The sequence below is a fragment of the Streptomyces sp. NPDC003327 genome (assembly GCF_053589515.1).
In genome coordinates, this window is record NZ_JBSFSA010000012.1 from 1 (window position 1) to 114,975 (window position 114,975).

Genomic DNA, 114,975 nt, shown 5'->3' on the forward strand with positions numbered 1-114,975 from the left:
TGCAGGGGGGACCCTGTGGGAGAGTAGGACGCCGCCGAACAATCATTGTGGGAAAGCCCCGCACCTTCTGGTGCGGGGCTTTTCTGCGTTTGAGGGTCCTTGCTGTTCTGCCCCTCCAGGAGAGGCGGAACAGGAAAGGGTTCTAGAGGCGGCCGGCTGCCTTCAGGGCGAGGTAGGCGTCCGCGAGAGCGGGGGCGAGGGTGTCGGGGGTGGCGTCGACGACCGTGACACCGTGGCGGCGGAGTTGGTCCGCCGTCCGGTCCCGCTGGGACTGGGACTGGGCGGCCGCTGCGGCCTCGTACACGCCGTCGAGTGTCCCCCGGGCCTTCGCCATCGTGGCCGTCCGGGGATCGCCGACCGAGGCCAGCAGGACCGTGTGGCGCTGGGTGAGCCGGGGGAGGACCGGCAGGAGGCCCTCCTCGACCGGGGCCGCGTCGAGGCTCGTCAGGAGCACGATCAGCGAACGGCGCGGGGCGCGGGCGAGGGCCGTGGCCGCGAGGCCGCGGGCGTCCGTCTCGATCAGCTCGGGTTCGAGCGGGGCCAGGGCGCTCACCACGGCCGGGAGGACGTCACGGGCGGAGCGGCCCTGGACCTGGGCGCGGGGGCGGCGGTCGTACGCCACGAGGTCCACGCGGTCGCCGGCCCGGGAGGCGAGCGCGGTCAGCAGGAGGGAGGCGTCCATGGCGGCGTCCAGACGGGGGACGTCGCCGACACGGGCGGCGGAGGTGCGGCCGGTGTCGAGCACGATCAGGATGTGGCGGTCGCGCTCCGGGCGCCACGTACGGACGGCGACCGCCGTCTGGCGGGCCGTGGCACGCCAGTCGATCGAGCGGGTGTCGTCGCCGGGGACGTATTCGCGGAGGCTGTCGAACTCGGTGCCTTCGCCGCGGGTGAGGAGGCTGGTGCGACCGTCGAGCTCGCGGAGCCGCGCGAGGCGGGACGGCAGGTGCTTGCGGCTGGTGAACGGAGGCAGGACGCGGACCGTCCACGGCACGTCGTGGTGACCCTGGCGGGCCGCCAGGCCGAGGGGGCCGAAGGAACGGACGGTGACCCGTTCGGCGCGGCGGTCGCCGCGGCGGGTGGGGCGCAGGACGGTGGTGAGGCGGCGGCGCTCGCCCGCCGGGACGGTCAGCTTCTGTCGCGCGGGCTCCTGGGCGCCGCTGGGCGGCCAGGCGTCGCGGAGCTGGGCGCGGAGGCGGCGGCGGGACGGGTTGGTGACCGCGAGGTGCACGTTCGCCGCGTCACCCAGTCGAACGGATGTGTCACCGCTTCGGGTGAACTGGAGCGTTCGCACTGGCGCGGCCAGGGCGTAGTCGCACAGAATTGCGAGTGAGAGGGGCGCGTTCACCGCGAGCATCCCCGTCCAGCTGGGGGCGAGGATGCCTACGGGGAGTGATCCGAGGGCCGCGAGAAGGGCGGTTCGTCCGGTGAGGGCCATGGGGCGCCGATCTCAACGGGGTACGGGGACGTGGGCGAGGATCGAGTGGATGACGGAGTCGGCTGAGACTCCTTCCATCTCGGCCTCGGGCCGCAGGTGGATGCGATGACGCAGGGTGGGGAGAGCGAGGGCCTTCACATCGTCCGGGGTGACGTAGTCCCGGCCGGTGAGCCAGGCCCAGGCGCGGGCGGTGGAGAGCAGGGCGGTGGCGCCTCGGGGTGAGACCCCGAGCGTGAGCGAGGGGGATTCACGCGTGGCACGACAGATATCGACGACATAGCCGGCGATCTCGGCCGAGACCGAGACCTTGGCGACGGCGGCGCGAGCGGCTTCGAGTTCGGCGGGGCCCGCGACCGGGCGGAGTCCGGCGGCCTTGAGGTCGCGGGGGTCGAAGCCCTCGGCGTGGCGGGTGAGGACGTGGATCTCGTCCGCACGCGACGGCAGAGGGACCGTCAGCTTCAGCAGGAAGCGGTCCAGTTGGGCCTCGGGCAGGGGGTAGGTGCCCTCGTATTCGACGGGGTTCTGCGTCGCTGCGACCAGGAAGGGCTCGGGGAGGGGGCGCGGGGTGCCGTCGACGGTGACCTGACGTTCCTCCATCGCCTCCAGGAGCGAGGCCTGGGTCTTGGGAGGAGTGCGGTTGATCTCGTCGGCGAGCAGCAGGTTGGTGAAGACCGGGCCGGGCTGGAAGGAGAACTCCGCGGTGCGGGCGTCGTAGACCAGCGAGCCGGTGACGTCGCTCGGCATGAGATCGGGGGTGAACTGGACGCGCTGGGTGTCGAGTTCGAGGGTGGAGGCGAGTGCGCGGACCAGGAGGGTCTTGGCGACTCCGGGGACGCCTTCGAGGAGGACGTGTCCTCGGCAGAGCAGGGCGACGACGAGACCGGTGACGGCGGGGTCCTGGCCGACCACCGCCTTGGCGATCTCGGTGCGCAGGGCCTCCAGGGAGGCGCGGGCGGCGTCCGAGTGCGTGGGGGTCTCGGGGGTCGGGGCGCTCATGAGGTGCGTACCTCTCTTTCGAGGGCGTCGAGTTGGTCCGCCAGGCGGATGAGGGTGGCGTCGTCGGCGGGAGCCGGGCCGAAGAGGAGGTCCCCGGGCGCCGCGGTGGGCTCGGCCGCGGCGGTCTTGGGGAGACGGGCGGAGAGTGCGGGGAGGAGGAGGTCGGGGGAGTGGGCGTCCTTGAGGGCGACGCCCAGCAGGGGTGCGATCCGGGTGCGGGTCGCGGAGCGCAGGGTCGAGGCGGCGCGGTCACGGGCGTTCGCCTTGCGGTAGAGGCGGGCCCGGCCCTCGGTGGTCTCGGAGGCGCGGACGACCACCGGGAGGTGCTCGGTCACCAGGGGGCCGAGGCGTCGGCCGCGCCAGAGGGCGGCGAGGACGGCGGCCACGGCGAGTTGCAGGGTGCCCCAGAGCCAGCCCGAGGGGATCAGCGAGAGGAAGTTGGCCGTGGGGTCGTCGGCGGATTCGTCGGAGGCGGCCGAGGGGTCGGCGAGGGAGGGAAGGTACCAGACGAGATGGGTGCGGGAGCCGAGGAGTTGGAGGGCGAGCGAGGCGTTGCCCTGCTGGGCGAGACGATCGTTGAAGAGGGGGTCGGGCGAGCCGATCAGGACGGTGTCCCGGTCGCCGGCCGGGAGGTGGACCAGGGTCGGCAGGCCGTCGGAGAGGTAGCAGGAGGTGGCTGTGGTGGCGGGGGAGGTCAGGTAGCGCTCGCCGCCGAGTTCGGCGCTGCCGGCGCGGGTGGCCTCGGGCAGTCGGCAGGCGGGGGCGAGGTTCTCGACCCGTGCGCTTCCGGCGGCGTCGACCCCGGGGGCCAGGGTGGGGAGGGACGGGGAGCCGGCGCCGATGAGGACGGTGCGGCCGGAGGTGGCCATGGCGTTGCGGAGCGCGGCCTGCTGATGGTCCGTCAGGAGGTCCGGGGTGGTGACCAGGAGGGTGGCGTCGGCGTGGGTGGCGGTGGTGGCTTCGTCGAGGGTGGTGGCGACGGTGACCGTGACGCCGTGGCCCTTGAGAAGTTGGGCGACGGCCCGGCTGCCCTGGGGGTCGGCCGAGCGCGGATCGAGGACGCCGTGGTGTTCGGTGGAGCGCACGGTGGCGAGGACGATGCCGCCGACGAGGACCAGGGCGAGGAGGAGCAGTGCGCCGCGCGAGCGGGCCCAGAGGCGGCGGGCGGAGGGCGCGGTGGAGGTGGGGGCGGTCGTCGTACGGCTCATGCGGACGCCTCCGCGGAGGTGCTGGCGGCGCGGGGGCGGGTCCGCTCCAGGGCGGAGTCCAGGTCTTCGAGCCGGCGGTACGCGGCCTCGTCGGCGGTGCGGCCGCCGTACGTGACGTCGTCGAAGGTGCGGGCGGCCAGGCGCAGGGCGTCCGCGTGGGCGGGAAGGGCGCGGCCCGACTCCGCGGCGGCCTCGTCGGCGGTGCGGCCGGGGCGCGGATCGAGGAGGGCGCGTTCTTCGAGGGAGCGGACGACGGCCCGCATCCGTTCCTGCACCGCCTGGTTCCAGCGGCCGGCGGTGGCGTGGAGGGCGGCGGCCGTGCGGTGCTGGGCGGCGGTGCGGGGGCCGTCGGCGAAGAGCGAGTCGCCGCCGCTGGTGGTGGGGGAGCGGCGCGGGGTGCCGAGACGCCACCACAGGGCCCCGACCGCGCCGAGGACGAACAGGGCGACGGCGATGACGCCGACGACACCGCCTGGGGTGGCGCCCGCGGCGGAGTCGAGCAGGTCGCCGAGCCACTCCCAGAAGCGGTTCAGGCCGCGCTGGAGCAGGCTCGGGTCGTTCTCGTGGTACCTCGGGTCGGACAGCTCCCGCTCCGCCGCCTCGCGGGCGGGGTCGCGGGAGATGTCCACCGGTACGTCACCGTCGGCGCGGAGGCGTGCGAGCGCCCCGTCCGTTCCCCCCGTGACGGTCACCGCATCAGCCTCCGACGGCGTGGTCGCCGGGTGCGGCGCCGTAGCCGGGGACTCCGGCGGCGCGGGCGAGGTCGAGGTCCAGGGCCTCGCGACGGATGCGCTGGTCCACGTAGAGGAGGACCGTCACCCCGGCCGAGATCGGGTAGGTCACGGCGCTGGCGATGACGCCGCCGATGCCGGTGGCGACGAGGAAGGGCCAGCCGAACTCGTTGGTGGAGCCGGAGACGATGCCGGAGAAGCCCTCGCCGTCGAGCGCGATGCCGATGGCGCTGAACGGAATGAGGATGATCATGGTGAAGACGAAGATCAGCAGCTGCGTCAGCAGGATGATGCCGAAGATCCGCCACCAGGAGCCCTGGACGAGCTTGGCCGAGCGCTTCAGGGACGGCACGACGCCCTGGCGTTCCAGCATCAGGGCCGGGGAGGCGAGGCTGAAGCGGATCATCAGCCAGACGACCACGACCAGGGCTCCGAGCCCGCCGAGGAAGACGAGTGCGGCGCCGCCGACGCCGCCGAGCAGCAGTCCGGGGAGGAGCCCCACTCCCAGGACCAGGGCGGCCGCCACCCCGAGCAGCAGGGTGAGCCCGAGGAGCTGCGGCAGCCGCGGGCGGGCCTCCTGCCAGGCGGAGCCGACCGACACCGGCTTCCCGAGGATCGCGCGGCTGATGACGACGGTCAGCAGGGCGGCGCTCACCAGGGAGGCCATCAACATGACGAGCAGACCGGGGCCCATGCCGATCAGGGCGGAGCGGGAGGCGTCGCCCATGTAGGCCAGGGCCTCCTCGGGGGTGGCGTTCGCGCTGAGCTTCGCGGGCGCCGGGACGAGGAACCGCCGCGCGAGGATGTCGACGACCTGCGAGAGCACGGCGACCGTGACGGTGATGGTGAGTACGGGCCGCCAGTAGGTCCGCAGCGTCTTCACGGCGCCGTCGAGGATCTCGCCGACTCCCAGCGGGCGCAGCGGGATCACACCGGGCTTCGCGGCCGGCGGCCTGCCCCAGGCGGTGTGCGGAGGCTGCCCGCCGTTCCAGCCGGGGCCGGTGCCTCCCCCGCGGACCGGGGGACGGTCGGGCCGGCCGCCGGTGGGCGGCGACCACTGGCCGGCGGGCGGCTGCTCCCTGGACCACTGGGCGGCGGGGCCGGGCTGGCCGGAGCCGTCCGGGCCGTCGGAAGGGGCAGATCCGGGCGAGGTCCAGCCCGGAGTGTCGTTCACGGTGGTCCACCTCGGAGGAATGGTCGCGGCGCCGGATCGGCGAACCGGCTCGGTCACGGCGGCCGACCGCCCGTCAGGCGGCGGGCCGGGTGCCATCGTGCCACGCGGGCCCCGCCGGTGGGCCGGGCGCGGGCTCTCCGTCGTACCTTCTCCGTCCGGCGGCCGGGGGCAGACCGTGGCGATGCCCGACCAGTGCGTACAAAAGGTGGCGACGGAAGGCGTGGGGACGCGGCCATGGGCCGTGCGGGGTCGTGCAGGGTACGGTGCAGGGCGGCACGGGGGGACACGGGGGTGACATCCATGACGGGAACCAGCACGCATGGACACGGGCCGTCATCGGCATCCGATCCGGACGTCACCGCAGGTCAGTGAGGTATCTCACCAGCCGCCTCGAGACTGATACGGAAATGGGATGATGTCGATATGAAGGGACGTGTTCTTGTCGTCGACGACGACACCGCACTGGCCGAGATGTTGGGCATCGTGCTGCGGGGTGAAGGGTTCGAGCCGTCGTTCGTCGCGGACGGGGACAAGGCACTCGCCGCTTTCCGGGAGGCCAAGCCGGACCTGGTGCTGCTGGACCTGATGCTGCCCGGACGGGACGGCATCGAGGTGTGCCGGCTCATCAGGGCCGAGTCGGGCGTGCCGATCGTCATGCTCACGGCCAAGAGCGACACCGTCGACGTGGTGGTGGGCCTGGAGTCCGGGGCCGACGACTACATCGTCAAGCCGTTCAAGCCGAAGGAGCTCGTCGCCCGCATCCGGGCGCGGCTGCGGAGGTCCGAGGAGCCGGCGCCGGAGCAGCTCACCATCGGTGACCTGGTCATCGACGTGGCCGGCCACTCCGTGAAGCGGGACGGGCAGTCCATCGCCCTGACGCCGCTGGAGTTCGACCTGCTCGTCGCGCTCGCCCGCAAGCCCTGGCAGGTCTTCACCCGTGAGGTGCTGCTGGAGCAGGTGTGGGGCTACCGGCACGCGGCCGACACCCGGCTGGTGAACGTGCACGTCCAGCGGCTGCGCTCGAAGGTCGAGAAGGACCCCGAGCGCCCGGAGATCGTGGTGACCGTCCGGGGCGTCGGTTACAAGGCGGGACCGAGCTGACATGAGTGCAGGCAGTGCTGCTCCGAAGCCCGGGGACCCGGGAGTCCGTACGGGGCGGGCTGCCGGACCGGGGCGGGGGGGCTCGCGTTTCGGCCGTCTGTCGCAGGGCGGGCGGCCCTTTCAGGACGGGGCGCCCGGCAAGCGCCTCTTCCGCCTCTTCGCCCGCTGGGTGCGCAGGCCGCTGCTGCCCGCCGTGCGGCTGTGGCGGCGGAACCTCCAGCTGAGGGTCGTCGCCGGCACCCTCTTCATGTCCCTGGGCGTGGTGCTGCTCCTCGGCCTCGTCGTCATCGGGCAGGTCCGCAACGGTCTGCTCGACGCCAAGGAGAGGGCCGCCCAGAGCCAGGCCGCGGGCGGGTTCTCCGCCGCGCAGGACCGGGCGGCGACGACCTCCTCCGCCCCCGGCCAGCAGGACGGCGGGCGGACCGGCGCGTCCGTGAACTGGCGCTCCACGCTCGTCGAGCAGCTCGCCAGCGGTGGCCAGAGCGCCTTCGACGTGGTCGCGCTCTCCCTCGACTCCGGGGACACCGCGAGCCGGGGCGCGCGCGCCTCCGGCGAGGTCGACCCGACCACGAGCGTCCCCGCCGGTCTGCGGCACTCGGTCGCGCAGAGCAGCGAGACCTTCCAGAAGTACGGCCGGATCCACTACACCAACGGCAAGTCGTCCGAGCCGGGGCTCGTCATCGGCAAGCGGCTCACCGACGCCGAGGGCGGCCAGTACGAGCTGTACTACCTCTTCCCGCTGACGCAGGAGGACGACTCCCTCGCCCTGGTGAAGGGCACGCTGGCGACGGCGGGGCTGTTCGTCGTCGTCCTGCTCGGCGCCATCGCGTGGCTCGTGGTCCGCCAGGTCGTCACGCCCGTGCGGATGGCCGCGGGGATCGCCGAGCGGCTCTCGGCCGGGCGGCTCCAGGAACGGATGAAGGTCACCGGCGAGGACGACATCGCGCGCCTCGGCGAGGCCTTCAACAAGATGGCCCAGAGCCTCCAGCTCAAGATCCAGCAGCTGGAGGACCTCTCGCGGATGCAGCGGCGCTTCGTCTCCGACGTCTCGCACGAGCTGCGGACCCCGCTCACCACCGTCCGCATGGCCGCCGACGTCATCCACGAGGCCCGGAGCGACTTCGACCCCGTCACCGCACGCTCCGCCGAACTCCTCGGCGACCAGCTCGACCGCTTCGAGTCGCTGCTCTCCGACCTCCTGGAGATCAGCCGCTTCGACGCCGGCGCGGCCGCCCTGGAGGCGGAGCCGATCGACCTGCGCCAGGTCGTCCGCCGGGTCATCGGCGGCGCCGAACCGCTCGCCGAGCGCAAGGGCACCCGGATCGTGGTCGTCGGTGACGAACAGCCCGTGGTCGCCGAGGCGGACGCCCGCCGGGTCGAGCGGGTGCTGCGCAACCTCGTCGTCAACGCGGTCGAGCACGGCGAGGGCCGGGACGTGGTGGTGAAGCTGGCCGCGGCCGGCGGGGCCGTCGCCGTCGCCGTCCGCGACTACGGCGTCGGGCTCAAGCCCGGTGAGGCAGCACGGGTCTTCAACCGCTTCTGGCGCGCCGACCCGGCCAGGGCCCGCACCACCGGCGGGACCGGCCTCGGCCTGTCGATCGCCGTCGAGGACGCCCGGCTGCACGGCGGCTGGCTGCAGGCCTGGGGCGAGCCCGGCGGCGGCTCGCAGTTCCGGCTGACGCTGCCGCGCACCGCGGACGAGCCGCTGCGGGGCTCGCCGATACCCCTGGAGCCCGAGGACTCCCGGCGCAAGGCGCAGGAGAACGCGCGGCTGACGGCGGTGCCGGTGCAGCAGTCCGGGGAGCGGTCGCCGCTGGCCGTACCGCCGAGACTGCCCGTACCGCAGGTGGGAACCGTCGATCCGGCGGCGCTGCCCGGCAGCGGTGCCCGGGTGGTCGCGCGGTCGGTGGCGGAGCAGGAGGCGAGTGGACAGGGCGGGGACGCCGAGCGGGAGGAAGGGACACGTGGGCGCTGACTCCGGAAGGCGGTACGTGGCGGGGAGGAGCCGGCGGGCGCTGGTGCTCGCCGTGTGCGGAGGGCTCGTGGTCACGGGCTGTGCGTCGATGCCCGACAGCGGCGACGTCCAGCAGGTGAAGGCGTCCAACGCGGGCGACTCACAGGTGCGGGTCTACGCCGTGGCTCCGCGCGAGAACGCGGACCCGGACGAGATCGTCGACGGCTTCCTGGAGGCCATGACGAGTGACGACCCCGGGTTCGCCACGGCCCGGAAGTACCTGACGAAGAACGCCGCGCGGACCTGGAAGCCGGAGCAGAGCATCACCGTGCTCACCACCGCGCCCGACCGGAACACCGCCGACCGCAACGCCGACCCCGACAACCAGGGCAAGGCGTACCCGATCGCGGGCCGCAAGATCGCCACGGTGGACGCCCGGCACGCGTACCAGCCGAACAGCCCGAGCGACTACCTGCAGACGATCCACGTCGTGCAGCAGCTCGCCGCCGACGGCAAGACGAAGGAGTGGCGCATCGACAGCCTGCCGCCGGGCCTGGTGCTCGGCGAGGCGGACTTCCTGCGCAACTACCGCTCGGTCAACAAGTACTACTTCGCCTCGGGGGAGGACTGGGTCGTCGCCGACCCCGTCTACATCCGGCAGCGGCAGGACCCCGTCACCCGGATGGACCCGGTGACCCAGACCGTGAAGGCGCTCCTCGAAGGGCCGACGAACTGGCTCAAGCCGGCCGTCGACTCGCGCTTCCCCTCCGGTACGGAGCTGAAGAGCGGCGTCACCACCCTGACCACCGACGACCAGTCGACCCTGAAGGTGCCGCTCAACGCCAAGGCGGACCGGGTGGGCAGCGAGCGGTGCCGGCGGATGGCGGCGCAGGTGCTGTTCACGCTGGGCGACCTGACGTCCTTCCCGGTCGAGCAGGTCGAGCTGCTCGACTCCCGGGGGGACGCGCTGTGCCGGCTCGGCAAGGGGCAGGCCAGGGACGAGTTCTCGGTGGTGCGGGGGAGCGTGCCGCCGGAGAACCCGTACTTCCTCGCAGGCGGCCGACTGATGACGGTGTCCGTCAGCGGCAAGGAGGCGGCTCCGCCGATCGAGGTGGCCGGGCCGTTCGGGAAGGGCACGACACCGCTCGCGTCGGTGGCCGTGGACCTCGGCGAGACCCGGGCCGCGGGCGTCAGGGGCAACGGCAGCGAACTGGTCGTCTCCTCCATCACCACCGAGTCGGACCCGATGCCGCCCGTCCTCACCAGCAGCGCCGCCAGACCGGAGGACCGCCTGTCGCCGCCGAGCTGGGACGGTCGTGGGGACCTGTGGGCCGCCGACCGCAACCCGGTCCGGCCGCGCCTGTGGATGGTGCCGAACGGCGCCGGGGAGCCCGTCGAGGTCCGGGCGCCCTGGCTGACGGACGGGGCTCGCATCGAGTCGCTGCGGGTCTCCGGGGACGGGGTGCGGATCGCCCTGCTCGTCACCCGGGACGAGCGCACCACCCTGCAGATCGGCCGCATCGAGCGCCAGACGACGGACGAGCAGACCACCGTGTCGGTGGTCGACCTCCAGCCCGCCGCGCCCCGGATGGAGACGGTCACGGCCGTCTCCTGGGCCGGGCCGAGCCGTCTCGTGGTGGTCGGCCGGGAGGCGGGCGGCGTCCAGCAGCTGCGGTACATCCAGACGGACGGCTCGACCTCGGCGAGCTCGGTGCTGCCCGGGCTCAACGGGGTGGCGGCCGTGGCCGCGCCCCACAGCGACCTGGCGCCGGTGGTGGCCTCCTCGGGCGACGACGGCATCGTCCGGCTGGTCACCGGCATGAACTGGCAGCCGGTGGCCAAGACCGGCGCCTTCCCCGTCTACCCGGGGTAGGGCGGGTAGCGGGCAGCCGGGCGGGGGTTGTCCACAGGGGTGGCCGCCGGCTGGCGCGGCCACCAGAGTGGGCCCATGCGGGGATGGTGGCGGGAGGTCTCCGGGCTCGTCCTGTCGGGGAGCTGCGAGGGCTGCGGGGCGGCGCGGCGGGCGTTGTGCGCGCCGTGTGCCGCGCTGCTCGCCGGGGCGGAGCCGCGCGGGGTGCGCCCGTCGCCCGAGCCGCGGGGGCTGCCGAGGGTCTGTGCCGCCGCGCCGTACAGCGGTGTCGTACGGCGGCTGCTGATCGCACACAAGGAGCGCGGCGCGCTGGGTCTCGCCGCGCCGCTGGGGGGCGCCCTCGCGGGCGCTGTGGCGGCCGTGGCGGGCCCGGGGCGTGCTCCGCTGCTCCTGGTGCCGGTGCCGTCCTCCCGGCGGTCCGTACGGGCGCGTGGCCACGATCCGACGCTGCGCGTCGCGCGGGCCGCGGCGGGGCGGCTGCGGCGGGCGGGGCGGTCGGCGCGGGTGGTGCCGGTGCTGCGGCAGCGGCGGTACGTGGCGGACCAGGCGGGGCTGGGGGCGCGCGGGCGGCTCGCGAACCTCGCGGGGGCGCTGGAGGTCGTGCCGGGCGGCGGGCGGCTGCTGGCGGCCGGCCGGGTGGTGCTCGTCGACGACCTGATGACGACCGGCGCCTCGCTCGCGGAGGCCGCGCGGGCCCTCGGAGTCGCGGACCGGCCGTTCATTCCTGCATTACCGGCCGGTTTACCGGGCGCTTGCGCGCAGGGGGTATTCGAACAGCCGCTGGGGGCTGTGATCGCATCCTCTCCCGCTTCGTTCGAAATAAACCGGAACTCTGCGGAAACTTGGATCGTTGCAGGTGGTGAGTGGTGAAAGCATCCGAACGGAGGTAAGTCGCGGTAGCGGGTGCCGACACCCGTCCGCAGGGGCTATGTTCGGTTGTGAGGAATGGCGAAGGTCAGACCTCGCCCGAATAAAGGTTGCGCCTACAGGACAGGAGTTCAGAGCGAATTAACCTCCCGTCGACGGGGTGGGGATCTTGTCGACTGGGGAGGAGGAGGTGAAAGTCGCCAAGTCCGAGCTCCGGCTAATCCAGCCGGGGTCTGGTGCAAAGGGAGATGCCCGGCGGCCAGGGAGCCGATCCGGGCGATCCGGGAACGGAGTTCTGCGTGGACATCGTCGTCAAGGGCCGCAAGACCGAGGTGCCCGAGCGGTTCCGCAAGCACGTGGCCGAGAAGCTGAAGCTGGAGAAGATCCAGAAGCTCGACGGCAAGGTGATCAGCCTCGACGTCGAGGTGTCCAAGGAGCACAACCCGCGGCAGGCCGACAGGTCCGACCGCGTGGAGATCACCCTCCACTCCCGAGGCCCGGTCATCCGGGCGGAAGCGGCGGCAGGCGACCCGTACGCAGCGCTCGACCTGGCCAGCGACAAGCTGGAGGCGCGGCTGCGCAAGCAACACGACAAGCGGTACACCCGCCGCGGCACCGGCCGTCTCTCGGCGGCGGAGGTCGGGGACGTCGTGCCCGGCGCCGCCCAGCTCAACGGCAGCGGCGAGCTCGTCTCGGACGAGACCGAGACCGTGCCCACCAGGATGGTGGGCTCGATCGAGGTGCAGGGCGAAGGGCCCCTGATCGTCCGGGAGAAGACCCACAAGGCCGCCCCGATGACGCTCGACCAGGCGCTCTACGAGATGGAGCTGGTCGGGCACGACTTCTACCTCTTCATCGACTCCGACACCAAGCAGCCGAGCGTGGTCTACCGGCGCCACGCGTACGACTACGGCGTCATCCACCTGGAGAGCGACCCGCTCGCCGAGGGTGGCGGCGCGGGCGGCGCGCTCGGCGGCTGACCGGCCGGCCCGGAGGAGCCGTCTCCTGTCACGTGAGTCCCGCACGGTGCCCCTGGAGCGCAATGCGCCCCCAGGGGCACCCCTGTGCGCTCCCGTGCGCCCGTGGATCACCGCGTCGGCGCCGGGGCATGAAATCATGGCGTGCACGCCAACCGGTGCTCTCCGAGCAGTGGTTGGAGGACCGGAAACGAATTCAGGCCACGGCCTTCATCAGGGGGAGGAACGATGGCGGACAGCTTCGGACCGGTGCTCAGCGGGCGGGAGCACGGTGGTCCGGTCCTCGGGGAGACGACTCCGGAGGGATCGGAATCGGCCAACGAGGCATTCCGCAAGGAGCCGATCCGGGTGCTCGTCGTGGACGACCACGCCCTTTTCCGCCGCGGGCTGGAGATCGTCCTCGCCCAGGAAGAGGACATCCAGGTCGTCGGCGAGGCCGGAGACGGGGCCGAGGCCGTCGACAAGGCGGCGGACCTGCTGCCGGACATCGTCCTCATGGACGTACGGATGCCGCGCCGGGGCGGCATCGAGGCGTGCACCTCCATCAAGGAGGTGGCTCCCAGCGCGAAGATCATCATGCTGACGATCAGCGACGAGGAGGCCGACCTCTACGACGCGATCAAGGCCGGGGCCACCGGTTACCTGCTCAAGGAGATCTCCACCGACGAGGTCGCCACGGCGATCCGCGCGGTCGCCGACGGGCAGTCGCAGATCAGCCCCTCCATGGCGTCCAAGCTCCTCACCGAGTTCAAGTCGATGATCCAGCGCACCGACGAGCGCAGGCTCGTGCCCGCGCCCCGGCTGACCGACCGCGAGCTGGAGGTCCTCAAGCTCGTCGCCACCGGCATGAACAACCGGGACATCGCCAAGGAACTCTTCATCTCCGAGAACACGGTGAAGAACCACGTGCGGAACATCCTGGAGAAGCTCCAGCTCCACTCCCGCATGGAGGCCGTGGTCTACGCGATGCGGGAGAAGATCCTGGAGATTCGCTAGCGGACGGCCGCGGCGAGGACGGGGGCGAGCTCCGGCGGGCTCACCCGCTCCGGCACCACCGCCACGGCCTCGCAGCCCACCCACTGCGCCGCCTCGCGCAGCGCCGTGGCGACCGCGGGCACCGCCTTCGGGCCGTCCAGGCCCACCTGCCGGGCCACCAGCGTCCGGCCCTCGCGCGCCGGGTCGACCCGCCCGACGAGCCGGCCGCCGGAGAGGACGGGCATCGCGAAGTAGCCGTGCACCCGCTTCGGCTTGGGTACGTACGCCTCCAGGCGGTGCGTGAAGCCGAAGATCCGCTCGGTGCGGGGCCGCTCCCAGATCAGCGAGTCGAACGGCGACAGCAGCGTCGTGCGGTGGCGGCCGCGCGGCTCCGTGGCCAGCGCGGCCGGGTCGGCCCAGGCGGGCTTCCCCCAGCCGGCCACGGTCACCGGCACCAGTCCGGAGGCCTCCACGACCGCGTCGAACTGCTCGCCCCTGATGCGGTGGTAGTCGGCGATGTCCGCGCGCGTGCCGACGCCGAGGGCCTCGCCCGCCTGCCGTACGAGCCGCCGCACGCACTCGGTGTCGTCGAGGTCGTCGTGGAGCAGGGCGCCGGGGATCGCGCGCTCGGCGAGGTCGTACACGCGCTTCCAGCCGCGCCGCTCGACGACCACCACCTCGCCGTGCATCAGCGCCCGCTCGACGGCGATCTTCGCGTCGGACCAGTCCCACCACTCGCCCTTGTTCTTGGCGCCGCCGAGCTCGGTCGCCGTCTGCGGGCCCTCGGCCCGCAGCTGGTCGATCACCTTGTCGTACGCCCCCGCCGAGAGCTCGTGGTGCCACTGCGGGCGGTTCCGGTAGGCGCGGCGGCGGAAGGCGAAGTGCGGCCACTCCTCGACCGGCAGGATGCAGGCCGCGTGCGACCAGTACTCGAAGGCGTGCGCCTCCGTCCAGTAGGCGTCCTCGACCGTGGTGCGGCCCACGGCGCCGAGGCGGGCGTACGGGATCAGCTCGTGCGAGCGGGCGAGCACGGAGATGGTGTCGAGCTGCACCTGGCCCAGGGCGCGCAGGACGCCGCGCACCCCGGCCCTGCGGTCGGGGGCGCCCAGGAATCCCTGGGCGCGCAGCGCGATCCGGCGGGCTTCGTCGGCGGACAGTTCGGCGGCGGGCTGCGGCACAGTCGTCATGCTCCGCACCCTAGGCCCCGGCACTGACAACGCGGCCCCGCCCGGGGCGGTGCGCTCAGGCCTCCGGGGCGCGCTCGGGGGCGGGCAGATAGGGCACCGGGCTGGGCAGGCCGAAGTCGGACGGGAGCAGGGAGGCGATCCAGGCGTCGCGGACGGTGCCGCCGTTGAGGAGTCCGGCCCGCTGGACGCCCTCGAAGGCGAAGCCGACGCGCTCGGCCACCGCGCGCGAGGCGGTGTTGCCGACCTCGGCGCGCCAGATCAGCCGGGTGCAGCCGAGTCCCGTGAAGGCCCAGTGGGCGAGGGCGCGGACCGTCTCCGTCATGTAGCCGCGGCCGCGGGCCTCCTTGGTCTGCCAGAAGCCGACCTCGAAGACGCCGGGCTCGCGCACGTGCAGCGAGGCCGCGGCGAGCAGCGGGCCGCCCCCCAGGGGCTCGACGGCGAAGCCGTACTCCTTGTCGTCGCGCCAGCCGTCCGGAATGATCCGGTTGAGGAAGAACGCGGCGTCCTCGCGCCCGTACGGGTCGGGGACGGTCGTCCAGCGGCGGATGTCGGGGTCCTGGCAGATCTCGTACACCACGTCGACCTCCTCGGGGAGGAAGTTCCGCAGGCGGAGTCGTTCGGTCGTGAGCGTGATGGGTTCCATGGCGGGATTGTGGTGACCGGGCGCATCGGAAGCGAACACTTTTCGGGTGGGGCGGCACCTTCCGCCCACCTCGTGCGTTCTCATTCCGGGCGGACGTACGGCTCCGGCACTGCGGCCCTCCCTCCGCGAGGGGCATCTCGCTTACGATGGCCGTTGCGGTGGGGACCACCTGCCGTGCCCGCGCTCGTGTCCATGACAAGACCCAGTGCCAGGCCCGACCGGCAAGGAGACCAGCCTCAGTGTCCGTCTTCAACAAGCTCATGCGTGCAGGCGAAGGCAAGATCCTGCGCAAACTGCACCGCATCGCGGACCAGGTCAACTCCATCGAAGAGGACTTCGTCAACCTCTCCGACGCCGAGTTGCGGGCGCTCACGGACGAGTACAAGCAGCGGTACGCCGACGGCGAGAGCCTCGACGACCTGATGCCGGAGGCCTTCGCGACCGTCCGGGAAGCCGCCAAGCGCGTCCTCGGCCAGCGCCACTACGACGTCCAGCTGATGGGCGGCGCCGCACTCCACCTCGGCTACGTCGCCGAGATGAAGACCGGTGAGGGCAAGACCCTCGTCGGCACCCTTCCCGCGTACCTCAACGCGCTCTCCGGCAAGGGCGTGCACCTGATCACGGTCAACGACTACCTCGCCGAGCGCGACTCCGAGCTCATGGGCCGGGTGCACCGCTTCCTCGGCCTGACCGTCGGCTGCATCCTGGCCAACATGACGCCGGCCCAGCGCCGCGAGCAGTACAACTGCGACATCACCTACGGCACGAACAACGAGTTCGGCTTCGACTACCTGCGCGACAACATGGCGTGGTCCAAGGACGAGCTCGTCCAGCGCGGCCACAACTTCGCCTGCGTCGACGAGGTCGACTCCATCCTCGTCGACGAGGCCCGTACGCCGCTGATCATCTCCGGCCCGGCCGACCAGGCCACCAAGTGGTACGGCGACTTCGCGAAGCTCGTCACCCGGCTCACCAAGGGCGAGCCCGGGAACCCGCTGAAGGGCATCGAGGAGACCGGCGACTACGAGGTCGACGAGAAGAAGCGGACCGTCGGCATCCACGAGTCCGGCGTCGCCAAGGTCGAGGACTGGCTCGGCATCGACAACCTCTACGAGTCGGTCAACACCCCGCTCGTCGGTTACCTGAACAACGCCATCAAGGCGAAGGAACTGTTCAAGAAGGACAAGGACTACGTCGTCATCGACGGCGAGGTCATGATCGTCGACGAGCACACCGGCCGCATCCTCGCCGGCCGCCGCTACAACGAGGGCATGCACCAGGCGATCGAGGCGAAGGAAGGGGTGCCGATCAAGGACGAGAACCAGACCCTCGCCACGATCACCCTCCAGAACTTCTTCCGCCTCTACGACAAGCTGTCCGGCATGACCGGTACGGCCATGACCGAGGCCGCCGAGTTCCACCAGATCTACAAGCTCGGCGTCGTCCCGATCCCGACGAACAGGCCGATGATCCGCAAGGACCAGTCGGACCTGATCTACCGCACCGAGGTCGCCAAGTTCGCCGCCGTCGTCGACGACATCGCGGAGAAGCACGAGAAGGGCCAGCCGATCCTCGTCGGCACGACCTCCGTCGAGAAGTCCGAGTACCTCTCGCAGCAGCTCTCCAAGCGCGGCATCCAGCACGAGGTCCTCAACGCCAAGCACCACGAGCGCGAGGCCAGCATCGTCGCGCAGGCCGGCCGCCGCGGCGCCGTCACCGTCGCCACGAACATGGCCGGTCGCGGTACGGACATCAAGCTCGGCGGCAACCCTGACGACCTCGCCGAGGCCGAGCTGCGCCAGGCGGGCCTCGACCCGGTCGAGCACGTGGAGGAGTGGGCCGCCGCCCTCCCCGCCGCCCTCGAGCGCGCAGAGAAGGCCGTGAAGGCGGAGTTCGAGGAGGTCAAGGAGCTCGGTGGGCTCTACGTCCTCGGCACCGAGCGCCACGAGTCCCGCCGCATCGACAACCAGCTGCGCGGTCGTTCCGGCCGTCAGGGCGACCCGGGCGAGTCCCGCTTCTACCTGTCGCTGGGCGACGACCTGATGCGCCTGTTCAAGGCGCAGATGGTCGAGCGCGTCATGGCCATGGCCAACGTGCCGGACGACGTGCCGATCGAGAACAAGATGGTCACCCGGGCCATCGCCTCCGCCCAGTCGCAGGTCGAGACCCAGAACTTCGAGACGCGCAAGAACGTCCTGAAGTACGACGAGGTCCTCAACCGGCAGCGCGAGGTCATCTACGGCGAGCGGCGCCGCGTCCTGGAGGGCGAGGACCTGCGCGAGCAGATCCAGCACTTCATGGACGACACGATCGACGACTACATCCGCCAGGAGACCGCCGAGGGCTTCGCGGAGGAGTGGGACCTCGACCGTCTGTGGAACGCCTTCAAGCAGCTCTACCCGGTGAAGGTCACCGTGGAGGAGCTGGAGGACGCCGCCGGTGACCGGGCGGGCATCACCGCCGAGTTCATCGCCGAGTCCATCAAGGACGACATCCACGAGCAGTACGACGCCCGCGAGAAGCAGCTCGGCTCGGAGATCATGCGCGAGCTGGAGCGGCGGGTCGTCCTCTCCGTCCTCGACCGCAAGTGGCGCGAGCACCTCTACGAGATGGACTACCTCCAGGAGGGCATCGGCCTGCGCGCGATGGCGCAGAAGGACCCGCTGGTCGAGTACCAGCGCGAGGGCTTCGACATGTTCACCGCCATGATGGAGGGCATCAAGGAGGAGTCCGTCGGCTACCTGTTCAACCTGGAGGTCCAGGTCGAGCAGCAGGTCGAGGAGGTCCCGGTGCAGGCGGGCGCCCCGTCGCTCACCAAGGAGGACGCCGTCCCGGCCGCGCGCCCCGAGATCCGCGCCAAGGGCCTGGAGGCCCCGCAGCGGCCGGACCGGCTGCACTTCTCCGCGCCGACCGTGGACGGTGACGGCGGTGTCGTCGAGGGCGACTTCGACGCCGACGGCGTCGCGGACTCCGGCGACGGCATGACGCGGGCGGAGCGCCGCAAGGCGCAGAAGAACGCGGGCGGTCGCCGCCGCAAGAAGTAGCGGCCGCGGGACGGACGTCCCCGCGAGCGGTGAGAGGGAGGGGCCGGGCACCTGGGGTGTCCGGCCCCTCCGTCATGTGCGGCCGGGAGACGTGCCGCCGCACAGGCCGTCGACCTCGACGGCGGCGCACCGCCAGCGCAGGTCGTCGCCGCGCTCCAGCCGAAAGGCCATGGCCCGCACCCGGCTGCCGATCGCCACCGTCGCGAACGCCTCCAGGACCGTGCGGCAGGGCGCGGGCTGCACCGAGCAGCGCCGCAGGACCGGACGCGGCCCCGGCGACCGCAGCGGGGTCACGGGGGCGAGCCGTACCAACTGCTCGTACGCCTCCCCGACCGTGTGGCCGAGCATCCAGTGGACCGGCCGCTCCCCGCTCAGGACGGCGAGCAGGCGCTCCGCGAAGACCGTGTGGGGAGGGAGCGTGCGCGGGCGCGTACGGGAAGGGGCGCCGGGCCGGTGCGCCGCGCCGCCCCGGGGGCGGGTGCTGGCGGGGCCGCCGGGGGCCGTGCGGGGCCGAGGCGTACGGGGGCGCGTCGTGGCGGCGGCCCCCGCTCCGGAGCCGGGTGCGGGAGCCGGGACGGACGAGGTCGCGACGGACGAGGCCGCGACGGCCGGGGTGGTCGTGGTGGCGGTCTGCATGGGATCCCCTGAGGTCAATACCGGTCGGTAACTTCCGTTGGGGATCTTGTACGGGCGGGCCGTGAGCGACGGCAAGAGGCGTACGTGTGCACGCGACTGCGGAGAGTGATTCACCTATCCGGGTGAGACGCGGAGGCATCGCGTCCCCGCCCGCCGATCCGCGCCGCTCCCGGTGGACGGGAGCGACCGACGACCGGAAAGCCCGAAGGGGGACTCCGCACGTATCCTGAGGACTCTCCGACTACGAAAGCGGCCAGCCATGCGCGTGTACGTCCCCCTGACCCTCCCCGGTCTCGCACAGGCGCACAAGGCGGGCGAGCTGGGCCCCGGCCCCCTGACCGCCTACGCCGTCACGCCCGCCCTGCGCGAGTGGTACGTCTCCGACGACATCGAGGAGCTGGAGTACGCGGCCCTCAGCCGCGCCGCCGCCGCCTCCCTGCGCCTGCTCGCCGGTGACCCCGAGGCGCCCCGGCGCCGGATCGTCGTCGCCGTCGACGTCGCCGACAAGGACGCCGCCGTGGATCCCGACCGGGGCCTCGACGCCTCCGGCATCGGCGAGGTCCGCGTCGCCGCAGCCGTACCCCTCGCCAAGGCGGCGGCGGTGCACGCGGACGCGGACGACGCCGAGGCCGACGTCACCGCCGCCGCCGCGGCGCTGGGAGCCGCGGACCAGGGCGACGACGACGCCCAGTTCGTGGTGGACGGGGCCGAGGACCACGAGCTGCTCTGGTTCGGCGTCCAGGAGATCCCCGGCCTGCTGGGCTGACGGCACTCTTGGCTGTCGGAGGCGGCGGGTACCGTCTCTCCATGGGGAAGCACGGGAAACACCTGGTCTGGGACTGGAACGGCACGCTGCTCGACGACATCGACGCGGTGATCGGCGCGACGAACGCGGCCTTCGCCGAGCTCGGGCTCGAACCGATCACGCTGGAGCGGTACCGCGAGCTGTACACCGTGCCGGTGCCGAAGTTCTACGAGCGGCTGATGGGGCGGCTGCCCACCGACGCCGAGTGGACCGTCATGGACGACGCGTTCCACCGGCACTACTGGACGCGGGCCGAGGGGTGCGGGCTCACCGCCGGGGCGGCGGAGCTGCTGGCGGCGCGGCAGGCGTCCGGGCTCACCCAGTCGCTGCTCTCGCTCGCGCCGCACGCCGAGCTGATACCGCTCGTGCGGCGGCACGGCATCGCGGAGCGGTTCGTCCGCATGGACGGGCGGGCGAACCGCTCGACCGAAGGGAAGTCGGCGCACATGGTGCGCCACCTGGCCGCGCTGGACGGCGTCGTGGCGGAGCGGGTCGTCGTCATCGGTGACGCGGCGGACGACGCGCTGGCGGCTGCGCACGTGGGCGCGAAGGCGGTGCTGTACACCGGGGGGTCGCACAGCCGGGCCTCGCTGGCGCGGGTGGGGGTGCCGGTCGTCGACTCCCTGGAGGAGGCGGTGGCCGTGGCGGAGACACTGGTGTAGGTCCCTGCGCGGGCGCGGGGGTGTGCCGACCGGGTGCTCACCCCCACCCCGCCGCCGTCACCGCGCGGTGCGGAGGACCTTCAGGAACTCGCGCATCCAGGTGGGGTGGTCCGGCCAGGCCCGGGAGGAGACCAGGAGGCCGTCGACCACGGCGGCGGAGTCCTGGAACTCCGCGCCGGCCGTCTGCATGTCGAGTTCGAGCGCGGGGTACGCGGTGACCCGGCGGCCCTCCAGGGCGCCGACCGACGCAGTCAGGAGCGGGCCGTGGCAGATCTGGGCGACGGGCTTGTCGGCGTCGAAGAAGGACTTCAGGATCTTGCGGAGCTCGGGGTCGTTGCGCAGGTACTCGGGAGCCCGGCCGCCCGGGATCACCACCGCCGCGTACGCGCCCGGATCGACCTCCGAGAAGGCCAGGTCGGCGGGCCAGGTGTAGCCGGGCTTCTCGGTGTACGTGTCGTAGCCGGGCTCGAAGTCGTGGACGACGAACCGGAGGGTCTTGCGGGCCGGGGCGGCGATGTCGACCTCGTACCCCTCTTCGAGGAGCCGCTGGTACGGGTACATCACCTCGAGGGACTCCGCCGCGTCGCCCGTCACGATCAGGATCTTCGCCATGGCTCTCCCAGATCACAGATGGTTGGTCCGCCGTGCCGGCTTCCACGTTGCCCGCCCCGACGCGCTGTGCCAAGAGGACATGTGTCGCTGTCCATAACGTCAAACTTCCACCCCCTCTTTTGTACACATACGGACCATGACGGCCCGGGGGTCCGGAGCGATAGGCTTTTCCCGTGATCAGCGCGATACGCCGCGGGGGCGATGCTGCCCCCGGCTGCCGCCCGGACCGCGGAAGCGGCCGGGTCGCCTGTGCGTTCGCCGATCCTGTTCGTCCGGAAGAGCCGCGCTCCGTGGCCGAGAACGATCCGGGCGTCTCTCATTCGGGCATAACGTCATCTTCGACCGGAATCACCGCGTCGTGGCGTTGTGCCCTTTCTTCCACCGACGTCACGCAACGGCGCGCGACAGGAGCCAGAGGACATGCAGACCAAGCTGGACGAAGCAAAGGCCGAGCTGCTCGAGAGGGCCGCCCGGGTAGCTGAGCACAGCCCGGTCGGGGGGCGACTTCCGACGGGCGGGGACGGCGCGGGCCCGGACCGGGACACCGTGCTCGACTACCTCCAGCGCTACTACCTGCACACCGCGCCCGAGGACCTGACGGACCGCGACCCGGTGGACGTCTTCGGCGGAGCGCTCTCGCACTACCGGCTGGCCGAGAACCGCCCGCAGGGCACCGCGAACGTGCGCGTCCACACGCCCACGGTGGAGGAGAACGGCTGGACGAGCAGCCACTCCGTCGTCGAGGTCGTCACCGACGACATGCCCTTCCTGGTCGACTCCGTCACCAACGAGCTGTCCCGCCAGGGCCGCGGCATCCACGTCGTGATCCACCCGCAGGTCCTCGTCCGCCGTGACGTCACCGGCAAGCTCATCGAGGTCCTGTCCGCGCAGATCCACGGCGAGCTGCCGCACGACGCGATCACCGAGTCCTGGATCCACGTCGAGATCGACCGCGAGACCGACCGCGCCGACCTCAAGCAGATCACCGCCGACCTGCTGCGCGTCCTCTCCGACGTCCGCGAGACCGTCGAGGACTGGGAGAAGATGCGCGACGCCGCGCTGCGCATCGCCGACGGCCTCGCCGACGAGCCCACCGCCTCCGACCTGCGGCCCACCGAGGTCGAGGAGGCCCGCGAGCTGCTGCGCTGGCTCGCCGACGACCACTTCACCTTCCTCGGCTACCGCGAGTACGAGCTGGTCGACGGCGACGCCCTGTCCGCCGTCCCCGGCACCGGCCTCGGCATCCTGCGCTCCGACCCGCACCACAGCGGCGACGACCAGGGCCACCACGCCCACCCCGTCTCGCCGTCGTTCAGCCGGCTGCCCGCCGACGCCCGCGCCAAGGCCCGCGAGCACAAGCTGCTGATCCTGACGAAGGCCAACAGCCGCGCGACCGTGCACCGCCCCTCGTACCTCGACTACGTCGGCGTGAAGAAGTTCGACGCCGACGGCAACGTCGTCGGCGAGCGCCGCTTCCTCGGCCTGTTCTCCTCGGCCGCCTACACCGAGTCCGTCCGCCGGGTCCCGGTCGTCAAGCGCAAGGTCCAGGAGGTCCTGGAGGGCGCCGGCTTCTCGCCCAACAGCCACGACGGCCGCGACCTGCTCCAGATCCTGGAGACCTACCCGCGCGACGAGCTCTTCCAGACCCCGGTCGACCAGCTGCAGTCCATCGTCACCAGCGTCCTGTACCTCCAGGAGCGCCGCCGGCTGCGGCTCTACCTGCGCCAGGACGAGTACGGCCGCTACTTCTCGGCCCTCGTCTACCTGCCGCGCGACCGCTACACGACCCGCGTCCGGCTGCGGATCATCGACATCCTGAAGGAGGAGCTCGGCGGCACCAGCGTCGACTTCACCGCCTGGAACACCGAGTCGATCCTCTCCCGCCTCCACTTCGTCGTCCGCGTCCAGCCCGGCACCGAGCTGGCGAAGCTGACCGACGCCGACGTCGACCGCATCGAGGCCCGGCTCGTCGACGCGGCCCGCTCCTGGTCCGACGGCTTCGGCGAGGCGCTCAACGCCGAGTTCGGCGAGGAGCGCGCCGCCGAGCTGCTGCGCCGCTACGGCAACGCCTTCCCCGAGGGCTACAAGGCGGACCACTCCCCGCGCGCCGCCGTCGCCGACCTGGTCCGCATGGAGGCCCTGGCCACCAGCGGCAAGGACTTCGCGCTCTCCCTGTACGAGCCCGTCGCCGCGGGCCCCGGCGAGCGCCGCTTCAAGATCTACAAGACGGGCGACCAGATCTCCCTCTCCGCCGTCCTGCCGGTGCTCAACCGGCTCGGCGTCGAGGTGACCGACGAGCGCCCGTACGAGCTGCGCTGCTCCGACCGCACCTCGGCCTGGGTCTACGACTTCGGCCTGCGGATGCCGTCCACCGGCGGCAGCGGCGGCTACCTCGCCGAGGACGCCCGCGAGCGCTTCCAGGAGGCCTTCGCCGCCACCTGGACCGGCGAGGCCGAGAACGACAACTTCAACTCCCTCGTCCTCTCCGCCGGGCTCACCTGGCGCGAGGCGATGGTGCTGCGCGCCTACGCCAAGTACCTGCGCCAGGCCGGTTCGCCGTTCAGCCAGGACTACATGGAGGACACCCTCCGCAACAACGTCCACACCACCCGGCTGCTCGTCTCCCTCTTCGAGGCCCGGATGGCGCCGGAGCGGCAGCGCGCCGGCACCGAGCTGATCGACGGCATCCTGGAGGAGCTCGACGGCGCCCTCGACCAGGTCGCGAGCCTGGACGAGGACCGCATCCTGCGCTCCTTCCTCACCGTCATCAAGGCCACGCTGCGCACGAACTTCTTCCAGAGGACGGCGGAGGGCACCCCGCACGCCTACGTGTCGATGAAGTTCGACCCGCAGGCGATCCCCGAGCTGCCCGCCCCGCGGCCCGCCTTCGAGATCTGGGTGTACTCCCCGCGCGTCGAGGGCGTCCACCTGCGCTTCGGCAAGGTCGCCCGAGGCGGTCTGCGCTGGTCCGACCGGCGCGAGGACTTCCGCACCGAGGTCCTCGGCCTGGTCAAGGCGCAGATGGTGAAGAACACCGTCATCGTGCCCGTCGGCGCCAAGGGCGGCTTCGTCGCCAAGCAGCTCCCGGACCCGTCCGTGGACCGGGACGCCTGGCTGGCCGAGGGCATCGAGGCGTACAAGACCTTCATCTCGGCGCTGCTCGACATCACCGACAACCTGGTCGCGGGCGAGGTCGTGCCGCCGGTCGACGTGGTCCGCCACGACGAGGACGACACCTACCTGGTGGTCGCCGCCGACAAGGGCACCGCGACCTTCTCCGACATCGCCAACGGCGTCGCGGAGGCGTACGGCTTCTGGCTGGGCGACGCGTTCGCCTCCGGCGGTTCGGCCGGGTACGACCACAAGGGCATGGGCATCACCGCCCGCGGCGCCTGGGAGTCCGTCAAGCGGCACTTCCGCGAGCTGGGCCACGACACGCAGACCGAGGACTTCACCGTCGTCGGCGTCGGCGACATGTCCGGCGACGTCTTCGGCAACGGCATGCTGCTCTCCGAGCACATCCGCCTCGTGGCCGCCTTCGACCACCGGCACATCTTCGTCGACCCGAACCCGGACGCGGCCACCTCGTACGCCGAGCGCCGCCGCCTCTTCGAGCTGCCCCGCTCGTCCTGGGCCGACTACAACACCGAGCTGCTCTCAGCGGGCGGTGGCATCCACCCGCGCACCGCGAAGTCGATCCCGGTCAACGCGCCGATGCGGGCCGCCCTCGGCATCGAGGACGGCATCACCAAGATGACGCCGGCCGAGCTGATGAAGGCGATCCTGCAGGCGCCCGTCGACCTGCTCTGGAACGGCGGCATCGGTACGTACGTCAAGTCGTCCGCCGAGTCGAACGCGGACGTCGGCGACAAGGCCAACGACGCCATCCGCGTCGACGGCCAGGACGTCCGCGCCAAGGTCATCGGCGAGGGCGGCAACCTCGGAGCGACCCAGCTGGGCCGCATCGAGTTCGCGCGGACCGGCGGCCGGGTCAACACCGACGCCATCGACAACAGCGCCGGCGTCAACACCTCCGACGTCGAGGTCAACATCAAGATCCTGCTCAACGGGCTCGTCACCGAAGGTGACATGACCGTCAAGCAGCGCAACAAGATCCTCGCGGAGATGACCGACGAGGTCGGCACGCTCGTCCTGCGCAACAACTACGCGCAGAACGTCGCCCTCGCCAACGCCGAGGCGCAGTCGCCGTCCCTGCTCCACGCCCACCAGCGGTTCATGCGCCGCCTGGGCCGCGACGGGGCGCTCGACCGCTCCCTGGAGTTCCTGCCGAGCGACCGGCAGATCCGTGAGCTGCTGAGCGGCGGCAAGGGCCTGACCCAGCCGGAGCTCGCCGTCCTCCTCGCGTACACCAAGATCACGGTGGCCGACGAGCTGATCGGTACCGAGCTGCCCGACGACCCGTACCTGCGCGGGCTGCTCCACGCGTACTTCCCGACGCTGCTGCGCGAGAAGTTCCTCGACGCGATCGACAACCACGCCCTGCGCCGCGAGATCGTCACCACGGTCCTGGTCAACGACACCGTCAACACCGGCGGCTCGACCTTCCTGCACCGCCTCCGCGAGGAGACCGGGGCGTCCCTGGACGAGATCGTGCGGGCGCAGACCGCGGCGCGCGCGATCTTCCGCCTGAGCGAGGTCTGGGACGCCGTCGAGGCCCTGGACAACCGGGTCCCCGCCGAGGTCCAGACCCGGATGCGGCTGCACTCGCGCCGACTCGTCGAGCGCGGCACCCGCTGGCTGCTCAACAACCGGCCCCAGCCGCTGGCGATCGGCGAGACCATCGAGTTCTTCGCCGAGCGGGTCGAGCAGGTCTGGGCGCGGCTGCCGCAGCTGCTGCGCGGCGCGGACCTGGAGTGGTACCGGTCGATCCTGGCCGAGCTGACCGAGGTCGGCGTGCCGGAGGAGCTCGCGCTGCGGGTCGCCGGGTTCTCCTCGGCCTTCCCGACGCTCGACATCGTGGCGATCGCCGACCGCACGGGCAAGGAGCCGCTCGCGGTGGCCGAGGTCTACTACGACCTGGCCGACCGGCTGCGGATCACCGACCTGATGGACCGGATCATCGAGCTGCCGCGCAGCGACCGCTGGCAGTCGATGGCCCGCGCCTCGATCCGTGAGGACCTGTTCGCGGCGCACGCGGCGCTGACCTCGGACGTCCTGGCGGCGGGCAACGGCACCTCCTCGCCGGAGGAGCGGTTCAAGGCCTGGGAGGAGAAGAACGCGGCGATCCTGGGCCGCGCGCGGACGACCCTGGAGGAGATCCAGGGCTCGGACACCTTCGACCTGGCGAACCTGTCGGTGGCCATGCGGACGATGCGCACGCTGCTGCGCACCCACAGCTAGTCGAAGCCCGTCAGCGGAGGGCCCCGCCGGTGCGTCCGGCGGGGCCCTCCGTCGTTCCTCGGGGTCCGCGGCCCGGGGTGGGCCGCGCGGTCACTCCTCCGAGGGCGGCGGGGTGACCGTCGCCGTCCAGAGGCGGCGCGCGGCGAGCAGGGCGGCGGCGAGCAGCAGGCCGTTGCGCAGGACCATCACGGCGAGGCCCGTCGGGGTGCCGGCGGCGATCTCCCCGTACAGGACGGGGTACGCGAGCGAGCTCAGCGCCGCGGCCGGCAGGAGCAGCAGCACCACCGGGCGCATCACGGTCTCGCGCGAGGTCAGGCAGACGGCGCCGAGGCCGATCAGCCAGATCATGTACTGGGGGCTGATCACCCGGCTGGTGACGGTGAAGAGCAGGACGGCGGCGAGGGCCGCGTCGAGCGGGGTCGCCCGGCTCCAGCGGTGGGCCCGCAGCCGCCAGAGCAGCAGCCAGCCGAGGGCGGCGACCGTGAACAGCAGGGCCAGGTGGCCGAGGCTGGAGACGTACGGGCCGACGTACTCGTACGCGCCGTAGCGGAGCTCCACCGTGCCCGCCCAGCCGCCGGTGGCGCGGGCGAGCGCGAGGGCCGTGCCACCGAGCGACTCGATCTGGATGCCGCGCGCCCCCTGCTGGCGCAGGAACCCGAGCGAGTCGGAGGAGAACAGCGCCAGGACGGCGAGGAGCGCGCCCATGGTGACGGCCGCGGCGGTCCACGCCTCGCGGGTGGTACGGCCCCGGGGCGTGCCGATCAGGGTGAGCAGCGGCCACACCTTGACGAGGGCGCCGAGCCCGGCGAGCGCGCCGCCCAGGCGGTGCGCGGCGGTCCGGGGGTGGGTGGCGGTGGGGCGGGCCTTCAGGGCGAGGAGGGCGAGGACGGCGAGGGCGGTGGCCTGGACGTCGTACCGCGCGAGGGGGAGGTGCAGGAGCAGGGGGAGGCCGCAGACCCATACCCAGGCGCCGTGGGTGAGGCGCTCGCTGTCCGCGACGGCGAGGGCGAGGGTCACGACCGCGTCGGCGAGGAGGGTGAGCGCGACGAAGGCCTGGAAGTAGGTGAGCCAGGGCAGCAGGCCGGGGGACATGATCACCAGGCCCGCGCCCGGCGGGTACTGCCAGGTGGGGTCGCCGGGCGGGAAGGTGCCGTCGGCGAACTGGCCGTACCAGTACCGGTAGAGGAGGTACACCTCCCGGCCCACGCCGCCGACGCCGAGGTTGTCGCGGAGGAGCAGCAGGAGCATGCCGACCCGGGTGAGCAGCCAGACGGTGCCGAGGGCGATCCGGGGGCCGTGGCCGACCGTGACGAAGGTGGCGGAGGTGAAGGTGTCCGACGCGAAGGGCGAGCGGGTGAGGGAGGGCGGCGGGGGCGTGCCCGGACGAGGAGGGTGCGGCTGATCGTTCGTCACCCTCCGACCTTAGGGCGGTATGCAGCTTTTGCTCCGCTTATTCCGGCCGTACCGGTGAACCGCTCCGGTGAACGGGTTCGGTGAACGGGTTCGGTGAACCGGTTCGGGCGGTGGGGTCACCCGGCCCCGGTGAACTCCTCGTACGCCGCCACGACCTCCTCCGCCGGGCCGTCCATCCGCAGCGTCCCCGCCTCCAGCCACAGCGCCCGCTCGCAGGTCTCGGTGATCGTCACGTTCGCGTGGCTGACCAGGAAGACCGTCCCCGCCTCGGCCCGCAGCTCGTCGATCCGCTGCCGGCTGCGGCGGCGGAAGCGGGCGTCGCCCGTGGACAGGGCCTCGTCGATGAGGAGGACGTCATGGCTCCGGGCGGCGGCGATCGAGAAGCGCAGCCGGGCGCCCATGCCGGAGGAGTACGTCCGCATCGGGCGGGAGATCGCGTCGTCCTTCTCGTTGACGCCGGAGAACTCGACGATCGCGTCGTAGCGCTCGCGGACCTCGGCGCGGCTCATGCCCATGGCCAGGCCGCCGAGGATGACGTTGCGCTCGCCCGTCAGGTCGTTCATCAGGGCCGCGTTCACGCCGAGGAGGGTCGGCTGCCCCTGGGTGTAGACGCGGCCGCGCTCGACGGGCAGGAGGCCCGCGACGGCCTTCAGGAGGGTGGATTTGCCGGACCCGTTCGAACCGATCAGGCCAATCGCCTCGCCCCGGTAGGCGGCGAAGCTCACGCCCCGCACGGCGTGCACCCGGCGGGTGGCGGGGACCGGCCGGTCGCGCCGCACCAGCCGGGCGAGCGCGGCGGTGGCGGCACCCCGGCCGGCCGGCCCGGTCCCGCCGCCGGTGCCGTTCCCGCTGCCGCCGTTCACGGTGTACGTGACGTGGACGCCGTCCACGACGACGGTGGGGGTCCGGTCGGTCCTCTCGGTGTCAGCCACGGCCGTACGACTCCTCCGCCTGCCAGAACCACACGAAACCGCCCGCGAAGGCCGCCACGGCCCAGCCGACGGCGAGCGCCCAGACGTGCGGCGGCAGCTGCGCCGCCGGGTGGCTGTCGATCAGAGCGAACCGCACGAGGTCGATGTAGACCGCCGCCGGATTGCACTGGAGGGCGAGGACGACGGCGTCCGGGAAGCGGCCGCTGTCCGCCAGGTTCCGGATCGACCACATGGCGCCGGAGGCGTACATCCAGGTGCGCAGCACGAACGGCATCAGCTGGCTGACGTCCGGGGTGCGGGCGGCGATCCGCGCGAGGGCGAGCGCCACGCCCGCGTTGAACAGGGCCTGGCAGCCGAGGGCGGGAACCGCGAGCAGCCAGCTCCGGGCGGGGAACTGGCCGCAGCAGAGGAGGATCACGCAGAGCGCGCCGAGCGAGAGCAGGAGCTGCTGCAGCTGCTGGAGGGCGAGCGAGAGGGGCAGGGCGGCGCGCGGGAAGTGCAGGGCGCGGACCAGGCCGAGGTTGCCGCTGATCGCCCGGGTCCCGGTCATCACCGTGTCGGCGGTGAAGGTCCACACGAAGACGCCGGTGAGGAGGAAGGGGACGTAGTCGGGGACGCCGTGCCGGGCGTTCATCAGGACCCCGAAGATCACGTAGTAGACGGCCGCGTTGAGGAGCGGGGTCATCACCTGCCAGACCTGGCCGAGCCGGGCCTGGCTGTACTGGGCGGTGAGCCGGGCGGTCGCGAAGGCGGCGATGAAGTCGCGGCGGGACCAGAGCTGCCGGACGTACGCGGGGAGGGCGGGGCGGGCGCCGCTGACGGAGAGGCCGTGGCGGAGGGCGAGCGCCCTCAGGTCCTCAGGCGGGGGGACCGCCGCGCGGGGTGGTGCCGGTGCGGTCCCGGGGGCTTTTCCAGGCGGCGGGGCGAGGCTCGTGGTGGTCATGTGCGGCGCTTTCGACGAGGGGCGCGGGCGTCGTCGGCCCGTACGACGACGGAACGGGTCCGTATCGTCGCTACGGGGAGAGTAGGACGCTCGAACGTCGGAACGCAACCGTATCGTCGTGACGTGGGCGTTGGTTAGGATGCCGTCCATGACCCCACCGACCCCCCGCCGCGCCCCCGCCGGGGCCGCCGTGCTCCGCGAGGACGTGACCGAGGCCATCCGCGCCGCCGTCTTCGAGGAACTCGCGGCCGTCGGCTTCGCCCGGATGTCCATCGAGGGCATCGCGCGCCGCGCGGGCGTCGGCAAGACCGCCGTCTACCGGCGCTGGAAGTCGAAGCTCTCGCTCGTCCTCGACCTCGTCGGCGCCTTCGCCGAGCAGGGGCTGCCCGCGCCCGCCACCGGAAGCCTGGACGGCGACGTGCGCGCGCTCCTGGAGGTCGCGGCGCACGCCCTGCGCCACCCGGTCGCCTCGCAGATCGTCCCCGACCTGCTCGCCGAGGCCGCCCGGCACCCCGAACTCGCCGAGGCCGTCACGGCGGCGCTGCTCGACCCGCAGCGCGGCGTCGTCGCCCGGATCGTCCACGAGGCCGTCGCGCGCGGCGAACTCCCCGAGGGCACCGACCCGGCCCGCGCCCTCGACCTCGTCGTCGGCCCGCTCTACTGGCGCCTGGCCGTCGTCAGGACCGCACCGCCCGAGGGGTACGTGGAGGGGCTCGCCCGCTCGGCGGTCGCCGCGCTCCGGGCGTAGGCGGGGCAGGCCGCGGTGCTGGTGGGTCGGGGCGCAGGCAACAGGGGCCCGGGGGAGGGCCGGCCCCTGTTGCCGGCTACTTCACCGCGCCCGCCATCACCCCCGACACGAACTGGCGCTGGAACGCGAAGAAGACCACCAGCGGCACCACCATCGACAGGAACGCTCCCGGCGCCAGCACGTCCACGTTGTTGCCGAACTGGCGGACCTGCTGCTGGAGCGCCACCGTGATCGGCGGCGACTGCGAGTCGGCGAAGATCAGCGCGACCAGCATGTCGTTCCACACCCACAGGAACTGGAAGATCCCGAGCGAGGCGATCGCCGGACCGCCGAGCGGCAGCACCACCCGGGTGAACAACCGGATCTCGCCCGCCCCGTCCAGCCGGGCGGCCTCCAGCAGCTCGCGCGGGATCTCCGCGAAGAAGTTCCGCAGCAGGAAGATCGCGAACGGCAGCCCGAAGGCCGTGTGGAAGAGGACCACCCCGAGGGTCGTCTCGAAGAGCCCGACCGCGCCGAAGAGTTCCGAGACCGGCACCAGCGCCACCTGCACGGGCACCACGAGCAGCGCGACCACGCCCAGGAACCACCAGTCGCGCCCCGGGAAGTCCAGCCAGGCGAAGGCGTACCCGGCGAGCGAGCCGATAACGAGGACGAGGAGCGTGGCCGGGACGGTGATCGCGACGGTGGAGAGCAGCGAACCCGTGAAGGTGTCGTTGGAGAGCAGCCGGGTGTAGTTCTCGGTGGTCAGCTGGGCCGGGGCGGTGAACACCCGCCACCAGCCGTCGGACGCGATGTCCGACGGCGAGCGGAGCGAGGAGAACAGCAGCCCGATCGTCGGCAGCAGCCAGAACAGGCCGGCCAGGACGAGGAAGACCCGGACGGTGCCGGACGCGGCCTTCGCCGCGAGCCGGGAGGCGACGGACTTCACCTGCGGGACTCCCTTCGCATGCGGCGGACGTTGACCGCCATCACCGGCAGGACCAGCAGCAGCAGGACGACCGCGATCGCCGAGCCGATCCCGAGGTCCGCGTCCGTGCCGAAGGACGAGCGGTACAGCTGGAGCGCGAGGACGTTGGCGTCGTCCTGCGCCGAACCCGGCGCGATCACGAAGACCAGGTCGAAGATCTTCAGCACGTTGATCATCAGCGTGACGAGGACGACCGCGAGGACGGGCGCCAGGAGCGGCACCGTGATCCGGCGGAACACCTGCCACTCGTTCGCCCCGTCCACCCGCGCCGCTTCGAGCAGCTCGCGCGGCACGGCCGCGAGCCCGGCCCCGATCAGCACCATCGCGAACCCGGCCCACATCCACACGTACGCGCCGATGACCGCGGGCGTGACGAGCGAGGGGCCCAGCCACTCGACGCCGTTGTACTGCTCCCGGAAGTTGCTCTCCGGGAGCCGGAGCACGGCCCCCTCGGCGCGGTCGGCCGGCAGCGAGAACGTGCCGTCGGCCGCCGCCGTGGCCGTGGCGACCACCGTCCCGTCCCGCACGGCCTCGATCCGCAGGCCGCGCAGCCCGAGCTCCTTCGGGTCGACGACGTTCGGCTTCCCGCCGCCGCCCCGGGTGAAGTCCAGCCACGCCGTGCCGCTGATCGTGTCCCCGGCCGAGGGGGCCGGAGACCCGGGGCCGGAGTCGGGTGCGCGGGCGGGACGGGCCCCCTCCGGCATGTCGGCGGGCGCCACGCCGACCAGCGGGAGCAGCACGGGCACCCCGGCCCGTACCGGCTCCTTCGTCACGTACGCGCCGCCGCCCGCCGCCTCCAGCGGATGCACCGGCAGCGGCCGGGCCCGCGGGAAGACGGAGGACTCGGCGAAGGTGTCGTGGACGCCGACCCAGACCGCGTTGGCGATGCCGCGGTCCGGGTCCTGCTCGTAGACCAGCCGGAAGATGATCCCGGCCGCCAGCATCGAGATCGCCATCGGCATGAAGACGACCAGCTTGAAGGCCGTGCCCCAGCGGACCCGCTCGGTCAGCACCGCGAAGATCAGACCGAGCGCGGTCGCCACCGCCGGGGCCACCACCAGCCACACCAGGTTGTTGCGGACGGCGGTGCGGAGCGAGTCGTCGGTGACGAGGGCCAGGTAGTTGTCCAGGCCGACGAAGGAGCCGCCGGAGGAGTCGAAGAACGACCGCCGGACCGAGTAGCCGATCGGATAGACGACGAGCGCGCCGAGGAGGAGCAGGGAGGGGAGCAGGAAGGCCGTCGCGACCGCACGGCTCCTGCCCTGCGTCGCCGAAGTCCGCTTTCCCGCCGTTCGCCTTCCCGCCGTTCGGCCTTCCGCCGTCCGCTCCTCCGCCGTCTGCCCTGCCGTCGTCTGCCCTGCCGTCGTCCGTGCTGTTGCGCGTGGCATCGGCGCGGCCTCAGCTCTTCGGCGTGTTCCGGTACGCCTTCGCCGCATCGGCCTCCAGGCGCGCCTGCGTCCCCGCCACGTCCTTCGGGTTCTTCAGGAAGTCCTGGAGCGCCTTCCACTCGCCCTTGCCCGGCGTGCCGCCGAAGGACTGCGGCATCTGGTCCGACATGTCGAAGCGGAAGTCGTCACCGGCCCCGATCAGCGCCTTCGCGATCTCGCGCTGGACGTCGTTCGGATACGCGGCCGGGTCCAGGTTCTTGTTCGGCGAGAGGAACCCGCCCTCGGCCGCCCAGATCTTCGCCGCGTCCGGGGAGGCGAGGAACGCGAGCAGCGCCTGCGCGCCCTTGGTGTCCTTCAGGGCCACGGCCGCGTCGCCCGCCGTCACCACCGGCGCCGTGCCGGACGCGCCGACCGTCGGGAACGGGAAGACCTTCGCGTCCTTGCCGATCTCCGCCTTCGTCTGCGCGATGTTGACGGTGGCGAAGTCGCCCTCGAAGACCATCGCGCCCTTCGGCTGGTCGCCGCCCGTGAACGTCTGCGTGACCGAGACCGGGTACTCCGTCTGGAGCGCGCCGCTCGTCCCGCCCGCCAGCAGCTCCGGCTTGCCGAACAGCTCGCCGAGCGTCTTCAGGGCCGCGGCCACCGACGGGTCGGTCCACTTGATCTCGTGCTTCGCCAGCTGGTCGTACTTGGCCGGGCCCGCCTGCGAGAGGTAGACGTTCTCGAACCAGTCGGTGAGCGTCCAGCCGTCCGCGCCGCCGACCGAGACCGGGGTGACGCCGGACGCCGAGATCGTCTCGGCGGTCGCCAGGAAGTCCTTCCAGGTCTTCGGCTCGGTGGCGCCCGCGTTCTCGAACGCCGCCGTGTTGTACCAGACCAGGGACTTGTTGGCGGCCTTGAAGTACACCCCGTACTGGGTGCCGTCGACCGCGCCGAGCTCCTGCCAGCCGCGCGAGTAGTTGGCGGCGAGCGCCGCCTCCACCTCCGGGCCGACCGGCTTGATCCACTTCTGGGCGGCGGCCTGCCGGATCGCACCGACCTGCGGCAGCATCGCCACGTCCGGCGGGGAGCCGCCGGCGATCTTCGTACCGAGGAAGTTCACGATCGGGTCCTGCGCCGGCACGAAGGTGACGGTCGCGCCGGTCCGCTTCTCGAACTCCCGCAGAACCTTGGTGAAGTTCTCCTGCTCGGGTCCCGTCCAGACGGCGGCGACCTCGATCTTCTCGCCCTTGAGGGCTCCGTCCGCAGGTGCGGTGGCCCCGGTCGGCCCGGGGTCCGGGTCCTTGGCCGGCTCCTCCCCACAGGCGGTGAGGGCGAGCGCCGTGACGGCCATGAGGGCCGTGAAGGTCGCTGCGGCCTTGCGTGGACGAAGAGTTGTACGCATCGCTGCCCCGTCTCTTTCGTGCGCGTAGCTGTCCCGTCCGACAGGTCTACGCCGGGGTTCGGAGCCCCGCAATACCGCCTCCCGTGTCACGTGGGTGATCGTGATTCGCTTGTGACGTCCAGTCAGGGTGCGGTGCGGGTGCGGCCGGTGGTGCGTCAGGTGCGCGTCGGACGCGCGTCAGGCGTGGGTGAGGGGCGGTACGGGGGTGGCCTCCACCGACCGGGCCGCCCGGTCCAGGGCGCTGGCGAGCAGGGCCAGGTCCGTCGGCCCGTTGCCCAGTTCGCGGACCGGGCGCCGGGTGGGCGGGTCGCCCATCCGCTCCCACTCCAGCGGTACGACGGTCGGGCGGAGCGTCGCCGTCCGCGGGATCCGGCCGGTCACGCGACCCGTCTGGAACGGCGTCACCCGGCCGTCCGGGTGACCGAGTCGGCCCCGTCCGGGAGACGGCACGTCCGGGCCGGGCGCCACGGGCGGCGCGTCCAGCACGATCCGCAGCCGGGCGCCGTGGGCCAGCTCGGTGTCCGCGGTGCGGTCCGGGCGCGACGAGGTCGCGATGAGGTGGACCCCGAGCCGCTCGCCGTTGCGGGCGACGGCCTCAAGGGCCCGTACGACGGACCCGGCGGCGGGCCTGCCGGGGGCGCCGAGCGCGGGCGCGACGAGCGCGTCGAAGTCGTCCACGAGGACGACGAGCCGCGGCAGCGGGCCCGTCTCGCCCCGGTCGCCGCCCTCGGCTGCGCGGGGGGCGCGGCCGCCCGCGTCCCGCAGGGGCAGCCGCCCGCTGGGCGTGTCCCCGAGGAACGCGTCGGCGGCGCCGGGCCCGCCCTCCTGCTCGTCGTCGACCCGGAGGGTCCGCCCACTGGCCCGGTCGTACGGCGCCCCGTCCCCGGGCCGCGGAATCCGCCCGCCGACGCGCCCACTCGCACTGCCGCCGAGGTCGTCCGCGCCCGGGTGGGGGGTGCGGCCACTGCTCCGGCCACCGAGGTCGCCGGCGCCGCCGGGGTTCCCGGGGCGGGGGATGCGCCCGCCGGCACGACTGCCGAGGTCGTCGGCGCCGGGGTATCCGGTCCGGCTGCTGGCGCGGCCGCTCACGTCGTCCGCGCCCGGGTACGCCGTACGGCCGCTGGCGCGGCCCTCGGCCTCGCCTGCGCCGGGGTAGGGGCGGCGGCTGCTGGGCGTGCCGCCCACGTCGTCGGCGCCGGGGTACGCCGTTCGGCCGCTGGCGCGCCCGCCCACGTCCTCCGCGCCGCCCGGGTACGACGTCCGGCCACTGCCCCGGCCGCCGAGGTCGCCCCCCGGGTACGGGGTCCGGCCACTGCCGCGCCCGCCCACGTTGTCCGCCCCGCCCGGGCGGGGGATGCGCCCGCCGGCGCGGCTCTCCGCCTCGCCGGCGGCCGGGTAGGAGCGGCGGCTGCTGGGTGTGCCGCCCAGGTCGTCGGCGCCGGGGTGCGGCGTCCGGCCGCTGGCGCGGCCGCCCACGTCCTCCGCGCTCGGGTACGGCGTCCGGCCGCTGGTGCGGGGGTCCAGGTCGTCGGCGCCCGCGTACGGGGCCCGGCCACTGCTCCGGCCCTCGGGCTCGTTCGCGTACGGGCGGCGGGTGCCCGGCAAGGAGCCGACCGGGCCGTTGCCCGTGCGGAGGGTGCGGCTGCTCGGGCGGTCCTGGAGGGTGGGGGCGTCCGGAACGCGGGCCGTCGCGCGGGCGCCCTGCGGCATCGACTCGGCGGCGCTCGGGGTCCGCTGGCCGATCACCGAGCGGGCGCCCCGGCGCTCGGCGAAGGTGCCGTCGCCGAGGAGCTCGGCCCTGCGCTTCAGTTCGGCGCCCAGCGCCTGGGCGAACTCCCGCATCCGGACCGGGTCCGAGGCCACGAGGTGCTCGGTGACGTGCGGCAGCTCCGTACAGGCCGCGAGGCCCTCGCCGCGCTCGCCGCCCGCGCCGTCGACGAGGAGCAGGCCGAGCCGGTCGGGGCGGCCCCCGGCGGCGAGGGAGGCGGCGATCGAGCGGAGCAGTTCGGTGCGGCCGCTTCCGGCCGGGCCCTCGATGAGGAGGTGCGGGCCCTCCGCCGTCAGGTCGACGGACAGCGGCCCGTGCGGACCGGCGCCGAGCACGGCCGTGCCGTCCCCGGCGGAGGCCCAGCGGGCCATGAGCGAGGCGGGCGTCGCGCGGGCCAGGCCGAGCTCGTCGAGGAGCCGGGCACTGGGCGGCAGGGCGGCGGCCCGGCCGTTCAAGGAGGACCCCGTCTCCGTACGCAGCGGGGCGAGGGCGCGGCCGAAGCGCTCCGCCCAGGCGACGGAGACCGCGTCGACGACGCCGACCGTGCCGTGCCCGGCGACGCGCCCGCCGGAGGTGCGGAGCAGCCGCAGGGCGGTCGCCACGTCCCCGCTGAGGAGCACGGCGGCCCCGCACTCGCGGAAGGCGAGGGAAGCGGCGCACGCGGACTCGTAGGTGGCGGCGACCGGGGAGACGGGGGAGGCCGCGGGGGCCTCGGCGAGGCACACGAGGTGGATGCCCGCGGCGGCTCCGGCCCCGGCGAGCCGGGCGACGGTCTCGCGGAGGGCCGCCGAGCCGGGGTCGCCGTCCACGACGACCAGGGTCCTCGGTCCGTCGTGGCGGGCGGCGGCCTCGGCGACGGCCGCGCGGTCGGCGCTGGGCCAGGCGGGGCCGAGCGGGCCCTCGTCCAGGCGGCGGGTCAGCTCGGCCGTACGGGCCTGGGCCTGCTCGCGGTCGTACGCGAGGAGCAGCCGGCAGTCCTGGCCGTGCGCCGGGCGGACGTGCGGCAGCCAGCCGAGCCAGCCCCAGGCGCGCCGCCGCTCCTCCAGGGGGCGGTTGCGGTCGGCGCTGAGCAGCACGATCTCCAGGTCGGCGGGGGAGTGCAGCGCGGCGAGCTGGGCGACGACGGAGCGGGCGAGTCCGGCGAGCCGGGTCGCGGGCCCGGCGAGGCCGAGGGAGCCGGCCTCGCGGAGACCGACGGTGACGGGGACCCCGGAGAGCTCGGCGCGGTCGGTGGTGCCGAGCCGGACGACCAGGGCCTCGGGGTGGTGCGGGCCCCGCTCCCAGAGGCGGGGGCCGGGGCCGAGGGCGGTGAGGAGGACGGCGGACGGGTCGGGCCAGGTGCCGGCTGCGGGCGCCGAGGCGAGGTCGGAGTCGGAGCCGGAGCCGGAGCCGGTGCCGGGGTCGTGGGCGTCCTGGCGCGCGGCGGTGGAAGCGGCGGCCGGGGAGCCCGGGGGCATCCCGGTGGCGGGGGCGGCCGGCTCGTCGCGGCCGCCCGCGAGGCGCCGGGCCCAGGCGCCCAGGCCGCGCCTGCCACCGCCGCCCACGGCCCCGGTGCCGCCCGCACGCGCGGGTGCTCCGGGCTGCCGGGTCCTGCTGTGCGCCTCGACCGCGTCGGAGCCGCCGGCCCCGGCCCCATGGTCGTCGGCGTCCTCCACGCGCGTGTGGCCGGAGGCGCCGGGGCCCTCGTCGAACCGGACGCCCCGCGCGCCGCCGTGCGTGGCGCCCGGGTCCGGCTCGTACACCTCGGGCAGGGGCCGGGCGCCGCCCGTCCCGAGGGCCGGGCCGTCGGGCTCCGTGCGCGCCCCTTCGGGGCCGGGCGCGATCCGCAGGTGGCCCTCGCCGTCGGGGGTGGTCGCCCGCGTCCGCGGGCCGCCGGGCTCCTCGCCCGGGCCGGTGAGCCGCAGGGCCGACTCGCCGAGGCGCAGCAGGGAGCCGGGGCGCAGGGGGACCGGGCGGTCGCCGACGGGGGCGCCGTCGAGGGTCGTGCCGTTCGTGGAGCCCAGGTCGGCGACGGTCACCCGGCCGTCCCGTCCGACGGTGACGGTGCAGTGCGCGCGGGAGACGTCCGGGTCGTCGAGCGGCACGTCGGCCTCGACGGAGCGGCCGATCCTGATCCGCCCGCCGTGCAGGAGGTGCACCCCGCCCGCGTCCGGTCCTGCGACGACGTGCAGCCGGGCGGTGGCGGCCGTGTCGACGCGGTCGTCGGGGCCGGGTGTCTGGAGCGAGAGGACGGCGCCGTCCACCAGGGGCGGCTCGCCGAGCACGCAGCGGCGGGAGTCGAGGCGCTCCCCGCCCGCGTACAGCACGGTGGTGCCGGAGGCGGAGGAGTCGGGGCCGGTGACGGCCGCGGCCAGCTGGGAGGCCACGGCGGCGAGCGCCGTCCCGGCCGGGGCGGTGACGAGCACGTCGCAGGCACGGCCGGCGGCGTGGCCGGCGTGCGGCGCGAGGACGGTCAGCCGGATCTGCATCGCCGTCAGCGGTCCCTTCTGCGCGACATGCCCGGCAGGGGAACCGCCCTGTCTCTCCCCCCACCCGGCACGGACGCGTCGCCCGGTACAGGTCGGCACGGCGCGGGGGCTCCCGACCCCAACCGATGCGGCGTGCTGGGTGCATCCTCGCACCTGCCACCGACAACCCGCCCCCGGGTCACCCTCACGTGATCTTGATTGGTCGCCCGTGGACGCAAAAGTGCCTGATTGGGCATGCCGGGGGAACGTGCCCGGCAACCCCGGCGGCGCGCGGAGCGTCTTCTTCCGGACAGGAAACAGTGGAATCCGGCCTGTGGACGACCGGCCGGTGACCCGTTCGGCGGCACTAAAGTGGGTCGGACACCCGGACGGGTCACACAACAGAGGACAGGGACCGGGAGCAGCAGACCGGACACCCCAGGACCACGATCAGCAGGGAGCGCGTGACGTGCGGCCTATCGGCAGCAAGTACCTGCTCGAGGAGCCGCTCGGCCGCGGCGCCACGGGCACCGTCTGGCGAGCCCGCCAGCGGGAGACGGCGGGCGCCGAGGCGGCCGTTCCGGGCCAGCCCGGCGAGACCGTCGCGATCAAGGTCCTCAAGGAGGAGCTGGCCAACGACGCGGACATCGTGATGCGCTTCCTGCGCGAGCGGTCCGTGCTGCTGCGGCTCACCCACCCGAACATCGTGCGCACCCGCGACCTCGTCGTCGAGGGTGACGTCCTCGCCCTGGTCATGGACCTCGTCGAGGGCCCCGACCTGCACCGGTACATCAGGGAGAGCGGCCCGCTGACCCCGGTCGCCGCCGCCCTCCTGACCGCGCAGATCGCCGACGCGCTCGCCGCGAGCCACGCCGACGGCGTCGTCCACCGCGACCTGAAGCCGGCGAACGTCCTGCTCGCCGAGCAGGGCGGCGAGATGCACCCGATGCTGACCGACTTCGGCATCGCGCGCCTCGCCGACTCCCCGGGCCTCACCCGCACCCACGAGTTCGTCGGCACGCCCGCGTACGTCGCGCCGGAGTCCGCCGAGGGCCGCCCGCAGACCTCCGCCGTGGACATCTACGGCGCCGGAATCCTCCTCTACGAGCTGGTCACCGGCCGCCCGCCGTTCGCCGGCGGCACCGCCCTCGAAGTGCTGCACCGCCACCTCAGCGAGGAGCCCCGCCGTCCCTCGACGGTTCCCGGACCGCTGTGGACGGTCATAGAGCGCTGCCTCAGCAAGGACCCGGACCGGCGGCCGAGCGCCGTGAACCTGGCGCGCGCCCTGCGCACGGTCGCCGCGGGCATCGGCGTGCACGCCACGCCCGCCCAGATCGAGGCCGCGGACGGCGTCGGGGCGCTCCTCGCCCCCGACCCGGCGCCCGCGCCGGTCCCGGAGACCCCGGGCGCGGACCCGGCCGGGGCGACCCAGGTGCTGCTCAGCGGCTCCGCCGGCGCCTCGTACGACCCGGCGGCCGCCACCAGCGTCCTGCCGACCGGCGGACCGGCCGGAGCCGCCGACCCGACGGCCGTGCTGCCCACGGGCGGCCCCGGCGGACGCGGCCCCGCGGGCGGCGCCGACCCGACCGCCGTCATGCCCCCCGTACCGCAGAACCCGCCGGGCGAGGAGCCGCACCCCTGGCAGAACCAGCTGCGCGCCGCCCGGGACCGCAACGAGCAGACGCAGGTGCAGTACCTCGATCCGAGCGAGGACCCGCTGCGCCGCCGCCCCCAGCGGCAGCCCCAGCAGCCGCAGCAGCCGCCCCGGCCGCCGCAGGGCCGGCCCCAGCCGTACCAGCAGCAGCACCAGGCGCCCCAGCGGCCCGCCCCCCAGCCGTACCAGCAGCCGCAGCACCCGGCGCCCCAGCAGTACGCCCCCGCCCCGCAGCAGCAGCAGTACGCGCCGCCCCAGCAGCAGTACACGCCCCCGCAACCGCCGCCCCAGGCGCCCGCGCCCGCCGCGCCGCGCCGCGAGCCGCGCCCGCCGCGTCAGCGCAGCGCCAACCCGGTGCGCATTCCCGGGCTCGGCTGCCTCAAGGGCTGTCTGGTGATGATCGTCCTCTTCGTCGTCGCCGGCTGGCTCATCTGGGAGCTGACCCCGCTCCAGAGCTGGATCGCCGAGGGCAAGAGCTACTGGGAGGCCATCGGCGACGGCATCTCGTCCTTCACCGGCTGGGTCTCCGACATCGTCGGCAGCACCGACACCGGCTCCACCTCCGGGGGTGCTACCGGCGGTACGGGACAGTAATACTGCCGATTTATCGACTTCCGAGGGGTGAATTCCCCTCGGGAGTGACGTCCGGCGGCCGTGGACGCGTAACTTTGACGCGAACCGCAGCCGCTGAGGGAGCAGTCTTGGCACGGAACATCGGCAGCCGCTACACCGCCCACCAGATCCTCGGACGGGGCAGCGCCGGAACGGTGTGGCTCGGCGAGGGCCCCGAGGGGCCCGTCGCCGTCAAACTGCTGCGCGAGGACCTGGCCTCCGACCAGGAGCTCGTCGGCCGCTTCGTCCAGGAGCGGACCGCCCTGCTCGGCCTCGACCACCCCCGGGTGGTCAAGGTCCGCGACCTCGTCGTCGACGGCAACGACCTGGCCCTCGTCATGGACCTCGTCCGCGGCACCGACCTGCGCACCCGCCTCGACCGCGAGCGCAGGCTCGCCCCCGAGGCCGCCGTCGCGATCGTCGCCGACGTCGCCGACGCCCTCGCCGCCGCGCACGCGGCCGGGGTCGTCCACCGTGACGTCAAGCCCGAGAACATCCTCCTCGACATGGAGGGACCGCTCGGCCCCGGCGGCGCCCACCCCGCCCTCCTCACCGACTTCGGCGTCGCCAAGCTGATCGACACCCCCGGGCGCACCAAGGCCACCCGGATCATCGGCACCCCCGACTACCTCGCCCCCGAGATCGTCGAGGGCCTGCCGCCCCGCGCCGCCGTCGACATCTACGCCCTCGCGACCGTCCTGTACGAGCTGCTCGCCGGCTTCACCCCGTTCGGCGGCGGCCACCCGGGCGCCGTCCTGCGCCGCCACGTCACCGAGACCGTCGTCCCGCTGCCCGGCATCCCCGAGGAGCTGTGGCAGCTGGTCGTCCAGTGCCTGGCGAAGGCCCCGGCCTCCCGGCTGCGCGCCTCCGAGCTCGGCACCCGCCTCCGGGACGTCCTGCCGATGCTCAAGGGCATCCCGCCACTGGACGTGGACGAACCCGACGCGGAACCCGCGCCCCAGGAGTCGTACGAGGACGAGGCGTACGCCACCGCGACGGGCGCCGGGACCGGTTCCGGGGCGGGCGAGCCCGCGCCGCGCCGGGCCGCCGTCCCGCTCGTGCCGGGCGCCTCCGCCGACTCCCACCGGGACACCCACACCTCCATGCGGGTCCCGGCCCCCGACGAGCTCTCCGGCGGGCCGCTCGGCACCGCCCGCGCGCCCCGCACCGCCGGTGCCCGCCGCCCCGGCTCCGCCCGCAACAGGGCGGGCACGGTCCGCAAGCGCCGCATCGCGTTCGGCGTGGTGGCCCTCGTGGTCGCCGGCGCGCTGGGCGCGGGCGGCTACCTCGCGGCCTCCGGGGACGAGGACGCGCCGCCCCAGGACTCCAAGCAGTCGTCCCAGCCGTCCCAGCCGTAGGTTCGGTCCCCGGCCGCGAGCCGTTACGCTGGACGCGTGGCAGTCGTCGATGTATCCGAAGAGCTGAAGTCCCTCTCCTCGACCATGGGGTCGATCGAGGCCGTCCTGGACCTCGAGAAGCTGAGGGCCGACATCGCCGTGCTCGAAGAGCAGGCCGCGGCCCCGTCCCTGTGGGACGACCCGGAGGCGGCGCAGAAGATCACGAGCAAGCTTTCGCACCTCCAGGCCGAGGTCCGCAAGGCCGAGGCCCTGCGCGGCCGCATCGACGACCTCGGGGTGCTCTTCGAGCTCGCCGAGGAGATGGACGACGCGGACACCCTCGCCGAGGCCGAGGCGGAGCTGGCCTCCGTCCGCAAGGCGCTCGACGAGATGGAGGTCCGCACCCTCCTCTCCGGCGAGTACGACGAGCGCGAGGCGCTGGTCAACATCCGCGCCGAGGCCGGTGGCGTCGACGCCTCCGACTTCGCCGAGCGGCTCCAGCGCATGTACCTGCGCTGGGCGGAGCGCCACGGCTACCCGACCGAGGTCTACGAGACCTCGTACGCGGAAGAGGCCGGCATCAAGTCGACCACCTTCGTGGTGAAGGCCCCGTACGCCTACGGCACGCTCTCCGTGGAGCAGGGCACCCACCGCCTGGTCCGCATCTCCCCCTTCGACAACCAGGGCCGCCGCCAGACGTCCTTCGCGGGCGTCGAGGTCCTCCCGGTCGTCGAGCAGTCCGACCACGTCGAGATCGACGAGTCCGACCTGCGCGTCGACGTCTACCGGGCCTCCGGCCCCGGCGGCCAGGGCGTCAACACGACCGACTCGGCTGTGCGCATCACCCACATCCCGACCGGCATCGTCGTCTCCTGCCAGAACGAGCGCTCGCAGATCCAGAACAAGGCGAGCGCCATGAACGTCCTGCAGGCCAAGCTGCTGGAGCGCCAGCGCCAGGAGGAGCGCGCCAGGATGGACGCGCTCAAGGGCGACGGCGGCAGCTCGTGGGGCAACCAGATGCGGTCGTACGTCCTCCACCCGTACCAGATGGTCAAGGACCTCCGTACGGAGTTCGAGGTCGGCAACCCGCAGGCGGTCCTCGACGGAGAGATCGACGGCTTCCTCGAGGCCGGCATCCGCTGGCGCAAGCAGACGGAGAAGTAGGCGCGCGCGACGGCGCGTCCGCGTACGGCCCGGGCTCCGCACCCCTCGGTGCGGGGCCCGTCGCATTCGCTGCCGCAAGCGGAACGAACGCCGTCCGGGCGCTTTGTCGACAAGGGAACTGCCTTCACAGGCCCCGGAGTTCAGGGTTTACGTCACAGTTGCATCCCCGCATGGCAGGCAAGTCGTGATCTTTCGGGCATCGCACGCGCAACGACCTTGACGCGTCATCGGAAACTCGGAAGGGTGGCGTACTGGCATGCGCAATTCTGGGGCGCGTGTGAACGGGGGCCGACCCAGTCGAGCGTCGCCCCTGCTGCGCGGGGCCCCGAGCGCTGCCCCATGACGAATTGAGCTACTGGGGGTAGCAGCCAGATGACGAAGCAGATGCGAGTCCGTATCGCGCGCGTCGCCGCAGGTGCGGTGATCGCCGCCGGTGCGTCGCTCACCGCGGCGGGTGCCGCGCAGGCCGTGGGCGCGTTCGGGGACAACGACCCCACGCCGGTTCCCACGTGCATCCCCGGCGACACCGGGTGCGAGACCACGCCGCCTCCCACCACGGAGCCGCCGGTCACCACGCCGCCGCCGACCACCGAGCCGCCGGTCACCACGCCGCCGGTCACGACCCCGCCGGTCACCACGCCGCCGGTCACGACCCCGCCGGTCACGACCCCGCCCGTGACGACTCCGCCGGTCACCACGCCGCCGGTCACGACCCCGCCGGTCGAGACCACCCCGCCGGTCGAGACCACCCCGCCGGGCACCGGCGAGACCACCCCGCCGAGCACCGGCGAGACCACCCCGCCGGCCCCGGGTGAGACCACCCAGCCCGGCACGGACGACAACGGCACCGACACCAACGGTGGCGACGAGCCCGGCACCTGCACCGTCGACCTCGACGGCGCCGAGTGCGTCGAGACCGGCAACAACAACACCGACACCAACAACGCCGGCTCGCAGCCCGTGCAGCAGGGCCAGGCCAAGGAGGAGCTCGCCGAGACCGGTGCGGCCGAGACCTCGTTCCTGGTCATCGGCGCCGCGACCATGATCGCGGGCGGCATCGGCTTCCGCCTGCTGCCGCGCGTCGTCGCCGGCGGTCGCACCGCCGCCTGAGGCGCCCGCGCCTGACGCGTCCGGGCCCGAAGGGCCCGCACCCGACGGACCCGCGCCGTTGAGCGCACGCGCATGCCGAAGGGCCGGGGAGCACGCTCCCCGGCCCTTCGTGTGTCTCCGGCTCGTGCGGCCTCGCGCACGCCGTTCGTCAGGCCGTCTGCACGGCCGCGAGCAGGGCGATCGCCGCCAGCAGGGCGACCGCGAGCGTCAGCAGCATCGAGGGGGACAACCCCTGGGGGGTCATCCGCTCCCGGTTCGCGCGGCAGACGGGGCAGCGGCCCTCGGCGACCGGTGCCGCGCAGTTGGCGCACACCAGTCGGTCGTAGGTCATGCGCGTTCCTCCTCCCGCACAGGGATACACACCAGGACAACGTCCGGCACGATCCGGACGTTCCCCCTACCACTGTGCCAGCTTCGCGGCGTTTCGGCGCGCCCCACCGGATCGCCACCGTTCCGCCCCGAGGGGCGAAAAGGATAAAGCACGCAAGACGGGACCGCGACTGCACGGGCCATCCCCGTTCGCGTAAGGTCACGCACACCTACTCCCGGCCGACCGTGGTGCATCCGTGATCCGATTCGACAACGTCTCCAAGTCCTATCCGAAGCAGAGCCGCCCCGCGCTCCGGGACGTCTCCCTGGAGATCGAGAAGGGGGAGTTCGTCTTCCTCGTCGGTTCCTCCGGCTCCGGAAAGTCGACCTTCCTGCGCCTGCTCCTGCGCGAGGAGCGCGCCAGCCAGGGGCAGGTCCACGTCCTCGGCAAGGACCTCGCCCGGCTCTCCAACTGGAAGGTGCCGCAGATGCGGCGTCAACTGGGCACCGTCTTCCAGGACTTCCGCCTGCTGCCCAACAAGACCGTCGCCGAGAACGTGGCCTTCGCCCAGGAGGTCATCGGCAAGCCGCGCGGCGAGATCCGCAAGGCCGTGCCGCAGGTCCTCGACCTCGTCGGCCTCGGCGGCAAGGAGGACCGCATGCCGGGCGAGCTGTCCGGCGGTGAGCAGCAGCGCGTGGCCATCGCCCGCGCCTTCGTCAACCGCCCGATGCTGCTGATCGCCGACGAGCCCACCGGCAACCTCGACCCGCAGACCTCCGTCGGCATCATGAAGCTGCTCGACCGCATCAACAGGACAGGGACCACCGTCGTCATGGCGACCCACGACCAGAACATCGTCGACCAGATGCGCAAGCGCGTCATCGAGCTGGAGAAGGGCCGCCTCGTCCGCGACCAGGCGCGCGGCGTCTACGGCTACCAGCACTGACGGCGGGGGATCCAGAACACCATGCGCGCTCAGTTCGTGCTCTCCGAGATCGGCGTCGGCCTCCGGCGCAACCTCACGATGACCTTCGCCGTCATCGTCTCCGTGGCCCTCTCGCTCGCCCTGTTCGGCGGGGCCCTGCTCATGCGCGAGCAGGTCAACACGATGAAGGACTACTGGTACGACAAGGTCAACGTCTCCATCTTCCTCTGCAACAAGACGGACGCGGCCGGCGGCACCAAGTGCGCCAAGGGCGCCGTCACGGAGCAGCAGAAGGAACAGATCAAAACCGATCTGGAGAAGATGGACATCGTCGAGACCGTCCACCACGAGACGGCCGACGAGGCGTTCGCGCACTACAAGGAGCAGTACAGCGACACGGCCATCGCGTCCGTCATCACGCCGGACCAGATGCAGGAGTCGTTCCGGGTCAAGCTCAAGAACCCCGAGAAGTACCAGGTCGTCGCCACCGCCTTCGCCGGCCGCGACGGCGTCGAGTCGGTCCAGGACCAGCGGGGCATCCTGCAGAACCTCTTCGACCTGATGGACGGCATGCGGATCGCCGCCTTCGGCGTCATGGCGCTCATGCTGGTCATCGCGCTGATGCTGATCGTGAACACCGTCCGCGTCTCGGCCTTCAGCCGCCGCCGCGAGACCGGCATCATGCGGCTCGTCGGCGCCTCCAGCTTCTACATCCAGATGCCGTTCATCATGGAGGCCGCCTTCGCCGGACTCCTCGGCGGCGCGGTCGCCTGCGTGCTGCTGCTGGTCGGCCGGTACTTCCTCATCGACCACGGCCTGGCGCTCGCCGACAAGATGCAGCTGGTCAACTTCATCGGCTGGGACGCCGTCTTCACCGTGCTGCCGCTCGTCCTCGTCATCGGCCTCCTCATGCCGGCCGTGGCCGCGTTCATAGCGCTGCGCAAGTACCTGAAGGTGTGAGAAAGACACCCTGGCATCGAGGGGCGTCGTGCGGCCAAAGCCCGTGCGGCGCCCCTCTTTTGTCCTAGAGTGGGCGCATGCCGACCGGCCCGACACCTCTCTGTCTCCGGCCCCGCGGAGTCCTCCGTGGGGCCGTTCTGACGTTGGTCTTCTCCGGAGTCCTCGCCACCGCGGCGGCCACCGGCTCACTGCCCCGGCAGGAGCCCGCGGGCGCGGAGCGGCCGGCCGCCGACCGCCCCCCGACCGTGGACCGCGCGGCCCTGAACCGCGCCGCCGCCGCGGCCATCGCCGACGGGAAGTCCGGCACCGAGGCCGCCGAGGAGTTCGTCAGCCGCAGCGGCGACCGCTGGGGCGCGGTGTACGACAAGAAGGAGTACGCCGAGTTCGAGCAGGCCCTCGACGGCGCCTACACCGGCGTCGGCCTCTCCGCGGGCCGCTCCGGCGCCGGCCCCGTCCGGGTGACCCGGCTGCGCTCCGACGGCCCCGCCGACCGCGCCGGGCTCCGGGTCGGCGACCGGCTCGTCTCCGTCGACGGCCGCTCCACCGACGGGCTCTCCGTCTCCGAGGTGGTCTCCCTCCTGCGCGGCGACGGCGTCCCCGGCTCCACCGTCGTCCTCGGCGTCGAGCGCGGCCGCGCCGCCTGGACCGAGACCGTGCGCCGGGCCCGCCTCGCCACCGACCCGGTCACCGTCCGCCGCCTCGACGACGACACCGTCCTCATCCGCGTCGCCGCGTTCACCAAGGGCGCGGGCGCCCGCGTCAAGGAAGCCGTACGGACCGCCCCGGCCGGCGCGGGGGTCCTCCTCGACCTGCGCGGCAACTCCGGCGGGCTCGTCACCGAGGCCGCCGAGGCCGCCTCCGCCTTCCTGGACGGCGGCCTGGTCGCCACGTACGACGTCGAGGGCGAACAGCGGGCGGTGTACGCGGACGGGGGCGGCGACACCGGAAGGCCGCTGGTCGCGCTGATCGACGGCGGCACCATGAGCGCGGCCGAGCTGCTCACCGGCGCCCTCCAGGACCGGGGCCGGGCCGTCACCGTCGGGACGCGCACCTTCGGCAAGGGCTCGGTGCAGATGCCGAGCCCACTGCCGGACGGCTCCGTCGCCGAGCTGACCGTCGGCCACTACCGCACCCCGGCCGGTCACGCCGTCGACGGGCGGGGCATCACCCCGGACCTGGCGGCGGGGGAGCGGGCCGAGGAGCGGGCCCGGACGGTATTGAGTGGCCTCGGAGGGGGCTCGTAGTGCGAAAATGAGCGCACTATGGCAAAGGGACTCGTGAACGTGCAGGGCAAGCCTGCCCAGAAGAAGAGCCAGGACAAGGCGCCCGAGCGCAAGCTCATCGCTCAGAACAAGAAGGCGCGCCACGACTACCACATCCTCGACACCTACGAGTGCGGTGTGGTGCTCATGGGCACCGAGGTGAAGTCGCTGCGCATGGGCCGCGCGTCGCTGGTGGACGGCTTCGTCCAGATCGACGGCCACGAGGCGTGGCTGCACAACATCCACGTGCCCGAGTACATGCAGGGCAGCTGGACCAACCACCACGCGAAGCGGAAGCGGAAGCTGCTGCTCCACCGGGCCGAGATCGACAAGCTGGAGTCGAAGTCGCAGGAGACGGGCCACACGATCGTGCCCCTCGCGCTGTACTTCCTGAACGGCCGGGTGAAGTGCGAGATCGCGCTCGCCAAGGGCAAGAAGGAGTACGACAAGCGGCAGACCCTGCGGGAGAAGCAGGACACGCGCGAGACGCAGCGGGCCATCTCGGCGGCGAAGCGGCGGCAGCGGGCGGCCCAGCTCGGGTAGCCGCCGCGGTGTCTCTGCGGGGACTCGGCGGGGACGCCGGGGGAACCCCCGGGAATGCGCTGGCAACGCCCGCCGTTGGTCACGTACGATGGGCCACGCACCTCACAGAGGGTGCGTGCATTGAAAAATCAACATGGGGATGATCGGTTTCGACAGCGGATGTCGAAGCAGGGGAAGCGTGTCGAGGAAGCGGCAATGATCTCGTTAACCACGCGCCGAAACCAATAATCGCCAACACCAAGCGCGATTCCTTCGCCCTCGCTGCCTAAGTAGCGACTTGCGAAGTGTCAGCCCGGGGGTGATCCCGACCCGGATCCTGGCATCATCAAGGGATCTAAACCTCTGAGCCCGGTCACGGGGCCCAGAGGGAAATCAAACAGTGACTGAGCCCGTTCCGGACTTGTCTGGGTGATCCGGAGGGCTGAGAAACTCGTACCAGACTGCACACGGAGAAGCCCTGGTTCCGCACCGTTGGACGCGGGTTCGATTCCCGCCATCTCCACTCATCCCATGTGGGCAGAGGCCCGGTGGTCGTTCGCGACCGCCGGGCCTCTGTCATGCCCGGGGGCCGCGGCCCACGCCGGTCGCCGCGCACAGGGCGAGCGCCACCGCCGCGGCCGTCACCGGGAGCAGGAACCCGAAGGCGGGGAAGGGGGCGTGGTCGGCCGCCCAGCCGCCGGAGGCCGAGCCCACCGCGATGCCCGCGAGGAGGGCGGTCACCGCGAGCGTCATGCCCTCGTTGAGCTGCGACGGCGGGGTGAGGCGCTGCACCAGGCCCATGCCCGTGACCATCGTCGGGGCCGTCGCCATGCCCGCCAGCAGGAGCCCGGCCGCCAGGGCGAGCAGGGAGCCGGTCGTGGCCGCGAGGAACGGCATCGCCATCAGGACGGTCATCGCCGCCAGGCACGTCCGCAGCCGGGCGGTGCGGCGGGCGCGGCCGTAGAGCAGTCCGGCGGCGCACGAGCCCGCGGCCTGCAGGGCGAGGACGGGGCCCGCGACGGGACCGTCCACGAACGCCAGGGCGACGACCTCCATGGAGCCGAAGATCGCCCCGGTGGCCAGGAAGACCGCGAGGAGCGGCACCATGCCGGGCGCGTGGAGCGGGGAGCCCGCGGCCGTACGGGGGGCGACGGGCGGCTCCGTGGAGCGCTGGGCCGCGAAGAGCAGCACGCCGGTCAGCAGGAGGGTGGCGGCGACGAGCGTGCCGGCCTCCGGGAAGAGCGCCGAGCAGAGCAGCGCGGCGAGCATCGGGCCGAGCATGAAGCAGAGTTCGTCGGCGGCCTGCTCGAAGGCGTTGGCGGTGTGCAGGGCCGCCGCGTCCCCCTTGAGGAGGTGGGCCCAGCGGGCGCGGGACATGCCGCCGGTGTTGGGGAGCGTGGCGGTGGCCATGACCGTCGCGAAGAGCGTCCAGACGGGCGCCCCGGCGCGGACGCAGAGCACCAGGAGCAGCTGGCCGAGGACCGCGTACAGCGTGGCGGGGACGGCGACCCTGGCCTGGCCGTACCGGTCGACGAGCCGGGCGATCCAGGGCGCGGTGAGCGAGCCGACGACGAGACCGGCCGCGCCGACGGCGCCGGCCAGGGCGTACGAGTCGTGCGCCCCGGCGATCATGATCACGGAGCTGACGCCGAACATCCCCATGGGCAGCCGGGCGATCAGGTTGCCGGCCGTGAAGGCCCGGGTCCCGGGAAGGGCGAAGAGCCGCAGGTACGGATTGGCGGACCGGGCGGACCGGGCGGAGGCGACGGTCGGAGCGGGGGAGAGGGGACGGGGGGAGACGGGACGGACGGTGAGGGGCCGGGCGGCCGGGCGGGCCGCGTCGCGGTAGCGGGGAGCCAGGGCGGGGCCCGCCGGGGTGAGGGTGAGGTCCTGTTGCGGCATGGAGCAAGCCTCACGGGAGCGGCCCGACACCGTCCAACACCTGATCGGTGGCCATTCACGCACCTGTGTTGTTGAATGCGCGGATGGCCTCGCCGCACGACATCGACCCCCGCCTCCTGCGGTCCTTCACCGCCGTCGCGGAGGAGCTGCACTTCACCCGCGCCGCCGCCCGCCTCTTCGTCGCCCAGCAGGCGCTCAGCCGGGACGTCCGGCGCCTGGAGCGCGAGCTGGGCGCCGAGCTGTTCGTACGGACCACCCGGCAGGTCGCCCTCACCCCCGAGGGGGAGCGGCTCCTCCCGTACGCGCGACGCGTCCTCGCCGCCCACGACGAGCTCACCGACGCCTTCCGCGCCGCCGCCCGGCCCCTTCTCGTCGACCTCAACACCCCCGGCCTCGTCCAGGACCGCATCCTGCGCAGGGCCCGCGAACTCGCCCCCGACCAGGAGCTGATGGCCCGCTTCGAGTCCGGCCTCACGGGCGCGGCCCGCGAGATCCTCGCCGGGCGGCTCGACGCCTCCTTCGGCCGGTACGGCGGTCTGGTCCCGGCACTGCGCGCGCGGCTCGACGCGCAGTTCGTCCGGTACGAACCGATGGCCGTGATCCTGCCCGAGGACCACCCGCTCGCCGGGCTTCCCGAGGTGCCGCTCGCCGCGCTCGCGGGCGAGAGCGTCTACGCCGGGGCCGGGAACGACCGCACCGTCGAGTGGACCGACCTCGCCCGGCGGCTCTTCGAAGGCCGCGGCATCGAGGTCTCCCCGCCGGCCCCGCTCGCCGTCGGCCACGAGGAGTTCCGGCGGATCATGGCCAAACACCGCCACCCCGTCCTCGCGGTCGTCGGCTTCCCGCCGATGCCGGAGTGCGTCCTGCGCCCGCTCGTCGACCCCGTCCCGCTGTCACCCGTGAGCCTCGTGTGGCGCAAGGGACTGCGCCACCCCGCCCTGGACGCCCTGCGCACCGCCGCCGCCGAGATCGCCGCGGCGGAACGCGGTCACCCGCACCCGCCCGCCTCCTGGCTCCCCGACGGCGAACCGGGTCTCCCCCAGGAGCGTCCCGCCCCACCACCGCTCACAGGAAGCTCGACCGCCGGGTGAGAGCAAGGTTCCGTCCCCGACACCTCAGGGCACCGCCCTGAAACGCGGCTTTCCTACCGTCGGGTGCATCAGGGTTCCGACGTCGTGGAGGTGCGAGATGGGTGGTCGCTGGATCGAACGGTGGGAGCCGGAGGACGAGACCTTCTGGCGCGAAGGGGGAGAACGGATCGCGAAGAGGAACCTCCTCTTCTCCGTCTTCTCCGAGCACATCGGCTTCTCCATCTGGAGCCTCTGGTCGGTCATGGTCCTCTTCATGGGCCCGCAGTACGGCATCGACCCGGCCGGCAAGTTCTTCCTGATCGCCACGGCCACCTTCGTCGGCGCGCTCATCCGCATCCCGTACACCTTCGCCGTCGCCCGCTTCGGCGGCCGCAACTGGACGGTCCTCAGCGCCCTCCTGCTCCTCCTGCCGACGGGCGTCGCGTTCGCGGTGATGGAGCCCGGCACCTCGTACACCACCTTCGTCCTGGTGGCCGCGCTCACCGGCGTCGGCGGCGGCAACTTCGCCTCCTCCATGACCAACATCAACGCCTTCTTCCCGCTCCGGAAGAAGGGGTGGGCCCTCGGCCTCAACGCGGGCGGCGGCAACATCGGCGTACCCGTCGTCCAGCTCGTCGGGCTCCTCGTCATCGGCACCGCCGGGGCCGTGCACCCGCGGATCGTGCTCGGCGTCTACCTGCCGCTCATCGTGATCGCCGCCGTCTGCTCGGCGCTGTTCATGGACAACCTCGCGCCCGTCAGGAACGACACCGGCGCCGTCAAGGACGCCGTGAAGGCCCGCCACACCTGGATCATGGCCTTCCTCTACATCGGCACCTTCGGCTCCTTCATCGGCTACAGCTTCGCCTTCGGACTCGTCCTCCAGACCCAGTTCGGCCGCACCCCGCTCCAGGCCGCCTCGCTCACCTTCATCGGGCCCCTCCTCGGCTCCCTCATCCGGCCCGTCGGCGGCTCCCTCGCCGACCGGCACGGCGGCGCCCGCATCACCCTCGCCACCTTCGCCGCCATGGCCCTCGCCACCGGCGTCGTCATCCACGCCTCGATGACCGAGTCCCTCGCCGTCTTCCTCGTCGGCTTCATCGCCCTCTTCGTCCTCAGCGGCCTCGGCAACGGCTCCACCTACAAGATGATCCCCGCGATCTTCCTCGCCCAGGGGCACCGCAAGGGCCTCTCGGGAGAAGCCGCGGAGTCCTACGGGCGGCGACTGTCCGGCGCCTCCATGGGCCTCATCGGCGCGGTCGGCGCCCTCGGCGGCCTCGGCATCAACCTCGCCTTCCGCCAGTCCTTCCTCACCGTCGGCAGCGGTACGGGCGCCTTCGTCGCCTTCCTCGCCTTCTACGCGGCCTGCATGCTCGTCACCTGGGCGGTATACCTTCGGCAGCCCACCGCCGTGCCCGACACCGCCGAGGGCGCCGAGGAGCCGGAGACCCGGCCCGGATACGCGCAGGTCTGATCCACCATGGGCGGCGCGGACCGTAACGACCAGGAAATACGCGTGAACCCGGACCGTCACGCGGCGGCGTCAGGCTCTGGTCCCATGGACGAGAACCACGGCCCCCTGGCCGGTTTCACGGTCGGCGTCACCGCGGCTCGGCGCGCCGACGAACTCATCGCGCTGCTGCGCCGGCGCGGCGCCGCCGTCGTCCACGGGCCCGCCCTGCGGATCGTGCCCCTCGCGGACGACACCGAACTCCTCGCCGCCACCAAGGAGATCATCGGCCGGGCCCCCGACGTCGTCGTCGCCACCACGGCGATCGGCTTCCGGGGCTGGGTCGAGGCCGCCGAGGGCTGGGGCTGCGGACAGGAACTCCTCGACGTCCTGCGGGGCGTCGAACTCCTCGCCCGCGGCCCGAAGGTGAAGGGAGCCGTCCGGGCCGCCGGGCTCACCGAGACCTGGTCCCCCTCGTCCGAATCCATGGCCGAAGTCCTCGACCGGCTCCTCGCCGAGGGCGTGGAGGGACGGCGGATCGCCCTCCAGCTGCACGGCGAACCGCTCCCCGGCTTCGTCGAGGCGCTCACCGCCGGCGGGGCCGAGGTCCTCGGCGTCCCCGTCTACCGCTGGATGCCCCCCGAGGACCTCGGGCCCCTCGACCGGCTGCTCGACGCCACGCTCGCCGGGACCGTCGACGCCGTCACCTTCACCAGCGCCCCGGCCGCCGTCTCCCTCTTCTCCCGGGCGGCGGAGCGGGGGGTGCGGGACCGGCTCGTCGAGGCCCTGCGCCACGACGTGCTGGCCGTCTGCGTCGGGCCCGTCACCGCCCTCCCACTACGGGCCGAGGGCATCGACACGTACCAGCCCGAACGCTTCCGGCTCGGCCCGCTCGTCCAGCTGCTCTGCTCCGAACTGCCCGCCCGCTCCCAGGTCCTGCCCGTCGCCGGGCACCGGGTCGAGGTCCGCGGGCACGCCGTCCTCGTCGACGGCGCCCTGCGGCCCGTGCCGCCGGCCGGCATGGCCCTCCTCGGGCTCCTCACCCGGCGGCCCGGCTGGGTCGTCTCCCGCGCCGACCTGCTGCGGGCGCTGCCGGGGGCGGGGCGGGACGAGCACGCCGTGGAGACGGCGATGGCGCGGCTGCGGACGGCGCTCGGCACGCCGAAGCTGATCCAGACGGTGGTGAAGCGCGGCTACCGCCTGTCGCTCGACCCGACGACGGACGACAAGTACGCCGACTGACGGGCGGGCCCGGTCCCGTACGGACCCGCCGGGCCCGGTCCCGTACGGACGGCCCTCGCGGTCGTACGGCCGTCACCCCGGCGAGGGCTATCGTGCCGGGGTGACTGGTGAGCCGATACGCATCCGCGCCGCCCGGGACGACGACGCCGCGGCCCTCGCCGACGCCGTCGTGCGCAACCGCGCGTTCCTGAAGCCCTGGGAGCCGTACCGGGCCGAGCGGTACTACACCGTCGAGGGACAGGCCGAGCGGATCGCCGACGGCGGACGGCGGTGGTTCGCCGTCGAAGGGGACGCGATCGTCGGCGTCGCCACCCTCTCCGGCATCGCCCTCGGGCCGCTGCGCAGCGGCTCCCTCGGCTACTGGGTCGACCACGCGTACCAGGGCCGCGGCCTCGCCTCCGCGCTCACCGCCGAGGTCTGCCGGGCGGCCCGCGACGAGCTGGGGCTGCACCGGGTCGAGGCGGGCACGCTGCTCGACAACCACGCCTCGCAACGGGTCCTCGCCAAGGCGGGCTTCGTGCGGATCGGGACCGCGCCCCGCCTCCTCCACATCGACGGCGCCTGGCGCGACCACCACCTCTTCCAGCTGATCCTGCACGACGATCCGCCGCCCCGCCCGTGATCACGCCTGACACGGGACCCCCTGGTGGCGTACGCTCGACGGCTGCCCAGTGCACGTCAGAAGGGGGCCTTAGTGGCCGCGCAGGAAGCCGTGGACACGGTCCGGGACCGTGAGATCGGTGTGGAGCAGGAACATCTGGACCAGGTCTACCGCCGACTGGAGGAGAAGATCCACGAGGCGGAGTTCCTGATGAACGACGCCGCCCAGCGGGGTCAGGTCGGCACGCCCGGCGCCCTCGCCGAGCGCGACGCGCAGGTCTTCCGCGCCGGGATCCACCTCAACCGGCTCAACAACGAGTTCGAGGACTTCCTCTTCGGGCGCATCGACCTCCTGTACGGGAAGGACGGCAAGAAGGGCCCCGACGGCGCCTACACCTCCGTGGAGCCCGCCGAGGACGCCGTACGCCCCGACAACACCGCCGACATCGGCGAGACCCTGCACATCGGGCGGATCGGCGTGCTCGACTCGGACTACGCGCCGCTCGTCATCGACTGGCGGGCGCCCGCCGCCGCGCCGTTCTACCGCGCCACCCCCGTCGACCCCGGCCGAGTGGTGCGCCGCCGCGTCATCCGCTCCAAGGGCCGCAGGGTCCTCGGCGTCGAGGACGACCTGATGCGCCCCGAGCTGACCGCCACCCTCGACGGGCGCGAGCTGCCCGCGATCGGCGACGGCGCCCTGATGGCCGCCCTCGGCCAGGCCCGCGGCCACTCGATGCGGGACATCGTCTCCTCCATCCAGGCCGAGCAGGACCTCGTCATCCGCGCGCCCGCCGCCTCCGTCACGTACGTCGAGGGCGGGCCCGGCACCGGCAAGACCGCGGTGGCGCTGCACCGGGCCGCGTACCTGCTCTACCAGGACCGGCGGCGGTACGCGGGCGGCATCCTCATCGTCTCGCCGACCCCGCTCCTCGTCTCGTACACCGAGGGCGTGCTGCCCTCGCTGGGCGAGGAGGGGCAGGTCGCCATCCGGGCGCTCGGCAGCCTGGTCGACGGGGCGGAGGCGGACGCGTACGACGAGCCGGCCGTCTCCCGCGTCAAGGGCTCCTCCCGCATGCTCGCGGTGCTCCGCAAGGCCGCCCGCGGCGCCCTGGAGGGCGCCGAGGCGCCCCGGCTGCTGCGCGTCGTCGCCTTCGGGCGCCGTCTGGAGCTGGAGGAGGCCGAGCTGCGGCGCATCCGGCAGAACGTCCTGTCCGGCACCGCCCCGGTCAACCTGCTGCGGCCGCGCGCCCGCAGGCTCCTCCTGGACGCGCTGTACGCGAAGTCCGGCGCCGTCGGCCGGCACAGCGACCCGGAGCTCGCCGCCGAGCTGCGGTCCTCCTTCGACGAGGACGTGTCCACCGAGGACTCCTTCCTCTCGTTCCTCGACGCCTGGTGGCCCGAGCTGACCCCGCGCGGGGTCCTCGACGCCATGGGCGACGAGAAGCGGCTGGGGCGCTGGGCCCGCCGCGTCCTGAACCCGGGCGAGGTGCGCCGGGTCGCCCGTTCGCTGCGCCGCCCGGGGCTCTCCGTGCACGACGTGGCCCTGCTCGACGAGCTGAACACGCTGCTCGGCGCGCCCGCCCGGCCGAAGCGGAAGCGGGAGTACGACCCGCTGGACCAGCTCACCGGCCTGGAGGAGCTGATGCCGGTACGGGAGGAGACGCAGCGGGAGCGGGCCGAGCGGCTCGCGGCGGAGCGCACGGAGTACGCGCACGTCATCGTCGACGAGGCCCAGGACCTCACGCCCATGCAGTGGCGGATGGTCGGCCGCCGCGGCCGGCACGCCACCTGGACGGTCGTCGGCGACCCGGCCCAGTCCTCCTGGTCGGACCCGGACGAGGCCGCGGCTGCGCGCGACGAGGCGCTGGGCAGCCGGCCCCGCCGCCGCTTCGAGCTCACCGTGAACTACCGGAACCCGGCGGAGATCGCCGAGCTGGCCGCCCGGGTCCTGGCCCTCGCCATGCCGGGCATGGAGTCGCCGCGCGCGGTCCGGTCCACGGGGGTGCGGCCCCGCTTCGTAGCGGTTCCGGCCAAGGACCAGCTGGCCGAAACCGTACGGTCCGAGGCGGAGCGGCTCCTCACCGAGGTCGAGGGCACGGTCGGCGTGGTCGTCGCCATGAACCGGCGCGAGCAGGCCGCCCGCTGGCTGGCCGGGCTCGGCGACCGGGTGGTGGCGCTCGGCTCCCTGGAGGCGAAGGGCCTGGAGTACGACGCCACGGTGGTGGTCTCGCCCGCGGAGATCGCCGACGAGTCGCCGGCGGGGCTCCGGGTGCTGTACGTGGCGCTCACCCGCTCCACGCAGGCCCTGACGGTGGTGTCGGGCGAGCGCGACCTGCCGGACGGGGCGGGGGTGCCGGACCTGCTGCGGGACTGATTTCCGGTCAACTCGCGCGGCGGGAATCACCGGGCAGGGTGGTTTGTTAGCCTTGTCGTGGCACCGGCTCGATCCAAGCCCCCGGGCCCAACCTTCGTCCCTCAGAGGGACCACTTGCCGCGAGGCGAGCATGGCGGGTCGGTGCCACTTAGACGTACATCCAAAGTTGAGGCCCCAGGTCACCTCAGGTGACGGGGGCCTCTTCTGCTTCCCCGGTGTCTCTCGTATGGTGGAAACTACTTTCCGAAAACAAAATGACCGCATTACCTGCTACCGGCGGGTAGGTGCGACCATCGGAGGGCGTCGCCGGGCAACCAGCCGGGGCGGCGTAGCAACGAAGCTAGGGAAAGCAGAGGAACCCGGCCATGGCAACGGCGCCCAGCGTTTCGTACTCGATGACGGTCCGCCTGGAGGTGCCCGCGAGCGGCACCGCGGTCTCACAGCTCACCACCGCGGTCGAGTCCCACGGCGGATCCGTCACCGGCCTCGACGTGACCGCCTCCGGCCACGAGAAGCTCCGCATCGACGTCACCATCGCCGCGACCTCCACCGCGCACGCCGACGAGATCGTCGCGCAGCTGCGCACCATCGAGGGCGTCGTCCTCGGCAAGGTCTCGGACCGCACGTTCCTGATGCACCTCGGCGGCAAGATCGAGATGGCGTCCAAGCACCCCATCCGCAATCGTGACGACCTCTCGATGATCTACACCCCGGGCGTCGCCCGGGTGTGCATGGCCATCGCCGAGAACCCCGAGGACGCCCGCCGCCTCACCATCAAGCGCAACTCCGTCGCGGTCGTCACCGACGGCTCGGCCGTGCTCGGCCTCGGCAACATCGGCCCCAAGGCCGCGCTGCCCGTCATGGAGGGCAAGGCCGCCCTCTTCAAGCGGTTCGCCGGCATCGACGCCTGGCCGATCTGCCTCGACACCCAGGACACCGACGCGATCGTCGAGATCGTCAAGGCGATCGCCCCCGGCTTCGCGGGCATCAATCTGGAGGACATCTCCGCGCCGCGCTGCTTCGAGATCGAGGCCCGGCTGCGCGAGGCCCTCGACATCCCCGTCTTCCACGACGACCAGCACGGTACCGCCATCGTCGTCCTCGCCGCCCTCACCAACGCGCTCCGCGTCGTCGGCAAGGGCATCGGGGACGTACGGGTCGTCATGTCCGGCGCGGGCGCGGCCGGTACGGCCATCCTCAAGCTGCTCCTGGCCGCCGGCGTGAAGCACGCCGTCGTCGCCGACATCCACGGCGTCGTCCACGCGGACCGCGCGGACCTGGTCGACGCGCACGCCGACTCGCCGCTGCGCTGGATCGCCGACAACACCAACCCGGAGGGCGTCACCGGCACCCTCAAGCAGGCCGTTGTCGGCGCGGACGTCTTCATCGGCGTCTCCGCCCCGAACCTGCTGGGCGCCGAGGACGTCGCCGCGATGGCCGAGGACGCGATCGTCTTCGCGCTCGCGAACCCCGACCCGGAGGTCGACCCGGCCGCCGCGCGGCAGACCGCGGCCGTGGTGGCCACCGGCCGCTCGGACTTCCCGAACCAGATCAACAACGTGCTGGTGTTCCCAGGCGTCTTCCGCGGCCTGCTCGACGCCCAGTCGCGTACGGTCAACACCGAGATGATGCTCGCGGCCGCCACGGCGCTCGCGGACGTCGTCACCGAGGACGAGCTGAACCCGAACTACATCATCCCGTCGGTCTTCAACGACAAGGTCGCGGGCGCGGTCGCCGGCGCGGTCCGCACGGCGGCGAAGGCGGCGGGCGCCGGCGCCTGAGCGTGTCGCGGGTCGCCGTACCTTAAACCCGCCTTTAGGGTGGTTGTCCGGCTCCGCGTGCATTTCGCGGAGTCGGCGCGACGTCACGCCTGGAGATTCAGGCGCTTTTCGTGTGACCCCAGGGGGTGCCGGATTGGCGTTCCCGCCGCTGGTGGGGGCAGGATGCGTGTTTGGGCGCGAGGGTCCGTCAATGGACCCGGGTCCGGGGACTGTCCGAGGGCCCTGGCAGCATCGGCTTCGCTGTACCTACTCACGCGGCTTCCGCCGCGTGGCACGCCTTACAGGCAAGAAGAACACGGGAGTAACAACATGAACCGCAGTGAGCTGGTGGCCGCGCTGGCCGACCGCGCCGAGGTGACCCGCAAGGACGCCGACGCCGTGCTGGCCGCTCTCGCCGAGACCGTCGGTGAGGTCGTTGCCAAGGGCGACGAGAAGGTCACCATCCCCGGCTTCCTGACCTTCGAGCGCACCCACCGTGCCGCTCGCACCGCTCGTAACCCGCAGACCGGCGACCCGATCGACATCCCGGCCGGCTACAGCGTGAAGGTCTCCGCGGGCTCGAAGCTCAAGGAAGCCGCCAAGGGCAAGTAAGGCAGCCTGTAGGCGCAAAGAGGGCGGCCACCCTGTTCCGGGGTGGCCGCCCTCTCGTCTGTCCTCCAGAAGCCCGTCAGAGGCCCGTCAGAAGCCCGGCAGGCGCGTGGCGGGCTCCTGCCGGGGGCTTCCGTCAGACCAGCGCGCTGCCCGGCAGCTCGACCTTGGCGCCGAGCTCGACCAGCTTCTCCATGAAGTTCTCGTAGCCGCGGTTGATCAGGTCGATGCCGTGGACCCGCGAGGTGCCCTGCGCCGCGAGCGCCGCGATCAGGTACGAGAAGCCGCCGCGCAGGTCCGGGATGACGAGGTCCGCGCCCTGGAGCTTCGTCGGGCCGCTGACGACCGCCGAGTGCAGGAAGTTCCGCTGGCCGAAGCGGCAGTCCGAACCGCCCAGGCACTCGCGGTACAGCTGGATGTGAGCACCCATCTGGTTCAGCGCGGAGGTGAAGCCGAGCCGCGACTCGTACACCGTCTCGTGGACGATGGAGAGGCCGGAGGCCTGCGTCAGGGCCACGACCAGGGGCTGCTGCCAGTCCGTCTGGAAGCCGGGATGGACGTCCGTCTCCAGGGCGATCGCGTTGAGGGAACCGCCCGGGTGCCAGAAGCGGATGCCCTCGTCGTCGATCTCGAAGGCGCCGCCGACCTTCCGGTAGGTGTTGAGGAAGGTCATCATCGAGCGCTGCTGGGCGCCGCGCACGTAGATGTTGCCCTCGGTGGCGAGCGCCGCCGACGCCCAGGAGGCCGCCTCCAGGCGGTCCGGGAGCGCGCGGTGGGTGTAGCCGTCGAGCCGGTCGACACCGGTGATCCGGATGGTCCGGTCGGTGTCCATCGAGATGATGGCGCCCATCTTCTGCAGGACGCAGATCAGGTCCTCGATCTCCGGCTCCACGGCCGCGTTCGAGAGCTCGGTGACGCCCTCGGCGAGGACGGCGGTGAGCAGCACCTGCTCGGTCGAGCCGACCGAGGGGTACGGGAGGCGGATCTTGCAACCGCGAAGGCGCTGCGGGGCCTCCAGGTACTGGCCGTCGGCCCGCTTCTCGATGGTGGCGCCGAACTGGCGCAGCACGTCGAAGTGGAAGTCGATCGGCCGGCCGCCGATGTCGCAGCCGCCGAGGCCCGGGATGAAGGCGTGGCCGAGGCGGTGCAGCAGCGGGCCGCAGAAGAGGATCGGGATGCGGGACGAACCGGCGTGGGCATCGATGTCGGCCACGTTGGCGGACTCGACGTGCGTCGGGTCGAGGACGAGCTCGCCGGGCTCCTCGCCCGGACGGACCGTCACCCCGTGCAGCTGGAGCAGGCCGCGGACCACCCGGACATCACGGATGTCGGGCACGTTGCGCAGTCGGCTCGGACCGCTGCCCAGCAGGGCGGCGACCATCGCCTTGGGCACGAGGTTCTTCGCGCCGCGGACGCGGATCTCGCCCTCCAGCGGGGTGCCGCCGTGGACAAGCAGGACATCGTCAGTGCCGGTCATGAATCTCGCGTTCCGGTGAAGGTCGGTCGGGTGGCCAGAGAAAAGGGTAAGGGTCCATCACACCCCCTTCGGGCGTGTCGGGGGCCCCGTCAGATGTAATGAATTCGGCACAACACCCTCTGCTTCCGTGATCTTGCGGAGTGTCACCGTCCGGTTGTCCCGCCCGTCCGGTTCCCGCCCGACCGTCCCGCCCCTTCTGAACTGCGCGGCTCGTCGTCTTCCGGCCCACGTGCCCCGCAATGCGGCCGACAACCCCCGCGAACGCCGCGCATGCGGGATCATGTGTCGCATGACCGAGGTGTCCTCGCTCACAGGACGGCTGCTCGTGGCCACCCCCGCGCTGGCGGACCCGAACTTCGACCGCGCGGTCGTCCTGCTGCTCGACCACGACGACGAGGGTTCCCTCGGCGTGGTCCTCAACCGGCCGACGCCCGTCACCGTCGGCGACATCCTCGCGCCCTGGGCGGAACTCGCGGGCGAGCCCGGCGTCGTCTTCCAGGGCGGCCCCGTCTCCCTCGACGCCGCGCTCGGCGTCGCCGTGATCCCCGGCGACGAGGGCCCCCTCGGCTGGCGGCGCGTGTACGGCGCCATCGGCCTCGTCGACCTGGAGACCCCGCCCGAGCTGCTCGGACCCGCCCTCGGCTCGCTCCGGATCTTCGCCGGGTACGCCGGCTGGGGCCCGGGCCAGCTGGAGACCGAGCTCGGCGACGGCGCCTGGTACGTGGTCGAGTCGGAGCCCGGCGACGTCTCGTCGCCGCGCCCCGAGACGCTGTGGCGCCAGGTGCTGCGCCGCCAGCGCGGCGAACTCGCGATGGTCGCGACGTACCCGGACGACCCGTCGCTCAACTGAGGCGGGTGGGGCGGGAGAGCGCGGGAGGGCCCGGGGAGGCACGTGTCTGTCCGAAGACGGGCGCGATGCGTACGATGATCCGACCCTCCCGAGCCCACGAGGCGCGTCGCCGCGCCCAGACGATCAAGAGATGACCACGTGCCTGTCATAACCGCCGCCCGGAACGGCCGGGTCTCGAAGCGGGTGCCCGTCGAATCCGTCGGGAACGTACTGCCCACCCGCCTCGACTCGCTCACGAGTCTGAGGTTCTTCGCGGCGTTCGCCGTGTTCGCCCACCACTTCACCGGCGTGGGCGGCAAGACGGGCTACGGCCGAGCCCCGTCGATCTTCCCGTACTCGGAGATGGGCGCCCACGGTGTCACCTTCTTCTTCGTCCTCTCGGGCTTCCTCCTGACCTGGGTCTACAAGCCGTACGAGCACCCGATCGCCTTCTACTGGCGCCGGGTCGCCCGCATCTGGCCGGCCACCCTCGTCGCCGCCGTCCTCGCCTACTACGTCTTCTACGTGCGGGCGAACGAGGTCATGGAGTGGAAGTCGTTCATCGCCTCCCTCTTCCTCCTCCAGAACTGGCTGCCCGAGGCCTCCCCGACGCTCCCCGGCAACCCGGTGACCTGGACCCTGAGCGTCGAGATCCTCTTCTACGCGCTCTTCCCGCTGCTCGCCCGCTTCGTCGTCCGGATGCGCACCCCGCTCCTCGTCACGCTCACCGTCCTCGGCCTCATCGGCATGTGGGCGGTCAACTGGTGGGCCTTCGAGGCCTACGACCCGGCGGTCGCCCGCTGGATCATGCGCCACCCGACCGTCTACCTGCCGCAGTTCCTCCTCGGCATGACCGTCGCCCTGCTGATCCGCCGCGGCGCCCGCGTCCCGCTGCGCCCCTTCGTGCCGCTGGCGCTGCTGGCCGTCTACGTCTTCGCCTACTTCCAGCTCCAGGCCCGCGTCTCCGACCGGTGGGACGCCCAGCTGGAGTACACGCTGCGCCCGACGCTCGCCGTCGTCGCCGCGCTGATCATCGTCGCGTTCGTCCAGCGCGAGATCGCCGGACACCGCGGCCTGCTCAACGCCAAGCCGCTGATCCTGCTCGGCGTCTGGTCGTACAGCTTCTACCTGCTGCACCACGCGGTGAGCCGCTACGCCACCTACGAGTGGGGCCGCATCGCCGACAAGGACTCCGCCCTCTTCAGCATGCTGGGCATGGGCCTGGTCATCCTGGTCATGTCCTGGGCGCTCTACCGCTTCGTCGAGGAGCCGGCGAACCGCTGGATGGTCAAGCGCATCCCGGCCCGCTGGCGGCGCACCGCCCCGGTGGAGCAGCGCACCGCCCCGGTGGAGCAGCGCGTCGCCCCGGTGGAGCGGTGACCGCTCCGGCTCCGCGGCCGACGTGGGTACCCTTGGGTCCCATGAGCACTCTCGAGCCCGAGCGCGGGGCAGGAACGGGAACCCTCGTCGAGCCGACGCCGCAGGTGTCCCACGGTGACGGCGACCACGAGCGCTACGCCCACTACGTCCAGAAGGACAAGATCATGGCGAGCGCCCTCGACGGCACGCCCGTCGTGGCGCTGTGCGGAAAGGTCTGGGTACCGGGGCGCGACCCCAAGAAGTACCCGGTCTGTCCCATGTGCAAGGAGATCTACGAGTCCATGGGCTCCGGTGGGGACAAGGACAAGGACAAGGGCGGCAAGGGCAAGTAACCCGGCTCCGACCGCGGGGAACGGTCCCCGTCGCGTGCACGCAGGTGCGCGGGACGGGGACCGTTTCGCGTTGTGTGCCGCCCCGGACGGAAGAGGGGCGAGATCTCTTGTGGGGGCGGCGGAGGCATGTCTACCCTCCGATGTGCGCATCGCGAAACGGGCGTTGCGCATGATGCAACGTCCGCATGGCGCAACGCTTGCTTGCACGTCACGCTTCCGACGGGACCGACACGATGACCGGGAACCCCCTGGGCGGGCACTCCGTGACCGACCACCCCCAGCACCTCGTCCCCGCGCCCCTGAAGGTCGAAGGGCCCTACCGCCGCGTCACCCGCCTCGACCGGCGCACGACCCTGCACGCCGCCCCCGGCACCGAGTCCACCGCCCGCTGGCTGCGCGCCACCGTCGGCGCCGCGTTCGGGCTCCCGCTGCCGGACACCACCGACGCGCACGCCACCCGAAGCGTCCGGCTGCGCCTCGACGACACCCTCGCCCCGGAGGCGTACCGGCTCGACGCCCTCATCACCGACGTCGTCGAGATCACCGGCGGCGGTCCCGCCGGCGTCTTCTGGGGCGCCCAGACCCTCCGTCAGCTCCTCGGCACCGACGCCTTCCTGGACGCGCCCGCGCAGAAGGACCCCTTCGTCGGGGTGACGGCGCAGTCCGTCGAGGACGCGCCCCGCTTCGGCTGGCGCGGGCTCCTCCTCGATGTCGCGCGGCACTTCACGGCCAAGGACGACGTGCTGCGCCTGCTCGACCTCATGGCCGCCCACAAGCTCAACGTCTTCCACTTCCACCTCACCGACGACCAGGGCTGGCGCGTCGAGATCAAGCGCCACCCGCGGCTCACCGAGGTCGGCTCCCGGCGGGCCCGCAGCAAGTGGGGGCACCGGGCCTCGCCGTACTGGGACGAGACCCCGCACGGCGGGTTCTACACCCAGGACGACATCCGCGAGATCGTCGCGCACGCCGCCGAGCGGCACATCACCGTCGTCCCCGAGATCGACCTCCCCGGCCACTCGCAGGCCGCCATCGCCGCGTACCCCGAACTCGGCAACACCGACGTCGTCGACACCACCGCCCTCGCCGTCTGGGACACCTGGGGCGTCAACCCGAACGTCCTCGCCCCCACCGAGGCCGTCCTCCGCTTCTACGAGGGCGTCTTCGAGGAGGTCCTCGACCTCTTCCCGTCCACCTTCGTCCACATCGGCGGCGACGAGTGCCCCAAGGACCAGTGGAAGGCCTCGCCGACCGCGCAGGCCCGCATCGCCGAGCTCGGGGTCGGGGACGAGGACGGCCTCCAGGCGTGGTTCGTCCGCCACTTCGACCGCTGGCTCGCCGACCGCGGCCGCCGCCTCATCGGCTGGGACGAGATCCTGGAGGGCGGCCTGGCCGAGGGCGCCGCCGTCTCCTCCTGGCGGGGGTACGCGGGCGGGATCGCCGCCGCCGAGGCCGGGCACGACGTCGTCATGTGCCCCGAGCAGTACGTGTACCTCGACCACCGCCAGGCGCCGGGCGACGACGAGCCGATGCCCATCGGATACGTCCGCACCCTGGCGGACGTGTACGGCTTCGAGCCCGTACCGCCCGGCCTCTCCGCCGAGGCGGCCGCCCACGTCATCGGCGCCCAGGCCAACGTCTGGACCGAGGTGATGGAGAACCGCGACCGCGTCGACTACCAGGTCTTCCCGCGCCTCGCCGCCTTCGCCGAGGTCGCCTGGTCCGCGCTCCCCACCCCCGCCGACCGCGACACCGACGGCTTCCTGCGCCGCATGGTGACCCACTACCGGCGCCTGGACGCCCTCGGCGTCGCCTACCGCCCGCCCACCGGACCGCACCCCTGGCAGCAGCGCCCGGGAGTGCCCGGCCGCCCGCTGGAGGGGCCGCCCCCGCACATGTGAGGGACCTCGCTTCCCCGCGTCACCCAAGAGAGGCGAAACGGAAGTTACCGTCTCTCCTCGGACGTCCGGGACGGAACAGTCCTTCGTGGACCCTCGCGCCGGACGGCTCGGAAGATGTGCCAGAGTTGCCACGTCCGGCGTGTGAGCACGTACGGTACGCCCACACGCAGGCGCGACGGCCGGGCACGATCGGGGACCACCGGGACACCGGGAAGGGGCAGCGGGTTGACCACGCACGCACCACAGACGGCGCAGTCCGTGACGCTGCCCGTCTCGCTCGACGAGGCCGTGGCGGCACTCACCGCCATGCCCGCCGCCGTGCCCGTCGCGGGCGGCACCGACCTCATGACCGCCGTCAACCGGGGCCGTCTCCGCCCCGCCGGGCTCGTCGGCCTGAACCGCATCAACGAGATCCGCGGCTGGCAGTACCAGGACGGCCACGCCCTCCTCGGCGCCGGCCTCACCCACGCCCGCATGGGCCGCCCCGACTTCGCCGCGCTCATCCCGGCGCTCGCCGCCGCCGCCCGCGCCGCCGGACCGCCGCAGATCCGCAACGCGGGCACCCTCGGCGGCAACGTCGTCACCGCCGCGCCCACCGGCGACTCGCTGCCCGTCCTCGCCGCCCTGGAGGCCGACCTCGTCGTCATGGGCCCGCTCGGCAGCCGCGAGATCCCCGTCTCGCACCTCCTCGCGGGCCGCGACCTGCTGGCCCCGGGCGAGCTGGTCGCGTTCGTCCGCGTACCGCTGCTCCACGCCCCCCAGGTCTTCCTCAAGGCCACCGGCCGCACCGGCCCGGCCCGCGCCACCGCCTCCGTCGCCGTCGTCCTCGACCCGGCTCGGCGCGGGGTGCGCTGCGCCGTCGGCGCCGTCGCGCCGATGCCGCTGCGCCCCCTGGAGGCGGAGCGCTGGATCGCCTCGCTGGTGGACTGGGACAACGACCGCGGGCTGGCCCCGGAGGCGCTGACGGCGTTCGGCGAGTACGTCGCCGCCGCCTGCATCCCGGACCCGCAGGGCGACGAGCAGTTGCCCCCGGCCGTACTGCACCTGCGGCGCACGGTCGCCGCGCTGGCCCGACGGGCACTGGGGAGGGCACTGTCGTGAGCACGGAAGAGCAGCGGAACCCGGGCAACCCGGGGGCATGGGAGCCGATCCCGCAGAGCGAGGGGTACGACGGGGACGCCACGGCCTTCGTGCAGCTGCCGCCCGACTTCATGCTGGACGGCGTGCCCCTGGAGGCGCCGGGCCACGGCTACGTACCGCCGATGATCACCCCGCTCCAGCCGCTGTCGCCGCCGCCCTCGACGGACCCGTCGGCGACGGGCCAGTGGGCGGTGCACCCGCCGACGGAGGCCGAGCAGCCGGTCGGTTTCGAGACATTCGAGACGGGCGAGGTTTTCGGTACGACGGAGGCGTACGGGACGGCCGAGTCCTACGGGGCGCCCGAGGCGTATCAGGGGTACGAGGGGTACGACGGGTACCAGGCGGCTGAACCCTTCGGGGCGGCCGAGCCGTTCGCGGCCGGTGAGCAGTCGGGCGGGTACGGCGGGCAGGACCCGCACGCGACGGCGGAGTGGCGGTTCGACGGCTCCACGGGCCAGTGGGTGGTGCCGGACCCGTCGGTCCCGGATTCGTCGGCGGAGCAGCCCGGGACGCAGCCCGAGAGGCCCGCGGAGCCCGCGGTGGCGCCGGCCGTGCCGTCGTACGCCGAGGTACCGGCCACGCTGCCGGGCGGCGCGACGGCGCCCTGGGCGCTGGACGAGACCGCGAGCGGCGGCCCGGAGCCGGAGCAGGAACGGGAGCCGGAGCCGAAGCCGGAGCCGGTGGCCGAGCCTGCCGCCGCCGTCGAGGCGGAGGCCGGGGACGAGGGCGTGCCCGAGGTGGCGGCCGACGCGTCGCCGGCGGAGGCGCCCGAGGACCCGGCACCGGTCGAGGACCCGGCACCGGTCGAGGACCCGGCCCCGGCCGAGGCCCCGGTCCAGGCCGCCGCCCCCGCTGCCCCCGCCGCGCCCGTCGTCGCGTCCACCGACAGCGACGAGCACCCCCACACCTCGTACACCCTGCGGGTCAACGGCACCGACCGCCCCGTCACGGGCTCCTGGATCGGCGAGTCGCTGCTCTACGTCCTGCGCGAGCGCCTCGGCCTCGCCGGGGCCAAGGACGGCTGCTCGCAAGGCGAGTGCGGCGCCTGCAACGTGCAGGTCGACGGCCGGCTCGTCGCCTCCTGCCTGGTGCCCGCGGCCACCGCCGCCGGGTGCGAGGTGCGGACGGTCGAGGGCCTGGCGACCAACGGCGAGCCGTCGGACGTGCAGCGGGCCATGGCCAGGTGCGGCACCGTCCAGTGCGGCTTCTGCATCCCGGGCATGTGCATGACCGTGCACGACCTCCTGGAGGGCAACCACGCCCCCACCGAACTGGAGACCCGCCAGGCCCTCGCCGGCAACCTCTGCCGCTGCTCCGGCTACCGCGGCGTCCTCGAAGCCGTACGGGACGTCGTCGCCGAGCGCGAGGCCGCCGCGGCCGCCACCACGCCCGAGGGCGCCGACGCGCCCCGGGTCCCGCACCAGATCCCCCACCCGCACGACGGAGGCATGGCGTGAGCAGCGACGCGACCACCGCGGCTCCGGACACCGCCGCCGCCCCGGCCCCCGGCCAGGAGACGGCGGCCCACGGCATCGGCGCCTCGCTCCCGCAGGCGGACGCGCGGGCGAAGACCGAGGGCACCTTCCCGTACGCCTCCGACCTGTGGGCCGAGGGGCTGCTCTGGGCCGCGCTCCTGCGCTCCCCGCACCCGCACGCCCGGATCGTCGCCGTCGACACGAGCGCGGCCGCCGCCATGCCCGGCGTACGGGCGGTGGTGACCGCCGCCGACGTGCCCGGCGCCGCCACCTACGGCCGCACGGTCGCCGACCGGCCCGTCTTCGCCGACGGCCTCGTCCGCCACCACGGCGAGGCCATCGCCGCCGTCGCCGCCGACCACCCCGACACCGCCCGGCTCGCCGCCGCCGCCATCAGCGTCGAGTACGAGGTCCTCGAACCGGTCACCGACCCGGAGAAGGCCTTCGCCGCCGAGCCGCTCCACCCCGACGGCAACCTCATCCGCCACATCCCGCTCCGGTTCGGCGACCCGGAGGCCACCGGCGAGGTCGTCGTCGAGGGCCTCTACCGCATCGGCCGCCAGGACCCGGCCCCCATCGGCGCCGAGGCGGGCCTCGCCGTACCGCGCCCCGACGGCGGCGTCGAGATCTACACCGCCTCGACCGACCCGCACACCGACCGCGACCTCGCCGCCGCCTGCTTCGGCCTGCCGCCCGAGCAGGTCAAGCTCGTCGTCACCGGCGTCCCCGGCGCCACCGGCGACCGCGAGGACCCCGGCTTCCAGATCCCGCTGGGCCTGCTCGCGCTGCGCACCGGCTGCCCGGTCAAGCTCACCGCCACCCGCGAGGAGTCCTTCCTCGGCCACGCCCACCGCCACCCCACCCTCCTGCGCTACCGCCACCACGCGGACGCCGAGGGCCGCCTGGTGAAGGTGGAGGCACAGGTGCTGCTCGACGCGGGCGCGTACGCGGACTCCTCCTCCGAGTCCCTCGCCGCCGCCGTGGCCTTCGCCTGCGGTCCGTACGTCGTCCCGCACGCCTTCGTCGAGGGCTGGGCGGTCCGCACCAACAACCCGCCGTCCGGCCACGTGCGGGGCGAGGGCGCGATGCAGGTGTGCGCGGCCTACGAGGCCCAGATGGACAAGCTCGCCGCCAAACTCGGCGTCGACCCGGCCGAGTTGCGGATGCGGAACGTCCTGGCCACCGGCGACCTGCTGCCCACCGGCCAGACCGTCACATGCCCGGCACCGGTCGCCGAACTCCTCAGCGCTGTACGGGACTTCCCGCTGCCCGCGCTGCCCAAGGACACCCCCGAGGACGACTGGCTGCTGCCCGGCGGCCCCGAGGGAGCGGGCGAGCCGGGCGCGGTGCGCCGGGGCGTCGGCTACGCGCTCGGCATGGTCCACATGCTGGGGGCCGAGGGCACGGACGAGGTGTCGACCGCGACCGTACGCGTCCAGGACGGGGTGGCCACGGTCATCTGCTCGGCCGTCGACACCGGTTCGGGCTTCTCGACCCTCGCCCGCCAGATCGTCCAGGAGACCCTGGGCATCGACGAGGTCCACGTCGCCCCCGTCGACACCGACCAGCCCCCGGCGGGCCCGGCCGCCCACGGCCGGCACACCTGGGTCTCGGGCGGCGCCGTGGAACGGGCCGCGAAGATGGTCCGCACCCAGCTCCTCCAGCCGCTGGCCCACAAGTTCGGCATGTCGACCGAGCTGCTCCAGATCACCGACGGCAAGATCACCTCGTACGACGGGGTCCTCTCGACCACCGTCACCGAGGCGATGGACGGCAAGGAACTCTGGGCCACCGCCCAGTGCCGCCCCCACCCCACCGAGCCCCTCGACGAGGCGGGCCAGGGCGACGCGTTCGTCGGCCTCGCCTTCTGCGCGATCCGCGCGGTCGTCGACGTCGACATCGAACTCGGCGCCGTACGGGTCGTGGAGATGGCCGTCGCCCAGGACGTCGGCCGCGTCCTCAACCCCGCCCAGCTCGCCGCCCGCATCGAGGCCGGCGTCACCCAGGGCGTCGGCGCGGCCCTCACGGAGAACCTCCGCACGGCCCGCGGCCTGGTCCGCCACCCGGACCTCACCGGCTACGCACTCCCGACATCCCTGGATGCCCCGGACATTCGCATCGTGAAACTCGTCGAGGAACGCGACGTCGTCGCCCCCTTCGGCGCGAAAGCGGCGAGCGCGGTTCCGGTCGTCACCTCCCCCGCCGCGGTGGCCTCAGCAGTCCGCGCGGCCACCGGACGCCCCGTCAACCGCCTCCCGATCCGCCCGCAGGCGGCCGTCGCCGTGCCCAATTCGTAACCACGCGATGTCCGTTGCTTGTGCAACCCGGAGGTGCGCACTGTCGTCGTCCTTGACTACAGTGGACTTCCGGACTGGGTAGTAGACGCACGGTTGTTCACACGGGGGAGGAGCGGGGGCATGGAAGCCTACGTGGGCGGAATGGCGTCCGGGATGCGGACGCAGGCCGTGAAGTACAGCGCCGACTCCATGGAGACGTTCAAGAAGGGCGTCGAGAAGCTCATCGCGCAGCTCGACGGCTCCGAGGCAGGCGCCGGGAACCTGAAGGCCGACCCGGTGACGCGCTCCCAGTTCGGCGGGGGCGGCGCGGCCTGGGGCGAGGCGCAGGGCGCCTACCAGGCCTACGACGAGGTCCTCGGCAAGCTCGTACAGCTCTCGGGTCTGCTCAACGACTGCCTGGAGGGGCTCGGCATCGCCGTCGTCGCCTCCCAGAACAGCATCGAAGAGATGGACGACGACATCAAGCGCAAGATGATCCAGATCCACCAGCGCACCTATGACGCCAAGGAGAAGGCGGACAAGGAAGCGGGCCGCGGACCGGGAGCGAGCGGACAGAGCGACACGACCGAGGGCGACACCTCCCTCCAGTAGGCGGGCGCGCGGACGGAATTTCGGGGACACGGGGAAGAGGCGAGAGATGAGGCCTGCAGAGGGCGGCGGAGGCGGCGGTACCAACTTCCGCGGCATGTCCCATCAGCAGATGTTGGCGTGGCTCGACGAAGCGAGCAGCTTCAACGTGGGCAGCGCGGCCCGGCGGCTGAAGACCGTCGCGGACCAGTTGGAGATCATCGCCGACCAACTGCGCACCAGCATGAGCCGGATGGACTGGGAGGGCGAGGCCGAGAAGGCCTTCGTGGAGTGGGCCACCAACGTGGCGAACTCGACCACCGCCCTCGCGATGTACAGCGCGCGCGGCTCCGTCTGGATGACGGAGAACGCGGCCGCCATCTCCCACGCACAGAGCGCGATCCCCCGCTACACGGACACCACGGCGGCCAAGGCGAACCTGGAAGCCGCGCAGAAGTACCGCAACGACCCCGACTCGGAGACGATCGCCCGCAAGGCCAGCCAGCAGCTCGCTGCGATGGAGGCCAGGGAGGACGCCAACCGGGAGGCGGCCGCGGACGAGATGGTGCGCCTCTCGCAGGCGTACAAGTGGTCCAGCTTCCAGATGGGGAACGAGCAGCCGCCGACGTTCCCGCCGCCGCCGGGCGCGTTCGTGCCGGAGAACGCCGGCACGGTCGGAGGCGACTCCTCGTACATCGGGTCCTCTCAGGGGGAGAGGTACTCCACCGGTACGGACACGGGGACGACGAAGCAGACCCCGCGTCAGCAGCACGACATCCCGTCCACGCCGGACACGAACGTGATCCCGCCCAAGGGTGACACCGACGGGCCGACCCAGGTCGTCCGCCCGGAGGTCCGGCCCGAGGTGCGTCCCGACGCGCCCGTCGACCTCGGCATCGACAGCGTGGGCACGCTGCCGCCGACCACGACCGGCCCCACGACGCAGACCCCCGGCGGCCCGCCGCCGATGACCAAGCCGGAGGGCGGCACGCCTCCGCTCCTGACCACGACCACCGGCATCCCGCCCTTCACCGGCAAGGGCGGCCCGACGACCCTGCCGCCCACCGGCCCGGTCACCGGCGGCACGCGGAACACGCTGCCCGGTGGCGGTACGCGCGGCCTGCCGTACGGCACCGGCCCGGTGTCCGGCGCCCGCGACGGCATCAGCGGCGGCCGGCCCGTCCCCACCACACAGGGGCGGACCTCGACGGGCATCCCGCGCAGCACCGTGATCGGTACGGAGCAGGGCGGCCGCAACGGCACGGGCATGGGCCGCGCCCCCCTGGGCGGCGGCATGGGCACCGGCATGGGCGGCGGCATGGGCGCCGGGAACAACGGCATCAGCGGCGGCCGCCGCCTCGCCGGCGAGACCGGCGGTGTCGTCGGCGGCACGGCGCAGCGCGCCGCCGCGACGGGCGGCGCCCGACCGTTCACGCCGGGCGGCACCGGCCTCGTGCGCGGCGCCTCCACCCCGGCGGGCGAGCGGCGCGAGGAGAAGAACGGAGAGCGTCCCGACTACCTGGTCGAGGACGAGGAGACCTGGCAGCAGGGCAACCGCCGCACGGCGCCGCCCGTCATCGACTGATCAGCGCGAGGAAGCAGATGCGTACCAGCAGTATTCGTCGGAGCCGTGCCCGGGTCACCGCCTCGGCCGCCTTGGGGATGCTGCTGGTGGGCATCGCTTCCGTGCCCGCCCACGCGGAAGGAATCCGCGACCAGCAGTGGCAGTTGACCGCGATGGGCGCGGAGAAGATCTGGCAGCTCAGCACGGGTGAGGGCGTCACCGTCGCGGTGATCGACACCGGCGTGGACAAGACCAACCCGGACCTCCGCGGGCAGGTGCTGGACGGCAAGGACTTCGCCGCCGGTCAAGAGTCGGGCGACCAGTTCACCGACTACGACGGTCATGGCACCGGCATGGCCGGTCTGATCGCCGGTACCGGTGCCAAGGACGGCGGGAACGGGGCTTTCGGCCTGGCTCCCGGAGCCAAGATCCTTCCGGTGCGCGTCCCCGGCCTGCAGGCGGGCGACGGCAGCATGGCGGACAGCGAGAAGGACTTCAACCGGGTCATCCCCCCGGCCATCAGGTACGCGGCTGACTCCGGTGCCAAGGTCATCAACCTCTCCGTCGCTTCCACCGCCGGCTCCCAGGCGCTCACCGACGCCGTGAAGTACGCGCTCGACAAGGGAGCTCTCGTTTTCGCGGGTGTCGGAAACTCCGGCGACAAGGGCAACCACATCGCATACCCGGCGGCAACCCCCGGCGTCGTCGGCGTCGGCGCCATCGACTCCAAGCTGAAGCGCATCCCGATGTCCCAGTACGGTGCCCAGGTGGACATCGTCGCCCCCGGCAAGGACGTCGTCCACGCCTGTGGAGGTGGCACCGGACTCTGCCGCGGCAGCGGTACGAGCCACGCCACCGCCCTCGCCTCCGCCGCCGCCGCGCTGCTCTGGGCGGAGCACCCCGAGTGGACCAACAACCAGGTCCTCAAGGTCATGCTCAACACCATCGCGAAGCCCACGGGCGGCGAGAAGCGCAGCGACTACATCGGTTACGGCGCCATCCGGCCGCTGCGTACGCTCAAGACGCCCGGTGACCCCGGTCCGGCCGACGTCCGGCCGATCGACGACCTCACCGAGGCCGCCCCGGAGACCTCGTCCGCGGCGCCCACCGCCGGAGAGCCGGAGCCCGCCGAGTCCTCCGCGCCCGCCTCCGCCCCGGCGCCGGCCCCCGCCCCGCAGGCGGCGGCGGACGAGGGCGGCGACTCCGGTCTGTGGATCGGCCTGGGGATCGGCGCGGCCGTGCTGATCGGTGCCGCGGTCGCCGTGCCCGTACTCCGTTCACGGCGCGGCTGACACCGTCCGGACACTCAGACGCCGAAAACGGGCATCGCCGCGATCCTGCCGCCCCGCGCGACGAAGACGCGGTTGGCGTCGCTGACGAGCTGGTAGGGGCCCTGGCGCTGCATCTTCACGCCGAAGAGGAGGTCCTGGGTGGCCTTGTGCAGGACGCGGACGGCGCTGTCGTCCGGTTCCGGGAACCAGACCGTCGCGCCCGCGACGACGGGGGCGGTGACGGTCGCCCCCATGGTGTCCATGTAGGCGATCCACTCCGTTTCGGGCCAGCGGGAGTCCGGCACCGTGCGGTAGTTGTGGGCGGAGGTGCCGTCCATGGCGAAGACGAGGTCGGCTTCCGCCGCAGGGCTTCCCCAGCCGATGCCGGGGCCGTCGAGGTTGTCGGACTCGCCTTCCCACAGGTGGTCGCCGCGGTCGAGCCTGCGGGCGACCAGCTTCGGGCCGCCGAAGTAGACGAAGTTGCCGCTGATCGCGGGCGCGTGGCCCTCGGTGCCCAGACCCTTGCCCTCCCAGTCCGTCTCGCCCGTGTCCGTGTGGAGGGCCTCCACGTGCCCGTCCCTGCCGTGGATGACGAGCCGCTTCCGGCCGACGGCCGCCTTCGCGGGGCCGTGCGGCGAGCGCGGCAATGTCATGGGGCGGGTCCACGCGGTGGCGAGGGTCCAGGCGTCGAGGGCCCGTAGCTGGTTGTCCCGGGTGACGAAGAAGACGTGGGTGTCGTCGGCGGCGAGGAGGTCGTCGGCGTCCGCATCCGTCCGCCAGACGTGGCGGCCGGTGGAGGGGACGTAGGCGTGCAGGACGCCGTCCTTGTCGGAGCCGACGACGAGCCGGTCGGCGACCGAGACGAAACCGGCGTCGGCGTCGATCTCCCTGGCCCGCCAGCGCTCCCTGCCGTCGGTGACCGCCAAGGCGAGCAGCCCTCCCGTCTTCGCGTGGACGATCAGCACGTCCCGCACGGGAAGGGGGAGTTCGCCGTTCGGGGCGACGACGTCGAGGGGGCCCCAGAGGGCTTTGGGGGTCTGCCCCTGCTCGTTGTCGGCGGTCGAGGCGAAGGCCGCCTCCGGTGCGGCGACCGCGGGCGGCACGTCGGCCGTCGGTGACGCGTCCCCGTCCCGGTTCAGCCACCAGGCTCCGGCCCCGCCGGCCGTGCCGAGCACGGCCGCGCCGACCGCCGCCGCGGTCAGGAAACGGCGCCGGGACGGCCCGGCGGTCGGTACGGCCGTGTCCTCGGGCGCGGCCAGCCGCTTCGTGGCCGCCTCGCGTCGCCTGATGTCCTCAGCGAGCGGACCGCCCCTGCGCCACACACGGTCCGCGCCCTTCGGCGGCGCGAAGGCCTCCGCGATGCGCGGCGGAACGGGACGCAGCGCGGGGTCCTTCGCCAGGCACGGCCCGATGAGCTGCGCCAGCTCCGCCGGGACCGCGCTCAGGTCCGGGGCGCCGTGCACGACCTCGTACTGGACCGCCGCCACATGGGCGCCGTCGAAGGTGCGCCGCCCGCTCGCCGCGTACGCGAGGACCGCGCCGAGCGAGAAGACGTCCGAGGCGGGGCCGACGCGCTGCCCGAGGACCTGTTCCGGCGCGCCGTATCCGGGCGTGACCGGGATCTGGCCCGTGGTGGTGAGCGTCAGCCCGTGCTCGGGGCGGGCGATGCCGAAGTCGATGACGCGGGGGCCGGTGGAGGTGAGCACGATGTTCGCGGGCTTGAGGTCGCGGTGGACCAGGCCGACGGCGTGGATGTCGTGGAGGGTGCGGGCGAGGCGGGCGGCGAGCGCGCGGACCGTGGATACGTCCATCGGCCCGTACGCGCGGATCGCCTCGTCGAGCGTCGGTCCCGCGAGGAACTCGGCCGCGATCCAGGGCCGTCCGCCCTCGGTCTGCGCGCCGAGGACCCGCGCGACGCCCGTGCTCGTGACGGCCCGCGCCATGTCGGCCTCGCGGACGAACCGCTGGGCGAGGTGCTGGTCGTGGGCGAGCTCCGGGCGCAGGACCTTGACGGCGGCCGGGGCCCCGGAACCGTCCCGGCCCACGTACACCTTGCCCATGCCGCCCTCGCCGAGGATGCCGAGGAGTCGGTACGGGCCGAGGCGGAGCGGGTCGCCGGTGGTGAGGGGCTGTGGGGTCACGGGATCTTCCGGGTCGTCGGGAGTAGGGGTGGGGTCGGGAGGTCAGGCGAGAGGCAGGGCGAGGACGGAGGTCGGCCCGGCCCCGAAGATCCGGGTCCGGTCCTTGTCCACGACGTGCCGGGTCGTCCGCGTGGGGAACACCCAGGCCGAGCGACGCGTGCCGGTGAGGTCGATCGCGCTGAGACCACCGTGGACGGGGGCGTAGACGTACCGGTCGCCGATCACGGGCACGGTGAAGTAGTCCGGATACAAGGTGCGTTCCGTGGGCGTCTCGGTCCAGTGGCGTGTTCCGATCGCGGCCCTGACCGCCACCATCCCCGCGCGTTCCCTCTTTTCCTGGGCGTAGACGATGCCGCCCGCCGCGGCGGGCAGTCCGAACGAGGTGGAGCCGGTGCCGTACTCCCAGGCGATCTCGCCGTCGGTGAGACGCAGCGCCCGCAGCCGGTCGCCGCCGAGGTACACGTGCTGGTCGTCGGTCGCCAGCTGTCCCGGCTTGAAGTGAGCCGATGAGGTCAGGCGGACGCTCCGCCGCCACAGTTGTCGCCCGGTCCGTACGTCCCTCACCTGGAGGACGAAGGACTCCAGGTCGCCGCTGTTCTTGCCGAGGACCAGCCGGTCGCCGACGACCCGGGAGAGCCAGGGCCGGACGCCGTCCCACTCGTACGGCCGGCGCCAGGCCTCCTTGCCCGTGCGCAGGTCGACGGCGAGCAGGTGCCAGCCCCGTTCGTCGTCCTCGTCGTCCCGGCTGCCCCGGCGGGACGCGGCGAAGAGCAGACCGCCCGCCGCGGTCAGGAGTTCCGTGCCGAAGCTGGTCCCCTCGAAGCCCTTGAGCTCGATCGTCCGGGCGGCCTCCTGGCCGGTGGCGGGCGCCAGGGTGCGGACGCGCAGGACGCCGGGCCCGTCGAAGTCGCCGTCGGAGACGTAGAAGCGCGTGCCGTCGGTCACGACCTGCCGGGGGTCCGCGGACGCGGTCCACAGTTCGGCGCCGTCGCCGGTGCTCAGCGCCCGGAACGTCCCCCTCGCCGGGAACCCCACCACGTCCCCCGCGACCAGCGGCGTGACGTTCTCCTCGCGGTCCTCGGCCGGGCCCGTCCACAGGGCCGCCGGAGCGCCGTCCGAGGCCGTCGTGGCCGGGACGGCGGTGGGCCCGGTGGGCGCCGTGGCGCCGGAGGCGGAGGGTGGGGCGGAGGGGCGGGAGGAGAGCCAGGCCCAGAGGCCGCCGCCCGCCGCCGAGACGCCGAGGACGGCCCCCGCGCCGGAGGTGAGGAGGCGGCGCCGGGAGAGCGGGGTGGCGGGGGCGGTGGGGGCCGTCGCGGTGGCCGCCGGGGCCGGGAGGCGGTGCGGGGAGTGGAGCCACACGTCGGTGGCGCGGCGGGCGATGTCGGCGAGGACCAGGGGCGGGAGGTGGTCGGCGAACTCGCCGTGCCCGTCGTGGAGTCCGTGTACCAGGGCGGCGGTACCGGGGCGGGCGGCCGGGTCCTTCGCGAGGCAGGCCGCCAGGAGCGGGCGCAGTGCGGGCGGCAGGCCGGTGAGGTCCGGTTCGGCGTAACGGACCCGGTAGAGGAGGTCCGCGGGGGAGCCGGTGCCGAAGGGGCCGTGGCCGGTGGCGGCGAAGACCAGGACCCCGGCGAGGGCGAACACGTCCCCGGCCGGGGTGTGTTCCTCGCCGCTCGCCTGCTCGGGCGACATGAAGGCGGGGGTGCCGGCCGCCGCTCCCGTACGGGTCAGGTGGTCGTCGCCCGCCGCGCGCGCGATGCCGAAGTCGATGATCTTCGGCCCGTCGGCGGTGACCAGGACGTTGGAGGGCTTCAGGTCCCGGTGGACGACGTCCGAGGAGTGCAGCTGGGCGAGCGCCCCGGCGAGGGCGGCGCCGAGGGCGCGGACGGTCGGTTCGGGGAGGGGGCCGCCGAGGGCGACGGCGTCGTCGAGCGGCGGGCCGAGGACGTACTCGGTGGCCAGCCAGGGCGTCTCGGCGAGCGGGTCGGCGTCGACGACGGCGGCGCCGTGCCGGGCGCCGATGATCCGGGCCGCGTCGGTCTCCAGCCGGAAACGGCTGCGGAACGCCGGGTCGGCGCCGAGCCGGGCGTGCATCGTCTTGAGCGCGACGGTACGGCCGCCGGGGGTGCGGGCCAGGTAGACGGTGCCCATGCCGCCGGAACCGAGGCGGGCGAGGAGGGCGTACGCGGCGACGGCGGTCGGGTCGTCGTGGGTCAGGGGGGACAGCATGGCGTCAGCTTCGGCTTCGGATCCGTGTTCGTGAGGGCTCGGGTGCGTCAGTGCGAGGGGAGGGGCGGGAGTTCGGCGGCGAGGAGCGCGGCCGACTGACGGGCGAGGACGGCGACGACGCGGCCGGGCAGCCAGCCGGGGGCGAGGAGCGTGGCCGCGGAGTTCAGCACGGTCCGGTGCGGGGTCGGCGGGGCCAGCGCCGCCATCAGGTCGGCCGCGGTGGGGCGGTCGGCGGGGTCGCGGGCCAGGCAGGCGGAGACGAGCGGGCGCAGGGCGGCCGGGAGCTCGTCGCGTTCGGGCACGGTGTGGCCGGTGGCGGCGTACGCGAGGACCGCGCCGAGCGCGAAGACGTCGCAGGCCGGGCGGGGGCGGCCGCCCGTGGCCTGCTCGGGGGCGAGCGCGCCCGGGTCGAGGCCGGGCAGGCCGGTGCGCGGCTCGCCGTCGGGGGCGGCGGCCCGGGCGGCGCCGTAGCAGCTCAGCCGGGGGCCGTCGGCGGTGAGCAGGACGGCGGCGGGGGAGACCCCGGCGTGGGTGAGGTCCTGGGCGTGCGCGGCGGCGAGGGCCTCGGCGAGGGCGGTGCCCACGGCCCGTACGGTCACCTCGGGCAGCGGGCCGCCGTGGACGGCGAGGGCCACGGGGAGCGGCAGGGCGGGCACGTAGGGCGTGGCGTACCAGGGGGTGTCGCCGGGGGCGGCGACCTCCGTCACCGGAGCGATCCACGGGCCGATGAGACGGCGGGCGGCGTCGGCCTCGGCGGCGAAGCGGACGGGGTCGGTGCCGGGGAGCGGCGCGGAGAGCAGGACGGTGCGCTCGCCGTCCGCGGAGCGGGCCACGAACCGGCGGCAGGGGACGGGGGGCGCGGCCGTCGGGGAGGACGCGGCCGTCGGGGAAGCCGGGGAGGACGCGGCGCCGGGGGCCGGCGGGTCGAGACGGGTGATCAGGCGGTATGGGCCGATGCGCCGGGCCGAGGCCGCTTCCGGCCGTTCCTCCCGGGCCGGCCGTTCCTCCCGGGCCGGCCTTCGCTCCCGCCCCGGCCGTTCCTCCCGTGTGCGCGCGTGCTCCACGTGTCCGTCCCCCGTCCGTTCAGGCGCCCCGTGACGACGGGGGCGGTACGAGCCTATCGAGGCGCGGGGGGACGGCCGTTGCCGGGCGCCGACGGGCTGGCGGGGAAGGGAAGGGGAAGGGAAGCGGAAAGTCCGGGCTGTCCGGGTTGCGAAGGTGAAGCGGGCCGTGCGGTCGTGAAGATCTCGGAGGTGGCCGGGATTTCCCGGTGGTGAGTGCTCGAACAACCGCCCAGGGGACTACGATCGCGGTGATTCCGCGAGCGCGAAACTTGCGGAGGCGAAGCCGGAACGATCAGAGACACTCGGAACTACCGCCACACCGCCACACCGCCACGGGGGAGAGCATGTCGTTCGAAGAGGAGTGGGCGTCCGTCCGGTCCACGTCCGCGACCAGCGTGAGCATGAGGCTCAACCAGGTCGCCCCCGACTCCGGCGGTGGCGGCGGCAACGCGGACCTCAGCGTCGACCAGGACAAGCTCGGCGCCATCGGCAGCGCCGCCTACGCCCTGCACGGCCGGCTCGCCAAGGACGGCAACCACGCCCGTACCGCCACCTCCGAATCGGCGACGACGATGTCCAGCAACGGCTTCCGCACCGGCTCCGCGATGTCCGCCGTCCAGGAGACCTGGGCGTCCCAGCTGAACACGCTCCTCGACGCCTGCGCCAACATCTCCAACCACCTCGACTACAGCGCGGCCTCCCACGCCAAGGAAGAGGAAGACATCCGGGCGGCCCTCGCCGCGTCCAAGATCAACGAATACCTGAAGTAGGCGGGGGACCAGCTGTGTTGACCTACGACAACGTCTACCACGCGCCGCTCGGCAAGCTGAAGGCCGCGGCCGACGACTGGTCCGAGATGAAGGGCAAGCTCGACAGGCTCGCCGAGGACGCCCGTACGACGATGGCCGCGAAGGCCAAGGACGAGTACTGGCGCGGCGTGAACGCCGAGGTGACCAAGCCCTTCGTGGACAAGACGGCGAAGGAGTTCGAGGACGCCGCCAAGGCCGCCGACGGCATCCACAAGGTCCTCGAGGACGGCTACAAGAACTTCAAGAAGGCGCAGGACGACCTCAAGAGGATCGTCGACACCGAGGCCCCCGAACAAGGCTTCTTCGTGAAGTCGGACGGCACCGTCGCCGCCAAGGAGCCCCTCTCCGAGACCAAGGACCAGGGCGCCCGGCACGACCCCGACTTCCAGGACGCCGTCCGCCGGGAGCGCGCCGCGATCCAGGCGATGGAGCAGCGGATCAAGGCCATCATCGAGGTCTGCGACGAGGCCGACGTGGCCTGCTCCAACGCGCTGCGCGCCAACAACACCGCCGACAAGCACAACTTCAGCGGCCCGAAGTACACGAGCCTCGACGCCGAGGAGGCGCAGCGCGCCGTCGACCTGGCCAAGAAGGGCCGGGACATCTCGCACGAGGAGCTGGTGCGCCTCAACGAGCTGCTGAAGGACAACAGCGGCTCCAAGGAGTTCTCCCGGACCTTCTACGACGGTCTCGGCCCCAAGGGGTCCCTGGAGTTCTTCGGCCAGCTGTCGACCGACACGTACGACTACACGAAGGTCGACAAGGAACGCCTCGCCGACGTCCAGGCCCTCCAGAAGAACCTGGGCCTCAACCTCGCCACCGCCACGCAGGGCGGCGACGCGTGGACGGACAAGTGGTCCGCGGACATGCGCAAGCTCGGCACGGAGCGCATCCCGCTGGTGAAGTACGACAACAACCCGGCGTTCGGCTACCAGTTGCTCGGCGGCATCATGCGCTACGGCGAGTACGACAAGAAGTTCCTGGTCCCGATCGCGGAGCACGTCACCCAGCTCCACGCCAAGGACCCGTACCTCTTCGCCAACAGCAAGCCGATGATCGCCGGCGGGCTCCAGAACCAGTACAACCCGTCGGGCGTGAACGGCGCCGGCTTCGACCCGATGGTCTCGATGCTGGAGGCGCTGGGGCACAGCCCGGAGGCGGCGAAGGAATTCTTCTCGAAGGAGCCGACGTCCTACAACAAGGACGGCAGCGTCGGTGGGACGGTGGACCTGGACCCCAAGAAGGAGGAGAACCAGGTCAGCTACCTGGACTACTTCGCCAACAAGGACTACACCTTCTTCCCCGACATCGACGGTCACGACCCCGACGACGCCAAGAAGTCGGCGGACTACATGCCGGACGCCCTCGGCCACGCCCTGGAGGCAGCGACGCTCGGCCACGCGTGGGACGACCCGACGCCGGAGCTGAAGCGCGACGCGGACTCGGCGAAGATCATGACGGAGGTCGTCTCGAAGTACGGCGGTGACGCCGAGCTGCTCAAGAAGTGGCAGTCACCGCTGGCGGACAGCCTCGGCAACATGGGCGCCGGGTACATCGACGACCTCAACTGGGCTTTGGACAAGAACGCCACGGACAGTCCCTTCTCGCCGACGAAGGACAATGCGGCCCACGCCCAGTTCGGACGGCAGGCGACGGTCGACTTCCTGAGCACTCTGGGCCAGCACCCGGACGCCTATGCCACGGTCTCCACCGCCGAACGTCTGCACACCACCAGCGTGCTCGAGGCGCAGGTCGGCCCGGACGGCAAGATCGACGAGGGGCGCGCGCGGGCCACCGTATTCACCGGGGCCACCCTGCAGGGCCTCCTCGACGAGTCCCGGGGCGCTCAGGTCGAGGCCGAGGGCATGAAGAAGCACGAGGAGTACGAGAAGGCGGCGCAGGCGAAGGCCGGCTGGGTGGAGCTCGGTGCGACGGTGGGCATCGCGGCTGGTGTCGCCTTCCTGCCGGCCACCGCCGCGGTCGGTACCGCGGCCGTCCTCGTACCGCTCGCGGTCGACACCGGCTCGGGCGTCATGGAGCAGCTCGCCGGGCAGGTCATCGGCGACTGGTCGGACAAGTCGATCGAGGACCACAAGGACAAGACCGAGGACGAGATCCACGAGAGCAACAAGGCGATGTACACGGCCGGCCGGTACAGCGCAGAGTCGCCGATGGAGCGGTTCCTGACCTTGCACGGCACCCAGGTGAGCAGCGACTTCCGTCAGGACATGATCGAGTCCGTGAGCAACGGCTATATGAATGGCAACGCCCACGCCAGGCAGACCGGCAACGCCCCCGAGACCGGCTGATCCGCCGCCGGCAGCCCGACTCCACGAGGATCCTGAGGAACACGATGAGAAGAGCGTCCGCCTCCGTTTCGACGGCACTGGCCTTCGGGCTGCTGCTCCTCACCGCCTGCGGAGGAGGCGAGGACGAACCGCAGGTCGCGCAGAAGTGCGACGGGACGCTGTCGCCCGGGGCGGTCGGGGCAGTGGAGTCGGTGCTGGGCACTGAGGCGGTCCAGTGGAGTGGCACCGGATTGGAGCGGGCGGTCGCGGACCTGATCGCCGATCAGGCCGAACCGGGCAGGGGGCCGGGGGTTCCTCCGATGTGTGAGGTCGAAACCGCCGAGAGTCCGCGGCGCGGTGTCAGCGTCGAGGTCCGGCTGTACGAGCAGGACGACCGCTACGACGACGGCACGGACTGGGCGGCCAATGGCCGGTATCTCTTCGGGATGGGCCGGGAAGCAAGCGCGGACAACAAGAGCGCACACCTCTTCCTGGGGTGCTCCAGCCCCCGCATGAAGGGGTCGGACGAGGAGCCGGCACCCATCCAGGTCTTCCTTGAGTTCGACAAGCCGTCCAAGGGCGCCTTGCCCGCCAACACCCCCGCCACCCGCGAGGCGTACCTCACCGTCCTGCACTCCGTAGCACTGCGGGTCGTGAAGGAGCTGGGCTGCGAGAACAACGCCGGGCTGCCCGAGAAGCCGGTCTTCCAGGTGAAGAAGTGGAAGGGCGAGAAGTAGCCGGGCCGAGCGACTCGACGGAGCACCGAGCGAGGCGGCGGACAGTGAGCGATACGCGCGGGCTGTGGAGGATCGCTGGGGGCGGTCTGGCAGCCGTCCTGCTGCTGACCGGGTGCTCCGGCGACGGGGACGGCGACGGTGGCCCGGGGAAGGACGCCGAGGCCGTGTCACCGGCTGCCCTGAAGAACTGCGGGCAGGTGTTCGGGGCGGCCCACGTCGAGGCGCTTCGGGTCGACCTCGGGGACGGTTTCCAGCCGCACGACCGCTCGCTCACCGAGATGAAGGAGCGGATGCTCGCGGAAGCGCAGGCTTGGAACCCCGACACGGACAGGCTCTCGCGTACGACGTTCCGCCCCTGCCAGATCAAGGGGCGGGTCGACGGGAAGGAAGCCTGGGTCAACGCCACGGTCGGCTGGTCGACGTACGGCGTGGACTTCGTGCGCGAAGGCAAGTACGCGCGTGACTTCCGCGAGGTCGCGAAGGGGGTTTACCTCGACCGCCGCGAGGGGGTCGACGGCCACCCCCTGATCACGCCGTGTACGGTCCCCGGCACCCGATCCGGGCAGGGCGAGGCGCTGCCCCTCCAGGTCTCCGTGGCCGACAAGGACCGAAGGAGCCGGTCCGTGTCCACGGACCAGTTGCTGAAGTCGCTCGCGGAGAACACCAGGACGCTGCTCGGGTGTGCCGAGAAGATCACCGTGCCGGAGAGGCTCTCGCCCTGAGGAACCCGATGGACTTCATGAGAAGAGCGTCCGCGTCCGTGTCGACCGTGCTCGCGCTCGGCCTGCTCACGGCCTGTGGGGGCGACGAGGAGCAGCCGCCTCGCGTCACCGCGGCCCAGCAGTGCGACGGCACGCTCTCGCCCGCGGCGGCTGGAGCGCTTGAGTCCGTGCTCGCCACGAAGAAGTTCTCGGAGGACGGGAGTGGCGGTCTGGAGCGGACGGTCAACGAGGTCATCGAGGATTGGTCGAGGGAAGGCAGGCCGCCTGGCCATCGCGCGATGTGCGAGGTCACTGCCGACGCCACCCCGAAGAACGAGGTCCGGATCAACTTCACGCTGTACCGGGACGGCGACCTGTACGACGACGGCACCAAGTGGACGGCCCAAGGGCGATACCTCTACGGCATGGGCCAGGAATCGAGCACGGACAACAAGTCGGCCCACCTTTTCGTCGGGTGCACCAGCCCGCGACTGCAGGGGTCGGACAAGCAGCCGACTCCCATCGGGAGCGTGCTCAGGTTCGACAAGTCGACCAAGGGCAGCTATCCCGCCAACACCCCCGCCACCCGCGAGGCGTACCTCACCGTCCTGCACTCCGTGACCCTGGCGGTCGTGAAGGAGCTGGGCTGCGAGGACAACGCCGGGCTGCCCGAGGAGCCGGTCTTCCAGGTGAAGAAGTGGAAGGGCGAGAAGTAGCCGGGCCGGGGGGCTCGCTGCCCGGGAGCGTTCAGTCCTCGGCCGTCTCCGGGGCCGGGGCGAGCTGGGAGGCGAGCAGGAGCGTCGTGCGGGTGATCAGGGCCGCCAGGAGGATCGTCGCGACGCCCTCGACGTGGAGCGGGGCGATCTTGGGGCCGAGCCAGGAGATCAGCCACCAGATCAGGGCGTCCTGGGCGTATCCGATCAGGCCGAAGACGCCCAGCGCGGGCAGCGGAACGCGGCCGGAGGGGCCGACGTGGACCAGCTGGTTGAGGACCACCAGGACGAGGGTGGGGACGAGGACGGAGAGGATGACCTCGGCCGTGCCCGTGCCCAGGGTGATCCCCGGCAGCAGCCCCGCGGCGAGGGCCACGCCGGCGAGGGTGGCCAGCTTCCGTCTGCCTTGATCGCTCATGGGCGGACTGTGGCACAGCCGCAGGGCGGATGTGAAGGTTCCGTGAGTCCCGGGCGGGAGATCGTTCCGGACGCTTGGAGACCGTGGCGGGAATCGAACCCACGTCACTCGCTTTGCAGGCGAGCCCCTCAACCACTCGGGCACACGGTCGGGTGTTGGTGCTTCGGTGACGACCGTAGGGCGGGGGCGGAAGGGGCTCAAGGGTTCCGGGGGCCGTGCCACGCGACTGCCACACCGCCGCAACAGCGCGTTCATGGTCGTACGTCGAAGGGCCGAGAGCGGCCGGGACTCCTGACAGGGGTCATCCCGCGCTTCACCTCTTACCCTGGGGGGATGAGCGCCCTCGAACCCCGCGACGCCGACGCCGACGCCGACGCCGACGTCGATGCCGACGCCCCGGACCCTGCCGCAGCCCCCCGATCCGTACGGCAGGACGACATCGGCACCAAGGGGTCCGTCCTCGATCCGGCGCACCGGGCGCTCAGCATCGGCATCGTCTCCGTCGTCCTGCTCATCGCCTTCGAGGCGACCGCCGTCGGCACCGCCATGCCCGTCGCCGCCCGCGAGCTGGACGGCATCCCCCTCTACGCCTTCGCCTTCTCCGCGTACTTCACCACCAGCCTCTTCGCCATGGTCCTCGCCGGGCAGTGGTCCGACCGCAGCGGGCCCCTCGCGCCCCTCACCGCCGGCATCAGCGCCTTCGCCGCGGGACTGCTCCTCTCCGGGACCGCCGGCGCCATGTGGCTCTTCATCCTGGGGCGGGCCGTGCAGGGCCTCGGCGGCGGACTCGTCATCGTCGCCCTGTACGTCGTCGTCAGCCGCGCCTACGACGAACACCTGCGGCCCGCGATCATGGCCGCCTTCGCCGCGGGCTGGGTCGTGCCCTCGGTCGTCGGGCCGCTGGCCGCCGGGACGATCACCGAGCACCTCGGCTGGCGCTGGGTCTTCGTCGGCATACCCGCCCTGGTCGTCCTGCCGCTCGCCCTCGCCCTCCCCGCGATCCGCCGCACCGCCTCGGGGCCCGCCGACCCCGAGGCGCCCGTCGCCCCCTGGGACCGGCGCCGCATCCGGCTCGCGCTCGGCATCTCGGCCGGCGCCGGACTGCTCCAGTACGCGGGGCAGGAGCTGCGCTGGCTCTCGCTGGCCCCCGCCCTCGGGGGCGCCGCGCTCCTCGTCCCGGCCGTCCGCGGGCTCCTGCCGCGCGGCACCGCACGGGCCGCCCGCGGGCTGCCCTCGGTCGTCCTGCTGCGCGGCGTCGCCGCCGGGTCCTTCATCGCCGCGGAGTCGTTCGTGCCGCTGATGCTGGTCACCCAGCGCGGCCTGAGCGTGACCCTCGCCGGGCTCTCGCTCGCCGTCGGCGGCCTCACCTGGGCGCTCGGCTCCTGGATCCAGTCCCGGCCGTGGACGGAGCCGTACCGCGAGCGGCTCGTCGTCCTCGCCATGGTCCTCGTCGCCCTCTCCATCGCCGCGGCGCCGAGCGTGCTCGTCACGGCCGTGCCGGTGTGGGTGGTCGCGGTCGCCTGGGCCTTCGGCTGCCTCGGCATGGGCGTCGTGATCGCCTCGACGAGCGTGCTCCTGATGAAGCTCTCCGCCCCGGAGGAGGCCGGCGCCAACTCGGCCGCCCTCCAGATCTCGGACGGCCTTTCGAACGTGCTGCTCCTCGCCGCGGGCGGCGCCGCCTTCGCCGCCCTCGGCGGCGGCGCGGTCGGCCACGGGGTGGCCTCCCACGCGGAGTCGGCCGCCGCCACCACCGGCTCCCACCCGGTCGCCTTCGCGGCGGTGTTCCTGCCGATGGCGGCCGTGGCGGCGGGCGGCGCCTGGGTCGCCACCCGGCTCCACGCCCCCTCCCGCCCCGCCGCCTGACGGGTCCGCCCGGCCGCCTGACGGGCGCCCCGCCGCCTGACGGGTCCGCCTGGTAGAAGCCGTCCGCGCCGCCCGGCGGAAGCCGTCCGCGCCGCCCGGCGGAAGCCGTCCGTGCCGGGCGGCGGAAGCTGTGAGGACTCTCTCAAGACGCCCCGCCACACCCTCGCGCGGGGGCGGCCGGGGCGAGCCCACCGGTAGGGTGGCCCGGTTGTCATATCTGGACGAGCGTCGAACCGGAGATCGTGACTACCACCGCCACCTCCTCACACCACCTCTCTCCCGCCTTCCCCGGCCGCGCCCCCTGGGGCACCGCCAACAAGCTGCGCGCCTGGCAGCAGGGGGCCATGGAGAAGTACATCCAGGAGCAGCCTCGTGACTTCCTCGCGGTCGCCACGCCCGGCGCCGGCAAGACCACCTTCGCGCTGACCCTCGCCTCCTGGCTGCTGCACCACCACGTCGTGCAGCAGGTCACCGTCGTCGCCCCCACCGAGCACCTGAAGAAGCAGTGGGCGGCCGCCGCGGCGCGGATAGGGATCAAGCTGGACCCGGACTACAGCGCCGGGCCGCTGAGCAAGGAGTACGACGGGGTCGCCATCACCTACGCGGGTGTCGGCGTGCGGCCCATGCTCCACCGCAACCGTTCCGAACAGCGCAAGACCCTCGTCATCCTCGACGAGATCCACCACGCCGGAGACTCCAAGTCCTGGGGCGAGGCCTGCCTGGAGGCCTTCGAGCCCGCCACCCGGCGCCTCGCCCTCACCGGCACCCCGTTCCGTTCCGACACCAACCCCATCCCCTTCGTGACGTACGAGGAGGGCAACGACGGCATCCGGCGCTCCTCGGCCGACTACACGTACGGCTACGGCAACGCCCTCGGCGACGGCGTCGTCCGCCCCGTCATCTTCCTCTCCTACAGCGGCAACATGCGCTGGCGCACCAAGGCCGGCGACGAGATCGCCGCCCGCCTCGGCGAGCCGATGACGAAGGACGCCGTCTCGCAGGCCTGGCGCACCGCCCTCGACCCGCGCGGCGACTGGATGCCGAACGTGCTGCGCGCCGCCGACCAGCGGCTCACCGAGGTCAGGAAGTCCATCCCGGACGCGGGCGGCCTCGTCATCGCCTCCGACCAGGACTCGGCCCGCGCGTACGCCAAGCTGATCCGCGAGATCACCGGCACCAAGGCCACCGTCGTCCTCTCCGACGACGCCGGCGCCTCGAACCGCATCGACGAGTTCAGCGAGAACAACGACCGCTGGATGGTCGCCGTCCGCATGGTGTCCGAGGGCGTCGACGTTCCCCGTCTCGCCGTCGGCGTGTACGCGACGACCATCTCCACGCCCCTCTTCTTCGCCCAGGCCGTCGGTCGCTTCGTGCGATCGCGCAGGCGCGGCGAGACCGCCTCCGTGTTCCTTCCGACGATCCCCAGCCTCCTCGGCTTCGCCAACGAGATGGAGGTCGAGCGCGACCACGTCCTCGACAAGCCCAAGAAGGAGGGCGAGGAGGACCCGTACGCCGAGTCCGAGAAGGAGCTCGCGGAGGCGGAGAAGCAGCAGGACGAGGACACCGGCGAGCAGGACATGCTGCCCTTCGAGGCCCTGGAGTCCGACGCCGTCTTCGACCGCGTCCTCTACAACGCCGCCGAGTTCGGCATGCAGGCGCACCCCGGCAGCGAGGAGGAGCAGGACTACCTCGGCATTCCCGGCCTCCTCGAACCCGACCAGGTGCAGCTGCTCCTCCAGAAGCGCCAGGCCCGGCAGATCGCGCACAGCCGCAAGCGGCCCGACAGCGAGGCCGACCTCCTGGAGCTTCCGGCCGAGCGGCGGCCCGTCGTTTCCCACAAGGAGCTGCTCGAACTGCGCAAGCAGCTCAACACGATGGTCGGCGCGTACGTCCACCAGAGCGGCAAGCCGCACGGGGTCATCCACACCGAGCTGCGGCGCGTCTGCGGCGGCCCGCCGAGCGCCGAGGCCACCGCCGGGCAGATCCGCGAGCGGATCAAGAAGGTGCAGGAGTGGGCCACCCGCATGCGGTGACCCCCGGGGACCCGCTGCAGGGACCCGAAGGGACCCCAGGGCCCGAGAGACGGCGACGAGGCCCGTACGACGACGTTCGTACGGGCCTCGGGCGTGCCGCCCCCGCGGACGTCCACCGGTCCCGCGCGCGGACGCCGTGCCGGGGACCGGCTCCCACGGTCGGTCCCCGCACACCCCCCACGTACGGGGTCGAAAAAGGCGATCTTGTCGGCCAAAGTCCCTCGTCAGGCCGACTTAGGTCCCGAACCGTCTCTATCCGGTCGCCGACGCCCGGATTCTGGACGAGGTCTTCCGCTGAGCGGAGCGGGTCGCTACTGTCCCGGCTCAAAGCAAACGCCCCGTGGCAGCGCCGCCGCGGAGCGCAGCCGGTGTACCCCTTCCTGCCGGCGGCCTCTGACGTGCGTCGCCGACGGGACCGGCGTCGCAACCCCGTGGGAGCCCGCCGCCACTCACTCCGAAGGAGAGGGCGTCGTGACCGCGGAGACCTCCCAGACGCTCGACCGGGGACTCAGAGTCCTCAAACTGCTCGCCGACACCGATCACGGGCTGACCGTGACCGAGTTGTCCAACCGACTCGGGGTGAACCGGACGGTCGTCTACCGACTGCTCGCCACCCTCGAACAGCATGCGCTCGTCCGCCGCGACCTCGGCGGACGTGCCCGCGTCGGCCTCGGCGTGCTCCGGCTCGGCCGCCAGGTCCACCCCCTGGTGCGGGAGGCGGCGCTGCCCGCGCTGCGCTCGCTCGCCGAGGACATCGGCGCGACGGCCCACCTGACGCTCGTCGACGGGGCGGAGGCGCTCGCCGTCGCCGTCGTCGAGCCGACCTGGACCGACTACCACGTCGCCTACCGGGCGGGCTTCCGGCACCCGCTCGACCGGGGCGCCGCGGGGCGCGCGATCCTCTCCGCCCGGCAGGGCGGCCTGGCCGAGCCCACGTACACGCTCACCCACGGGGAGCTGGAGGCGGGCGCCAGCGGCGCCGCCGCGCCGCTCGTCGGGGTGACCGGCATAGAGGGCAGCGTCGGTGTGGTGATGCTCGCGGACGCGGTGCCGGAACGGGTCGGCCCGCGCGTGCTCGACGCCGCCCGCGAGGTCTCCGACGCCCTGCGCTGACGCCGGGGCGGCCGGCGCGGGGACGACGTAGGGGGCGCGGGCACGGGCTCGTGGGGCGCGCGGTCGTTCGGCTGCGCGGTCGTGCGGCTGCGCGGCTGTCGCCGGCGTGCGGCGCGCGCTCGTGCCGCTGCGGGCTCGTGCGTCGCCCGGCATCCGCCCGCGGCACCCGCCCGCGGCCGCCCCTGGGGCGCCGCCCTCGGCGTGCGCCCCAGTAGATTGGGTGCGTGCTCTCCAGTCTCTCCCGTCCCCGTGCGCTCGCGCTCTGCGCCCTGCCCGTCGCCGCGCTCTTCGCCGTCGTCGGGCTGGCGCCGTTGCCGTACTCGATCGCACAGCCCGGTACGACCGCCGACGTGCTCGGTGAGGACAAGGGGCAGGAGGTCATCACGATCAGCGGCGCCCCGGTCCGGCAGCCCGAGGGCAAGATGCTGATGACGACGATCATCGCCACCGGGCCCTCGACGGACGTGGACCTCGGCGACGTCGCCGACGCCTGGTTCCGCACGGACCGGGCCGTCCTGCCGCGCGACTCCGTCTTCCCGCCGGGGAAGTCCGACGCCGAGATCGAGAAGCACAACCTCGGCCAGATGAAGCAGTCGCAGGACGCGGCCACCCTCGCCGCCCTCGGCTACCTGAAGAAGGACCCGGAGCAGGTGAAGGTCACCCTGCACCTCGCCGACGTCGGCGGGCCCAGCGCCGGGCTGCTCTTCTCCCTCGGCATCGTCGACAAGCTCGTCGGCGACGGCGACGGCGGTGACCTCACCGGCGGCCGGACCGTCGCCGGTACGGGCACCATCGAGGCCGACGGGACGGTCGGCGCGGTCGGCGGCGTGTCGCTGAAGACGCAGGCCGCCGCCCGGGACGGGGCCACGGTCTTCCTCGTGCCGAAGGCGGAGTGCTCGGAGGCGGAGGCGGAGCTGCCGAAGGGGATGCGGCTCGTCCCCGTGACGGCCCTCAGCGACGCGGTGTCGTCCCTGCGGGCCCTGGAGCAGGGGCAGGAGTCGAAGGTTCCGTCCTGCTGAGCTTCCTGCTGTCGTCAGGGCCGTCGCTGCCGTCAGTGCCGCCGATGCCGTCAGTGGGGACGGGAAGACGAGCGGAGAGAGCGTGGCGAGCAGGTAGAGCGTCCCGCCCGCGAGCAGCGACGCCGTGAGCCCCGCCCGGCGCGGGAAGCGGCTGCCCACCGCGCCGTAGAGGAGGGCGCCGACGAGGGCGCAGCCGCCGAAGACCGAGACGAGCAGGCCCCGCGCGGCGGGGCCGCCGAGCTCCTCGCGGGCGTGGAGCGGGAGCAGCACCGCGGTCCAGCTCTGGTCGAGGCCGTTGGTCACCCTCACCATCAGGGTGACACCGGGCAGCAGCCGGGTGCGGCCCTGTCATGCCGCGAGGCCCACGGGGCGGTCGACGGGGGTGGCCAGGCGCAGGCCCAGTTCGACGAGCCGCCAGCCCAGCTGGACGCGGAGGGAGGACGCGGCGGGGGAGGGGGACGGGGCCCCGGCCGAGTGGTCCGCGGCGCGGTGGAGTTCGGCGGCGGTCAGGGCGTGCAGCGTCAGGTGGATGTCGGCATGCATGGTGCGGGGTTCCTTCCGTGCGGGATGCGGGGTTTCCCTGCGGTGGGGGCGCCGGGGCGCCGCCCGGTGCTCACTCCTCGTGCTGCGGGAACGCGTGGAGGTGGATCCGTACGCGCGCGGCGTCGGGGGCGTCCTGCTCGGGGACGTCCCGGTAGGAGTCGATGAGCGCGTGGATGCGCCGGTCGAGCTCGCGCAGCTTCTCGGGCGGCAGCCGCAGGGTGAAGTCGCTCATGTCGGAGGCGCCGAGCCAGCTCTCGTGCCAGTCGTGCCGGGTGCCGAGGTAGGTGTTCAGCTCCTGGGCGTGAATGGTGGCGATCTCGTGGCTGTAGACCGCGATGGCGCCCCGGAGTTCGGGGTCCGCGTCCTTGTAGAGCGACTCGTCGACCGTCGTGCTCTGCAGGGTCGCCTTCCACCAGCGCTCCCGGCCCTTGCCGCGCGTGGGGTCGTCCTCGACGAAGCCGTGCGCGGCGAGCTGGCGCAGGTGGTAGCTGGTGGCGCCGCTGGACTCCCCGAGGCGCTCGGCGAGTTGGGAGGCGGTGGCGGAACCGCTGCGCCGCAGGGCGCGCAGGAGCTGGATGCGCAGCGGGTGGGCGAGCCCGCGCAGGGAGCGCGGGTCCAGGGTGTGGCTCGGGAGTTCCTCCGGCTCGGGCATGTCGCAAGCGTAGAGTTGCAAAGAAGGTTGTGCAAGGAGTTCTTTGCAATAGGTTCTTTGCGGAGTCGCCGCAGCGCCTGCGGGGCTACGAGAGCGGCTCCCCGCTCGCCGCCTGCTCCACCAGCGGGATGATCCGCAGCGGCACCGGGTTCTCCATCACGATCGCCGTCGAGGCCCGCACGATCCCCTCGAACGCCACCACCTTGTCGATCACCCGTTGCAGGTCCGCGTTCGACCGGGCCACCAGTCGGCAGAGCATGTCCCCGTGGCCCGTGGTCGTGTGCAGTTCCAGGACCTCCGGCACCGTCGCGAGGTGACCCCGGACGTCCGCGCCCTGTCCCTGTTTGATCTCCAGCGTCGCGAACGCCGTCACGGGATACCCGAGCGCCGCCGGGTCCACCTGAGGGCCGAACCCCCTGATCACGCCGCTCGCCTGGAGCCGGTCCAGTCGCGCCTGGACCGTCCCGCGCGCCACGCCGAGGCGCCGCGAGGCCTCCAGGACGCCTATCCGCGGCTCGCGCGCCAGGAGCGCGAGCAGCCGGCCGTCCAAATGATCGATCGCCACGAGGGCCTCCCGATGGTCAGGATGTGCAAGTCGTCCGCCGATCCTGCCCCTGCGCTGTACAGATTGACCAGCCCCGCAGCAAACTATTGCGCACCTTGCCGAGCGGAGCGACATTGCTTCCATGACTGAGACCATCCACACCACCCCGACCACCGCGCGCGAGGCCGATCCCTTCCCGGTGAAGGGCATGGACGCGGTCGTCTTCGCCGTCGGCAACGCCAAGCAGGCCGCGCACTACTACTCCACGGCCTTCGGCATGAAGCTCGTCGCGTACTCCGGACCGGAGAACGGCAGCCGCGAGACCGCCAGTTACGTCCTCACCAACGGCGCCGCCCGCTTCGTGTTCACCTCCGTCATCAAGGCCTCCACCGACCGGGGCCGCTTCCTCGCCGAGCACGTCGCCGAGCACGGTGACGGCGTCGTCGACCTGGCGATCGAGGTCCCGGACGCCCGTGCCGCGTACGCCTACGCCGTCGAACACGGCGCCACCGGCCTCGACGAGCCGTACGAGGTCAAGGACGAGCACGGCACTGTCGTCCTCGCCGCCATCGCGACGTACGGCAAGACCCGCCACACCCTCGTCGAGCGCTCCGGCTACACCGGCCCCTACCTGCCGGGCTTCGTCTCCGCGAACCCGATCGTCGAGCCGCCGGCCAAGCGCACCTTCCAGGCCATCGACCACTGCGTCGGCAACGTCGAGCTCGGCAAGATGAACGAGTGGGTCGGCTTCTACAACAAGGTCATGGGCTTCACGAACATGAAGGAGTTCGTGGGCGACGACATCGCGACCGAGTACTCGGCGCTCATGTCGAAGGTCGTCGCGGACGGCACCCTCAAGGTGAAGTTCCCGATCAACGAGCCGGCGATCGCGAAGAAGAAGTCGCAGATCGACGAGTACCTGGAGTTCTACGGCGGCGCCGGCGTCCAGCACATCGCCCTCGCCACCAACGACATCGTCGCCACCGTGCGCTCCATGCGCGCGGCGGGCGTCCAGTTCCTCGACACCCCCGACTCGTACTACGACACCCTCGGCGAGTGGGCCGGCGAGACCCGCGTGCCCGTGGAGACCCTGCGCGAGCTGAAGATCCTCGTCGACCGCGACGAGGACGGCTACCTGCTGCAGATCTTCACCAAGCCGGTGCAGGACCGTCCGACCGTCTTCTTCGAGATGATCGAGCGCCACGGCTCGATGGGCTTCGGCAAGGGCAACTTCAAGGCCCTCTTCGAGGCGATCGAGCGCGAGCAGGAGAAGCGCGGCAACCTCTAGACCGCCTGATCCCGTCCTCGGTCCCGCGCCCGCACGGGGGTGCGCGGGACCGAGGCGTGCGTTACGGGGCCGGCTCGGCCCCCGGGTTCGGCGAGGCCCCCGGCGCGGTCGGACGGTCGTCGGCGGTCGGACGGTCGTCCGTGGCCGGACGGTCGTCCCCGGCCGCGGGCGCCGGTCCCCGCGCCGCCGGAGCCGCCGCTGGAGCCGCCGTCGGACGGTCCGGAGCCGAGGCGGGAGCCACCGCCGCACCGGACCGCCCCGGGCGGAGCTCCGGGGGAAGGTCCGTCGGGAGGTCCGTCGGGAGGTCGCCCAGGGCCGCGAGGGCCTTCTCGGCCCGCGGGGCCAGCAGCGGCGAGAACGCCGGGTTGACGCGCAGCGCCTCCGCGAGGTGGCGGCGCGCCGGGCCCGCCAGCGACAGGGCCCGCTCGATCTCGCCGCGGTGGTAGGCGAACAGCGCGCTGCGCAGCCCCTCGTCCGTGGCCCGCTTCGCGTACTCCAGGCCCTCCTTCGGCTCGCCCGCGCGGAACAGCGCCCACCCCAGCGCGTCCGCCACCTGCACCGACCGGTGCCCCCGCGCCCACTCGGCGCGCAGCCGGACCACCGCCGCCGCCGGGTCGCCGTGATCCGCGTCGAGGAGGGCGAGCGGGACCTCGGCCCGGACCCAGGTGCCCGTCCGCAGCCGCTCATACCAGGCCTCCGCGTCCGCGTCGAGGCCCAGGGACTCGGCGAGTTCGCCGGCCTCCAGGAGGTACTCGGGCAGCGGCAGCCGCCCGATCGCCGCCCGCCAGTCCCGCAGCGCGTCGTCCGTGCGGCCGAGCGCGGCGAGCGCCCGGGCCCGGCCGGCCAGGGACGGCCCGTGGTCGCGTACGAGCCGCAGCGCCGTCCCGTACTGGGCGAGGGCCTCGGCCGGTTCGCCCCGCTCCCAGGCCAGGTCGCCGAGCCGGGCCAGCGCCGCCGCCTTGGCGGCGCCGTTCTCGGCGAGCGCCGCCGCGTCGAGGGCGGCCGCACCCGCGTCCTCCCGCCAGCCGCGGTCGCGGTAGGTCTGCGCGGCCCGCGCCCGCACGGCGGAGCCGTCGTGCAGCTCCTCCAGCGACTCCATCGCCTTGCGGGCGGCCGGGTAGTCGCCCAGCCCGTTGTAGGCGTCGATGAGCACCGGGTACGCCGTCCACCGCTTCGGCGCGGCCTTCCGGACCTGCTCCCCCCACCGCTTGGCCGCGTTCCAGTCGCCGCGCGCCCCCGCGAGCGCCCCGAGGCCGAGCTGCGCGTCCACGTTCCCCTCGGCGGCGGGGCGTTCGGCCAGGGAGCGCCGCAGGGCCCGCTCCGCCCTCGGGTAGTCCCGTACGTCTCCGAGGCGGGTGCCCCGCTCCGTGTAGGCCGCGCCGAGCACGGCCCAGGACGCGTCGTCCCCCGGATGGGCCCGCAGCCACTTCTCCCGGCCCCCGATGAGCGCCACCAGGTCGGGCAGCGCGGCCTGCGCCCCGGCGTGCGCCGCGATCACGGCCCGCTCGGCCGGTCCCGGCGGGGGCGGCGGCCCCTGGTCGACGAAGTGGGGGGCGTACACCAGCGCGGTGGCCGCGAGCACCGCGCCCACGCCGGAGAGGAGCACCGCCCTCGACACGTTCTGGGTCTTCATGGCGCTCACTGTGGCCCCGCCCGCGCCCGTACGAAGAGCACACGAAGCGCCCGCCCCGGCGGGTTCACACCGATGGCCCCGGGTGTCACGCTGGGACCATGGACGATCTTCAGCGGAACGACCTCGTGGAGCGGCTGCGCGCCGGGCTCCCCGACCACGCCGTCCTCACCGACCCCGACGTGACGGCCTCCTACGCCCACGACATGGCGAGCTTCTGCACGGCCGGCACCCCCGCGGCCGTCGTGCTCCCGCGCACCGTCGAACAGGTCCAGCACGTCATGCGGACCGCCACCGCGCTGCGCGTCCCGGTCGTCCCGCAGGGCGCCCGCACCGGTCTGTCCGGCGGCGCCAACGCCTCCGACGGCTGCGTCGTGCTCTCCCTCGTCAAGATGGACCGCATCCTGGAGATCGACACCGTCGACCGCGTCGCCGTCGTCGAACCGGGCGTCGTCAACGCCGTCCTGTCACGGGCCGTCGCCGAGCGGGGCCTGTACTACCCGCCGGACCCGTCCAGCTGGGAGACGTGCACCATCGGCGGGAACATCGGCACCGCCTCCGGAGGCCTGTGCTGCGTCAAGTACGGGGTCACCGCCGAGTACGTCCTCGGCCTCGACGTCGTCCTCGCCGACGGCCGGCTGCTGCGCACCGGACGCCGCACGGCCAAGGGCGTCGCCGGATATGACCTGACGCGGCTGTTCGTGGGCTCCGAGGGCAGCCTCGGCATCGTCGTCGGCGCCGTGCTCGCGCTCCGGCCGCAGCCGCCGGCCCAGCTCGTGCTCGCCGCCGAGTTCCCGTCCGCGGCCGCGGCCTGCGCCGCCGTCTGCGCGATCATCGAGGCCGGACACACCCCTTCGCTGCTCGAACTGATGGACCGCACCACGGTCCGGGCGGTCAACGCCCTGGCCCACATGGGCCTCCCCGACACCACCGAGGCGCTGCTCCTGTGCGCCTTCGACACCCCGGACCCGGCCGCCGAGCTGGCGGCCGTCGGGGAGCTGTGCTCGGCCGCGGGCGCCACGGAGGTCGTCCCGGCCGCCGACGCCGCCGAGTCCGAACTCCTCCTGCAGGCCCGCAGGCTCTCCCTCACCGCCCTGGAGTCGATCGCGTCGGCGACGATGATCGACGACGTCTGCGTGCCCCGGACGCGGCTCGCCGAGATGCTCGACGGCACGGCGGCGATAGCGGAGAAGTACCACCTGACCATCGGCGTCTGCGCGCACGCCGGGGACGGCAACACCCATCCCGTGGTCTGCTTCGACCACACCGACGAGGACGAGTCGCGGCGGGCGCGGGAGTCGTTCGACGAGATCATGGCGCTCGGCCTCGCCCTCGGTGGCACGATCACCGGCGAACACGGGGTGGGGGTCCTCAAGAAGGAGTGGCTCGCGCGGGAGTTGGGCCCGGTCGGCCTCGAACTGCAGCGCGGGATCAAGCGGACCTTCGACCCGCTGGGCCTGCTCAACCCCGGCAAGGTCTTCTGACCCGTCCCGTACGAGGGTGAGGTGCCGTACGACGCGGCTCACAGCTCGCCGTCCTGCGACTCGTCCGACGGCCACGGGTCCCGCAGCCACAGGTCGTCGGCGGCCACGGTGGTGGCGAGCAGCTCGGCCAGCCCGTCGTCGATGCCGAGCCGCTCGGTCTCGGTGCCCGGCGGGACCGCGCGCAGGGTCCGCTCCAGCCAGGCGGACACCTGCGCCGAGGGGGCTTCGAGCAGCGCGTCGCCGTCGGGCGAGGAGAGCGCCATCAGGACGACGCCGTGGCCGTCGAGCTTCGTCGGCCAGATCCGGACGTCGCCGTGGCCGCAGGCCCGGAAGACGCCCTCGACGAGCAGCTCGCGCGCGAAGGTCCAGTGGACCGGGTGGTCGGAGCCGATGTGGAAGGTGACGTGGACGGCGTACGGGTCGTCGGTGCGGTAGGCGAGCCTGGCCGGGACGGGGACGGAGCGCTCGGGGGAGAGCACCAGCTTCAGTTCCAGCTCGCGCTCGACGGCGGTGTGGGAGGTGTGGGAGGTGTTGGCGGCGTTGGCGGTGTTGTCGGTGTTCGGCATCTCGTGTCGTCCTCTCGCGGTCGGGCCCCGTGCGGGCCTTCACCTGGAGAGAGCGGGGTCCACGCCGTTCATGACGCGACTTCGGGAAGTTTTTTTCGGGAAGTTTTTCCCGGCGCGAGATCCGGCCCGCTGCCCCGGCCCGATGTCCGGCCCGAGTCCCGGCCCGAACATCACGGGGAGTGATCGATTCCGGGGCGTGTCGCTCGAAGGCGGGCTTTCTCGCGGGCTCTTTCATCCCTCGGGGACGTTCTTCGTTACTGTCCTCCTTGGGCGCGGCACGCCCGGCGCGCGGCCGTGCGGATCGAAGGCGTTTCAACGGCGTTGTGACTGAACGGAGTCGGGGCAGTGGCTACTCCTCCTGGAGGCGGCGAAGAGGTACCGCAGGCGGGGTACTACCCGGACCCGTCCATTCCCGGATACATCCGGTTCTGGAACGGGGCCGCCTGGGTGCCCGGCACGAGCCGGCCCGCGCCCAAGGAGGGCGAGGCGACGCCGAACCCGCCCGCCTCCGCGACGCCCGCGGGACCGATGCCGACTCCGAGCCCGGCCCCGGCGCCCGCTCCCGCACCTACTCCCGCTCCCGCTCCCGCCCAGGCCCAGGCCTCCGCCCCGGCTCCCGGGCCGTCGGCCGCCGCCGGGGCGTTCGCGCCGCTCTCCCTGCGCCGGGACCCGGCCGTGGCCGCCGCGGCCGTCGAGGAGACCGGGCCCGTCTTCTTCGACGAGGAGGAGGCCGCGGCCCAGGAACCCGCCTCCGCGTGGCAGGCCGACACCTCCCGGCAGGGCGGCTTCGGCGGCGAGCGGGACCAGAAGGTCTCCTGGGGCGCCCCGGAGCCCAGGGCCGAGGCCGCGGCGGCCCCGTCCCGGGCCCCGCAGGCGGCGCCCGCGCCCGAGGCCCCGGTGCGCACCGCGCCGGCCGTCCCCGACCCCCGAACCCCGGCGGAGTGGCCGGTCGCGGGCGGCAGCGAACCGGCCCCCGCGCCCGCGGCCCCGGCGGACCCCCGGGGCACGGCCGGAGCCGCCCGCCTCGGCGGCATGCCGGTCACCCCGATCGCCACCCCGGCCCCGACCCCGGCCCCCGCGCCGCCCGTCCCGACCCCCGCCCCCGCCCCCGCGCCGGCCCCGGTCCAGCCGCAGCAGGCCCAGCCCGCGCCCGCCCCGGTCCCCGCCCCGGTCCAGCCCGCACCCGCCCCGGCCCCGACCCCCGCCCCCGGGCCCTCCTGGGCCCAGCGGCCCGCGCCGCAGGAGCAGGAGCAGCAGCCGGTGGTGCCGTGGAAGCCGCCGGTCGACGACCCGTTCCTCGCCGCGGCCCGCGAGCAGGCCTCCGCCCGCCCCGCGGGGCTCGGGCGCCGGCTGGTGGCCCGGCTGATCGACACGCTCGTCCTGGGCGCGCTGGTCGGCGGCGCCTCCTTCCCCTTCGTGACCGCCGCCCTGGAGCACATCGACGGCAAGATCGAGGCGGCCAGGCAGTCCGGCGTCACCGTCCAGGTGTGGCTGGTGGACTCGACGACCTCGGTCCAGTTCGGCCTCGCGCTGGCCGCCTTCCTCGTCCTCGGCCTCCTCTACGAGGCGCTGCCGACGGCCAAGTGGGGCCGGACGCTCGGCAAGAAGCTGTGCGGGGTCCAGGTGCGGGACATCGAGGCGCACGAGCCGCCGACGTTCGGCAGGTCCCTGCGCCGCTGGCTGGCGTACACCTTCCTCGGCCTGCTGGTCATCGGGGTCCTGAACGTCCTCTGGTGCGTCTTCGACCGCCCCTGGCGCCAGTGCTGGCACGACAAGGCGGCGCGGACCTTCGTGGCCCGCTGACCGACCGCCCGCCCCACCCCCCGACGGGACCGCCCGCCGGATCCCCCGCGGCACCGTACGCAGGAGTCCTGACGGGGGGTCACCCGAACGGGCGGTGATTCCTTGCGGGCGCACCGGGCCCGGGATGCACTGCCCCCATGAGCACCGACCAGCCGCCGCCCGACCGTCCCGACGACGACCCGTTCCGGAAGAGGCCGCAGGAGCCCCCGCCCCCGTCGGGCGGCCAGCCGCCGCCCGGGGGCCCGCCGCCCGGGAGCCCCTACGGCTCCCCGTACGGCACGCCGCCGGGGTCCACGCCCGGGGGCGGCAACCCGTACGACAACATGCCCCCGCCCCCGCCTCCGTACGGGAGCGGCTACGGCGGCGGGTACGGCGGGGCCGATCCGCTCGCCGGGATGCCGCCGCTCGCGGACTCCGGGCGACGCGTCCTGGCGCGGCTGATCGACTGGCTGATCATCGCGGTGCCGCTGGCGATCATCGGCATCCCGTTCGACGTCTACGACCGGGCGACGGAGACCGGCAACGACTTCGGCGACACGGTCAACAGCCTCAACGGCGGCAGTCAGCTGGTCTTCCAGCTCCTCACGATCGTCGCGTACGTGGCGTACGACACGGTGATGACGGCGAAGAACGGCCAGACCCTCGGCAAGAAGCTGATGAAGCTGCGCGTCGCGATGCTCAACGACGGCTCGACGCCCCCGATGAGCCAGTCGCTGCTGCGGGCCGTCGTGCTGTGGCTGCCCGCGCTGATCTGCTGCGCCTGTCTGTGGCCGCTGCTCCTGCTCATCCTGATCCTGGTCGACAAGCCCTACAAGCAGGGTCTGCACGACAAGGCGGCGAAGACCGTGGTGGTGACCGTGCCCCAGTGAGGGGGACGGACCGTCACGAACCGGTCCGGGACCCGGCCCGCGCGCCCACGCGCGGGCCCGGCACCCGGATCTCGTCGTTTCCGGAGGCGGATGCGGATTCGCAGGCGGATCCGGAGCCGGAGGCGGATGAGGCGACCGGGGCCGAGGTCTTGACGGAGTGGGCCCGTGCGGGCATCGTCACCGCCACGAGGACGCCGAGCAGCAGCCCGGCGACGCAGATCGCGGCGATGCCGAGGGTCGTCGTCGCACCCGAGAGCAGCAGCAGGGCGACGGTCGCGAGCGCGACGGTCCCCGAACCGCAGGTGAGCTGTGCGGCGTTCGGACGCTGCATGACACGTACCGCCCCTCAAGACATCCCGGTCGACTCTACGACGGGGGATGCCCGGGGGGAACGACCGGTAAGCGTGACCTTACCCACGGTGCCGGAGCACAAGGGGCGCACGGAGTCACCGAACCTTCGACCGGCCGTCGTCGTGCGCCCGCCGGGCGTTCGATAGTCGGAAATCCGAACCCGCATAGTGCAGTTGGTGGGCCCAAGTCAAGATCTGTCTTTTCTTGGCGCTCTCCGGTCAAATGTCGTCACTTGTGACGCGCGACCCCGCCGGACGGACACCCCACCTTCGGTCCGAGGGCGAGGCGCCGGGGAGGACAACATCAAGTGACCAACAGACGACGGGCGATTCGAGCGTCCGCAGTCGTCGTGGCGCTCGCGGCCACCGCCGCCACCGCCTCGACCTTCACCACCGCCTGGGCCGACGACGACCACGGGATCGTCTCGCCCGTGGAGGTCCGCCAGGACCCGGCCCCGGGCAACGGAGCCGAGAAGACCACGGTCGACCACGACCTCGAGGGCCCCTTCAGCGAGCAGCAGGCGCAGCAGCGCAAGGCCGCTCTGGAGCAGGTGCTCAGCGGCGAGGCGACGGTCGAGCGCCGCGGCGGCTCCCAGGTCGTCAAGCTCGACAGCAAGAAGTACGTCGAGCTCGGCCGCGAGAAGACCGACAAGATCTTCACCATCCTCGTCGAGTTCGGTGACCAGGTCGACACCACGACCCTGGTCGACCGCAAGGACGACGACACCACCGAGCTCAAGCCGAAGTTCGGCGGCGAGCCCGGCCCGCTGCACAACCGCATAGCCCAGCCCGACCGCGCCAAGGACAACTCCACGGCCTGGCAGGCGGACTACAACCGGCAGCACTTCCAGGACCTGTACTTCGGCACCGGCAAGGACGCCAAGGGGCAGCCCAAGCACTCGCTGAAGACCTACTACGAGAAGACCTCGTCCGGCCGCTACTCGGTCGAAGGCACCGTCTCCGACTGGGTCAAGGTCCCGTACAACGAGGCCCGTTACGGCTCCAACTACTGCGGCCAGAGCAACTGCGCCAACGTGTGGGACACCGTCCGCGACGGTCTGAACGCCTGGGTCGCCGACCAGAAGGCCAAGGGCAAGACCGACGCCGAGATCAAGTCCGAGCTGGCCGCGTACGACCAGTGGGACCGCTACGACTTCGACGCCGACGGCAACTTCAACGAGGCCGACGGCTACATCGACCACTTCCAGATCGTCCACGCGGGCGAGGACGAGTCGGCGGGCGGCGGCGCCCAGGGCAGCGACGCGCTGTGGGCCCACCGCTGGTACGCGTACGGCACCAACGCGGGCAAGACCGGCCCCGCGAACAACAAGGCCGGCGGCACCCCGATCGGCGACACCGGCATCTGGGTCGGCGACTACACGATGCAGCCCGAGAACGGCGGCCTCGGCGTCTTCGCCCACGAGTACGGCCACGACCTCGGCCTGCCGGACCTGTACGACACCGCGGGCGGCGAGAACTCGACCGGCTACTGGTCGCTGATGTCCTCGGGCTCCTGGCTGGGCCTCGGCAAGGACTCCATCGGTGACATGCCCGGCGACATGACCGCCTGGGACAAGCTCCAGCTGGGCTGGCTCAACTACACCAAGGTGAGCAACGAGTCCCGCAAGTGGAACTCCACCCACAAGCTGGGCGTCGCGGCGTACAACACCAAGAACCCGCAGGCGCTCGTCGTCGAGCTGCCGAAGAAGGCCGTCACCACCGAGATCGTCGCGCCCGCCGAGGGCGCCACCCAGTGGTGGAGCGACATGGGTGACGACCTCAAGAACACCCTGACCCGCTCGGTCGACCTCACCGGCAAGGCGTCCGCCTCCCTGGAGCTCCAGGGCTGGTACGACATCGAGGCCGAGTACGACTACCTGTACACCGAGGTCTCGACCGACGGCGGCGCCAACTGGACCGCCGTGGACGGAACCGCCGACGGCGTGGCCCTCCCGCGCGACGCGGCCGGCGCCCCGGCGCTGACCGACGTCTCCGGCGCCCACAAGAAGCTCGTCTACAACCTGGACGCGTACGCGGGCAAGAAGTTCGACCTCCGCTTCCGCTACCAGACGGACGGCGGCGCGGGCGGCAAGGGCTTCACCGCCGACGCCATCACGCTGACCGCCGACGGTGCCGCCGTCTTCTCGGACAACGCCGAGAACGGTGACAACGGCTGGGTGAAGAAGGGCTTCTCGCGCGTCGGCAAGGGCTTCACGAAGGAGTACGAGCAGTACTACATCGCGGAGAACCGCCAGTACGTCTCGTACGACGCGACCCTCAAGGTCGGCCCGTACAACTTCGGCTTCACGGGCGAGAAGTCCAGCTGGGTCGAGCACTACCCGTACCAGAACGGTCTGCTCATCTGGAAGTGGGACCTGTCCCAGAAGGACAACAACACCTCGGTCCACCCGGGCCAGGGGCTGATCCTTCCGATCGACGCCCACCCCACCCCGCTGAAGTGGACCGACGGCACGCTGATGCGCAACCGCGTCCAGTCGTACGACGCGCCCTTCGGCACCTACCGGACCGACGCCTTCCAGCTCCACAAGGCCGACGTCCCGGCCTGGGTGAAGTCGCAGCGCGGCAACCCGGTCTTCGACGACCGCAAGGGCACGTACTGGTTCGAGGAGACGAAGCGCGCCGGTGTCCAGGTAACTGACACCAACACCAAGATCGAGGTCGTCAAGGAGCCGCTGAACGGCCAGACGATCACGGTCCGCGTGGGTCCGTCGACCAAGTAATCGGTAACACCACAGGTCAAACCATGATCGGCCGTCGCCCCCTAGCGGGCGGCGGCCGATCGTGTTTAGGTGCCTCTGACCGACACCTTATTGACAACCGACTCACGGGGGAGTGATTCCGCATGCCCGCAGGAGGGTTCTGCAAGCTGCCGGGAGGCAGCGTCGTCGTCGCGATAGGCCTGCCGAGCCCGGCCGGCGACGGCGCCACCGTCCGCTTCCTCGTGCACGCCGCGAACCGCGCCCGCGCCCTGACCAGGCTGCGGAACCTCGGGCTGCGGGCCGTCTACCTGCGCGGCAACACCGAGCCGCCGACCCCCGACGAGATCACGGCCGTCCTCCACCACCCCGAGGGCCTGCTGTGGCGCGCGACCTGCCAGGAGCTCTGGCACCCCGTCCGCACCCTCCCGAAGGCCCCCGCGGCCTGACCGGCCGCCCCGGGCGGCCTCAGGCCACCACCGGGCGGCCCGTGAGTTCCACGCCCGCCGCGCGCAGCTCCTCCAGCGCCCGGTCCGTCGTCTCCTTGGCCACGCCCGCGGTCAGCTCCAGGAGGACCCGTGTCCGGAAGCCCTCGCGGGCCGCGTCCAGGGCCGTGGCCCGCACGCAGTGGTCGGTGGCGATGCCGACCACGTCGACCTCGCTGACGTTCCGGGCGCGCAGCCAGGCGGCGAGCGTGTCCCCGTTCTCGTCGAACCCCTCGAAGCCGCTGTAGGCGGCCTCGTACGCGCCCTTGTCGAAGACCGCCTGGATGGCACCGCTGGCGACGGCGGGGGCGAAGTTCGGGTGGAAGCCGACGCCCTCCGTGCCGGCCACGCAGTGCACCGGCCAGGAGGAGACGAAGTCGGGCTGCTCGCCCGCCGGGGCGAAGTGCGCCCCCGGGTCGATGTGGTGGTCGCGGGTGGCCACCACGTGCTGGTACGCGGCGCCCGCCGCCTGGCCGATCAACTCGGTGACCGCGGCGGCGACGTCCGCGCCCCCCGTCACCGCGAGGCTGCCGCCCTCGCAGAAGTCGTTCTGAACGTCCACAACGATCAATGCGCGGTGCATGGCGGGTGTCCTTAGCGAATCGGTGGGGGGTCGGAAACGAGCCTAGAGACTTCCCCCTCCCTTAGGGAGGGGGCGTCCCCACGGACTCGGGCGGGCTCAGTGGTGCTCCTCCACATACACCGTCGGCAGGACGGGCTCGCCCCGGGACAGCTGGATGGCGGACATCGGCAGCCCGGCGCGGGCCGCGATGTGCCGGGAGCGGGCCGCGTCCAGCGGCTCGCGGGCCACCACGTCGCCGTCCTTCACCAGCTCCACCAGGAGCTGCCGGTCGACGAGGTCCGCCGGTACGGGGCCGGTGCCCACGACCTCCGCCTCCGCGACGCCGTGCGCGTCGAGGCGCCGGGCCGCCCACTTGCGGCCGCCGACGGACGCCTTGCCGCCGAGCGACTTCTTCGCGACGGGCACGAGCCGCGCCTTCGGGTCGGCCGAGGCGGCGCGGGCGACCAGCTTGTAGACCATGGAGCAGGTCGGGTGGCCGCTGCCGGTGACGAGCTGGGTGCCGACCCCGTACGCGTCGACCGGCGCCGCCGCCAGGGAGGCGATGGCGTACTCGTCGAGGTCCGAGGTGACCACGATCTTGGTGTCGCGGGCGCCCAGCTCGTCCAGCTGCGCCCGCACCCGGTGCGCGACGAGCAGCAGGTCGCCCGAGTCGATCCGTACGGCGCCGAGCTCGGGCCCGGCCACCTCCACGGCCGTCCGGACGGCCTCGGCCACGTCGTAGGTGTCGACGAGCAGGGTGGTGCCCCGGCCCAGGGAGTCGACCTGGGCCCGGAAGGCGTCGCGCTCGCTGTCGTGGAGCAGGGTGAAGGCGTGCGCCGAGGTCCCGACGGTCGGGATGCCGTAGCGGAAGCCGGCGGCCAGGTCGGAGGTGGCACCGAAGCCGCCGACGTAGGCGGCGCGGGCGGCGGCCACGGCGCCCAGCTCGTGGGTGCGCCGGGCGCCCATCTCGATCAGGCGTCGGCCGCCGGCCGCGGCCGACATGCGGGAGGCGGCGGCCGCGATGGCCGAGTCGTGGTTGAGGATCGACAGGATCACCGTCTCCAGGAGCACGCACTCGGCGAACGAGCCCTCGACGCGCAGCAGCGGGGAGCCGGGGAAGTACACCTCGCCCTCCGGGTAGCCCCAGATGGAGCCGGAGAAGCGGTAGCGGGCGAGCCACTGGAGGGTCGGCTCGTCGACGATGGCGTTCTCGCGCAGGAAGCCGAGCACGTCGGCGTCGAAGCGGAAGTTCTCGACGGCGTCCAGGACGCGTCCGACGCCCGCGAGGACCCCGTAGCGGCGCCCCTCGGGCAGCCGGCGGGTGAAGACCTCGAAGACGGAGCGACGGTCGGCGGTGCCGGCCCTGAGGGCCGCCTGGAGCATGGTCAGCTCGTACTGGTCGGTGAAGAGCGCGGTCGACGGCACGTCCACCGGGAGCCCAAGGTCCGCAGCGTTCATGTCAGCGATGCTAGCGCAGAAATCGTCAAAGTGACGATTTCTCGTCCGGGGCGCGCCGCGGCCGCCGCCGCCGAGGCGCCCCGTTTGTGCGACGGGCCCCCCGGAGTGGCAGCATGGGGTGAGTGAGCGTCGCGCCTATTGAGATCGAACGTACGGAATCGGCCGAGGAGGTCTCCGCCGTCGTCGAGCCGGACGTGCCGTGGGTGACCCTCGTGCACAACGATCCGGTCAACCTGATGAGCTATGTGACCTACGTCTTCCAGACGTACTTCGGCTACTCCAAGGACAAGGCGCACAAACTGATGCTCGACGTGCACCACAAGGGCCGCGCGGTGGTCTCCAGCGGCACCCGCGAGGAGATGGAACGCGACGTGCAGGCCATGCACGGCTACGGCCTGTGGGCGACCCTCTCCCAGGACCGCGGCTGATGGCCGGGCACTTCGAGGCCCTGGCCGGCGGTGGCGCCGCCGTCGCCCTCGACGAGGTCGAGATCTCCATCCTGCGCTCCCTCGCCGTCCAGCTCATGGAGCTGATCGGCCCCGGTGACGAACCCGCCGAGGACGAGGACCCGCTCGCCGCCCTCTTCGCCGAGGGCCCGAGCGAGCCGCCGTCCGACCCGGCGCTCCGGCGCCTCTTCCCGGACGCGTACGGGGACGACAGCGAGGAGCTGCGGGCGGCCGCCGCCGACTTCCGCCGCTACACCGAGAACGACCTGCGGGCCCGCAAGCGCGAGGACGCCCTCGTCGTCGTGCGCGCCCTGGACGCGCTGACCTCGGAGGCGGCGGGCGAGGGCGGCGCCGTCCTCAAGCTGACCGCGGACGAGTCGCGGGCCTGGCTCGGCGCGCTCAACGACCTGCGGCTGACCATCGGCACCCGCCTGGAGGTCTCCGACGACGAGGAGAGCGAGCTGCTCTACCGGCTGCCGGACAGCGATCCGCGCAAGCCGATGGTGATGGCGTACCTCTGGCTGGGCGCGCTCCAGGAGTCCCTCGTCGAGACCCTGATGGGCTGACGGGCTGCTGGGCTGACGGGCGCCCCGGGGTGCCTCCCGGGGTCCGCGCCCGAGCGGTCGTGTGTTCGCTCAGCGGACGCTCAAATCCGCATAACGAATGCGTTATCAAAGAGCCCCGCCTTGCTCTATTGAGTCCTATTTGTCCGCCTTTTCGTGTGGTGTGGGTCACGTCGACGGCCGTCGATCACCGTGAACGCCGTGATAAATCTTCACGACCACTCGGGCACGCCACCCCTGTACCCGAGGGCGCTTGGACCGGCTGACCGCCGGTGGCACTCCATCCACATCCGGGGGGATCAGGACCTGATCCGCGGCGGAGCAGCCCAGCTGCCGCGCGGATCAGCATGGAGAAAGGCGCACCACCATGACCTCAGTGCAGGTCGACAAGCAGCACGACGGCAATGAGGCCGAGGACTCCGCCTCGGGCGAGGGCTACCACCGGGCACTCGGCGCCCGCCAGATCCAGATGATCGCGATCGGCGGCGCCATCGGCACCGGGCTCTTCCTCGGCGCGGGCAAGGGCATCTCCATCGCGGGACCGAGCCTGATCCTGGCGTACGCCGCCGCCGGCCTCGTCATCTTCTTCATCATGCGGGCGCTCGGCGAGCTCCTCATGTACCGCCCGGTCTCGGGCTCCTTCTCGGAGTACGCGCGGGAGTTCATCGGCCCGTTCGCGGGCTTCGCGACCGGCTGGACGTACTGGCTCTTCTGGGTCGTCACCGGCATCACCGAGGTCACCGCCGCGGCGACCTACATGACGTACTGGTGGGACATCCCGCAGTGGCTGTCCGCCCTCGTCTTCACCGTGATCCTCTACGGCGCCAACCTGATCTCCGTCAAGCTCTTCGGCGAGCTGGAGTTCTGGTTCTCCATGGTCAAGGTCACCGCCATCGTCGGCATGATCCTGATCTGCGCCGGCATCCTCACGCTCGGCTTCTCCGACGCCGGTGACACCGCCTCCGTCACCCACCTGTGGGACCTCGGCGGCTTCTTCGCCGGCGAGAACGGCATCGCCTCGACCCTGATGACCCTCCAGATGGTCATGTTCGCGTTCCTCGCGGTCGAGCTGGTCGGCGTCACGGCGGGCGAGTCGAAGGACCCGAAGACGGTCCTGCCGAAGGCCATCAACACCGTGCCGTGGCGCATCGCCGTCTTCTACGTCGGCGCGCTGATCATGATCCTGTCGGTCGTCCCGTGGACCGAGTTCAAGCCGGGCGTCTCCCCGTTCGTCGCCGCCTTCGAGAAGATGGGCCTCGGCGTCGGCGCCGCCATCGTCAACTTCGTGGTGCTGACCGCCGCCCTCTCCTCCTGCAACTCGGGCATGTACTCCACCGGCCGCATGCTGCGCGACCTCGCGCTGAACGGCCAGGGCCCGAAGGTCTTCACCCGCCTCACCGGGTCCGGCACGCCGTTGGTCGGCACCACCTTCTCGGCCGCGCTGATGATGGTCGGCGTCTGGATCAACTACCAGTGGCCGGGCGAGGCGTTCAACTACGTCGTCTCCTTCGCCACCATCTCCGGCATGTGGGCCTGGATCGTCATCCTGATCTGCCAGATCCGCTACCGGCTCAAGGCCGACCGGGGCGAGCTGCCGCAGTCCTCCTTCAAGGCGCCGGGCGGCATCTGGCTGAGCGTCTTCTCGCTCGCCTTCATCACCCTGGTCGTCGTGACGATGGCCATGGACGCGGGCAACCGGGTCGCGCTGTACGGCGCTCCCGTCTGGGGCCTGATCCTGGCCGTCTCCTACCTGGTCCTGAAGGCCCGCAACCCCGAGGGCGCCGCCTTCGCCAAGCGGTCCTAGGACCTCCGGGGCACCCGTCCCCACCGCCTGACCTGCAAGGTCTCAGCATGCGGGCCGTTCCGTACCAAACACCGGTACGGCACGGCCCGTCTGCTTATCCTGTCGTCATGCTGACCATCACCCGGGCCCTGTACGACCAGATCGTGGAGCACTCCCGCGCGGACCACCCGGACGAGGCCTGCGGCGTGGTCGCCGGCCCCGTCGGCAGCGGCCGCCCCGAGCGCTTCATCCCCATGCTGAACGCGGCCCGTTCGCCCACCTTCTACGAGTTCGACTCCGCCGACCTCCTGAAGCTCTACCGCGAGATGGACGACCGGGACGAGGAGCCCGTGATCGTCTACCACTCGCACACCGCGACCGAGGCCTACCCGTCCCGCACGGACATCTCGTACGCGAACGAGCCGAACGCCCACTACGTCCTGGTCTCCACCGCCGACACCGACGGCGCCGGGCCCTTCCAGTTCCGCTCGTACACGATCGTCGACGGCGTGGTGACCGAGGAGGACGTCAAGGTCGTGGAGGCGTACGAGGACGCCACGCGCTGATCCGGCCGCGAGCCGGGAGACCGCCGTCCGAGGGGCGGGCGGAAGCCTTCCAGCATGTGAGATCACATTCCGGAACCCGGACCGGGAATCGATACGATGAGCCCATGGTTTCCCACGACGTGAGCGAAGAGATGCCGAGCACGCTGCTTGTGGCACGCCTGCACGTCGACCTGTGCCGCCTCGCCAGCGCGATGTGTACGACCCGCGCCGCGCTCTGAACCACCGGCACGCACCACCGGCACGACCCGCCGCCACGCACCACCGGCACGACCCGCCGGCCCGGGCGCACCCCCGGCACGACCCCCTCGCGCGGGGCCCCGGCCGCGCGCCCACGACGTCACCCGCGCCACCACGCCCCGCACGCCACATTCGACAGGAGCCCATGCCATGGCCATCGAGGTCCGCATCCCGACCATCCTCCGCACCTACACCGACGGCGCCAAGGCCGTCGAGGGCAGCGGCGAGACCCTCGCGCACCTCTTCGCCGACCTGGAGTCCCGCCACACCGGGATCGAGGCCCGCATCGTCGACGGCGGCAAGCTCCGCCGCTTCGTCAACGTCTACCTGAACGACGAGGACGTCCGCTTCCTCGACGGCATCGACACCAAGCTCGCCGACGGCGACAACGTCACGATCCTGCCGGCCGTCGCCGGTGGCATGGTCTGATCCGTATGCGTTACGACTCCCCGCTGGCGGCGGTCGGCCACACGCCCCTGGTCCGCCTCCCCCGGCTCTCCCCGTCGGACGACGTCCGCATCTGGGCGAAGCTGGAGGACCGCAACCCCACCGGCTCGGTCAAGGACCGCCCCGCGCTCCACATGATCGAGCAGGCGGAGAAGGACGGCCGGCTCACCCCCGGCTGCACCATCCTGGAGCCGACCAGCGGCAACACCGGCATCTCGCTGGCCATGGCCGCCAAGCTCAAGGGCTACCGCATCGTCTGCGTCATGCCCGAGAACACCAGCGAGGAGCGGCGCCAGCTGCTCGCCATGTGGGGCGCGGAGATCATCTCCTCCCCGGCGGCGGGCGGCTCCAACACGGCCGTACGGGTCGCCAAGGAGATCGCCGCGGAGAACCCCTCGTGGGTGATGCTCTACCAGTACGGCAACGCCGACAACGCGGGCGCCCACTACGCCACCACGGGCCCCGAGATCCTCGAGGACCTGCCCTCCATCACCCACTTCGTCGCCGGGCTCGGCACGACCGGCACCCTGATGGGCGTCGGCCGCTACCTGCGCGAGCAGAAGCCCGACGTGAAGATCGTCGCCGCCGAGCCGCGCTACGACGACCTCGTCTACGGCCTGCGCAACCTCGACGAGGGCTTCGTACCGGAGCTGTACGACGCCTCCGTCCTCACCACCCGCTTCTCCGTGGGCTCCGCCGACGCGGTCACCCGCACCCGCGAACTCCTCCAGCTGGAGGGCATCTTCGCGGGCGTCTCCACCGGTGCGGCCCTCCACGCCGCCATCGGCATGGGCAACAAGGCGGTCAAGGCGGGCGAGAGCGCCGACATCGCCTTCGTCGTCGCCGACGGCGGCTGGAAGTACCTCTCGACCGGCGTCTACACGGCGGCGACCACCGAAGAGGCGATCGAGACCCTCCAGGGACAGCTCTGGGCCTGAGCCCTCTCCGGGCCCGAGCCCCCGGTCCGGGCCCGGCCCCCCTTCGGGCCTGGGCCCCGGGCCGCCCACGGCCCCTCCCTACCCCGCGAGATGGCGGACCCGGTCCCACACGACCGGGTCCGCCGTTCCCGCTCTGCGGCGGAACTCCACCACCGGCACGTCCCGCAGCTCGTCCGTCTCCAGGAAGCTCGGCCGCCCCTGCGCGTCGCCCACCGCCCCCGGAGGCAGCGCGATCACCCCGGGCCGCTCGGCGTGGTACCTGCTGGTGATCTTCGCGACGCGCGCGCGGTCCCCCCGTACCGACAGGACCAGACACGGCCGGTCCTTCGAACCCGGCCCGTCCTCGAAGGGCACGTCCGCCCACCAGATCTCACCCGGCCGCGGCAGCCGGCCCGGTGGTGACGCCGGAGCCCTCCGCGGACCCGCCGGAGCACGCGGCGGGCGGCCGGGCGGCCGCGTCCGCCCCTCCGGACCCCGCCCCTCCGGACCCCGCCCCCCGGGCCGCCGCGGCCCCCGGGACGCGCGCTTCCGCCCGTCGGCGAGCGCCACCACCAGCGCGATCACCACCACCCCGGCCAACGCGGGCCACCACGACGTGTCCATACCTCATGACGGTACCGGCCGACGGCCCACTCCGCCGTGGCGCTCCGCCATCCATCCGAACCGGTGACAGAGCCCGTGAGTTCGCCCACAACGGGCCGTCACGAAGGAGCTACGGACCCCCGTGCGCCTTACGCTCGACAGACCGCACAGCCTCCCCTCCCCGCAGCGCGTCATTTCCGCACCCGTCCACGGAGGTTCACGCTCCATGAAGCTCACCGTCGTCGGCTGCTCCGGGTCGTTCCCGTCCGCGGACTCGGCCTGTTCGAGCTACCTCGTCGAGGCCGACGGCTTCCGGCTGCTCCTCGACATGGGCAACGGCGCCCTGGGCGAGCTGCAGCGCCACATCGGTCTGTACGACCTGGACGCGATCTTCCTCAGCCACCTCCACGCCGACCACTGCATCGACATGTGCGGCTACTTCGTGGCCCGCTACTACCGGCACGAGGGCGGACGCTGCGACGCGCTCCCCGTCTACGCCCCCGAGGGCGCCGAGCACCGGCTGACCACGGCGTACGCGGACACGCCCTCGCCCACCGCGATGAGCGAGGTCTTCGACTTCCGCACGCTGAAGCCGGGCTCCTTCGAGCTCGGCCCCTTCTCGGTCCGTACGGAGAAGGTCACCCATCCGGTCGACGCGTACGGCATCCGGATCGAGCACGGCGGCCGTTCGATGGCGTACTCCGGGGACACCGGGGTCTGCGACGCGCTCCACGACCTGGCCGACGGCGTCGACCTCTTCCTCTGCGAGGCCTCCTTCACCCACGGCAAGGAGGACGTCCCCGAACTCCACCTCAACGGCCGGGAGGCGGGCGCGCACGCGAGCCGCGCCGGGGTCGGCCGGCTCGTCCTCACCCACATCCCGCCGTGGACGGACGGGGAGCGGAACCTGGCGGACGCCCGCGCGGTCTACCGGGGCCCGGCGGAGCTGGCCCGGCCGGGCGCGGTCTACGAGGTCTGAGCACGGACGGGGAAGGCCCCGGAACCTGGACGGTTCCGGGGCCTTCTCGCGCGTACGGGCGAGGCTCACGCCTTGGTGAGGTCCTCGACCTCCTCCTCGGGCTCGCGGCCCGGGGTCGGCAGGTTGAACTTGGTGATCGCGAAGCGGAAGACCGCGTAGTAGACCGCCGCGAAGACGAGACCGATCGGGATGATCAGCCACGGCTTGGTCGCCAGGTTCCAGTTGAGCAGGTAGTCGATGCCGCCCGCGGAGAAGGTGAAGCCGGCGTGGACGCCGAAGGCCCAGGTGACGGCCATCGAGACGGCGGTCAGGACCGCGTGGATCGCGTACAGGACCGGCGCGATGAACATGAAGGTGAACTCGATCGGCTCCGTGATGCCGGTGACGAAGGAGGTCAGCGCGAGGGAGATCATCATGCCCATGACGGCCTTGCGGCGCTCCGGGCGGGCGGAGTGCGCGATGGCGATCGCGGCGGCCGGGAGGCCGAACATCATGATCGGGAAGAAGCCCGACATGAAGATTCCGGCGCTCGGGTCACCGGCGAAGAACCGGTTCAGGTCACCGTGGACGACCTCGCCCGCGGCGTTGGTGAAGTCGCCGATCTGGAACCACGAGACGGTGTTCACGAACTGGTGCATGCCGACCGGGATCAGCGCGCGGTTGATGAGACCGAAGAGACCGGCGCCACCGGCACCGAGGCCGGTCATCCACTCGCCGAAGCTGGAGATGCCCTCGCCGATCGGCTCCCAGACCAGGCCGAAGACGACGCCGACGGCGGTGCCGACGAAGGCCATGATGATCGGGACGAGCCGGCGGCCGTTGAAGAAGCCCAGCCAGTCCACCAGCTTGGTGCGGTGGAACCTCTGCCACAGGACGGCGGAGAGCAGACCCATCAGGATGCCGCCGAGGACACCCGGGTTGTTGTACTTGGCGGCGACGTCCGCGCCGGCCTGGATCTGCGCCTCGGCGACGGGGAACGCCTTCAGCACGTTGCTGTAGACCAGGAAGCCGACGAGCGCGGCCAGCGCGGTGGAGCCGTCCGCCTTCTTGGCGAAGCCGATGGCGACGCCGATGCAGAAGAGCAGGGGAAGGTTGTCGAAGATCGCGCCACCCGCGGTGGCGAACACTGCCGTGACCTTGTCGGGCAGGCTGAGCTTCTCCTGGACGTCGGGCTGGCCGAGACGGAGCAAGATACCCGCGGCCGGCAGCACGGCGATCGGCAGCTGCAGGCTGCGACCGACCTTCTGCAGGCCCTGGAACAGGCCGGATCCGCGCTTCTTCGCGGGAGCGGCGGCCTGGGCGGTGGCCGTACTCATCAACTTCCTCCAGTAAGGCAAGGCGCCGCCAGAGGACAGTGAAAGGGGGTGACGGCGGCGTCTCGTGGAACGCGGTGGTCTGGACCGCGTGGTCTACACCAATGAGTGGTGTAGACCAGTTGTAGCACGTGAGACTTAGATAAGGAACCTGTGAATTCTGTGGACTCAGCCATAGGCCCGTGGGGGCGACGAAAGGCCCCCGGACGGTCAGGTCCAGGGGCCTCGGGGAAGGGGTCTCACGGCTCGGCGGGTCTCACGGCTCGGCGGGGTCTCACGGCTTGGTGGCGTCCCGGTCCAGCTCCTCGCCCACCTCCAGGGGCTCGCGCCCCGGCGTCGGGATGTCGAACTTCGTGATCACCAGCCGGAACAGCACGTAGTACACGACCGCGAACCCCAGACCGATCGGAATGATCAGCCACGGCTTGGTGTCGAGGTGCCAGTTCACGACGTAGTCGATCAGGCCCGCCGAGAAGCTGAAGCCCGCGTGCACCCCCAGCGCCCAGGTGATCGCCATCGAGGCACCCGTCAGCAGCGCGTGCAGACCGTAGAGCAGCGGCGCCGCGAACATGAAGGAGAACTCCAGCGGCTCCGTCACGCCCGTCACGAACGAGGTGAGGCCCACCGAGATCATCAGGCCCGTCACCTCCTTGCGGCGCTCCGGCCGCGCGCAGTGCGCGATCGCCAGGGCCGCCGCCGGCAGACCGAACATCATGATCGGGAAGAAGCCCGACATGAACTGGCCGGCCGTCGGGTCACCCGCGAAGAACCGCGTCAGGTCACCCTGCACCGTCGTGCCGTCCGCCTCCGTGTACTCACCCGCCTGGAACCAGAAGAAGGTGTTCAGGAACTGGTGCATGCCGATCGGGATGAGCAGCCGGTTCGCGATGCCGAAGATGGCCGCGCCCCACGCGCCGAGATCGATCAGCTGCTTGGCGAACCACGTCAGACCGTCACCGACCGGCTCCCACAGCAGCCCGAACAGCACGCCCAGCACCACGCACAGGAACGCCATCATGATCGGCACGAGTCGGCGGCCGTTGAAGAACCCCAGCCAGTCCACCAGCTTGGTGCGGTGGAACCGCTGCCAGATGACGGCCGTCAGCAGACCGATGATGATGCCGCCGAGCACCCCGGGGTTCTGCGCCACCCCGTCCGGGACCTCCTCCGTCACCGTCCCCTCGCGCGGGAACGCCTTCAGTACGTTGAAGTAGACGAGGAAGCCGACGACCGCGGCCAACGCCGTGGAGCCGTCCGCCTTCTTCGCGAAGCCGATCGCCACGCCGATGCAGAAGAGGAGCGGCAGCCCGAAGGCCCCGTCCAGGATCGCCGTGCCGCCCAGGAGCAGGACCTTGGTGACCTTCTCCCAGAAGTCCCCGTGCAGATAGGCGTCGAAGAGGTTGCCGAGGCTGACCAGGAGACCCGCCGCCGGCAGCACGGCCACCGGGAGCTGCAGGCTGCGGCCCACCTTCTGGAGGCCTTGGAAGAGGCTGCTCCGCCAGTTCTTCCCGCTCGCGGCGGTGGCGCTTGCGGCGCTCATCGGCGTCCTCCCTCTCCCGGCCCCGGAACACGCGGGGCCCGCGTCACGTTGCACACTGGTGTAGACCAGTTGCGGTAGGCTCCGGGAGCCCGCAGGGGACAGGCCGCCGGTGATCGTCATCATTCGGCAGAACGGCTGCACTCGCTCGCGAAGTTGGGCCAACCGTGGGTTAACGTGA

Annotated in this window: 93 protein-coding genes, 1 tRNA gene and 1 other RNA gene; 60 read left to right on the forward strand and 35 right to left on the reverse strand. The window is 72.6% G+C overall.

Annotated features, from left to right (window positions below):
* Positions 1-142 precede the first annotated feature (142 nt).
* From ACWDVG_RS13470 to ACWDVG_RS13490, 5 genes are read right to left on the reverse strand one after another with little or no spacing between them, the layout of a single operon-like run.
* Complete coding sequence (locus ACWDVG_RS13470) at positions 143-1,438, reverse strand: DUF58 domain-containing protein (protein ID WP_451699214.1); 1,296 nt, start codon at positions 1,436-1,438, stop codon at positions 143-145.
* A 12-nt stretch (positions 1,439-1,450) separates the two neighbouring features.
* Positions 1,451-2,434 carry an AAA family ATPase gene (locus ACWDVG_RS13475; RefSeq protein WP_451699216.1) on the reverse strand — a complete coding sequence of 328 codons (984 nt, stop codon included), beginning with the start codon at positions 2,432-2,434 and terminating at the stop codon, positions 1,451-1,453.
* Positions 2,431-3,642 (reverse strand): DUF4350 domain-containing protein, encoded by a 1,212-nt coding sequence (locus tag ACWDVG_RS13480; RefSeq protein ID WP_451699218.1) that lies wholly within the window; start codon positions 3,640-3,642, stop codon positions 2,431-2,433. The genes ACWDVG_RS13475 and ACWDVG_RS13480 overlap by 4 nt, the downstream gene beginning before the upstream one ends.
* The gene (locus ACWDVG_RS13485) at positions 3,639-4,334 is read right to left on the reverse strand and encodes a DUF4129 domain-containing protein (protein ID WP_451699220.1); all 696 of its coding nucleotides are present in this window, start codon (positions 4,332-4,334) and stop codon (positions 3,639-3,641) included. The genes ACWDVG_RS13480 and ACWDVG_RS13485 overlap by 4 nt, the downstream gene beginning before the upstream one ends.
* 4 nt (positions 4,335-4,338) lie before the next feature.
* A complete protein-coding gene (locus ACWDVG_RS13490) occupies positions 4,339-5,547 on the reverse strand; it encodes a glycerophosphoryl diester phosphodiesterase membrane domain-containing protein (RefSeq protein WP_451699222.1) in 1,209 nt (402 codons plus the stop codon).
* Between the two features lie 423 nt (positions 5,548-5,970).
* Here ACWDVG_RS13490 and mtrA point away from each other — a divergent pair, with 423 nt between their 5' ends.
* From mtrA to ACWDVG_RS13520, 6 genes are all read left to right on the forward strand, one after another.
* On the forward strand, positions 5,971-6,648 hold the full coding sequence (gene mtrA / locus ACWDVG_RS13495) for a two-component system response regulator MtrA (RefSeq protein WP_010356958.1): 678 nt from the start codon (positions 5,971-5,973) through the stop codon (positions 6,646-6,648).
* Position 6,649: 1 nt separating this feature from the next.
* On the forward strand, positions 6,650-8,623 hold the full coding sequence (gene mtrB / locus ACWDVG_RS13500; protein WP_451699224.1) for an MtrAB system histidine kinase MtrB: 1,974 nt from the start codon (positions 6,650-6,652) through the stop codon (positions 8,621-8,623).
* Between the two features lie 88 nt (positions 8,624-8,711).
* On the forward strand, positions 8,712-10,475 hold the full coding sequence (locus ACWDVG_RS13505; protein WP_451699406.1) for an LpqB family beta-propeller domain-containing protein: 1,764 nt from the start codon (positions 8,712-8,714) through the stop codon (positions 10,473-10,475).
* A gap of 75 nt (positions 10,476-10,550) precedes the next feature.
* Positions 10,551-11,342, forward strand: a complete 792-nt coding sequence (locus tag ACWDVG_RS13510; protein WP_451699226.1) for a ComF family protein — start codon at positions 10,551-10,553, stop codon at positions 11,340-11,342.
* Between the two features lie 296 nt (positions 11,343-11,638).
* Positions 11,639-12,319, forward strand: coding sequence for a ribosome hibernation-promoting factor, HPF/YfiA family (gene hpf, locus ACWDVG_RS13515; RefSeq protein ID WP_451699228.1), 681 nt, complete (start codon positions 11,639-11,641; stop codon positions 12,317-12,319).
* 225 nt (positions 12,320-12,544) lie between these two features.
* Positions 12,545-13,312, forward strand: a complete 768-nt coding sequence (locus ACWDVG_RS13520) for a response regulator (RefSeq protein WP_451699231.1) — start codon at positions 12,545-12,547, stop codon at positions 13,310-13,312.
* Here ACWDVG_RS13520 and ACWDVG_RS13525 read toward each other — a convergent pair.
* Together ACWDVG_RS13525 and ACWDVG_RS13530 are read right to left on the reverse strand one after the other, a co-directional pair.
* Positions 13,309-14,478 carry a winged helix-turn-helix domain-containing protein gene (locus ACWDVG_RS13525; protein ID WP_451699233.1) on the reverse strand — a complete coding sequence of 390 codons (1,170 nt, stop codon included), beginning with the start codon at positions 14,476-14,478 and terminating at the stop codon, positions 13,309-13,311. The genes ACWDVG_RS13520 and ACWDVG_RS13525 overlap by 4 nt on opposite strands.
* A gap of 55 nt (positions 14,479-14,533) precedes the next feature.
* Positions 14,534-15,121: a GNAT family N-acetyltransferase gene (locus ACWDVG_RS13530; protein ID WP_451699235.1), complete on the reverse strand. Its 588-nt coding sequence runs from the start codon at positions 15,119-15,121 to the stop codon at positions 14,534-14,536.
* 239 nt (positions 15,122-15,360) lie between these two features.
* Here ACWDVG_RS13530 and secA point away from each other — a divergent pair, with 239 nt between their 5' ends.
* Positions 15,361-18,165 (forward strand): preprotein translocase subunit SecA, encoded by a 2,805-nt coding sequence (secA, locus tag ACWDVG_RS13535; protein ID WP_451699237.1) that lies wholly within the window; start codon positions 15,361-15,363, stop codon positions 18,163-18,165.
* Between the two features lie 72 nt (positions 18,166-18,237).
* Here secA and ACWDVG_RS13540 read toward each other — a convergent pair whose 3' ends face one another.
* A complete protein-coding gene (locus tag ACWDVG_RS13540) occupies positions 18,238-18,801 on the reverse strand; it encodes an Rv3235 family protein (RefSeq protein WP_451699239.1) in 564 nt (187 codons plus the stop codon).
* A gap of 259 nt (positions 18,802-19,060) precedes the next feature.
* Between ACWDVG_RS13540 and ACWDVG_RS13545 the strand changes: the two genes are divergently transcribed.
* Together ACWDVG_RS13545 and ACWDVG_RS13550 are read left to right on the forward strand one after the other, a co-directional pair.
* The gene (locus ACWDVG_RS13545) at positions 19,061-19,567 is read left to right on the forward strand and encodes a DUF6912 family protein (protein ID WP_451699241.1); all 507 of its coding nucleotides are present in this window, start codon (positions 19,061-19,063) and stop codon (positions 19,565-19,567) included.
* A 41-nt stretch (positions 19,568-19,608) separates the two neighbouring features.
* On the forward strand, positions 19,609-20,268 hold the full coding sequence (locus ACWDVG_RS13550) for an HAD family hydrolase (RefSeq protein ID WP_451699244.1): 660 nt from the start codon (positions 19,609-19,611) through the stop codon (positions 20,266-20,268).
* Positions 20,269-20,325: 57 nt separating this feature from the next.
* Here the strand turns inward: ACWDVG_RS13550 and ACWDVG_RS13555 are convergent, their stop codons facing one another.
* Positions 20,326-20,880, reverse strand: a complete 555-nt coding sequence (locus tag ACWDVG_RS13555; protein ID WP_451699246.1) for a DJ-1/PfpI family protein — start codon at positions 20,878-20,880, stop codon at positions 20,326-20,328.
* A 420-nt stretch (positions 20,881-21,300) separates the two neighbouring features.
* On the opposite strand from ACWDVG_RS13555, the gene ACWDVG_RS13560 reads away from it, so the two are divergent.
* Entirely contained in the window at positions 21,301-26,241 is a 4,941-nt protein-coding gene (locus tag ACWDVG_RS13560; protein WP_451699248.1) for an NAD-glutamate dehydrogenase, read from the forward strand.
* 90 nt (positions 26,242-26,331) lie between these two features.
* Here the strand turns inward: ACWDVG_RS13560 and ACWDVG_RS13565 are convergent, their stop codons facing one another.
* The 3 genes from ACWDVG_RS13565 to ACWDVG_RS13575 form a co-directional block, all read right to left on the reverse strand.
* On the reverse strand, positions 26,332-27,654 hold the full coding sequence (locus ACWDVG_RS13565; protein WP_451699250.1) for a glycosyltransferase 87 family protein: 1,323 nt from the start codon (positions 27,652-27,654) through the stop codon (positions 26,332-26,334).
* Between the two features lie 116 nt (positions 27,655-27,770).
* A complete protein-coding gene (locus tag ACWDVG_RS13570; protein WP_451699252.1) occupies positions 27,771-28,586 on the reverse strand; it encodes an ABC transporter ATP-binding protein in 816 nt (271 codons plus the stop codon).
* Complete coding sequence (locus ACWDVG_RS13575) at positions 28,579-29,529, reverse strand: ABC transporter permease (RefSeq protein ID WP_451699254.1); 951 nt, start codon at positions 29,527-29,529, stop codon at positions 28,579-28,581. Before ACWDVG_RS13575 ends, ACWDVG_RS13570 begins: the two co-directional genes overlap by 8 nt.
* Before the next feature lie 148 nt (positions 29,530-29,677).
* Between ACWDVG_RS13575 and ACWDVG_RS13580 the strand changes: the two genes are divergently transcribed.
* On the forward strand, positions 29,678-30,277 hold the full coding sequence (locus tag ACWDVG_RS13580) for a TetR/AcrR family transcriptional regulator (RefSeq protein ID WP_451699256.1): 600 nt from the start codon (positions 29,678-29,680) through the stop codon (positions 30,275-30,277).
* A gap of 76 nt (positions 30,278-30,353) precedes the next feature.
* On the opposite strand, the gene ACWDVG_RS13585 is transcribed toward ACWDVG_RS13580, so the two are convergent.
* The 4 genes from ACWDVG_RS13585 to ACWDVG_RS13600 form a co-directional block, all read right to left on the reverse strand.
* Positions 30,354-31,205 (reverse strand): carbohydrate ABC transporter permease, encoded by an 852-nt coding sequence (locus tag ACWDVG_RS13585; RefSeq protein ID WP_451699258.1) that lies wholly within the window; start codon positions 31,203-31,205, stop codon positions 30,354-30,356.
* A complete protein-coding gene (locus ACWDVG_RS13590) occupies positions 31,202-32,632 on the reverse strand; it encodes a carbohydrate ABC transporter permease (protein WP_451699260.1) in 1,431 nt (476 codons plus the stop codon). Before ACWDVG_RS13590 ends, ACWDVG_RS13585 begins: the two co-directional genes overlap by 4 nt.
* A 10-nt stretch (positions 32,633-32,642) precedes the next feature.
* A complete protein-coding gene (locus ACWDVG_RS13595) occupies positions 32,643-34,016 on the reverse strand; it encodes an ABC transporter substrate-binding protein (RefSeq protein ID WP_451699262.1) in 1,374 nt (457 codons plus the stop codon).
* Between the two features lie 177 nt (positions 34,017-34,193).
* Positions 34,194-38,252, reverse strand: coding sequence for an FHA domain-containing protein (locus ACWDVG_RS13600; RefSeq protein WP_451699264.1), 4,059 nt, complete (start codon positions 38,250-38,252; stop codon positions 34,194-34,196).
* A gap of 448 nt (positions 38,253-38,700) precedes the next feature.
* Between ACWDVG_RS13600 and ACWDVG_RS13605 the strand changes: the two genes are divergently transcribed.
* The 4 genes from ACWDVG_RS13605 to ACWDVG_RS13620 all read left to right on the forward strand — a co-directional run bounded on the left by ACWDVG_RS13605 (position 38,701) and on the right by ACWDVG_RS13620 (position 44,108).
* The gene (locus ACWDVG_RS13605; RefSeq protein ID WP_451699267.1) at positions 38,701-40,479 is read left to right on the forward strand and encodes a serine/threonine-protein kinase; all 1,779 of its coding nucleotides are present in this window, start codon (positions 38,701-38,703) and stop codon (positions 40,477-40,479) included.
* A gap of 107 nt (positions 40,480-40,586) precedes the next feature.
* Positions 40,587-41,855: a serine/threonine-protein kinase gene (locus ACWDVG_RS13610; RefSeq protein WP_451699269.1), complete on the forward strand. Its 1,269-nt coding sequence runs from the start codon at positions 40,587-40,589 to the stop codon at positions 41,853-41,855.
* A 36-nt stretch (positions 41,856-41,891) separates the two neighbouring features.
* The gene (prfB, locus tag ACWDVG_RS13615; protein ID WP_451699271.1) at positions 41,892-42,998 is read left to right on the forward strand and encodes a peptide chain release factor 2; all 1,107 of its coding nucleotides are present in this window, start codon (positions 41,892-41,894) and stop codon (positions 42,996-42,998) included.
* Between the two features lie 372 nt (positions 42,999-43,370).
* Positions 43,371-44,108: an LPXTG cell wall anchor domain-containing protein gene (locus tag ACWDVG_RS13620; RefSeq protein WP_451699273.1), complete on the forward strand. Its 738-nt coding sequence runs from the start codon at positions 43,371-43,373 to the stop codon at positions 44,106-44,108.
* A gap of 148 nt (positions 44,109-44,256) precedes the next feature.
* Here the strand turns inward: ACWDVG_RS13620 and ACWDVG_RS13625 are convergent, their stop codons facing one another.
* On the reverse strand, positions 44,257-44,439 hold the full coding sequence (locus ACWDVG_RS13625) for a hypothetical protein (RefSeq protein ID WP_451699275.1): 183 nt from the start codon (positions 44,437-44,439) through the stop codon (positions 44,257-44,259).
* 235 nt (positions 44,440-44,674) lie between these two features.
* Between ACWDVG_RS13625 and ftsE the strand changes: the two genes are divergently transcribed.
* The 5 genes from ftsE (at position 44,675) to ssrA (ending at position 48,613) form a co-directional block, all read left to right on the forward strand.
* Positions 44,675-45,364, forward strand: a complete 690-nt coding sequence (gene ftsE / locus ACWDVG_RS13630; RefSeq protein WP_030692056.1) for a cell division ATP-binding protein FtsE — start codon at positions 44,675-44,677, stop codon at positions 45,362-45,364.
* A gap of 21 nt (positions 45,365-45,385) precedes the next feature.
* On the forward strand, positions 45,386-46,303 hold the full coding sequence (gene ftsX / locus ACWDVG_RS13635) for a permease-like cell division protein FtsX (RefSeq protein ID WP_451699277.1): 918 nt from the start codon (positions 45,386-45,388) through the stop codon (positions 46,301-46,303).
* Positions 46,304-46,380: 77 nt separating this feature from the next.
* Positions 46,381-47,547, forward strand: coding sequence for a S41 family peptidase (locus ACWDVG_RS13640; RefSeq protein ID WP_451699279.1), 1,167 nt, complete (start codon positions 46,381-46,383; stop codon positions 47,545-47,547).
* 18 nt (positions 47,548-47,565) lie between these two features.
* Positions 47,566-48,108, forward strand: a complete 543-nt coding sequence (gene smpB, locus ACWDVG_RS13645; protein WP_451699281.1) for an SsrA-binding protein SmpB — start codon at positions 47,566-47,568, stop codon at positions 48,106-48,108.
* Positions 48,109-48,243: 135 nt separating this feature from the next.
* Positions 48,244-48,613, forward strand: a transfer-messenger RNA (tmRNA) gene (gene ssrA, locus ACWDVG_RS13650).
* Between the two features lie 50 nt (positions 48,614-48,663).
* Here ssrA and ACWDVG_RS13655 read toward each other — a convergent pair.
* Complete coding sequence (locus ACWDVG_RS13655) at positions 48,664-49,989, reverse strand: MFS transporter (RefSeq protein ID WP_451699283.1); 1,326 nt, start codon at positions 49,987-49,989, stop codon at positions 48,664-48,666.
* A gap of 83 nt (positions 49,990-50,072) precedes the next feature.
* Between ACWDVG_RS13655 and ACWDVG_RS13660 the strand changes: the two genes are divergently transcribed.
* The 7 genes from ACWDVG_RS13660 to ACWDVG_RS13690 all read left to right on the forward strand — a co-directional run bounded on the left by ACWDVG_RS13660 (position 50,073) and on the right by ACWDVG_RS13690 (position 59,097).
* Entirely contained in the window at positions 50,073-51,080 is a 1,008-nt protein-coding gene (locus tag ACWDVG_RS13660; protein ID WP_451699285.1) for a LysR family transcriptional regulator, read from the forward strand.
* 97 nt (positions 51,081-51,177) lie between these two features.
* Positions 51,178-52,533: a nitrate/nitrite transporter gene (locus tag ACWDVG_RS13665; RefSeq protein ID WP_451699287.1), complete on the forward strand. Its 1,356-nt coding sequence runs from the start codon at positions 51,178-51,180 to the stop codon at positions 52,531-52,533.
* An 84-nt stretch (positions 52,534-52,617) separates the two neighbouring features.
* Positions 52,618-53,751: a uroporphyrinogen-III synthase gene (locus ACWDVG_RS13670; RefSeq protein ID WP_451699289.1), complete on the forward strand. Its 1,134-nt coding sequence runs from the start codon at positions 52,618-52,620 to the stop codon at positions 53,749-53,751.
* Positions 53,752-53,851: 100 nt separating this feature from the next.
* Positions 53,852-54,373: a GNAT family N-acetyltransferase gene (locus ACWDVG_RS13675; protein ID WP_451699291.1), complete on the forward strand. Its 522-nt coding sequence runs from the start codon at positions 53,852-53,854 to the stop codon at positions 54,371-54,373.
* 72 nt (positions 54,374-54,445) lie between these two features.
* The gene (locus ACWDVG_RS13680) at positions 54,446-56,725 is read left to right on the forward strand and encodes a HelD family protein (RefSeq protein WP_451699294.1); all 2,280 of its coding nucleotides are present in this window, start codon (positions 54,446-54,448) and stop codon (positions 56,723-56,725) included.
* A 365-nt stretch (positions 56,726-57,090) separates the two neighbouring features.
* On the forward strand, positions 57,091-58,506 hold the full coding sequence (locus ACWDVG_RS13685; protein ID WP_451699296.1) for a malic enzyme-like NAD(P)-binding protein: 1,416 nt from the start codon (positions 57,091-57,093) through the stop codon (positions 58,504-58,506).
* Between the two features lie 309 nt (positions 58,507-58,815).
* Positions 58,816-59,097, forward strand: a complete 282-nt coding sequence (locus ACWDVG_RS13690) for an HU family DNA-binding protein (RefSeq protein ID WP_015033921.1) — start codon at positions 58,816-58,818, stop codon at positions 59,095-59,097.
* A 133-nt stretch (positions 59,098-59,230) separates the two neighbouring features.
* Here ACWDVG_RS13690 and murA read toward each other — a convergent pair whose 3' ends face one another.
* On the reverse strand, positions 59,231-60,571 hold the full coding sequence (gene murA, locus ACWDVG_RS13695; RefSeq protein WP_451699299.1) for a UDP-N-acetylglucosamine 1-carboxyvinyltransferase: 1,341 nt from the start codon (positions 60,569-60,571) through the stop codon (positions 59,231-59,233).
* Positions 60,572-60,860: 289 nt separating this feature from the next.
* Between murA and ACWDVG_RS13700 the strand changes: the two genes are divergently transcribed.
* The 10 genes from ACWDVG_RS13700 to mycP all read left to right on the forward strand — a co-directional run bounded on the left by ACWDVG_RS13700 (position 60,861) and on the right by mycP (position 73,348).
* Positions 60,861-61,421 carry a YqgE/AlgH family protein gene (locus ACWDVG_RS13700; protein WP_451699301.1) on the forward strand — a complete coding sequence of 187 codons (561 nt, stop codon included), beginning with the start codon at positions 60,861-60,863 and terminating at the stop codon, positions 61,419-61,421.
* Positions 61,422-61,559: 138 nt separating this feature from the next.
* Positions 61,560-62,780: an acyltransferase family protein gene (locus tag ACWDVG_RS13705; protein WP_451699304.1), complete on the forward strand. Its 1,221-nt coding sequence runs from the start codon at positions 61,560-61,562 to the stop codon at positions 62,778-62,780.
* 41 nt (positions 62,781-62,821) lie between these two features.
* Positions 62,822-63,112 carry a DUF3039 domain-containing protein gene (locus ACWDVG_RS13710; RefSeq protein WP_037879418.1) on the forward strand — a complete coding sequence of 97 codons (291 nt, stop codon included), beginning with the start codon at positions 62,822-62,824 and terminating at the stop codon, positions 63,110-63,112.
* Positions 63,113-63,345: 233 nt separating this feature from the next.
* Positions 63,346-65,013 carry a beta-N-acetylhexosaminidase gene (locus tag ACWDVG_RS13715; RefSeq protein WP_451699306.1) on the forward strand — a complete coding sequence of 556 codons (1,668 nt, stop codon included), beginning with the start codon at positions 63,346-63,348 and terminating at the stop codon, positions 65,011-65,013.
* A 225-nt stretch (positions 65,014-65,238) separates the two neighbouring features.
* Positions 65,239-66,114, forward strand: a complete 876-nt coding sequence (locus ACWDVG_RS13720; protein WP_451699308.1) for an FAD binding domain-containing protein — start codon at positions 65,239-65,241, stop codon at positions 66,112-66,114.
* On the forward strand, positions 66,111-67,610 hold the full coding sequence (locus ACWDVG_RS13725; protein WP_451699310.1) for a 2Fe-2S iron-sulfur cluster-binding protein: 1,500 nt from the start codon (positions 66,111-66,113) through the stop codon (positions 67,608-67,610). Before ACWDVG_RS13720 ends, ACWDVG_RS13725 begins: the two co-directional genes overlap by 4 nt.
* Positions 67,607-69,925 (forward strand): xanthine dehydrogenase family protein molybdopterin-binding subunit, encoded by a 2,319-nt coding sequence (locus ACWDVG_RS13730; RefSeq protein WP_451699313.1) that lies wholly within the window; start codon positions 67,607-67,609, stop codon positions 69,923-69,925. Before ACWDVG_RS13725 ends, ACWDVG_RS13730 begins: the two co-directional genes overlap by 4 nt.
* Positions 69,926-70,045: 120 nt before the next feature.
* Positions 70,046-70,516 (forward strand): hypothetical protein, encoded by a 471-nt coding sequence (locus tag ACWDVG_RS13735; protein ID WP_451699315.1) that lies wholly within the window; start codon positions 70,046-70,048, stop codon positions 70,514-70,516.
* Positions 70,517-70,610: 94 nt separating this feature from the next.
* Entirely contained in the window at positions 70,611-72,077 is a 1,467-nt protein-coding gene (locus tag ACWDVG_RS13740; RefSeq protein ID WP_451699317.1) for a hypothetical protein, read from the forward strand.
* Positions 72,078-72,094: 17 nt separating this feature from the next.
* Positions 72,095-73,348 (forward strand): type VII secretion-associated serine protease mycosin, encoded by a 1,254-nt coding sequence (mycP, locus tag ACWDVG_RS13745; protein WP_451699319.1) that lies wholly within the window; start codon positions 72,095-72,097, stop codon positions 73,346-73,348.
* Positions 73,349-73,362: 14 nt separating this feature from the next.
* Here the strand turns inward: mycP and ACWDVG_RS13750 are convergent, their stop codons facing one another.
* Genes ACWDVG_RS13750 through ACWDVG_RS13760 form a run of 3 tightly spaced genes read right to left on the reverse strand, consistent with a single transcriptional unit; the run spans position 73,363 to position 78,650 of the window.
* Positions 73,363-75,468 (reverse strand): serine/threonine-protein kinase, encoded by a 2,106-nt coding sequence (locus ACWDVG_RS13750; protein ID WP_451699320.1) that lies wholly within the window; start codon positions 75,466-75,468, stop codon positions 73,363-73,365.
* Between the two features lie 42 nt (positions 75,469-75,510).
* Positions 75,511-77,694: a protein kinase domain-containing protein gene (locus ACWDVG_RS13755; protein ID WP_451699321.1), complete on the reverse strand. Its 2,184-nt coding sequence runs from the start codon at positions 77,692-77,694 to the stop codon at positions 75,511-75,513.
* Positions 77,695-77,741: 47 nt separating this feature from the next.
* The gene (locus tag ACWDVG_RS13760; protein WP_451699407.1) at positions 77,742-78,650 is read right to left on the reverse strand and encodes a serine/threonine protein kinase; all 909 of its coding nucleotides are present in this window, start codon (positions 78,648-78,650) and stop codon (positions 77,742-77,744) included.
* A 452-nt stretch (positions 78,651-79,102) separates the two neighbouring features.
* On the opposite strand from ACWDVG_RS13760, the gene ACWDVG_RS13765 reads away from it, so the two are divergent.
* Genes ACWDVG_RS13765 through ACWDVG_RS13785 form a run of 5 tightly spaced genes read left to right on the forward strand, consistent with a single transcriptional unit; the run spans position 79,103 to position 84,009 of the window.
* A complete protein-coding gene (locus tag ACWDVG_RS13765) occupies positions 79,103-79,528 on the forward strand; it encodes a hypothetical protein (protein WP_451699322.1) in 426 nt (141 codons plus the stop codon).
* A 14-nt stretch (positions 79,529-79,542) separates the two neighbouring features.
* Complete coding sequence (locus ACWDVG_RS13770; protein WP_451699323.1) at positions 79,543-81,876, forward strand: hypothetical protein; 2,334 nt, start codon at positions 79,543-79,545, stop codon at positions 81,874-81,876.
* A 44-nt stretch (positions 81,877-81,920) separates the two neighbouring features.
* Entirely contained in the window at positions 81,921-82,592 is a 672-nt protein-coding gene (locus ACWDVG_RS13775; protein WP_451699324.1) for a hypothetical protein, read from the forward strand.
* A 44-nt stretch (positions 82,593-82,636) separates the two neighbouring features.
* Positions 82,637-83,314, forward strand: a complete 678-nt coding sequence (locus ACWDVG_RS13780; RefSeq protein WP_451699325.1) for a hypothetical protein — start codon at positions 82,637-82,639, stop codon at positions 83,312-83,314.
* A gap of 38 nt (positions 83,315-83,352) precedes the next feature.
* Positions 83,353-84,009: a hypothetical protein gene (locus ACWDVG_RS13785; RefSeq protein WP_451699327.1), complete on the forward strand. Its 657-nt coding sequence runs from the start codon at positions 83,353-83,355 to the stop codon at positions 84,007-84,009.
* Between the two features lie 31 nt (positions 84,010-84,040).
* On the opposite strand, the gene ACWDVG_RS13790 is transcribed toward ACWDVG_RS13785, so the two are convergent.
* Both ACWDVG_RS13790 and ACWDVG_RS13795 read right to left on the reverse strand, forming a co-directional pair.
* Positions 84,041-84,424, reverse strand: coding sequence for a hypothetical protein (locus ACWDVG_RS13790; protein ID WP_451699328.1), 384 nt, complete (start codon positions 84,422-84,424; stop codon positions 84,041-84,043).
* Between the two features lie 75 nt (positions 84,425-84,499).
* Positions 84,500-84,574 (reverse strand) — tRNA-Cys (locus tag ACWDVG_RS13795).
* A gap of 183 nt (positions 84,575-84,757) precedes the next feature.
* On the opposite strand from ACWDVG_RS13795, the gene ACWDVG_RS13800 reads away from it, so the two are divergent.
* The 4 genes from ACWDVG_RS13800 (at position 84,758) to ACWDVG_RS13815 (ending at position 90,452) form a co-directional block, all read left to right on the forward strand.
* Complete coding sequence (locus ACWDVG_RS13800) at positions 84,758-86,287, forward strand: MFS transporter (protein WP_451699329.1); 1,530 nt, start codon at positions 84,758-84,760, stop codon at positions 86,285-86,287.
* Positions 86,288-86,529: 242 nt separating this feature from the next.
* Positions 86,530-88,320: a DEAD/DEAH box helicase gene (locus ACWDVG_RS13805; protein ID WP_451699330.1), complete on the forward strand. Its 1,791-nt coding sequence runs from the start codon at positions 86,530-86,532 to the stop codon at positions 88,318-88,320.
* A gap of 471 nt (positions 88,321-88,791) precedes the next feature.
* The gene (locus tag ACWDVG_RS13810; protein WP_451699331.1) at positions 88,792-89,433 is read left to right on the forward strand and encodes an IclR family transcriptional regulator; all 642 of its coding nucleotides are present in this window, start codon (positions 88,792-88,794) and stop codon (positions 89,431-89,433) included.
* 224 nt (positions 89,434-89,657) lie between these two features.
* The gene (locus ACWDVG_RS13815; protein WP_451699332.1) at positions 89,658-90,452 is read left to right on the forward strand and encodes a S16 family serine protease; all 795 of its coding nucleotides are present in this window, start codon (positions 89,658-89,660) and stop codon (positions 90,450-90,452) included.
* 348 nt (positions 90,453-90,800) lie between these two features.
* Here ACWDVG_RS13815 and ACWDVG_RS13820 read toward each other — a convergent pair whose 3' ends face one another.
* The 3 genes from ACWDVG_RS13820 to ACWDVG_RS13830 form a co-directional block, all read right to left on the reverse strand.
* Positions 90,801-90,995: a hypothetical protein gene (locus tag ACWDVG_RS13820; RefSeq protein WP_451699333.1), complete on the reverse strand. Its 195-nt coding sequence runs from the start codon at positions 90,993-90,995 to the stop codon at positions 90,801-90,803.
* Positions 90,996-91,065: 70 nt separating this feature from the next.
* A complete protein-coding gene (locus ACWDVG_RS13825) occupies positions 91,066-91,647 on the reverse strand; it encodes an ArsR/SmtB family transcription factor (protein WP_451699334.1) in 582 nt (193 codons plus the stop codon).
* Between the two features lie 85 nt (positions 91,648-91,732).
* Entirely contained in the window at positions 91,733-92,212 is a 480-nt protein-coding gene (locus ACWDVG_RS13830; protein ID WP_451699335.1) for an Lrp/AsnC family transcriptional regulator, read from the reverse strand.
* A gap of 121 nt (positions 92,213-92,333) precedes the next feature.
* Here ACWDVG_RS13830 and hppD point away from each other — a divergent pair, with 121 nt between their 5' ends.
* Complete coding sequence (gene hppD / locus ACWDVG_RS13835) at positions 92,334-93,479, forward strand: 4-hydroxyphenylpyruvate dioxygenase (RefSeq protein WP_451699336.1); 1,146 nt, start codon at positions 92,334-92,336, stop codon at positions 93,477-93,479.
* 61 nt (positions 93,480-93,540) lie between these two features.
* Here hppD and ACWDVG_RS13840 read toward each other — a convergent pair whose 3' ends face one another.
* Positions 93,541-95,112, reverse strand: a complete 1,572-nt coding sequence (locus ACWDVG_RS13840; RefSeq protein ID WP_451699337.1) for a tetratricopeptide repeat protein — start codon at positions 95,110-95,112, stop codon at positions 93,541-93,543.
* A gap of 98 nt (positions 95,113-95,210) precedes the next feature.
* Between ACWDVG_RS13840 and ACWDVG_RS13845 the strand changes: the two genes are divergently transcribed.
* The gene (locus ACWDVG_RS13845) at positions 95,211-96,593 is read left to right on the forward strand and encodes an FAD-binding oxidoreductase (protein ID WP_451699338.1); all 1,383 of its coding nucleotides are present in this window, start codon (positions 95,211-95,213) and stop codon (positions 96,591-96,593) included.
* A gap of 38 nt (positions 96,594-96,631) precedes the next feature.
* Here the strand turns inward: ACWDVG_RS13845 and ACWDVG_RS13850 are convergent, their stop codons facing one another.
* A complete protein-coding gene (locus ACWDVG_RS13850) occupies positions 96,632-97,159 on the reverse strand; it encodes an SsgA family sporulation/cell division regulator (protein WP_451699339.1) in 528 nt (175 codons plus the stop codon).
* A 345-nt stretch (positions 97,160-97,504) separates the two neighbouring features.
* Between ACWDVG_RS13850 and ACWDVG_RS13855 the strand changes: the two genes are divergently transcribed.
* Together ACWDVG_RS13855 and ACWDVG_RS13860 are read left to right on the forward strand one after the other, a co-directional pair.
* Positions 97,505-98,962, forward strand: coding sequence for an RDD family protein (locus ACWDVG_RS13855; protein WP_451699340.1), 1,458 nt, complete (start codon positions 97,505-97,507; stop codon positions 98,960-98,962).
* 137 nt (positions 98,963-99,099) lie between these two features.
* Positions 99,100-99,831, forward strand: coding sequence for an RDD family protein (locus ACWDVG_RS13860; RefSeq protein WP_451699341.1), 732 nt, complete (start codon positions 99,100-99,102; stop codon positions 99,829-99,831).
* Positions 99,832-99,844: 13 nt separating this feature from the next.
* Here the strand turns inward: ACWDVG_RS13860 and ACWDVG_RS13865 are convergent, their stop codons facing one another.
* A complete protein-coding gene (locus ACWDVG_RS13865; RefSeq protein WP_451699343.1) occupies positions 99,845-100,162 on the reverse strand; it encodes a hypothetical protein in 318 nt (105 codons plus the stop codon).
* A 327-nt stretch (positions 100,163-100,489) separates the two neighbouring features.
* On the opposite strand from ACWDVG_RS13865, the gene ACWDVG_RS13870 reads away from it, so the two are divergent.
* Together ACWDVG_RS13870 and ACWDVG_RS13875 are read left to right on the forward strand one after the other, a co-directional pair.
* Positions 100,490-102,922, forward strand: coding sequence for an immune inhibitor A domain-containing protein (locus tag ACWDVG_RS13870; RefSeq protein WP_451699344.1), 2,433 nt, complete (start codon positions 100,490-100,492; stop codon positions 102,920-102,922).
* Positions 102,923-103,044: 122 nt separating this feature from the next.
* Positions 103,045-103,347 carry a hypothetical protein gene (locus ACWDVG_RS13875; protein WP_451699345.1) on the forward strand — a complete coding sequence of 101 codons (303 nt, stop codon included), beginning with the start codon at positions 103,045-103,047 and terminating at the stop codon, positions 103,345-103,347.
* 19 nt (positions 103,348-103,366) lie between these two features.
* Here ACWDVG_RS13875 and ACWDVG_RS13880 read toward each other — a convergent pair whose 3' ends face one another.
* Positions 103,367-103,966: a nicotinamidase gene (locus tag ACWDVG_RS13880; protein WP_451699346.1), complete on the reverse strand. Its 600-nt coding sequence runs from the start codon at positions 103,964-103,966 to the stop codon at positions 103,367-103,369.
* Between the two features lie 96 nt (positions 103,967-104,062).
* Positions 104,063-105,403 carry a nicotinate phosphoribosyltransferase gene (locus ACWDVG_RS13885; RefSeq protein WP_451699347.1) on the reverse strand — a complete coding sequence of 447 codons (1,341 nt, stop codon included), beginning with the start codon at positions 105,401-105,403 and terminating at the stop codon, positions 104,063-104,065.
* A 122-nt stretch (positions 105,404-105,525) separates the two neighbouring features.
* On the opposite strand from ACWDVG_RS13885, the gene clpS reads away from it, so the two are divergent.
* The 7 genes from clpS (at position 105,526) to ACWDVG_RS13920 (ending at position 110,383) form a co-directional block, all read left to right on the forward strand.
* A complete protein-coding gene (gene clpS, locus ACWDVG_RS13890; RefSeq protein WP_345281823.1) occupies positions 105,526-105,831 on the forward strand; it encodes an ATP-dependent Clp protease adapter ClpS in 306 nt (101 codons plus the stop codon).
* Positions 105,831-106,415 carry a DUF2017 domain-containing protein gene (locus ACWDVG_RS13895; RefSeq protein WP_451699348.1) on the forward strand — a complete coding sequence of 195 codons (585 nt, stop codon included), beginning with the start codon at positions 105,831-105,833 and terminating at the stop codon, positions 106,413-106,415. The genes clpS and ACWDVG_RS13895 overlap by 1 nt, the downstream gene beginning before the upstream one ends.
* A 364-nt stretch (positions 106,416-106,779) precedes the next feature.
* Positions 106,780-108,216: an amino acid permease gene (locus tag ACWDVG_RS13900; protein ID WP_451699349.1), complete on the forward strand. Its 1,437-nt coding sequence runs from the start codon at positions 106,780-106,782 to the stop codon at positions 108,214-108,216.
* Positions 108,217-108,323: 107 nt separating this feature from the next.
* Complete coding sequence (locus tag ACWDVG_RS13905; RefSeq protein WP_451699350.1) at positions 108,324-108,761, forward strand: Mov34/MPN/PAD-1 family protein; 438 nt, start codon at positions 108,324-108,326, stop codon at positions 108,759-108,761.
* A gap of 104 nt (positions 108,762-108,865) precedes the next feature.
* Positions 108,866-108,979 (forward strand): putative leader peptide, encoded by a 114-nt coding sequence (locus ACWDVG_RS13910; protein WP_451699351.1) that lies wholly within the window; start codon positions 108,866-108,868, stop codon positions 108,977-108,979.
* Positions 108,980-109,148: 169 nt separating this feature from the next.
* Positions 109,149-109,427 carry a MoaD/ThiS family protein gene (locus ACWDVG_RS13915; protein ID WP_451699352.1) on the forward strand — a complete coding sequence of 93 codons (279 nt, stop codon included), beginning with the start codon at positions 109,149-109,151 and terminating at the stop codon, positions 109,425-109,427.
* Between the two features lie 5 nt (positions 109,428-109,432).
* Positions 109,433-110,383, forward strand: a complete 951-nt coding sequence (locus ACWDVG_RS13920; RefSeq protein WP_451699353.1) for a PLP-dependent cysteine synthase family protein — start codon at positions 109,433-109,435, stop codon at positions 110,381-110,383.
* A gap of 78 nt (positions 110,384-110,461) precedes the next feature.
* Here the strand turns inward: ACWDVG_RS13920 and ACWDVG_RS13925 are convergent, their stop codons facing one another.
* Positions 110,462-110,986, reverse strand: a complete 525-nt coding sequence (locus ACWDVG_RS13925; protein WP_451699354.1) for a type II toxin-antitoxin system PemK/MazF family toxin — start codon at positions 110,984-110,986, stop codon at positions 110,462-110,464.
* Between the two features lie 205 nt (positions 110,987-111,191).
* Between ACWDVG_RS13925 and ACWDVG_RS13930 the strand changes: the two genes are divergently transcribed.
* The gene (locus ACWDVG_RS13930) at positions 111,192-111,944 is read left to right on the forward strand and encodes an MBL fold metallo-hydrolase (RefSeq protein WP_451699355.1); all 753 of its coding nucleotides are present in this window, start codon (positions 111,192-111,194) and stop codon (positions 111,942-111,944) included.
* 65 nt (positions 111,945-112,009) lie between these two features.
* Here the strand turns inward: ACWDVG_RS13930 and ACWDVG_RS13935 are convergent, their stop codons facing one another.
* A complete protein-coding gene (locus ACWDVG_RS13935; RefSeq protein ID WP_451699356.1) occupies positions 112,010-113,260 on the reverse strand; it encodes a PTS transporter subunit EIIC in 1,251 nt (416 codons plus the stop codon).
* Between the two features lie 271 nt (positions 113,261-113,531).
* The gene (locus ACWDVG_RS13940) at positions 113,532-114,797 is read right to left on the reverse strand and encodes a PTS transporter subunit EIIC (protein ID WP_451699357.1); all 1,266 of its coding nucleotides are present in this window, start codon (positions 114,795-114,797) and stop codon (positions 113,532-113,534) included.
* Positions 114,798-114,975: the final 178 nt, after the last annotated feature.

Coding starts and splice junctions, on each gene's coding strand:
- ACWDVG_RS13640 (WP_451699279.1), top strand. CDS start 46,381: ATGCCGACCGGCCCGACACCTCTCTGTCTCCGGCCCCGCGGAGTCCTC.
- hppD (WP_451699336.1), top strand. CDS start 92,334: ATGACTGAGACCATCCACACCACCCCGACCACCGCGCGCGAGGCCGAT.
- ACWDVG_RS13525 (WP_451699233.1), bottom strand. CDS start 14,478: ATGACGACTGTGCCGCAGCCCGCCGCCGAACTGTCCGCCGACGAAGCC.
- ACWDVG_RS13540 (WP_451699239.1), bottom strand. CDS start 18,801: ATGCAGACCGCCACCACGACCACCCCGGCCGTCGCGGCCTCGTCCGTC.
- ACWDVG_RS13700 (WP_451699301.1), top strand. CDS start 60,861: ATGACCGAGGTGTCCTCGCTCACAGGACGGCTGCTCGTGGCCACCCCC.
- ACWDVG_RS13715 (WP_451699306.1), top strand. CDS start 63,346: ATGACCGGGAACCCCCTGGGCGGGCACTCCGTGACCGACCACCCCCAG.
- ACWDVG_RS13860 (WP_451699341.1), top strand. CDS start 99,100: ATGAGCACCGACCAGCCGCCGCCCGACCGTCCCGACGACGACCCGTTC.
- ACWDVG_RS13685 (WP_451699296.1), top strand. CDS start 57,091: ATGGCAACGGCGCCCAGCGTTTCGTACTCGATGACGGTCCGCCTGGAG.
- ACWDVG_RS13520 (WP_451699231.1), top strand. CDS start 12,545: ATGGCGGACAGCTTCGGACCGGTGCTCAGCGGGCGGGAGCACGGTGGT.
- ACWDVG_RS13755 (WP_451699321.1), bottom strand. CDS start 77,694: ATGCTGTCCCCCCTGACCCACGACGACCCGACCGCCGTCGCCGCGTAC.
- ACWDVG_RS13905 (WP_451699350.1), top strand. CDS start 108,324: ATGCTGACCATCACCCGGGCCCTGTACGACCAGATCGTGGAGCACTCC.
- ACWDVG_RS13930 (WP_451699355.1), top strand. CDS start 111,192: ATGAAGCTCACCGTCGTCGGCTGCTCCGGGTCGTTCCCGTCCGCGGAC.
- ACWDVG_RS13845 (WP_451699338.1), top strand. CDS start 95,211: ATGGACGATCTTCAGCGGAACGACCTCGTGGAGCGGCTGCGCGCCGGG.
- ACWDVG_RS13620 (WP_451699273.1), top strand. CDS start 43,371: ATGACGAAGCAGATGCGAGTCCGTATCGCGCGCGTCGCCGCAGGTGCG.
- ACWDVG_RS13470 (WP_451699214.1), bottom strand. CDS start 1,438: ATGGCCCTCACCGGACGAACCGCCCTTCTCGCGGCCCTCGGATCACTC.
- mtrA (WP_010356958.1), top strand. CDS start 5,971: ATGAAGGGACGTGTTCTTGTCGTCGACGACGACACCGCACTGGCCGAG.
- ACWDVG_RS13655 (WP_451699283.1), bottom strand. CDS start 49,989: ATGCCGCAACAGGACCTCACCCTCACCCCGGCGGGCCCCGCCCTGGCT.
- ACWDVG_RS13885 (WP_451699347.1), bottom strand. CDS start 105,403: ATGAACGCTGCGGACCTTGGGCTCCCGGTGGACGTGCCGTCGACCGCG.
- ACWDVG_RS13840 (WP_451699337.1), bottom strand. CDS start 95,112: ATGAAGACCCAGAACGTGTCGAGGGCGGTGCTCCTCTCCGGCGTGGGC.
- ACWDVG_RS13850 (WP_451699339.1), bottom strand. CDS start 97,159: ATGCCGAACACCGACAACACCGCCAACGCCGCCAACACCTCCCACACC.
- ACWDVG_RS13475 (WP_451699216.1), bottom strand. CDS start 2,434: ATGAGCGCCCCGACCCCCGAGACCCCCACGCACTCGGACGCCGCCCGC.
- ACWDVG_RS13925 (WP_451699354.1), bottom strand. CDS start 110,986: ATGGACACGTCGTGGTGGCCCGCGTTGGCCGGGGTGGTGGTGATCGCG.
- ACWDVG_RS13900 (WP_451699349.1), top strand. CDS start 106,780: ATGACCTCAGTGCAGGTCGACAAGCAGCACGACGGCAATGAGGCCGAG.
- ACWDVG_RS13825 (WP_451699334.1), bottom strand. CDS start 91,647: ATGCCCGAGCCGGAGGAACTCCCGAGCCACACCCTGGACCCGCGCTCC.
- ACWDVG_RS13505 (WP_451699406.1), top strand. CDS start 8,712: ATGCCCGACAGCGGCGACGTCCAGCAGGTGAAGGCGTCCAACGCGGGC.
- ACWDVG_RS13530 (WP_451699235.1), bottom strand. CDS start 15,121: ATGGAACCCATCACGCTCACGACCGAACGACTCCGCCTGCGGAACTTC.
- ACWDVG_RS13940 (WP_451699357.1), bottom strand. CDS start 114,797: ATGAGCGCCGCAAGCGCCACCGCCGCGAGCGGGAAGAACTGGCGGAGC.
- ACWDVG_RS13790 (WP_451699328.1), bottom strand. CDS start 84,424: ATGAGCGATCAAGGCAGACGGAAGCTGGCCACCCTCGCCGGCGTGGCC.
- ftsX (WP_451699277.1), top strand. CDS start 45,386: ATGCGCGCTCAGTTCGTGCTCTCCGAGATCGGCGTCGGCCTCCGGCGC.
- ACWDVG_RS13670 (WP_451699289.1), top strand. CDS start 52,618: ATGGACGAGAACCACGGCCCCCTGGCCGGTTTCACGGTCGGCGTCACC.
- ACWDVG_RS13580 (WP_451699256.1), top strand. CDS start 29,678: ATGACCCCACCGACCCCCCGCCGCGCCCCCGCCGGGGCCGCCGTGCTC.
- ACWDVG_RS13545 (WP_451699241.1), top strand. CDS start 19,061: ATGCGCGTGTACGTCCCCCTGACCCTCCCCGGTCTCGCACAGGCGCAC.
- ACWDVG_RS13555 (WP_451699246.1), bottom strand. CDS start 20,880: ATGGCGAAGATCCTGATCGTGACGGGCGACGCGGCGGAGTCCCTCGAG.
- ACWDVG_RS13600 (WP_451699264.1), bottom strand. CDS start 38,252: ATGCAGATCCGGCTGACCGTCCTCGCGCCGCACGCCGGCCACGCCGCC.
- ACWDVG_RS13735 (WP_451699315.1), top strand. CDS start 70,046: ATGGAAGCCTACGTGGGCGGAATGGCGTCCGGGATGCGGACGCAGGCC.
- ACWDVG_RS13915 (WP_451699352.1), top strand. CDS start 109,149: ATGGCCATCGAGGTCCGCATCCCGACCATCCTCCGCACCTACACCGAC.
- mycP (WP_451699319.1), top strand. CDS start 72,095: ATGCGTACCAGCAGTATTCGTCGGAGCCGTGCCCGGGTCACCGCCTCG.
- ACWDVG_RS13660 (WP_451699285.1), top strand. CDS start 50,073: ATGGCCTCGCCGCACGACATCGACCCCCGCCTCCTGCGGTCCTTCACC.
- ACWDVG_RS13895 (WP_451699348.1), top strand. CDS start 105,831: ATGGCCGGGCACTTCGAGGCCCTGGCCGGCGGTGGCGCCGCCGTCGCC.
- murA (WP_451699299.1), bottom strand. CDS start 60,571: ATGACCGGCACTGACGATGTCCTGCTTGTCCACGGCGGCACCCCGCTG.
- ACWDVG_RS13550 (WP_451699244.1), top strand. CDS start 19,609: ATGGGGAAGCACGGGAAACACCTGGTCTGGGACTGGAACGGCACGCTG.
- mtrB (WP_451699224.1), top strand. CDS start 6,650: ATGAGTGCAGGCAGTGCTGCTCCGAAGCCCGGGGACCCGGGAGTCCGT.
- ACWDVG_RS13665 (WP_451699287.1), top strand. CDS start 51,178: ATGGGTGGTCGCTGGATCGAACGGTGGGAGCCGGAGGACGAGACCTTC.
- ACWDVG_RS13710 (WP_037879418.1), top strand. CDS start 62,822: ATGAGCACTCTCGAGCCCGAGCGCGGGGCAGGAACGGGAACCCTCGTC.
- ACWDVG_RS13800 (WP_451699329.1), top strand. CDS start 84,758: ATGAGCGCCCTCGAACCCCGCGACGCCGACGCCGACGCCGACGCCGAC.
- ACWDVG_RS13865 (WP_451699343.1), bottom strand. CDS start 100,162: ATGCAGCGTCCGAACGCCGCACAGCTCACCTGCGGTTCGGGGACCGTC.
- ACWDVG_RS13595 (WP_451699262.1), bottom strand. CDS start 34,016: ATGCGTACAACTCTTCGTCCACGCAAGGCCGCAGCGACCTTCACGGCC.
- ACWDVG_RS13920 (WP_451699353.1), top strand. CDS start 109,433: ATGCGTTACGACTCCCCGCTGGCGGCGGTCGGCCACACGCCCCTGGTC.
- ACWDVG_RS13560 (WP_451699248.1), top strand. CDS start 21,301: ATGCAGACCAAGCTGGACGAAGCAAAGGCCGAGCTGCTCGAGAGGGCC.
- ACWDVG_RS13510 (WP_451699226.1), top strand. CDS start 10,551: ATGCGGGGATGGTGGCGGGAGGTCTCCGGGCTCGTCCTGTCGGGGAGC.
- ACWDVG_RS13820 (WP_451699333.1), bottom strand. CDS start 90,995: ATGCATGCCGACATCCACCTGACGCTGCACGCCCTGACCGCCGCCGAA.
- ACWDVG_RS13740 (WP_451699317.1), top strand. CDS start 70,611: ATGTCCCATCAGCAGATGTTGGCGTGGCTCGACGAAGCGAGCAGCTTC.
- ACWDVG_RS13690 (WP_015033921.1), top strand. CDS start 58,816: ATGAACCGCAGTGAGCTGGTGGCCGCGCTGGCCGACCGCGCCGAGGTG.
- ACWDVG_RS13910 (WP_451699351.1), top strand. CDS start 108,866: ATGGTTTCCCACGACGTGAGCGAAGAGATGCCGAGCACGCTGCTTGTG.
- ACWDVG_RS13625 (WP_451699275.1), bottom strand. CDS start 44,439: ATGACCTACGACCGACTGGTGTGCGCCAACTGCGCGGCACCGGTCGCC.
- ACWDVG_RS13775 (WP_451699324.1), top strand. CDS start 81,921: ATGAGAAGAGCGTCCGCCTCCGTTTCGACGGCACTGGCCTTCGGGCTG.
- ACWDVG_RS13575 (WP_451699254.1), bottom strand. CDS start 29,529: ATGACCACCACGAGCCTCGCCCCGCCGCCTGGAAAAGCCCCCGGGACC.
- ACWDVG_RS13765 (WP_451699322.1), top strand. CDS start 79,103: ATGTCGTTCGAAGAGGAGTGGGCGTCCGTCCGGTCCACGTCCGCGACC.
- ACWDVG_RS13875 (WP_451699345.1), top strand. CDS start 103,045: ATGCCCGCAGGAGGGTTCTGCAAGCTGCCGGGAGGCAGCGTCGTCGTC.
- smpB (WP_451699281.1), top strand. CDS start 47,566: ATGGCAAAGGGACTCGTGAACGTGCAGGGCAAGCCTGCCCAGAAGAAG.
- ACWDVG_RS13935 (WP_451699356.1), bottom strand. CDS start 113,260: ATGAGTACGGCCACCGCCCAGGCCGCCGCTCCCGCGAAGAAGCGCGGA.
- ACWDVG_RS13880 (WP_451699346.1), bottom strand. CDS start 103,966: ATGCACCGCGCATTGATCGTTGTGGACGTTCAGAACGACTTCTGCGAG.
- ACWDVG_RS13480 (WP_451699218.1), bottom strand. CDS start 3,642: ATGAGCCGTACGACGACCGCCCCCACCTCCACCGCGCCCTCCGCCCGC.
- ACWDVG_RS13590 (WP_451699260.1), bottom strand. CDS start 32,632: ATGCCACGCGCAACAGCACGGACGACGGCAGGGCAGACGACGGCAGGG.